We start from the raw sequence: 113589 nt of genomic DNA on the forward strand, positions 1-113589 counted from the left end.
TCCTGCGCAAACTCCGCTGCTGCCCACTTCTCGCAGGTCAGCTCGTCAAAGCGATCCTCGTCCTTCAGCTCCGTGAGGCTGGATGAAAAGCATTCACTAGAACGGTCCCGCGGGGCTCATCCAAGGTAGCTTGATATAAGCGCTACCTTGCGGATTGTCGTGTCTCGTCCATCCTCTGGCCCATTTACGAACCTGGTAGCCGATGTTGTGCCGGAAGCAGCTTTCGTCGTTCGCGCCATTCTCGTCGTAATAGACGATCACATCAGGAGGGCCCGCGCCCTCCGGGTCGACGACGATGGCCGGGCTGTAGGGGTCACCCCACAAATCGCAGATGATGAAGTGATTCTGGTTCGGCCCGTCGTTGCACCAGGTGGTCTTTCCGACCGTCCTGCCATCAGAATTCACCAGCGCCCACCAGCCCGTGCAGGTCTCGTTCGCCGAGACCTCGTCCTGCTGGGATTTATAGGAAAACTCCGGAGTATCGGCCGCGCTGTATGCGGCTGCGGGCGCGATTGTCATGCCCACCAGCACTACCAGTGGAAGTACGAGAGCACTGACGACGCGCCGCCAGGCCGTGAAACGTGATAAGCCGGTCACTTCTCCTCCTGTCTTTCGGGATGTACGCGATGAACATCGTCAGTATCTTCAGTGGAAGTGACCATTTCCAGGGCGAGATCCGGACAATTTTGAGGTGTTGCATAAGGACATGGCAAAGCCCGGCGCAACTTGACCGATAACCTCTTTTCGCGCGCCGAGCCGAGAGTGGGGGCCGGCCTTCCGGTTCGACACAACGCCCGAAAGCCACCTTGCTGGTCTCTGCCTGCGCGGTGCCATCGTGTGGATCCGGAGCCTGCGCCCCCACCTGAAGATCCGAACTTCGATGCAGGTCCTAGTACACCTCGATCCTGTCCATGCTGATCACAGTGTTGCTCGAGGCGGGATTCCTGTCGCCCGTGACGCGCACGCGCAGTGTGTGGGGCCCGGCGGGCAGGACCGGGCTCTTGTAGTTGAGGTGTTCGCCGACCCGGATGCCGCTGTAGTAGTCGACGCGTTGCTCGGGACCGCCGTCGATGGAGATCGCGGCGATGCCGTTGCCCACGTCGCGTACGCTCAGCAGCGCGATCTGGGTGCCGGTGAACTGGATGGTGGCGGTGGCGCCCGCCTGGCCGCTCCAGTGGTCATTGCCCCAGAAGCACTGGATGCCGCAGGCGGACCCGGACTTCCACGTGCCCGCGTACGTGACCTGCGGGTCGGTGTCGTTGATCACCGAGGTGGTGGCACCCGGGTCCCCCGAGGGCAGCGCCCGGGTGGCGCCGGCGCCGCGCGGGCGGCCGAAGTTCGGGGTGCCGTCGGCGTTCCAGGTGAACTCCTGCACGCGGGTGGTGCGGAAGGAGTACGTGTAGGTGCTGGTGTTCTTGGCGTGGTAGGCGATCCAGTCTTCGGTGCCGTCGGGCGAGCGGAAGAACGAGTGGTGTCCCGGCCCCCACACGCCGCCGGCGTCGTGGCGGGCGAACACCGGCCCGGCGTGCTGCCTCCAGTTGGCGGCCACCATCGGGTCGGCGCCGTTGGCGATGCTCTTCATCCAGAGCTGGTAGTCGGGCTTGCCGGTGTCGCAGGTGGAGTAGGTCAGGAACGTCCGGCCGTTGCGGTAGAGCGGGGTCGGGCCCTCGCGCACCTCGGTGCAGCCGCCGTTCGCCGGGATCGCGACCCGGCCGCCGGTGACCGTCCAGGGGTTGCTCATGCGGGCGATGTAGAGCTGCTGGGGGCCGGTCATGCCGCGTCCCGGCCCGCTCCAGACGAAGTACTGCTGCCCGTTGTGGGTGATCGGCTCGCCGTCGATCGCGTACTCGCCGAAGTCGGCGATCCTGGCCTTGAACGCGTACGGGCCCATCGGGTCGTCACCGGCCGACTCAAGGACGTACATGCGGTGGTTGGCGCCGACCCCGTCGGAGGCGGTGTAGTAGATGTACCAGCGCGAGCCCACGTGACGGAAGGCCGGCGCCCACATCTGCTTGTTGCGGCTCGGATCGCTGTCGCGCCAGACCACCTGCTCGGGGGCGGCCAGCAGGGTGGCCAGGCTGGGCGACTTCCAGATGCCGATCCGGTCGCCGCGGGTGGTGGCCACGTAGTAGTTGCCGTGGTGGTACATGAGGCTGGGGTCGGCGCTTGCGTTGACCGGGTTCCGGTACGTCAGCGTGAGCTGGGCGGCGGTTGCCGAGGCAGGTCCGACCAGCATGCTCAGGGCGATGGCCGCGAGAGCACACCACAGTGATAGGCGGGGCATCGGGGTCTTTGCTCCATTCTGCCGGGCGAGTTTTCTGGTGATCGGTGTGAGCGTCGTGCCGGGACACGCCATCGGCGCGGAGCCCGACGGGCTCCGCGCCGATGATCAGCCGTTGAGGCCGAATAGGTCCTTGATGAACTCGACGAAGATCGAGATCCGCCCCTCGTTCTGGCGCACGTCGTCGATGGCGTTCACGACGGTATAAGCCCGGTAACCCAGTCCCTCGGCCTCGTCCTTCCCCAGTTCCTTCGCGATGTGGAGGCTCGGATTCTTACCTTGTATGCCAGCCCATGAGGGAGTTCGCCGGCCTTCGGTGACGCGGCGGCCGTTGATGATGATGCTGAGTGGCTGACGCCCCGGCTGTGGCTGGGTCACGGGTTGGCGTTGGGCCTTTGGCGGTGACGGCCGATGTCTTGCGCGGTGGCTGGTCGGGCGTTTTGCTGGGGGTTCTCGACGGGCGCGGACCGGAGGTTTGCCGGCTCGCCTGCTGGGTGCCGGCCGGACCGCGGGTCGCCCCTTGGCGATTGCCCTGGGCTGGGCGGCCCGCCGCCTGGCCCGCGCAGCGGCCGCCTTGTACGCGTTCGCCACCGCCTTCTTGATGGCGTCCGCGATGGCGCGCCGCCGCGCCGCCGCGCGAGCCCTCTTGGCGGCCGCTTCCAACGCCCTTCTTCTGGCTTCAGCGGCCCTGCGGAGCCTCGCTCGCTCGGCGGCCGCCCGCCGCTGCGCCTCTTGGCGGGCCTTGGCCCGCCTGGCGGCGGCGTTGGCTATCCTCTTGGCGACCCAGCGGGCCCCGACCCTGACCACGGCGCCCACGATGAACCAGACGAGCTGGCCGTCGGGGTCGCTCGCGCTGACCGGGCTGTTGTTGGCGTAGGCGTAGGCGTTGAGCTGCTGCGGATCGCCCTCGTCGATGATCGGGTCGACCGAGATGAAGCGGCCGAGCTTGGGGTCGTACTCGCGGGCGCCGAGGTGGACGAGGCCGATCTCGGTGTCCTGGGTGCCGCCGACGAAGCCGCGCTGGCCGGGCCACCACGGCGGTGGGGCGCCGCGATCCTCGCCGAACGGTGTCTGTCTCCGTATCGCCACGTCACCCGTGCCGGCGTTCACCGCGGCCTGTGCGGTGCCCTGGTGGTCGTTGGCCAGGAAGTACACCTGGTTGTCCGGGGCGCGCACCGCGATGGGCTGGTTGTCGATGGTGTAGTAGCGGGTCTGCTCGACGACGTCCTTGGCGTAGTCGAAGCGCAACTCCATGTCGTCGATGTAGAGGGTGGCGTCGGTCGGCGTCCTGCGGAGCAGGCGGTCGCCGTCGGCGCTGTAGAGGAACGAGGTCGTCTTTCCGGCCTCGGTCACCGACTCCAGGTTGCCCTCGGCGTCCCACACCAGGCTCTGGTCGGACGTGCCGACCTTGCGCCTGGTCGTGTTGCCCGCCGCGTCGTAGGCGAACAGGTCCGCGCCGACGCTCTGCAGCGCGTGCGGCTGCTTGCCGCCCGCCGCCGGATAGGCGTAGTTCCGTACTTGTTCGCTTCCGCCGCCCCAGGCGTGCTTGGTCTCCTTGGTCCGGTTGCCGGTGACGTCGTAGGCGTAGCTGACCGCGTACGGGGCCACGCCGCCGATCTTGTCCGACTGCGGGGTGCCGCTGGCGCAGTCGTCGGTGGCCGTCCACGCCGAGGTCAGGCGGCGCAGGTGGTCGTGCTTGAAGCACTGCGTGTCCTGGCCGCTCGCCCTGTCGGCGATCTTGGTGATGTTGCCGACCTCGTCGTAGCTGTAACGGAGGTCCAGATCGCTGGCGGTGGCACCTGCCCGGTCCAGGCGCACACCGGTCAGGCGGCGGGTGCCCTCGTCGTGGGTGTAGGTGAGCCAGGTCTTCCTGTCGCCCTCGCCCAGCTCGTACTGGAGGGTCTCACCGAGCTTGGAGTAGCGGGCCGCGCTGACGTACGCCGACAGGCCGGCGACCTTGGTCGGCTGGCCGAGCGCGTCGTAGCTGTAGGCGACCTGCTCCTCGGCCAGCCCGCCCGCGGCCGGGAAGCTCACGGACTGCACCTGGTCATCGAGCGTGTAGCGGGTGTTGAGCAGGTAGGAGCCCGCCAGCTTGCCCTCCCGTGCCGGGATGGTCACCGTCTGGCGGAGTGCGCGGTAGTCGGCGTCGACGGCGTTGATCTCCGCCTTGTATGCCTGCCCGCCCGCGTACCGGATGCTGGCGTTCATGTGCCCCTTGGCCAGCGCGTCGTACTTCCACTCGGCCAGCAGCGTGCCGGTCTCCGCCCCGTCGCGTAGCTGCGTCTTGCGCCCGAGGGCGTCGTAGCCGTACCAGAGCGTCTTGCCCCGCGCGTCGGTGGTGGAGACGACCTCGTCGGCGTCGTTGTACGTGGTGGTCGTGACGCCCCTGTCCGGGTCCTCGGTCCTGATCTCCCGTCCGCGCAGGTCGTAGTGGTGGCGCCAGACGTTCCCGGCCGGGTCGGTCACCGTGGCCAGGCGGCCCGCGGGGTCATAGGTGTACTTGGTGGAGTCGTACTCGCCGGTCGGCGTCGCGCCCTTGTACTGGCGCAGTTCGATCAGCCGGTCCTGCGCGTCGCCGATGCGGGTGGTCGCCGTGCCGCCGGCGGGCGGGGTCACGTGGATCCGGTCGCCCTCCCGCTTGACCGAGACCTCGAGCTTCTTCACTCCCTTTGATGTGAGCGCCTGGGACGCCACCTCACCGGTGCCGTCGAAGAAGGACTCCACCTGGGTGGGAACGTCGGTGTCGGCCGGCTTCGGCAGCAGCTCGGTGGAGGGGGCTCCGGCGGCGAAGTAGCCGGTGTTCTGCTTGAACTGCTCGCCCTGGGAGTTGTAGAAGGTGTCGGTGATCGTACGGCCGTCGCGCAGGGCCGGGTCCTGGGTCTGCTCGTCCCTGGGCGCGGGCTCCTGAGTCTGGCGCTCGCGCATCAGGCCGTCGTACAGCTCGTGGCTGGTGATGTAGGTCGTGTCGGTGAGCAGCGTCTTGGTGGTGACCACGCTGGGTCCGTCGGACCGCACGGTGTAGGAGTACTCCGTGCTGGGCGACTGGCCGGCCGCCTTGCTGCGGTCCGGCTGCCAGACTTTGACCAGGCGGCCCAGGGCGTCGTGCTCCATGTCGACGCGGCGGTTGTTCGCGTCGATCTGGGCGATGGGCTCACCCCACGCCGGCTCCAGGATCGTGCGCAGGCGGTGGCCGAGGTGATTGGTCTCGGTGACCTCGGTCGCCAGGGCGCCCGTGGCCGGGCTGTAGGCGATCGTGGACGTGGTGCCGACCGCATCGGACTTGCTGGTCTCGCGGCCGTAGACGTCGTACGTGTGCGTGCTGTCGGTGATCGTCTGCCCGTCACCGGAGACGACCTGCTGCACGGCGGTCACGTCGCCCTTGCGGGGCGCCTCGCCGACCGGTTGACCGTCGTACTGCACCTTCTCGTCGGAGATGATCTCGCCGGCGGCCAGCGTGGAGACCGCGGTGCCGCAGTTCGCCGCGACCTTCTGGATACGGCTGGGGTAGTCGAGCATCCAGGCCGTGTCGTTGCGGGCGTAGAACATGTGGGTGCACTGGTCGTCATCGGTCGAGGCGAGGTCGCCCTTCTCCTCGACCCAGGTGAGCATGCCCGCGCTGTCGTACAGGCGGTTCTCGCCGGTGCGCCGCCACTTGCCGCCCGCCAGGGCGGTCCGGGTGACCATGGAGTCGGCCTCGACGATGTGTGCGGCCTTGGTCACGCCGCCCTGCGTGGACTCGGCCGTCTTGACCGACCACGGCTTCTCGGCGGTGGCGGTCACGATGGACCCGCCGTCGCCGTCGAAGAGGATCTCCTCCCGCTCGAAGCCGGAGTACTGGTCGAGGTCGTCCAGCTTGACGCCCTCGGAGTCCTCGACCTGCGCGCTGCGCTTGGAGCCGTCGGCCTTCCTGTCGCCGTGCATGCCGCGGAAGTAACGGAACTCGGTCAGCGTGCGCTTGGTGTCCTGGCCGTCGCCCTCGCGCACCCGGACCCGGCCGAAGCCGCGGAAGTCCGCCCACGTGCGGTGCTCCGGCTTGACCAGGATGTTGTCGGCGTAGTGCCAGGCCGCGCCCTCCAGGTACTCATAGTTGGTCTCCACGTTGGGCGAGCCGGCGACGAGGTCCACCTGCAGCGTCTGGGCCACCACGTACTTGTGGAACCAGTCGCTGACCTCTTCCTCGTCCGGCGGTGACCAGCGCTGCGGGAAGCACAGCTTGGCGTTGTCGTCGGCGACGGGCAGCGCATCGGGCTTGCACTCGGCGGTCTGGTACTTGACCCGCAACTCGCCGCCGGACCCTTCGCGGACGGATTGCACACGCCACTTGTACAGCGGGGCGCGGCCCTCTTTCGCGTCCACCCGGTTGGCCAACTGGACGCCGGCGAACGTGGTCTTGGGCAGTGCGATCGTGCCGCCCACGTGACCGGTCTGCTGGATGGACGCCAGCCACAGCGCCGGGCTGAGGCCGTCACCTGGGGCGGGGAACTGATGGGTCAGCTCCCAGGAGTCCACCGGGCCGTAACCGCCGGCCGTCTTGAGAATCTGACTGCTGACCTTGGTCAGCCGCTTGCGGCTGAAGAACGTCGGCGCCAGCCGGTCGGTGCACTTCACGCCCGAGTTGCAGATCTGGTCGAACGGAACGTCCGGCCAGTGGCTGGCGGTCTCCTTCTTCAACTGGTCGGGTGCGCAGGTCACGGTGCCGCTGGGCAGGCAGCGCTCGGCCACGTCGAAGACCACCTGCGCGGCGGGCGACTTGGTGAACAGCTCGCTGGACAGGTAGCCGTAGTCGATCCGGTTGAGGTACGCGGCCCGGTCGTACACGGTGCCCAGCTCGGGCTTCATGTTACGGCCGTAGTAGTTCTTCTCCTGCGTGTACCAGTACGTGGTGGCGTTGCCGTGCGTGTCCACCGCGTAGTCCAGGTTCCACCGATACGCCTGCTGGCACCACGCGTTGGCCGGAGTACTGGAGTAGCAGGGCTCCCCGCTGTTGTTGCCGAACACCGGCACGTTCTGCACCGACTTCGTTTCCGGCTTGCCGGTCGTCCAGCCGGGCAGCCGGTTCAGGCCGAAGGTGTACTGCGTGCCGTCCAGTGCGGTGACCCGCCAGTGCTCACCGTTGTTGTCGCCGTTGGCGGCGCCGGTGAGTGCCTCGATCCGGGTGCCGTCGTCGCGCTTGGGCCGCCACTGCTTGGTGGTGGCGTCCTTGACCAGCTCGACGGAGGAGTTGCCCAGCGACATCGTGGCGTTGTCCTGGTCCCAGCACAGGTCGCCGGTCTTCTTGCCGTCGATCATGCACGACTTGAAGCGGCGCTCGATGTAGCCGCTGGGGTTCAGCTCGAAGCCGTCACCGGCCCAGGACGCCTGGTTGTTGGTGGAGGCGGTACGGCCGTCCACGCTCTGCGAGGAGTAGGCGAGGGAGAGCTCCGGCTCCTCGCCGCCCAGCGCGGGCGGCGTACGCATGTCGTAGCTCCAAGAGAAGTCGCCGGTCTGCGTGCCGACGCTCCACGCCGACGACGGCGCGAGAGAGGTGGCCGAGTGGTCGCCGGACTGACCCGAGGGAGCCGCGGCCAACGCATAGACCGCACCCGTCTCGACCTCGGCGGTCAGCGTGCCCTTCCCGGCGTCGTTGCTGGACGAGACCGGCTCCGACTGCGGGCAGTTCGCGAGGGTGGCGTCCTTGAGCGCGCAGTCCCGCACCTTGACCAAGCGCAGGCGGGCGCCGTAGTCACCGCCATAGGCGTAACGGAAACCGGAGTAGTCGATCTCCAGCCGGGTCTTCCGCGTCTTCGTGGCTTCCTGCCCTGGTGAGACCCGCATCGCCAGGCCGAGACGGTCGGTCTCCAGTAGCTCGACGCCCACCGGCTCGGCCGCCGCCTTCGCGGCCCGCTCCGGGGCCAGCCGTACCGGGAAGCCCTCAGGCGGCGTGCTCGCCGTGCCCAGCTCCACCTTCTGCGGTTTGGGCCAGGCCACGCCGGGTGGCGCCTTCCACGCGTGCTTCTGCACCGGATTCGCCAGCGGCGGGCGCACCGGGACCTTCTTGCCCGTGACCGGTACTTCCTGCTGCGTGGCCGGGGCCTCGCGGGGTGCGGCGTACGCCGGCATGGCGTTCACCAGAGGCACGATCAGGACGATCGACAGGACGCCCGCCAGCCTGCGCGGCCAGGGAGACTCGGGCTTGACCTTCCAGGAGCGGTTCCAGGAGGGAGAGGGAATGTCGGGTTCGTCGGGGGCGTCGGATCGCTGGAAACCATTCCAGCGGGATTCGGGCAGCTCTAACTCATCCCATGATTCCATGAGCCTTCTTCTCTCGGAAATGCTGGTCGGGACTATTGGGCGGCGAGTTGGATGATCTGCTCGTCGGTCAGAACGCCGTCATAGGTGCGGACGTCGTCCACGGTCCCCGGCCAGTAGCCGGTGAACCCACCCGCCGCCTTGGTGCGTCCCAAGTGCAGCAGGCCAGTGGCGTTCCAGGCGCTCACGTGCTTGGTGACGGTGCCGGTGGACAGGCGCCCGTTGACATAGATGCGCAGCTCACCGGCCAGCGCGTCGTACACGCCGGTGATGTGGGTCCACTCCATCGAGTTGGGGACGGGGCCGGAACGGGCCCCGACGGGCACGGCGGTGTCGGTGTCGGTGGGGGCCATGGCGAAGGCCCACCGCGTATGCTCCTTGTCGAATCCGAGCTGGAACCCGGCGGCTCTGTCGCCCGGCTGCGACACGAACGCCTTGTCGCGGGAGGGCAGATAGTCGAGCTGGGTCCATGCGGCGACGGTGAAGCTGGTAGCGGTGTTGACCGCGGGCGCGGCGGCGTGGGCCTGGCCGCTGAAGCCATCGAACGCCAGGGCTCCGTCCAGCCAGCCGGGCGTCCAGGTGGAGATCCCGTCCAGGCCCAGCGCGGTGGCTCGTCCCGAGGAGTCGGCGGCCGACCTGCCGGACTCCTCGTCCAGCTTCCAGTGGCCCACCAGGGTGACGGCGCTGGTGACCAGTTCGGCGACTTCAGCGGCGAAGATGACACGGCCGTAGACCCGCACCTCGTCGAGGTCTCCGGACCAGTGGTCGGAAGGCACCCCGCCGTTCTTCCCGCGGCCGATCGTCAGCGGGCCCGTGGCGTTCCAGGAGGGCGGGACGTCGGCGGTGGACTGCAGCCGGCCGTTCACGTAGAGCGAGATCTGGCGGGCTGCTCCGTCGTAGACGCCGGCGAGGTGCGTCCACTCGTTCAGTCTGGGCGCGGCGGTGGACAGGGCACGGATCGGCGCCGCGTCGGTGTCGGAACCGGTCATGGCCAGCGCCCAGCGGTCCTCGGCCTTGGTGTACTGCAGGGCGAACGCGCCCGTCCTGCCGCCTTCCTGGGTGACGGCCGTGGCGGAGGCGGCGTTGCCGGTCAGGCGGGCCCAGGCGGTGACGGCGAAGTTGCGGCTGGTGTCGATGACGGGGCCGGAGGTCTGCGCGTAGGCGCCGGCCAGCTTGAGGCCCGTGCCGGTCTTACCGGGCGTCCAGGTGGCGCCGTGCAGCGTGGCCGGGTGGGCGCCGGTGGCGTCGGCGGTCACGGTGCCCTGGCCCTCGTCCATCCGCCAGTGGCCGCTCGCACGTTTGCCCGGGTTGACCATGAAGACGTAGGTACGGATGGGTCCGAGCTGGCCCGCGCGGTCCTTGCTGCGTACGGCCAGCACGTTCGGGCCTTCGTGGTGCGGCGTCAGCGTGACGGTGGCAGTGCCGTCCGGTCGGGGCGTGGCCACCGTCGTGGGCGTGGAGTCCAGGCCCCAGACGTAGGCGGACACGTCGGCCACGCCGTTCGGGCCGAACGCGAACGTGCCGGCCATGCCGACCCCATCGCTCCACGCGTTCTCCGCGAACTGGGGCGAGGACACCGTGGGCTCGCGGCCGGGGGCGGTGGCGTCCACGGTGGCCTCGCACCAGGGGCTCCACTCGCTGGTGGCGATGCCGTCCTCGGCCCGCACGCGCCAGCGGATCAGCTCGCCGTCGGCGTACCGGGCCCGCGGGATCGTGGCGGAGAAGGCCGTGCCGGAGGAGCCGAGCGGGGTGACGTACTCGCCGGCCTTCACCCCGGCGGCGTCGTACCACTCGAAACGGCCTTGGACCGAGCTGTCGTCGTCCTTCAGCTTCGCCCACAACTTGGGCGCGGGGGTGCTGATGATCGGGCGGTCGTCACCCGAGACGCACGGGCCGCCCGGATCCGACCACACGTCGGCGGCCACGGGGGCGGCGGGGTAGGAGTTGTAGTCGATGACGACGACCGGGTTGTTTCTGAACTTCTTCCAGTAATAGGGATCCACCTCGTTGGGAGACTTAAGGGCGACGGTGGGGTGCACCCATTTCAGACGGGCGGCGTCGGCGAACCACGAGGTGACGTCGAACTCCACTCCGCCCGGCGCGCACTCTCCCGTGCCGTAGCCCTTGGCCACGCTCACCGTGTCGAGTTTCCGGGTCCACGGCGGCTGGTTGAGCCATGTGGTGCTCGCATTGACATTGCCGGTTCCCCACGCCTCGACAGCCCTTTTCCCGCACGAGTACGACCACGTCTCGAACGCGCGCAGTGTCGCCTTGATGACGTGCTTGCCGTGGATGGTCGTGCCCGAGTTGATGTTGAAGAACGAGCGGTTCTTCTGTCCCTCGACATAGCCCACCCTCGCGATGTCGCTGGAATTCAGGTAATTGCTCTTCGGATGGTTGCTCCAGACCGCGGTCCAGGAGCCGCGGGCGGCGGTATAGGACGGGTCCAGGTAGACGGGGAACTCGGTCTGCGGATCCGTCATCATCTCGCGGTCCGGCTTGAGCCGCAGTCGCCCGCCGGCCAGCTCCACGCCCATGGTGGCCTCGCGCGCCTCGGGGGAGCGCCCTTCCTTGAGCGCCTGCGGGCTCGTCATCCCCTTGGAGTCCCACATCTTCGGGGTGGGCGCGATGAAGATCGTGCCCTTGCCCTCGTCGACGGCCTTCAGGTTGCCCGCCTTGTCCGACGTCAGCGTCAGGCCCTCGGCGGCGAGCGGGAATTCCAGCTCGGTCAGCTTCGCGGCGGCGGCTCTCGACTTGACCACCAGGAGGTGGGAGAAGCCGTCCACGTCGGCGGTGACCTGGAGGTCCACACCCGGCATGACCTCGGCGTAGGTGGCGGTGTCGCCCTGCAGCGTGGGCTTGGGCAGCCCGCCGCTCCAGCCCAGCTCCAACGACTTGGCGCCGCGGGACAGGTGGGCGAGGGGGGCCGACCCTCCGCCGGAGAACGTCAGGCCGACGGCGGCGGCCACGGGCTCGACCGCGCCGTCGGGACGCAGGCGCAACGTGGTGTCCACGGGGACCCAGCGGTCGTCCTTGCGCACGCGTACCGGGCGGACGTGCACCTCCATCGTGGAGGTGCCGTCGGGCTGGGCGAAGACCTGGCGGGTCTCGTTCGTCATCGACTTGACCTCGACCTGCCGGTTCTCGCGCCGCGCCTGGGCGGCCGCGGCCCGCTCAGGGGAGATCGTCTGGTCGTAGGAGATCGTCTGCGCGGACTTGGGTGCCGCCGGTGGCGTGACCGCCTGGACGACCGGATTCGGGGGGATGATCACGATGGAAAGCGCCATCGCCGCCGCACTTGAAAGACGTACAACCCGCACTTTGGCCTCGCCGGGATGGAGTGGGAGAGTGAGCGTGGTTTCATGCCGAACGGATCGGCCGGGCATTGACGATCTTCTGAATCGCCCAGCGAATTCTCACTCTCGCCCGAGTGTTCGGTCCAGAGTTTTGTTCCTTTTGCTCAAAAGTGCCCGATTAATGTCCTTTATATGCCCTCTTTCTGGCCTGGCAGCAGTGCCATTGATGGGGGACGATCGTTCATTGCCGTTCAATAGCCAAGGAGTCGCATATGACCGTGACGCCGCTCGCCGAATGCCGAAATCCGGCCGACATTGATTTCGACCCGGGGCCACCGGTTGCCGCGCCGCCGACGCGCACCAACGCCGAGCCGACGTTGGACGTTTTCGCCCGCGGCCCGGACAATCAGCTCTACCACCGCTGGTGGAAACCCGGCGTCTGGACCGGCTGGGAGAGCCTGCGCGGGGATCTCGCCGCGGGCGTCGGTGTGGGCACCCACAACTCCGGCATCCTGCACCTGGGAATACTCGGCCGCGACGGCAAGATCTACGACCGGTCGTTCACGAACGGCGGGCCTCCCATGCTGTTGAACGGGTGGAGCGGCTGGACCGAGCCCGGCACCGGATTGTTCAGCTCAGCGCCCTCGCCCACATCGTGGGGGACCGATCACTTCGCCATGTTCGCGCTGGACACCGAAGGCAAGGTCCGCCAGAACACCTATCGCTTCGGCGGTCCAGGCTGGACCGGCTGGAACGCGTTACCCGGCGACCGGACCTTCGGCTCCGCACCGGCGGCGGTCGCGTACGACGTCAACCGCCTGCACGTGTTCGTCAAGGGCACGCAGGATCGGATCTACGACATCCACCTGAAGCCGGAGGGCGGGTGGACCGAGTGGGCGCCGATCGGGACTCTCGCGGCGCTGGCGGGCCCGGCGACGGTGTCGTGGGGGCCGACGCATCTCGCGCTGTTCGTCGTGGGCCGCGACGACCGGAAGGTGTGGCACAACACCTACGACTTCGGGGTCGGGTGGGGCGGCTGGACCCAGTTCAGCGGCGGCGAGACCTTCACCGACGTGCCGGCCGCGGTCTCGCACGCGCCTGGCACGCTGAACGTGTTCGCGCTCGGCACGGACGGGCGCATCTGGGAGCGGCACCGGGTCCCGGCGAACGGCACCTGGACGTCATGGGTCTCCACCGGTGACCAGACGTTCACCTCAGGTCCGGCGAGTGCCTCCTGGAGCAACCGATGACCGAGCACCTGACCCGCCGCGACCTGCTCCGCCTGACCGCCGGTGTCGCCGGCGCCGCGGCGCTCCCGCCCGCGTTGTCAGCCGCACCCGCCTCGGCGGCTCAGGTCGGCGCGATCCTGCCTCAGGCGGCCGTCCCCGACCTGCTGGCCGATGACGTGTTCCCCATCGGCTTCTACTGGCCGCCGCCGCGGCGGCAGATCAACGACGAGCGCTATGACGAGATCGCCTCCGCCGGGTTCAACCTCGTTCTCGGCGGCAACGACGTCTACAACAAGAACGCCAACGTCAGGCTGCTGGAGGTCGCCGACCGGCATGGCCTTCGCGTGCTGGCCGTCGATCAGCGCATCAGCAGCGCGGTGCCCACGCCGGGCTATGCGGACCGGATCCGTGCGGTGCTGGAGGAGTATCAGCAGTACAACGCGTTCGCCGGCTTCCGGATCGTGGACGAGCCCAACCCCGTCACCTATCCGCGCTATCGCATGATCACCGATGTGCTGGCCGAGGCCGCTCCCAGCAAGCTGAGCCACCTCAACCTCGTGCCGGTGTACAACCCGGCCTGGGACCGGGCGTACGAGACGTATCTCGAGCGGTACGTCGAGCAGATCGCGCCGTCGTTCGTGTCGTTCGACCACTATCCGTTGCTGAAGGACGGCACCTTCAGGCAGACGTTCTTTCTCAACCACAAGCTGATCCGGGAGGCCGGAAACAGGGCCGGCCTGCCGACGTGGGTCTACGTCTGCTCGGTCGACCACGGCGTCATGAAGCGGCCCACCCCGGCCGAGCTGGCCTGGCAGATCAACATGGGGCTCGCGTACGGCTGCAAGGGGGTCAAGTACTTCACGTACTGGACACCGACCGCGAGACCTGACTTCGAGTTCGGAACGGCTCTGATCGACAAGGCGGGCTGCCAGACGCCGCTCTATGACGCGGCGAGCACGTTCAACCGGACGTTTCTGCAGCCGGTGGGGCGGCAGCTCAAGCACCTGCAGAGCAAGCAGGTCTTCCACACGGGGCCCTCCCAGCCGCTCGGTGCCGAGCCGTTCTCCGCCGCACGTTCCCGGGTGCTGAGTGCGGTGTCGTCGTCGCCGATGGTGCTGGGCGAGTACGAGCGGCCGACTGACGACGGGCAGAGCTGGATCTTCGCGGTGAACCGCTCGTACACCACGACCACCGACGTGTCGTTCACGCTCAAGCCGGAGGTGAGCTCCGCGGAGGTGTTCAGCCCTTCCTCCATTCCACACGTGAGGGAGTACGTTCCGGTGCCCCTCCGGGACGGGGGACGCACGTTCAGCGTGAGCCTCGCACCGGGCCAGGCGGAGCTCTACCGCTTCACCCGCCGCACGACCTGACAACCGGCGGGCCCAGGCCTCCGCGCCGGCCGGCCGGGCTTTCGAGGGGTACATCCGCAATGCCCGCCAAAAGCCCCGCCCTTGACCTGGTCACTCTGCCCTCCGATGGCAGAGACTCGTGCGACCTACGCGACTGGCGGGCCTGGCTTCCTGCCGCCGGAACGCATCACAATTCACATCGAGAGGCATACCTGCACATGACATCATCAACCGCGTGGTCGCGCCGTTCGGCGGTTCTCGGACTCGTGCTGGCCGTGAGCGCCACGCTGTCCGCCGGCACCGCCGTCCAGGCGTCGGCCTCCACGGCGGGGAGCGAGCCCACGTCGAGCACGGCGGCACCGCGTGTCAAGGTCTACGAGTTCGTCACCAAGACGGGCGGCTTCTTCTACACGGCCAACGAGCGGGAGAAGCGGACAGCCCTCCAGTACGGCTGGCGCCTCACGAAGACCCCGATGTACTACATCGCGAGCACGCCGTTCGCCGGCAGCAAGCCTCTCTACCGGCTGCGTTGGAAGAAGACGACCTCCTACATCGTCTCGACCACCGAGACGGAACGCGATCGGCTGGTCGCCACGGGCAACTACCACTACGACGGCACGCTCGGCTACGCACCCGCCAACCGGAAGGCCGGGGGCGAGGTGAAGGTCTGGCGCCTGTCGAGCAACAGTCGCTGGCGGTTGGCGATCGACGAGCACAAGGAGAGCATTCTGGCCAAGGAGCCCGGCTGGGAGCTCGACGGGTGGGTGTTCTACCAGTTCAGCAGCGCCGACTGAGGTAGCGGGCCACCTTCCCGCCGGGCCTCGGCGGACTCTCCGCCGGCTCTCCGAGGTGCGGATGAGCGAGGCCGGATAGGCGGCCGTCACCGGTGGGTCCCCTGAGCGCCGCTGGGGTGGGTGGGTGATCTGCTCCACCGCCCATCCCAGCGGCATTAAGACAGCCCACTCCCCGGCACATGCCGGTGGCCGAGCGGCGCGGTCGCGCGTCTGCGGCGGTGGTAGTGCAGGGTCGCGCCGCCCAGGGCGAGCCCCCAGGGGAGCCAGGCGAGTGTCGGACGCCAGACGGCCCAGTTTTCCAAGGCGGCGCTCGGCCCGGCGGGCGTGAGCCCGAGCGCCATCGACAGAAGGCCCCGATAGATCGACAGCCCCGCGGCGGACAGAATGATCGCTGCCAGTCCGCCGGGGATCGCCACCAGAAGCACGGGCACCGGCCGGCCGGGCAGGATCGGGCTCCAGCGTGGCACGCGGCTCCCCCACTTCTGGCGCAGGCCCAGGGTGAGCAGCGCGCCGGCGACGGTCATCGCGCCGAGAACGGCCTCCGTCAGACGGGCGCCTGGAGCGGTGTACGGCCGCACGAATTCCTCCGAGACTCCGACATGGATTCCGAGTGCCCAGGTCAACTGCCGGGCCGCGTACAACAGCGGAAGGACTACGGCGGCCAGCCACACCCGGCGTTCGTGACCGGACGGCCGCGTGCCGGCACCCGGCGGACGGTCCGCCTGTGCCGCCCGCCACCAGGCGAACGCGCCGGCAAGGACGAAGACCTGGTGCGGCACCATCGCAGGAAGGTCGCCGAGGCGCAGCATCAGCACATTGACCAGAGCGACGAGGAGACGGGCGTCGGGGACGGCCAGGAGCAGGAGGGCGGCGACCGCCCCTGCCGATCGCGCGGACCACATGGTCGTCTCGGACCGGCGCAACAGGCGGAGTGCGGCAAGGGCCAGAAGGGCGACGGCGATCATCGCGATCGTCACCCCTGTCGCGCCGGGCGGCAGTCCCACGAGAAGGGCGCCCGCGGAGCGCGCGGCGCCGGCCTCGGCGTAGGGGAATCCGGCTCCGCCCCTCGCCCAGTACAGACCGAGACCCCCGTATGCCGCGGTCCAGATCGCCGCGGCCGTCCACCACAGGACCCCCCGCTTGCCCACGGCGGTCACGTGCGCGGCCTGCGCCGGCGTGACCGCCAGGCGAAGACGGCGAAGGCGGGCCCGCCGACGAGGGACCATGGCCCTGGCCCTGCCGGTTGGATGAGCAGTCCAGGTGTCTGAAGCGCGATCATCAGCGTCTGGAAGGCCAGGAGCAGCGCGGCGGTCCAGCAGAGCGTGAGAAGCGTCCGGCGCCACCTCTGCGGACCGCTGGTGCGCGTCAGTTTGAGAGCCGCTCCCGCGAACACCAGCGCCATCGCCGCGATTGCGACGCCGCCGAGCAGGTAGGCGCTGATGGGCGTGTCCGGGGTGTTGAGGTATCCGATCGTGTAGATCGTCAGGTGTGCTGTCGCGAGAGCTGTGGCCATGCCGGCGGCCAGGTAGCCCATGGTCTTCGTGGTCGTGGATCGGGTTCTGAGAGTGGCGGCGTGGGTCATGTGAGTCTCCGCGTCGTTGGTGGTGGTCAGGAAGAGCCTGCCGGTGTGAGCGAGTCGCCGGCATCCATCTGGAGGCAGAGATGACGTGCGGTCGAGGGGCGAAATCTCTGACTGGCGGCGGAGGTGACGAATGTGGACGCGTCATAGACTTCGCCGCATGAACGGCAGCGGACACGCACAAGCCGGCGTGGTGACCGGAGCCGTGTGCGTGACGCTGGCCGTCACGCTCGCGGCGTTCGTCTGGACGGAACCGCTCAGCGCGCTTGGCGCCAGTGTGTGCGTCGGCGCGGCGGTGCTGGCCGCCGTTCTCTTCCACGCCCGTCGTTCGACGACGACGGTGGTGCTGACGTTCGCGGCGGCCTTGGTCTCGATCGGGCTGACCTCGCTCTACTCTCCGCCCGCGGGATCGGCGGAGGGCGTGGCCACCCTTGCGGAGGCCGCCGGCCTGATCGTCCTCATCCTCCTGTCCGCCCGGTTTGTCCCGGCAGGGGTTGCTGTCGTCTGCTGCCTGCTCGCCGGCCTGGCGACCTCCGTGCTCGTGCTACGGCTGACAGAGATCGCTTCCGTGCTGGAGGGTCTCGGCATGTCCCTGTTCGGCGGGGCGCTCGCCTGCGCCGCGGTGGCCGCCGGTGCCACCGGCCGCCGCCGGCATCACGTGCGTGAACGGCGGGCCATTCAGGTCCGGCGGTCACAGCGCGTCGAGCTGGCCAAGGACCTCCATGACTTCCTCGGCCACGATCTCAGCGGCATCCTGGTGCAGGCTCAGGCGGCGATCTCCGTCGCGGACGACGATCCGGCCCAGCAAGGGGTCGCGTTGCGCGGTATCGAAGCGGACGCGCTGCGCGCGCTTTCGACGCTTGACCGTACTGTGCGTACGTTGTGGGGCGAGGGCGAAGACGAATCGGCCCACGGATCCGCCGCGCAGAAGAATGGTGTGCGACCGGCCGCCGAGCTCCGGGACCTGCCAGAGCTGGTGCGCCGCTTCGACGACAGCGGCACCGCTCATACGGAGCTGAACCTGGAGCCGGGCGTCGAGGAGAACGTCACTCCGGAGGTCGGGGCCACGATCTTCCGCATCGTGGTGGAGGCATTGACGAACGTCCGCAAGCACGCGCCGGATGCCGCCACGGTCGAGGTGAGGGTCGCATCGGCGTGGAAAGGCGCCGTGTCGTACGTGACCGTCGAAGTGATCAGCGATCACACGTCGGAACCGGCGAATCCGCTGACCGCGGGTTCCGACGGATTCGGCCTGATCGCCTTGAGGGAGCGGGTTGAGGTGCTCGGGGGGACGTTCGCCGCGGGGTTCGCCGAACCTTCGCGATGGCACGTCAAGGCGTCGCTTCCCCGGAAGAAGGTGTCATGGGGACCAGAATCCTCATCGTAGATGATCACGAGCGGGTCCGGATCGGCTTCAGAATGATCTTGGATGCGCAACCCGACATGTGTGTCGTGGCGGAGGCCGGCGACGGTGAGGAGGCGCTGAGAGCGGTCCGGAAGCATCGTCCCGACGTCGTGCTCGCGGACATCAGGATGCCGGCACTCGATGGCCTTGAGCTGACTCGGCGCCTGACCGGGCCGGAGTTCAAGGGCGCCGTCAAGGTGATCGTCGTCACGACGTTCGAGATCGACGAATACGCCTACATCGCGCTGCGGGACGGCGCCAGCGGATTCTTGCTGAAACGCTCCGGCCCCGCTCTTCTCATCGAGGCGGTGCGCTCCGCGATGAACGGCGACACACTCATCAGCCCGCAGATCACCGTCCGGCTCCTGGAGCACTTCCGCCGTCAGCACGCGGGCACCGACGAGCCGCGGGAAACGCCTCTGACCGAGCGCGAACTGGAGATCGCCAGGCTGGTCGCGCGAGGGCTCAGTAACACCGACATCGCGACGGAGCTGTTCATCTCGATCGGCACGGTGAAGACCCATGTCGCGAGCGTTCAACGAAAGGTGGCCGCCACCAGCCGGGTCGGCATCGCCGCATGGGCATGGGAGAACGGGCACATCCGGAGAACGGGATGACGGCGGGCCGTACTTGTGTGGTGGCCCGCCGGCGGCCCTATCCCCGTGGAAACGCGTGGGTGGTCATCGGCGACTCACGTGAGCGCTTGATGCAGTTGCCGGATCGTCGATGCGACCCGGTCACGGTTTCCCACGACGAGGAAAGTCTCGTAGGTCAAGACGTCGCCTTTCGCGACGTCAACGGCAGGGGAGGTCACCTGCATGGTGTACTCGCCCGCCATGCCGTTGTACGGCGACGGGGGTCGGGTCATCGTGTAGTAGTAGGCGGATGTGCCCAGTACGGCCGGCCTGACATACATGCCGAGGCAGTACAGATGGTCGGCGGTGCAGCGTAATACGGGGTCTTTTGTGACGTATTCGGCGGCCGGGCCAGGGGTGAGGACATCGCCAGTCGGCTCGTACGAGTAGACGCGCACGAAATCCCGCTGAAGATAAGCTATCAGCACCCCGTCGAATTGTTCGTGCAAAGAGTCTTCGGAGGTCAAGTCAGCAGACAGCCGGACCACATTCTTCAGCGCCGCGACCTTGTTGTCGGGAGCGAGCTGGACCTGGGTGCGCAGCCAGTACGGCGACAACCCCAAGGTGAATGGACTGGTGTTGGGCTGGACATTGGCGGCCAGGCAGCCGTCATAGCCGGGCTGGCGATCGGCCCGGGTCAAGTACATCGCCGGTCGCGATTCAGTGCGAATCGATGAGCCGGCCTTGGCCATGACGTACAGGGCACTTGTGCTGGGTCCGTGATACGGTTCGCGCTGGCCCACGTCGTCGATGCGCGCCCCTGCCTGTGTGGGGTTGTAGCATTCGGTGGCCCTCCCGGTCTTCTGCCAGGCGTGGAAGGCGTATTGGAGCGCGGCCCCGTGCCCGCCGCTGGCGACGAATTCCTTTCCGCCCACCTTGACCGAGGCGATCGCCCCGGCCAGCGAGGTGGAACTCGTCACCGCGAGGTTGTTGCGGTCATCGACCAACGCCGACACCGAGACGTCGGGGAACGTACGGTTCCAGTTGCGCACGGAAGAACACTCGCTGCGGTATGTCTGAACGAACTGGTAATAGTCGGGACTGCTGGCCGGTGGTGGCATGCAGGCGCCGTCCATCGCATGGACAGAAGGCGCCGTCGCGGGCACGAGGGAGACGCATAAGGCCGGCACTACCAAGAGCGCGGAGGCTTGTCGAAATCTCATGAACGCAAATACACCACACCGGCACCCCCGGGCTCAGGCATAATCGTTGTCATCGAAGTCTGGAAATGCCGATGAAGTCAAAGTGAAGCCGTCATGCGAGATTGGGCGCCGGCCCATATGTGTTTTCAGCCGCCCGCGGCCAGTGCGGCATCGTCGGCTGCCGCCTCCTCCTCCGTCCATGGTGATGGGGAGGGGTGATCCAGGTGCCAGCGTACGGACTGGGAGACCCGCTCGGCGGGGTCACCGGCTGACCAGCCGAGCAGTGAGGCGGCTCGGTGGGAGGACACGAGGATGTGCTGGAGCGGTGCGCCGGCCAGCGCCAGCGGGGGCGGAAGAGCGGCGTCAGGGACGCGCACCAGCTCCGCGGACGAGCCGGCGGCATCCAGGATCTGCCGGAACCAGCCTCCCAGAGTCAGGGTGCGTGACTCGCCGATCGTGAGGGCCTGTCCGTCGGCGGCCCGGGTGTCCAGCGCGGCGAGGACGGCCGAGGCCAGGTCGTCGACGTGCAACCGGGTCCAGAGCAGGTTGGCCGCGCCGACGGGGATGCGCTGACGGCCGGCGCGGACCCTGCGGAGAATGGGGTCCTCGCGGCGTTGCCAGTCGTGCGCGCCATAGATCATCGGCAACCGCAGCACCACGGCGCCACGGGGCAGCCACCGCTCCTCGACGTCGAGTTTCTCGTAGTCATCCGGCACACCCGGCAGGCCGGCGCCACGGTAGGGGTAACGGTCACGGCGCAGCTCGGACTCTTCGTCGAGGGGCATGGCGGCGAGCTCGCGGCCGGTGTTCAGTCCTGTGAACGCCTGATAGACATCGACGCTGGACAGCACCACCGCGGGGACGTCCGGCAGGACCGGCAGAACCGCGTCCACATCAGCGCCCGTCAACGCGAAGGCGTCGACCACTGCCTCAGGGGCGAACCGGCGGACGCGGGCGGCGTGACCGGCCAGCGCCTGACGGTCGGTGAGCAGGTGAGACACCCCCGGCAGGTCCTCTGCCATGGTCGTTCCTCGATGAACGACCAGGACCTCGTCGCCGCGCTCGGCCAGCCGCCGGGTGATCCGTCTGCCGGTGAATCCGGTACCGCCGAAGATGAGGACTCTCATGCGACCGACTCCGGCATCATCTGAGGACCTCCGGCGAGGGCTCTGCCAACGCCTGTCCGCGAACCGACGCCCAGCAGCGCGCGGAACCGCGCGGAATCAGAATGTGTCATTGAGCGTCCTCGCGGATCGTCTGGAGCTCGCGCCAGACCTCATCGGCCTTGGCATCTCGAATTTTGGAGAAAATGGCCAGCGACTCCTGCCAGGCGGCCTCGGCCTCCGCCAGGCTCCCCTGAGAACGGTAGGCATGACCCAGGTTGAACATGGCCATGGCCTGTCCTCGCGGGCTCTCGATCGCCCGGCATACGGAGATCGCTTCCAGATGGTGTTTGATCGCGTATTCGTGGTCCCCTAGGGCAGAGTAGGCACGCCCCAGGTTGGAGATGTTCGTCGCTTGAACGAAGAGGGCACCGCTTCGACGATTGATGACGAGCGCTTGATGCCAGCACTCGATGGCCGAGGCGATGTCACCAAGGCCCAAATGCGCCTCGCCGAGCGTGTCCAGAGTGTGGGCGTGGCCCCGCTCGTATCCTGAGTCGACGGCCACGGCTATCGCCTGCTCACATCGCTTTCGCGCCGTCTCATAGTCCTGGACGTCGATGGCGTTCATGGCGATGTTCCCGAGAACCTTGGCCTCGCCGCGGCGGTCTTCGCATTCTCGGACCGCCGCCAGCGCCTGGTAGAAGTATCGGGCCGCCTCGTCGAGGCGAAGGAGCTCAGAGCACGTGTTACCCATCGCGCTGAGCAGATGCCCCTCCAGCCGGAGGTCGCCGATCTTCTGTGCCGCTTTTACCGCTATCTTGTGGCCGCTGAGCAGTTCGTGATAGTAGCTGTAATGAAAAAGGTATACCTCTTGCAGGTAGGCGATCTGACAGGCGGCAAGAGACTCGCCATTGTCATACGCCCAGGCGGGCAACGCTATCAGCGTCTGGTGTTCCAGTTCGTACCAGTGCCGGGCCGCAGACTCATCGGAAAAGGCGAAGGGCGCCATTGTTTCGCTCAGCTCACTCAGCTCGCCCAGAGGCTCCCGCATGCGGCCGGGCGTGAAAATGACGTCGGCGGCGTACATGCCGTGGATGAACCACGTCAGAAGCCGTGAGACGGCGTCGGTGCGGACCGAGGTGGCGTCCTGCCGGCGGCTCTCCTCGGCTGCGTACGCGCGCACCAGATCATGCAGGTTGTAGCGGTCATGGCTCTGCTGCTGCACAAGGTGCGTGGAGACCAACCGGTCCAGATGCCTGCGCGCCTGCCCGGGGGAAAACCCGGAAAGAGCGCCGGCCGCCGCCAGGCTGAAGTCACTCCCGGGGTAAAGCGCGCCCAGCGCGCGCAACATCCACGCGGCGTCCCTGTCGAGGTGCTGATAGGACCATGAAAGAACCGTACGCATGTCCGACGGGGCGTCGTCGCCGCTGTAGAAGACTTCGAGCCGCTCATGGGTGATTTCGTCGACGACGTCGGACAGGCGGATATCGGGCCGCCGTGCGAGGCGTTCACCGATGATCCGCAGCGCGAGAGGTGAGTTGTCACACAGATCCGTGAGCTCGCGAACGGTCGGGTCGTCGAACGGGACCGTGGACCGGCCCGAGACCCGGCTCAGCAGTTCGACAGAGTCCCGCAGTTCGAGCGGGGGAACGCTGATACGGGCGGTGGCGTCGCGTGCCGCCAGACTGCGTAGCTGGTCGCGACTGGTGACGACGACAGTACAGCCAGGGGCGGGCAGCAGCGGGCGGACGTGCTCACTGTCCAGCGCGTTGTCCAGCAGGAGCAGCAGGCGTTTGTTCGCGGTACGGGTCCGGAACAACGCGGACGCGTCGACCGGGTCGTCAGGGATTTCGTCAGGGGCTACACCCATGCTGCGGAGTAGCATGGCCAAGGCGCTCACCGGCTCGATGGGAGCGAGCGTTCCAAAGCCTCTGAGGTTGACGTACAGTTGCCCGTCCGGAAATTCGTCCGCGACCGACGAGCACCACTGAAGCGCCAGCGTCGTCTTGCCGATTCCAGCGCCACCGACGATCACCAGAACCCGGAGATTCGGCTCCACGGCCGATTCTGGTTCCTTGAAGAGGCCGTCCAAGACGGCGAGCTCCATACGCCGCCCGACGAAGTGTGCGGCGTTGGGTGGCAGTTGCTGCGGCGTGGTCATCAGACGCGGTCGCAAGTCGTCATCGGCGGTCACCCCGCGGCCGCCGGCCGCGGAATTTCCCAGCCTGGGGAGGTTCAGCACTCGAACCGAAGCGGTGCGGGCCGCGGCGATCAGCTCTTCCTTTTCGGCGTCCTTCAGTCCCAGCGACCTGGCCAGCGCGTACAGTGACGCGGTGCGCGGGCGATGAACCTCGTCGAGTTCCAGCCGGCGGACAGTACGCGTGTTGAGCCCGGTGCGGCGAGCCAGTTGCTCCTGAGTCAGCAGTGCCCGTTCCCGCCACGTTCGCAGCAGGCCCCCCAGGGTCTGTTCTTTGTCAACCGGACCGGTATCGGCTGTGTCTCGTTCTCTTGCGAACATCAAACATCTCCAATGAGCACATCCACCCACATGCGTATGAGTAAGTCATCGGGTGATTCCGGTCTGCGTCATGCGCTGCAATCCACCTGTCCGAACCGGACCGCGGTCAACCCATCGTCCGTCGAATTGCTCCCGAAATCCGAATGGCTGCTGATGAGGAAGAATGTCGGTCGACCCGGTCGGGCCGATGGTCGGTGGCCGCAAATCCGGGCCGGCCCCGTCTTGTCTCAGCCGGCTTTCGGAGGGGCGGGAGACCGCGATCCTCTAACGGCCGCGGGAAGTCGCCGACTGACCGCCGCCATCCGCGATGTGCGAAACTCCGTTGCCGAGGTCGTCTGCGGAACGCCTGCCCCTCGCACCGCGATACGCGATCACGGTGGCCGCCACACCGGCGGTGATGGCCAGCACGACGCCGAGGGTTCTGATCCAGGTGCCGAGGAAGATCCCCAGTGCGGACGGGTCGGCCAGGGTGTCCAGTTGACCGATGCCGATGGCCGCGGCCTCGGCGAGCCCTACCAGTGCGCCGAGCGCCGGCGTCCAGCGCCACCTGGTGAAGGCGATCAGCAGGGCTGCTCCGACCAGGAGAACCAGACCCGGCGGGACGATCGGCATCGGGACCCCCGAAACCCCCTGGATGACCATTCCGGCCGCGCCGGTGATCAACCCGCCTACGGTGGCCAGCCGGACTCCCGAAAGCCTGACGTTCATGGCCTCGTCCTTTCGTGAGAGCTTTCGTGAGAGCTGAAGAGTTCACTATGGGCCGGAAGCCTCGGCCAGGGCATCCCCGTGGCTGCGGCTTTCGCGTATACGCAAGGTTGCGTACGGCGTGCGGCGTTCAGGCGGCGTTATGGTCGGTAACGTGAGGGATGTCTGGAAACGGGCGCAGGGCTGGTCGGTCGAAGCGTGGCCGTGCCTGCCGTTTCTGGCGGTCGGCCTGATAGGCACGGGGCCGGCGGCCACGTTTCAGCCGGAGGCGGCCCGTCCGCTGGACCCGCTCGCCTACGCCTTGGTGGTGACGGCGGCACTCGCGCTGGCCCTACGGCGCCGGCCGGGTGTGGCACTGGCGGTCAACGGTGCCGCGGTGGCGGCGTATCTGGCGGCGGGATACCCGTTCGGCCCGATCCTGCTGACGCTCCCCGTCGCGGTCTTCAGCGTGGCAGTCGCCTGGCCGATCGGCCAGGCGACCTCTGCCGTGTCGGCGGACCTCGGCGTGCAGGTGGTGGCGCTGTTCGCCAAGGCCGCTCCCATGGCCGGCGAGTCGTCGACTTTGGCCACTGACGTGTTCATCTGGGCCGCGGTCGCCCTGGTCACGCTGGCGGCCGGGATCAGCGTACGAGTGCGGCGGGAGGCCGCGGACGGGCTGCGTAACGAGCACGCGCGGCGGGTGGCCTCCGAGGAACGGTTGCGGATGGCGCAGGATCTCCATGACACCATCGGTCACGGACTGGCGGCCATCGCGATGCAGGCCGGGGTGGCGTTGCACGTGTTCGATCGCGATCCGGCCGAGGCACGCCACGCCATGCGGGCCGTACGCGCCACGAGTCGTGAGGCTCTGGACAACCTGCGGGTGGAGCTGGAACGGCTACGCGGCGACGGGTTCGCGCCGCACGCGCCGGCACCTGGTCTGGACGACCTGGCCGCGTTGGCAGACCGGGTGCGGGCGGCCGGGATCGAGGTGACCGTGGAAGTCCAGCCGAACCTCGGCCTGGCCGGGCCGGTGGACGCGGCGGCGTTCCGGATCGTGCGGGAGGCGCTGACGAATGTGCTGCGCCACGCCGGTGCGGCGAACACCCGTGTCCTGGTGTGCCGCGACGGGTCCCAACTCCTGGTCGAGGTCACCGACACAGGTGCCGGCACGCTGTCGGCGCCGGACGAAGGTCTTGGCATTCGGGGCATGCGGGCGCAGGCCGAGACGCTCGGCGGAAAACTCGAAGTAGGTCCTCGTCCCGGCGGGGGATTCGCCGTCCGGGCCCAGATGCCGGTGGAGGCGACATGATCCGCGTCGTGGTCGTGGACGATCAAGCTCTGATCCGCGTCGGGGTGCGGACGCTGTTGCGCTCCGAGCCCGACACGGAATTGGTCGGCGAGGCCGCCGACGGTCGTGCCGGGCTGGCCGTGGTCCGCGACACGGCGCCGGACGTGGTCCTGATGGACATCAGGATGCCGGAGATGGACGGCCTCGCGACGCTGCGGGAGATCACCGACGATCAGGCGCTGGCGTCGGTCCGAGTGGTCATGCTGACCACGTTTGGGCTGGATGAGTATGTTTTCGCGGCTCTGCGGGATGGTGCCAGCGGATTCATCCTCAAAGATGCCGACCCTGAGGAGTTACTACGCGCGGTACGTGTGGTGGCACGGGGGGAGTCGCTGCTGTCGCCAGGGGTCACCCGCAGCGTGATCTCCCAGTTCACCCGCCGTGCCCCCGTCATGATCGCGCACCCGGACGTCAAGGATCTCACGGCGCGCGAACGCGAGGTGGTGGCCTGGGTGGCCGCCGGCCTGTCGAACGACGAGATCGCGAGCGAGCTGGTGCTCAGCACCGAAACCGTCCGAACCCACGTCAGCCGGGCGATGCTCAAGCTGAAGGCCCGCGACCGGGCGCAACTCGTGGTGTTCGCCATACAGTCCGACCTGGGCCCGCCGATGTAGGTACACCGGCGGGCCCAGGCGAGGGATCGGAGCGGATCGCCGCGGGTCAGGAGCCGCCGGGGAGCCGCTTCCAGAAGTCGCAGTGATGCGCCGCGGACACGTCGACCGGCTTGACGCCCTGGGCGTCGATGGACAGTACCGTCGCAGGCTTGTACACAGGCCAGTCAGATCCCGGCGTGCCGGACTTGGCGAAGCTCGTCCAGTAGTCGACCATCCTGTCGCGCAGGGGCGACGGCGGCGCGGACGGGCGGTCCGGATCGAGGCTGTCGAGCAGATAGGGGACGTCCGCGTTGTGCGATACGCCGATGGGCATGCCGTTGATGACCGCCCCCTTCACCGGCTCGGCGAACTCGTAACCGAAGACCTGGGCCTTTCGGGCCGCCGCGTCGTTGGCGGGCAACTGGGAGCAGGCGCCGATCTTGCCCCCGTGGTCGCCGAGCAGGGTCGCCAGCGCCCACGCCGGGCTGGCATACCGATCCGCCGGATACTGCCGCAGCACTCGCTGGCCTTGCCGGGCTCCGAACAGCTCCTTCACCGTTCGCCGATACTCCGCTACGGTGATCTTGGCGTGGCGGCGGGCCACCACGACGGTCATCTCGTCGCGAGTTCCGCCGTGGATCATGGGGATCGATGAAGCCCGCAGCGCCTTCACCGGCTGGACCGGGATGGCCGGAGTGTCCGCCACCGGCCCCCACGGCATCGCAGTGCGCCGGGGTTCGATCGAAGCGACCTGGTCCTCGTACAGGCCGACCAGATCGTCCAGCGGCTTGGCGCGCAGACAGGCGGCGGCGGTACGCGGATCCGCGCAGCCCAGCCGGCGCGCCGTGTCCAGGCCCCGGCGCTCGGCCACCTTCCTGGCGAGCAGTGCGTTCCCGCACGGGCCACTCTGAACGATCGCCTTGTGGAAGAGGCCCTTCGCGCCGGTAGCGGCCAACTGGGCGCAGGCGCTGACGGCACCTGCCGACTGACCCCACAGGGTCACGTTCCGCGGATCGCCGCCGAACCGGTCGATGTTGGCGCGCACCCAGCGGAGCGCCGCCTGCTGGTCGGCGATGCCGAAGTTGCCGCCGTACGGCTCGCGCAGCCCCGGATGGGCGAGGAAGCCCAGCGCGCCGAGCCGATAGTCCAGGGTCACGACGATGACCTGACCGCGCTCGACCATGCGCCTCGCGTCGTACGTTCCGCCGCTGCCGCTGGTGAAACCGCCGCCATGGACGAACACCATCACCGGCAGGCGCCGGGACGACGCCGCGGCCGGCGTCGCCACATTGAGATACAGGCAGTCCTCACTGCCCTGCGGTGGTTCGTCGGGTGACTCTCGCCAAGGGCACGCCGAGCCCGGTTTGGTGGCCTCTCGAACCGCGGTCCACGGGGTCACCGCGGCGGGGGCACGCCAGCGCAACGCACCCACCGGTGGTGCGGCGTAGGGGATCCCCTGGAACAGGCGGGAGCCGTCGGTGACCTTCCCGCGCACCGGGCCGTCGGTGGTCCGCACCACCGCGGCATCGGCATGGGCTGGTGCGGTCAGGCCGGCCATCAGGATTGACGCGATCGTCGCCGTCTTGAGGAAAAGGGTTCTCAACATGCCCCTCACCCTCATCGTGACACGCCGCCCGTGTCTTCCCTCCACAGCCGTATCCGGCGGCTACGCGTCGCCGCGTAGTAGGGCGCTGCTCCATTACCGGCCTCACGCGGCGACAGCGGATCGTGATCGGCTTCGTACGGGTGCTGACGGCCGGCTCTTCGCGGGAGCCGTCATGGGACAAAGCGCGCGCGTTGACATTCACCCCGCTCGCGCTGCCACTGCGGGAATGCCCAGAATATGTCCCGCCGCTGTCCTTGCCGGAGCTCTGTGGCTCACGAAAGATTTGTGGTGACAAGCGAAACCCATTGCCTCAATGAGCCTGGGCGGGCCGGCGGGCGACCGCTTGCCCGCGCCCGAAGCGGTGGTGGCGGGCCGAGCGGCCGGGGGACTGGTGGCCGGCTTGCTCGCGGTCCGGTTCGACGACCTGATCCATGTGTCCGGTCAATGTCCAGCCAGCGCCCTGGCCCTGGTCATCGCTGATCGTGCACGGTTGGAACACGGCAATATTCGGATTGTATGTGGAAGGAAGCATCATGATGCGGAAAATCGCTTACCGGACCGCGACCGTGATTGGGCTGAGCAAGGGGAAGATGGGCGGCCGCTACTGGTGGTTCCACTAAACCCTCGTCCGGGTGGGCGGCTGCTCTCTCAGCCGCCCACCCTCACGGAGAAACCGGAAAGCCGCACCGAATGACCGCAACCGTTTCTGGCCAGATACCGGGCCCTTCTGGGCGTCAACTGCTGGATGCCACCTATGAGTACGAGCGTGACCGCCTCGGCTTCATCACCCGTTGCCGGCGTGAGTTCGGTGACGTGTTCCGGTTCAGCCGGGCGACCGTGGTGGTCTCGGATCCGGAGGTCATCCACGACCTCTTCACCCGTACCAATACCGACTTCCGCACCGAGGGCTCCTTGTTCTCCGGTGACCGGGATCCATGGGAGGCGCAGGCTGGGTCCAACATGCTCGCCCGCAGGAAGGGGTGGCGGGGCGCCAACAAATCGGCCGCCGCGGCCCACGGCGCGCGTTTCCTCGAACAGCTCGACAGGCTGGTCCGTCGCTCCAGCGATCAGGCTGTCGAAATCTTTCCGCTGATGCGGGAGTTCTCCGGTCTCGCCGTCGCCGACTACTGTCTGGGCGGCCACGGCGACGACGTCACGGAGATCGCCGACGCCGTCGCCGCCGGCGCGACCATGGCCGTACGGCTCATGGACAGCTCGCTGAGCCTGCCGCGCTGGCTGCCGCTGCCCAGCGTCCTGCGGATCAAGAGAACCAGCCGGCGCGCGATGGCACTCCTCGAACGGCACGTGGCCGACCGGCCGGCGGTACCCGCCGGAGTGGAGGCGAGGGATCTCCTCGACGTGCTGCTGACCGGCGGGGAGGCAGACCTCGACAGGACCTCCGTCGTACGGCTGATCGACGTCGTCCTGCGTGCCTCGCACGGCGTGCCCGGTGCCACGCTCGCCTGGGCGATCCGGCAGTTCGCGCTGCAGCCCGCGCACCTGGACAGGATTCGCGCCGAGGGCCCGATGGTCCGGGCGGCCAGGCACGGCGAGCCCGTCGCGGTCACGGATCTTCCCTACACGGCGGCGTTCCTCAGCGAGTTGCTCCGCGTGTTCCCGCCGACCTGGCTGATGGGGCGCTGGGTGCAACGGGACACCGAGCTGGCCGGTTTCCGGCTCCGGCGCGGTGAGCAGGTGATGTTCAGCGCCTTCCACGTGCACCGCGATCCGCGCTGGTGGGACGAGCCGCACGAGTTCCGGCCGGAACGCTGGCTCGACCGGGATCGCCCCTACGCCGGGCGGGCGTACTTCCCGTTCGGCGCCGGTCCGCGCATCTGCTTCGGTAACCAGCTCGGCCTGGTGCAGTTGACCCTCGCGATCGCCTGGCTGGCCGACACGTACGACATCGAGGCGGTGAACGTCACCGAGAAGTTGCCGAATCCGAAGGCACTCCTGGTGCCCGACGGGTTGAGGGCGCGTTTCACGCCGAGAGGCTGAGGCCGGACCGCATATGAAGCGATCCGCGCCCTCAGCTCCCGCTGACCACGAGGCGAACCTGCGGCTTCCCGTAGGAAGGTGGGATTCGAACCGCGTCGGCCTCAAGCGATCAGGTGATGGACGGCGAATCGACCGCGGCCGTGTCGGGCATGGGCTGGGCGTCTCCGATGAAGCGGCTCAACTCCTCCCCGCTCAGCAGCCGCACCGGAGAGGGTGTACGCGTCGTACGCGTGGCCGGGGGCCGCGTCGGCAGGCGGTCGTTCGTACCCACGAGTATGAGGTTGCCGATCTGGTCGCCGCGCAGCACTTCCGGTTCGCAGAACAGGCCCACGTCGCCGAAGACCGCACAGAACGTCGCAGCCACGCCTCGGGTGAAGGCGAAAGGTGCAGAATCCATGACGTTCAACGCGTACTGTCCGCTCCGGTCCAGTACCCGTGCGGCTTCGGTGGCGAACTCGACACTCGCCAGCCGTGCGGGCACCCCGGTCCGGTTCACCACGTCCGTGACGACAAGGTCGTGAGATCGCGCGGGTAGCGTCCGTATCGCGTCGCGGGCGTCCGCGATGTGGACGTGCAGCCCGCCCGCGGCCGGCAGCGGCAACACCCGCTGGACCAGCGCCATCAGCGCCGCGTCCCGGTCGACGACCAGTTGGGCCGAGCCCGGCCGGGTGGCGGCGACGTACCTGGGGAGGGTGAGAGCACCGCCGCCCAGGTGCAGTGCCCTGATCGGAGCGCCGGGTTCCGCGACGATGTCGGCGATCGACGCGAGCCACCGCACATACCTGAATTTCAGGTGGCGGGGGTCGGCGAGATCCACAAAAGACTGCGGAAAATGGTCCAGCAGCAACATCCAGGCTCCGGGGCGGCCCTGGTCCGGAACGAGATCGACCATGCCGAAATCGGTCTGCGCCGCTACCGCGCCACCGTGAAGGGACATTTCACACCGCCAGTGTTCTGAGGGCGACTCCGAGGATGCGGTCGGCGGGGTAGAGGCCGACCTGGCGGGAGTCGCGGCCCTCGTCGTTGTCGCCGAGGACGATCAGCGAACCTGCCGGGACGATCCGGGCGGCTCCCGTCGCGGCCTGAGCCTGCGCGGGGATCGGGTCGCCGGGGAGGGCCGCGACCCGTTTGACGTTCCATCGCGGTTGCGGTCGCATGGGGACGAGCTGTGTGACCTCGTCGGGGATGTACGGCTGGGGCGGCTCCAGGACCACGATGTCCCCGATCTTCAGCCCGGCGATGCCGCACCGGCGCACCAGGAGCCGGTTTCCCGGCTGGATCGTCGGTGTCATGCTGATCCCGGTCACCGTGACGACCACGATGCGCCGTCGTAGCAGGGTGGCCACGGTCACGCCCGTGGTGAGCAGGACGATCGCCCAGACCATCATGAGAGCGGCCGCGCGTCCGGCTCGGTGCTGTATCCCGAGGCCTGCATCCGGAAGAGCCTGGCATAGGTGCCGTCCCGGGCCATCAACCGGTCGTGGGTGCCCTGCTCGGTCACCTGGCCGCCGTCGAGTACGGCGATATGGTCGGCCATGCGCACGCCGTTCAGCCGGTGGGAGATGATCACGCTGGTCCTTCCGCGGCGATGCTCGACCAGCCGCTGATGGATCGTGTGCTCGGCTTCGGCGTCCAGGCCCGAGCTGGGCTCGTCGAGGATGAGCAGGTCTCTGCGGCCCCGCATCAGGCCACGGGCCAGGGCGATCCGCTGCCACTGGCCGCCGGACAACGTCAGGCCGGTGCTGTCGTCGTCGGGTTCGGCGCTCATGAAGAACATCCGGCTCAACAGCGTGTCGTATCCACGCGTCAGGCCGGCGATCGTGTCATGAACCTCGGCGGAGACAGCGGCGGCGCGAATCCGGTCGCGGTCGTCGCGCGCCGGGAGGTCGCCGATGCCGATGTTGTCCGCGGCGGTGAAGTCGTAGTTCATGTGGTCCTGGAACACGGTGCCGATGCGCTCTCGCAGGCTGGCGACGGAGAAGAGCCGGATGTCGATGCCGTCCCACAGGATCTGACCGCGCGTGGGATCGTACAGGCGGCACAGGAGCTTGACCAGCGTGCTCTTGCCGGCGCCGTTCGTTCCGACCAAGGCGAGCAGCGCGCCGGCGGGGACCCGCAGGTCGAGCCCGCGTAACACCCACGGTTTGTCCTCGTCGTAACGGAACCAGACGTCCTTCAGCTCGATCGCGTTCCGCAACGGTGGCGCCGGCACCGGGCCGGCCGGCGTCATCAGGTCAGGCTCGGTGCTCAGGATGTCGAGGTAGTGGCCGAACTGGAGCAGCGCCTGATGTCCTCTCGCCACCTGGGCGATCAGCCCGGACAACCCTGCCTGCACCCCGGCGACCGCGGCGGTGAAGATGACGACGTCACCGGGGGTGAGCCGGCCCGCGCGCGCCAGCAGAACGCCCCAGACCAGGCCGCCGCCCGCGACCGTGGCGGTGAGCGCGGCCAGCCAGAACTGGGTGTGGAACGTACGCCGGTCGAGTGCCCGCTCGGCGTCGTTGACCTGACGCAGCTCCTTCAGCATGCGCGACCGGACGAAGCCGCCCAGGCCGAACAGGCGGATCTCCTTGGCGGCGGTACGGTCGATCATGAGCTGGGCGTAGAACACCTGCCTGCGCACGTTCGGGCTGGTGGTCCACAACAGCTCGCTCCGCCTCCTGCTCAGGCTCAGCTCGGCGACCACGACCGGGATGGCCGACAGCAGGACCACCCCCGCCATGACAGGGCTCACCGCCAGCAGCGAGACGACGAAGCCCGTCATGGTGACGAGGCTGCGCACTCCTGCCAGCAACGCGTCGAGGACGAGCTGCGGCGCCTGATCCCCGGACTGCTGGGCCAGCCGGATACGGTCGTAGAAGGCCGGATCGTCGAACCTGGCCAGCCCGGAGAAACGCGACAAAGCTCCGTACAGCCGGTCCTGGTTGTGGAGGCGGACGGCCCGCCCCATCTCGGCCTGCGTGTACGCGAACAAGTGCGGCAGCGCCGCGGCGAGCAGTCCCAGGCCGGCCAGCAGCGAGCCCTGCCCCACCAGCCAGCCGATGGAGCGCTGCCGCAGCAGCAGCTCGTCCAGCACCTGCTTGGTCACCCACGCGACACCCACCGGCGCGGCGCCCATGACGAACACCATGACCATCTGGGCCACCAGCAACGCCGCCCTGACACGCCACGCCACGGCCAGGGCGGCGAGGCATCTCTCCGGCCAGCGGGTGTCGCCGCCGGCCGCGTAGTCACCTCTTCCCATCAGCGCATGACGGCCTGGGCAGGCATCAGCCTGTCGACGCCGGAGACGCTCTCCGAGACCGTGCCGTCCGGGGCGAGCACCACGAAGCTGGGCCAGACCCGTACACCGAAGGCGCTCTCCACCGGACCGCGCAGCGGCTCGACCACCACCCGGGACACCTCGCGTACGGCGTCGATGATGTCCGCGCCTTCTTCGGCCGACCCGGCGAGCACCACCAGGCTGCGTTCGCGTCCGCCGGGCAGGGCGCCAGCGAATCTGACGAAGGCGGGAAGCTCGTCCCGGCAGGACGGGCATCCCGAGGAGAAGAACCCGGTCAGCAGCGGGCCGTCCAGGCCGTGCGTTGAGACCTCGTCCCCGTCGATCGTCGTCGCGGTGAAATCGGTCACGCGGGTTCCTGTTTCGGGCACCAATCCGCGCTCCGCGAGAGGGTCATGGCTCCTCTGCTGGTCATCGCGCAGGCGGCGGAGCACGGCGAGCATCAGTAACAGGTTGAGCCCGCACAGCGCACCGACGATGGCGACCGCGGCGGTCAGTACGGCATTCATCAACACACTCCTGATCGGTCAGGTTTTCGAGGGTCGGCGGGCAGGGCGTCAACGAGCGAGCACCAAGGACACGAGGTCGTCGTAGGCGATGAGCATCGCCGCCAGAAAGAGGGCCACGGATCCGGAGAGCAGCAGGGCAACCGCGTCCCATCCCGCGGCCCCCGGATTCGTGGCCAGCACGGTTCCCGCCGTTCCGCAGGCCGCGATCGACAGGAGGATGGCGTTGCGTACGAGGTGCCGTAGGCCCAGTGGCCGCGCCGAACCGCCGAAGCAGCGGCAATCGGCCGGCGTGCCGCGCCGCAGGGCCACGGCGATCGCCGACGTGAAGGCGATCAGCAGCGCCGCGCCGATGGCCAGACCCGCCAGAGCGGTGACCTCGACCGGCAGCAGGGCCGCCGCGGCGAGTTCGCCCCCGGCCACTCCCGCCGTGACCGCCGGCCTCCAGCGCGGCCGCACGCCGAAGGCCGCCAGCGACGACCGGAATTCAGTAAGATTTCGCCGCCGAAACAGCTTGCCCGCCACCGCGACAAGGAACACCACCGCCAGCAGCAGCCGACAGCCGAAACCAATATAGGCGATCAATCCGTTGACGTTGATTCACTCCCTCCGGCTGTTTCTTCGGTTGAATTCCGCACGGCCCCGAGACGCGGCGCATTCATGCCCGGCTCGGCGGCGGGCCGCGGGACCGAACGGAATGGTCAGGGTCGGGTGCCTGCGATCAGCAGCAGGCTCCCCTCTCGGTGTGGCAGTTGGTGTAGACCGTCAATATCTGTGTGTGGATCGGACCACAGCCGGAGGCGGACACGCACCCTCTCCAGTATTCGCATCCTCCTGCGCCGGCGGTTTCCTTGGGGGCGAGATGCGCGAGCAGCCGATCGCCTACTCGGTTCAGAACTGATGTCATGACTTGCGTCCTCTCTTCCGGATTCGTTTCCTGATGCTCCAGTGAGTGGGCATCGGGCAACAGCTCAGCTTGCGCCGTTATTTGGTAATTATCGAGGTGATGGTCGAAAAAACCAGGCCATCAGACGGTCGTTTAGCGGTCGTTCAGCGGTCATTGTGCTGTCCGCCGGCAGGGGAGCCTTCAGTTCCGAGATGGGGGTAACTCTTCCTCAGAGCGTGTTTGAGAGGGGTGTAGCAACGCCGTGATCATCGCTGGTCAGACTGAGGAGGTGTGGAAGCGCGGGATAGGCGGTGGGCAGAGTTGTCCCCGCGGGTTCGTGATCGAATCGACGAACACCTTCGTCATGGACGGCTGATCGCAGCCATCATGCTGTTACGGTCCAAAGGCGGCGTTGATCCTGTGCCTGGCCTATACGAGGCGCCGATATACCTCGTCCATACCGCAGCATGCGATGCTCGCGAACAACTTTACGAGACCAAGAAAGGACGTTTTGTGAAGCGAGTTCTGACGGCTGCGGTGCTGGCAGCAGCGAGTTGCTTGACACTGCTGGTCGGCGCATCCCCGGCCAGCGCAAATGTCACGATCGGCACCTACTCCACTCGTGCGGCATGCGACTTGGCCGACAAGATGCACTCGATGCTCAGCTCGAGTGCGTACTACTGCTGGCGCAATGGGAATCGCTACCACCTGATCAAAGTAACCTAAACAAGGTATAGTAATACCGTTCGGCGTGGCGCCCACGGCGCGTGGGCGCCACGCGCGTTCGGACCGGGGAGAAGCCCAGCACCCGGGCCACCGCGGGCTTGAGGTTGTCGTAACGCACCTTGCCCGTGGGCAGCCCGCCCAGTACGGACATCGCGTGCACGTGTCCCTCGAAGAAGGCCTCTTGCGAGCACGTGAGGGGTCTGGCCCACTTACGGATGACACTGTCCCGACCGTACTCATCGCTGGTTGGCGCGGGGCGGCGCAGCGGAGTCACCGGTTCGGCTGGGAGAGGTGTGCTGCGATCGGGCCTGGGAGCGCGGCCGGCCGAGGACCCGGTCGCATTCGCCCAGTGCCAGTCCGGCGATGATGAGGGCCGCGGCGGGTAGGCCGAGCCGGTCGAGGCCGACCCCGGCGTGCAGGAGCACGCCGCCCAAGAGCGGGGCGATGGAGACGCCGAGGTAGTTGGCGGAGGAGGTCAGCGAGATCGACATCTGGGCGGAGCGGGCATTCACCTCCACCAGCCGGTGCTGGATCGGGACAAGCAGCGCCCACCCGCAGGCTCCCCAGAGCGCGATCGCGACGAGCGCCGGGCCGAGGTGTTCACGCGTCCACGGGGTGGTCATGAAGACGGCCGTGGCGATCAGCCCGGCGGTGTTGATGACCACGCGGTTGCCGAACCGGTCGGTCAGCCGGCCGGAGATCAGGTTCCCGGCGGTGGCCGCGACGCCCCAGACGAACAGCAGCCAGGCCAGCACGGTGCTGTTGCCGCCGGTGGCAGGGGCGAATACCTCGCTGACGTACGTGTAGAGGATAAACAATCCGGTGTAGGCCAGCAGGACCAGGGCGAGCACGCATCCCACACGAGGGTTCGACAGTGGCGCCAGCCGCTGCCGGAGGCCGGTCGCCGCGGGGGTCGGTATCGCGGTCGGTAGCGTCAGGACGGCCAGTATGGCCAGGATGCCCACTACGGCGATGAAGGTCATCGTGCCACGCCAGCCGGTGACCCCGCCGAGCGCGGTTCCGATCGGCGCTCCCAGCGCGGTGGCGGCGCTCAGCCCGCCGAACAAGATTGACAGGGCGGTGGCGCGCCTGTTCTCCGGGGCCAGGCCCACCACTGTGGCGGCGGCCGTGGGCGTGTACATGGCTCCGCCGAGGCCGGCGAGCACGCGGAACACCAGCGCGACCTCATAGGTGGGGGCCATCGCCGTGCCGACGTTACCGAGGACGAACACCGCCAGTCCGGCCAGCAACAGCCGCTTGCGCGGCACGCGTGCGGTGATGACGGCCATCACCGGCGACAGCACCGCGTAGGCAAGGGCGTACGCGGTGATGAGCCCGGCCGCCGTGGACAGGTCGACGCGTAAGTCCTGGGCGATCTTGGGCAGGATCCCGGCCGCCACGAAACTGTCGGTGCCGATGGCGAACGTGCCTACGGCCAGGACCGCGCTCCGCGGGCCAATCTTGTTGTCACCGTGTGTCATCGTTTCCTCGCGCCATCCTGAGTAGCTAATGGAGAAAAGAATGTTTCTCCGTTATTTCGACAGATGGGGACTGTAGCAGCACTAATGGGCACTGGCAACCTTTACCATTAGTGGCATGGACAGCGCCGCCCAGCCCGTTCCTGGCTCCCCGGTTCCCGGCGAGGACGACTTCGTCTCGCTCGCCTTCGTCAACACCCGCTTCGACCGCCCCGCTGGCCCCCATGAAGCCCTCTCCACCGCGCCGGCAGCCCGTGCCTGGCTGCATGATCGAGGGCTCCTGCCGGCCGATGCCCCCCTGGGCGAACGGCGACTGCACCTGCTACGAAGCATGCGCGACTGCCTGCGCGCCCTCTTCGAGGCGCACATCAGCGGCACCCCTCCCGCAGCCGAGACCCTGGACCGGTTCAATGCAGCCCTGGCAGCCTCGCCCGCCACCCTCGGGCTGCAGTGGCCCGCGACCGGCCCGAAGCAGACGACCGGCTCCCGTCCCGGTGACGCGCTCACGCAGGCCCTCGCGAGGCTCGCCGAAGACGTCATGACGCTGCTCACCGGCCCCGAGGCCGCCAAGCTCGCCTCATGTGCGGCCCCAGGGTGCACCCGCGTTTTCCTGCGCTCTCACGCGGCGCGACGCTGGTGCTCCGACCGGTGCGGCAACCGCGTCAGAGTGGCCCGTCACGCCGGACGCACACGCACGTAACTGAGCCGTTGCGTACAACGGCGGCAGACCTTCCGGTTGGGACGGCGCTTGGATAACCGCCGTCCTACCGAAAGCCCTCGATCAGGTTGACACGGCACCTGATGGGCGTGCGAGTCCGAGGGGGACACACTCGATACGTACATGCCCTTCGCCGCATCCACCTCCCTTATTCTTCCTGGTCGGGAGGGGTGAGGTGGTACGGAACCGAACACTCGGGCGGTGCGCCGGATTCAGCGAACGACCATCGCGGCGTCGGCCTGCTGGCGGGGATCGCCGCTGTCGTCTCCTTCCAACACATGCACGAACTCTGCCTGTACCACGGGAAGACCATCTCGCAGCAGTTCTCAAGTGCGCACCCGACCCGGCCCATCGACTGCACCACCTCGTGCTTGCGGCATTCGGCCTGGTAGCGGGCAGCTGCGTACTCCTCCGAGCCGCGATCCGAATGGAAGATCACCCCCGCCACGTCACCACCGCGCGTGACCACGGCCATCTGCAGCGAGGCGACCGTCAGCGCCGCGTCATGATGCTCCGACATGGCGTAGCCGAGCAGCCGGCGAGAGAACAAGTTGAACTGCGCCGGGTTTCGTGGGGACTCTAACTTTTCCTGGGCGACACTGGCCTGGGTGAGGAGCCTAGGAGGTCAACCTCAAGACCAAGACCGCGACGCTCGGCTTGCTGGTAGGCGAGCCAGGCCAGGGCGAGGTCCTGCCACGGCAGCCCCACGGGGGCGTAGATGGTGCGCTGGCCGGGATCGGTGCGGCCGGGATACTCGCCGCGCAAGATCTCGCCGAGAGTGGCGTGAGCAGCCTCCTCCGGAAGCCCGGCTGCGGCGAGCACACCCATGGCTGCAGTGAGCGACCGGTCGTCGACGGCGAGCAGGGCGGCCTCCAGCACGTCGCGGGCGAGTTCCTGCTTGCCCGGTTCATCGGCGCCCAGGCTGGTGATGTGCTGCCCTGGCCGAGTGTCGGCGAGGTGAAGCAGCGGGGTGCGCGACCACGTAGCGAGCAAGACGATGTCGGCGCGGGCGGCGACCTCGGAAGCCGAGCCGACGCAATGGCCACCGTGGCGGGCGGCGAAGGAAGCCGCGTGGGCCGGGTCGATATCGTGCACAACCAGTCCGCTCACACGACGAAGCCGCCGCAGGCCAAGGACCATCAGCTCGGCTTGCGCGCCCGCGCCAACGACACCGAGGACAGCACCTTCCTCGGTATCGGCGGCCAGGACGTGGGTGCCGAGCGCCGCGGCCAGGCCGGTGCGCCAAGCGGTGATGGTCGCCGAATCGAGCAGCGCGAGCAGTTCGCCGTCTCGGCCACTGTGCAGGCAGATCACCCCGCGCAGAGCGGGTCGAGCTCCGGGAAATTTGGCGTTGACCTTCACCGTGTAGGCGTCGATCCCGAGCAGCAGCCCCGGGATCAGCGCGGTGGCGGTGCCGGGGAACGGCAGGTCGGTACGGATGCGCTGCCCCGCGACAGTCACGGCATTACTCCGGGTGAAGCCATCGCGCAAAGCCTCGATGCACGCGTTCGGGTCGAGGAGGGCGATCAAGTCTTGGTGGGCGAGGATCCGAGTCATGCGGATGATGCTTTCAGATCGATGCGGATCAGCCCGATCTGAGTCTTGTCGTTGAAATCCACATACAGTGCGGTGAGAGGGGTCTTGAGGTCGTCCGTCACACATTGATCGTCAACACCCTTCGTCGTTCCCTCACCCCAACGACTTAGGACTTACTCGTCTAGGGTCGGCAGGATGGTGAAGGACTCCCGCAGTTCCCTGCTCACGTCCTCCAATAGGTACTCAAGCTGAAGTTCGCCGGAGTCGTGCCGAGGGAAGAAGTAAAACTCGCCTGGTCCCCCATTTTGAAGAAGGGCCGACGGTGACGCACATCTTCATGCTCCGTGCCGTCCACCGGCTCGGCTACGACGCCATCGCCGACAAGCTGAACATCGAGCCGGAGAAGTATCCGCCGCCCACGCCGGTGGATCCACGCCGTGCGCTGGGCAGGTGGAGCGGGTCGGCGGTGCGGGAAATTCTGGCCAACCCGAAGTACACCGGTTACATGGTGTGGAACCGCCGCGCGACGAAGAAGGGTGGCAAGAACAACCCGCCCAGCGAGTGGATCTGGTCTCCTCGCCCCACGCACGAACCGCTGGTGACCAAGGAACTGTTCCAGGCGGTCTCTTCGGTGGGGAAGATCAGGGAACGTTCGCGGGCTGGCTCGGGACGCAACTCGCACCCTCAGACCAGCCGGACGTACTCGCTGCGTTCGTACGTCTTCTGCGAGATCTGCGACCACCGGATGCATGGCAAAAGCCGCAACGACGTGTCGTACTACGCGTGCGAGCCGGATCCGCGGCACCACAAGGATCGCCGCGACTGGTACGCCGCCCATCCCCAAGAGCCTGTGGATCCGGGAGGACGACCTGCTGGATCTCGTGCACGAGTTCTTCGCCGATCGCGTCTTCAACCCGCATCGCCTGGCCCAGCTCGGCGCAGACCTGGCTCAGAGTGCCCCGCAGGATGACACCGTGATCAAGCAGCTGCGAAAGGAGATCCTCGACCTGGAGAAACGGCAGAACAACGTGCTCGCTCAGAGAGAAGATCACGTCCCGACGGGCGACGACGACATCGACAGTGATTTCCGTGAACGGCTCCAGCGTCGCCACGCCAACCTGGCCCGGGCCGGAAAGGCGAAGATCACAGAGGTGAAGGCGCTGGCCGAGCAGGAACCGCAGGCCGGCAAGGAGGACCTCGGCATCCTGGGTGAGCTCCCGGCGTTGGCCAGGGGTCTCCGAGGCGTCCCGGAGGAGCTTCAGCGCAAGCTCTTCGAAGCCTTCAACCTGGAGTTGCGCTACCGCGTCGACACCCATGAGGTGCTGATCAGGGTCACAGTGAAGGAGGACAGCATGCCCGCGATCGCGGCCATGACAAACGAATTCGCCGACCCTCCGTCAGGAGAGTCGGCGACCCATCGTTCTTACCTTCTGTCTGGTGCCCCCTGCAGGATTCGAACCTGCGCACCCGGCTCCGGAGGCCGGTGCTCTATCCCCTGAGCTAAGGGGGCTGACGAGTGACAAGGCTATCAGCATCCCGACACCACTCGGCACCGGATAACGCTCCTTGAACACATCCCGTGAAAACCCGGCGTGACTACCTCACTACAGGTTAACTTGGCGCCCGTGGGCGAGGTTCTTGGGAAAGTACTGGTCGTGGACGATGACGAGGTCATCCGCCAGCTCATCGCGGTCAACCTGAACCTGGAGGGGTTCGAGGTGACGACCGCCACCGATGGGCAGGACTGCCTTGATCGCGTGCTCGAGGTCATGCCGGACGTCATCACGCTCGACGTGATGATGCCCTGCCTGGACGGATGGACGACGGCGGAGAAGCTGCGCACCGACGAGGCCACCAGTCACATCAAGGTGGTGCTGATCACGGCGCGGGCGCAGGACGATGACCGGGCGCGTGGCCTCGGCATCGGCGTGGACGCCTACCTGACGAAGCCGTTCGATCCGGCGGAGTTGATCCAGGTCGTCAGGGATCTGGCGGAGGGCGTTCAGCGGGGTTGATGGAGCAGGGGCACAGCAGGTGAGCGGGCCGGCCTGGGATGCGGGTCGTGATCGGTCGAGCGGTTCGCGATGTGTGTGCGGGTCGGGTCCCGTTTTCCGTACGCTGGCGGCACGACTTCTCGAAAGGTAGAAAACGTGCGTAGCTCCATCTTCGGAAACCTCGACGGCCAGCCGCTGCCCCCTGGCTTCGCCCTCCAGAACGGCAAGATGCTCCGGGTGCAGTTGCCCGAAGTGCTGGCCAAGCAGGGCTCGATGGTCGCCTTCCAGGGGCGGATGGATTTCGACTACGAAGGTTCGGGCGGCCTCGGCAAGCTGTTCAAGAAGGCCATGACGGGCGAGGGCGCGTCGCTGATGCGGGTGCGTGGCGAAGGGCTGCTCTACCTCGCCGACAACGCCGACGACGTTCACCTGTTCTACCTGGAGAACGAGGGGCTCACGGTCAACGGGCGCAACCTGCTCGCCTTCCAGCCGCAGTTGTCGTGGGACATCCAGCGGGTTCAGGGCGCGGGGGTCGCGGCGGGCGGGCTGTTCAACACGACGATCACCGGCACCGGGTGGGTGGCGGTGACGACGCACGGGACGCCGGTGCTGCTCGACGCCGCGCAGATGCCGACGTACGCCGACGGCCAGTCCGCGGTGTGCTGGAGCACCAGCCTCCAGGTGGGGGTGAACCGGACGGTGAAGGCGGGCGCGCTGATCGGGCGGGGGAGCGGCGAGGCCATGCAGCTGGCCTTCAACGGGCAGGGTTTCGTGCTGGTGCAGGCCAGCGAAGGCGCTCCCGTGGTGCAGGCTTCCTGACCGCTTCGGTTCCGGTGCAGGTCGGTGAGGGTGTTCGCCTCGGCCTACTTCCTCCGTAGTAGGGAAGAGACGCTCCTCCCGTCGGATGCTTCGTATACCCCTCCCCGGCATTGTGGAGGGAGAAGTCCGTTCCGAAGGGTTGGGTGAGCGCGATGCTGCTGATCGATGTGTACGTTCCCAGAGGCGCTCTCAGCGAGGACGAACGCCAGACGCTGGGGCGCCGGCTCATCGACACGCTGATGGTCGAGGACGACAGCCACGCCCTCGAGATCATCGATGCGCAACGGCTGATCACGCAGGTGCTCGTGCACGAGCCGGCCACCTGGGTTCTCGGTCAGCGGCCGGCGACGGATCCCGCGGCTCCGCCGCGCTATCTCGTACGCGTCACCGTCCCGGCGTCGTGGCGGAAGGACGTGTGCGAGCACATGGTGGAAACCATCACCGCCATCCTGGCCGAGATCGAGCGGGAGGCCGGCCGCGATCCCGAACGCGTGCGACGCGAGCCCCACGCGATGATCCTCGTCGAGGGCATCACCGAGGGCGGCATCGGGATCCAAGGGAGGGTCATGGACAGCATGGATCTCACCGAGTTCGTCTCGCGCCCGTACCGCGACGGCGCGCCCGAGCGTGAGGCGCCGCCCCAGGTGGATGACAAGCTGATCGACCCGATCTGCGGCATGAGCGTGGATCTCGACACGCCTCTCACCCTCGTTCACCAGGGCACCTTGTACGGCTTCTGCCACGGCCTGTGCCGGCGAGCCTTCGCTGACGAGCACGGGCTGTCGCTCAGCAGGCAGCACTTGTCCACCGACACCTGAAAGCGCCGGGTGCGGACGTGCCAGGGCGCCCGGCTCGCACTGTCCCGCAACGGTGCGCGGTCCCGCGCCCGGGACGCCCTCGGGGTTGATGGCCGCGAGGTCGGTGTGATCGTCGGCGTCGAGGTCGCCGGGAGCCTTCAGCCGCGCCGGGTGTGGACATATCCGATGGCGGCGCCGAGCAGGCACACCCCCCACGCCAGAAAGACCGGGTACGTCCCGGCGAACGCCCAGCTGCCGTCGAGAACCTCAGCGCCACCCTCGGGTGCGCACGTGCGGGTGATGCCGAAGGCCAGGCAGCTCGTCATCATCGCCCCGTACTGGCCGACGAGCAGCCCGACTGCCAGGGCCGGGACGGCGGCGAGGCCGGTCGGCACCCGCCGGCCGCCGAGCCACGGCACCCATGGGGGCACGATCTGCCCCCATCGGCTGATCAGCCCGAGGGTGAGCAGGCCGCCGGCCACCGGCCCCGCGACGAGCAGCCCCCAGTACACCGGCGAGCCGCGAAGCGCCGCGAGCCCCGCCGCGGAGGGTCCCGCCACGCCGAACGGCACGCCGAGCCCCCACAGCAGGTGCGGTACGGAGAACCCCAGCACCGGCACGCCGGCCGCCGCCCAGGTCGCCGCCCTGGCCCAGCGCGCCGGCCGTACCGTCCCGTCGGGTTCGCGGGAGAGAGGGCGGCTGCCGTGGCGCACGGTGGCCAGGGCGAGCAGCACGCCCAGGGCGGTGAGCAGGAGCTGCCGGCCGAGTGCCGGATCGTCGAGCTTGCCGAAGGCCAGTCGCATGACGAGGTTTCCCGGCGCCACCAGCGCCAGCGCGGCGGCTCCTGCGAAACCCGCGGTCAGCAGGGCCGGCCTGGCATGTGGTCTCATGGCCGACAAGCTATGGCCGGCGCGCGTGCGGGGCCTCCCCCTGGGGAGGGAGACGGCACCGGCGGCCGACGACCGCGTACGCCTCACGCCGGCCGCGATCAGCGCGGGCCAGGACTAGGAGCAGGTGGGTACGGGCGCGGTGTTGGCGCCGTTCCACGAGGCCAGGAAGCCGAACGTGGCCGAGGCGCCGGGCGCGAGCGTGCCGTTCCAGCCGACGTCGCGCACGATCACCGAGGAGCCGCTGGCGCTCAGCGTGCCGTTCCAGATCTGGTCGATCCGCTGCCCGTCGGCGAACGCCCATCGCACCTCCCACCCGTTCATGGGCGCCGTGCCGGTGTTCGTGACGGTGACCTCGCCCTGGAAGCCGCCCTGCCACTGGCCGGCGTTCCTGTACGCGGCCGCGCAGCCGCCCGGAGGCGGGTCGGTGGGGTCGGGATCGGGGTCGGGGTCGGCGCCGGCCAGGGCGTCCACCAGCGCCGGATACCAGGTGTCGGCCATCTTCTGGTCGCCTGCGGCGTTGGGGTGCACCCCGTCGTAGGTGTCCGTGGCCGTGCTGAACCCCGTCCACTGGTCGACGACCGTGATCGGCGACCGCTCGGTGGTGGTGGCGGCGGCCCAGGCGGGGACGGCGTTGTTGAAGGCCACGGCCCGCTGGGCGCAGTCCGCGCAGCTGGACGGGTTCATCGGGATGATCTTGGCGACGAGGATCTTCATGGCGGGGTTGCTCGCCCGCATCTGGTTCACCAGCGTGGTGAACGCGCCCAGGATCGTCGCAGGAGCGATGTTGCTCCACACGTCGTTCGTGCCGAAGTGCATGAGCACGACGTCGGGCCGGGTCGCGGAGAGCCAGCCGGGCAGCTGGTTCTGGGCGGCGACGTTGGTGGCCAGGAAGCCGCCGTGGCCCTCGTTGTCGCCGTCGTGGGCGACGCCGCAACCCTGGGGCGGGAGGGTGCCGACGAAGTCGATGTCCGTGTGGCCGGCGTTCTGGAGCCTGTTCCAGAGCAGCGCCCGCCAGCAGCCGGGGGAGCCGGTGATCGAGTCGCCCAGGGGCATGATCCTGGTCGCGGCGGCGCCGGCCGGCGCGGTCGTCGCGAATAACACCGCGGCGGCCGCGGCCAGCATCGCCGCCAGCACGGCGCTGATCCTTCGCATCGTCCGCTCTCCCGTCGTCGCCTGCGCAGATGGTAGGAAGCGCCGGTCCGCGGCGGGAAGCACGTGCCCGTGCCCGCCCGGGTGACCTGCGAAGACGGATGTAACTTTCAGGCCCGCGCCACGCCGAAGGTCGCACCACGGAGGGGGTCAGGCCCGCACCACGGCGAGCGGGCAGGGGGTGTGGTGCAGCAGGGCCTGGCTGATCGAGCCGAGCAGCATGCCGGCGAGCTGCCCGTGCCCGCGCGAGCCGACCACGAGCAGGTCGGCGCCCTCGGCCGCCTCCTTCAGCACCTCGACGGGGTGGCCGTGCACGACCTCGGGCAGCACGTCCACGTCCGGGTGCCGCTCCTGGCGCTCGGCCAGCAGGTCCTGCAGCTGGTGCAGGGTGTGCTGCTCGTTCTCGGGGTCGGCGGGCAAGAAGCCGCCGGGCCGCGGCCACGCCCACGCCTGTACGACCCGCAGCCGCGCCTCGCGCAGCTCGGCCTCGGCGAAGGCGAAGTCGAGTGCCCGCAGGCCGGGAGGCGAGCCGTCGGTGCCGGCCACGATCTCGCCGCGGGGCGTCGCGGGCCGCTCTCCGACCACGACAACGTTCGTACGGGCGTGGGCGGCGACCCCGTGGGCGACGGATCCGACCAGCAGCCCGCGTACGCCGCCGATGCCGTGGCCGCCGACGACCAGCAGGTCGGCCTGTTCCGCGACCTTGATCAGCGCCGTGCGGGGGTCGCCGGGGAGCAGGGTGGTCTCGACGATGATCGCGGGGCGTTCGCGCAGCGCCCGGTCGCGTGCGGCGGCGAGCACCGAGTTCGCCTCGTCGCGCATCCACCGGGCGACCTCGGCGTAGCGGGCGGACAGCTCCTCGCACACCCACCGCGGCACCGCGTGGGCCACGGTCAGCCGGGTACGGCGCAGCGCCGCCTCGGTGGCCGCCCAGCCGGAGGCCTCCAGCCCGGCGCGCGAGCCGTCCACCCCAACAATGATCATGGCGTCTGCCCCCTCAGGAGAAGGCGTAGCACTCCACTTCGGCGCGGCGGAACGAGATGCCGTGCTCCTCGGAGTCGCGGATGCAGGCGCGCTCGGCCTCGCTGAGCTGGAGCGTGCCGCACACGGTCACGCCGGCGTACGTACGGCAGTCGAGATCGGCGTCCCTTGCGCCGATACGGAAGATCTCCTTGACCGTCGAGCGGCAACGAGCCTTGCCCGTGTCGGCGAAGCGGCACTGGGCGAGCAGCGTCCGGTACTGTTCCTTGCTCACCTCGTGCTGGTCCGTCCCGTCGCCGTGGGCGGCGGGGGCGCCGAACGTGGCCAGCAGCACGAGTCCTGCGACAGCGGCGATCTTTTTCATAGTCCCCCTGATGGGGTTGGTACCGCTGGAGAGGGCCGTCAAACCTCGCGCTTGATCGCCAGGACGCTCAGCCACGTGCGCCCGGCGGTGTTCAGGCCGTGCTCGACGGTGTCGAATCCGGCCGCGTGGAGAAGGCGCAGGAGCGCGCCGGGGTCGCGGTGGACGAACCAGCGGTGCCGGCCGGCCTCGCTCGGAACCTCCTCCCACCCTTCCGAGTCGCCCGCCGAGGTGCTCAGGCCCAGCACGCCGCCCGTACGCAGGGTCAGCGACCAGGCGCGGAGCGTGGCCTCGGTCTCGGCGGCGGGCACGTGCAGGAGGGCCGCGACCGACCACAGGCCGGCGAGCGAGCCGGGGGCCACGGGCGGCCGGCGCAGGTCGCCCAGCACGGCGGGCACGGCGTCGGCGAAGCGCTGCCTGAAGGCCTGGAGGCCGGCGTCGGGGCGCTCGGTGTTCGCGGCGAAGGCGGGGGCGATGTGGTCGTAGGTGGCTGCGGTCGTTGACGTGGGATCTTCCATTTTGCGGATGATGTCATGTTTCGTTCTGGCGGGGGCGTGGGTAGGATCAACGCCGTCCAACGCGGGAGCCCGGTGCGGACCGGGCTGAGAGGACGGCTGCGAGCCGCCGACCGCCAGAACCTGCTCCGGGTAATGCCGGCGAAGGGAGTTTGCGCGATGACCGACGCGCGTGTCCCCACCTTTACCAAGATCTACGAAGGCGACCTCCGCGTGCCCAAGCGCCAGGTCAACCTCTCCGACGGCTCGTCGGTGACGCTCTACGACACCTCGGGCCCGTACACCGACCCGTACGTCGAGACCGACGTGCGGCGCGGGCTGGCGGGCCTGCGCGAGCCGTGGGTCGCCGCCCGCCGCGCGGCGGGCGAGCCGGTGACCCAGGTGGCCTGCGCCAAGCGGGGGATCGTCACCAAGGAGATGGAGTTCGTGGCCGTGCGGGAGGGCGTCACCCCCGAGTTCGTACGCCAGGAGGTCGCCGCCGGCCGGGCCATCATCCCCGCCAACGTCAACCACCCCGAGACCGAGCCGATGATCATCGGCCGCAACTTCCTCGTCAAGATCAACGCCAACATCGGCAACTCCGCCGTGACCTCCTCCATCGAGGAGGAGGTCGAGAAGATGACCTGGGCCACCCGGTGGGGCGCCGACACGATCATGGACCTGTCCACCGGGCCCGACATCCACGAGACCCGCGAGTGGATCATCCGCAACTCGCCGGTGCCGGTCGGGACCGTCCCCATCTACCAGGCGCTGGAGAAGGTCAAGGGCCGCCCGGAGGAGCTGTCGTGGGAGGTCTACCGCGACACCCTGATCGAGCAGTGCGAGCAGGGCGTCGACTACGTGACCGTGCACGCGGGGGTGCGGCTGGCGTACGTGCCGCTCACCGCCCGCCGCAAGACCGGGATCGTCTCGCGCGGGGGCTCGATCATGGCCGCCTGGTGCCTGGCGCACCACCGCGAGAGCTTCCTGTACGAGCACTTCGACGAGATGTGCGAGCTCCTGGCCCGCTACGACGTGTCGTTCTCCCTCGGTGACGGGCTGCGCCCCGGCTCGATCGCGGACGCCAACGACGAGGCCCAGTTCGCCGAGTTGCGCACGCTCGGCGAGCTGACCACGATCGCGCGGGCGCACGACGTCCAGGTGATGATCGAGGGCCCGGGGCACGTGCCCATGCACAAGATCAAGGAGAACGTCGACCTGCAGCGCGAGCTCTGCGACGACGCGCCGTTCTACACCCTCGGCCCGCTCGTCACGGACGTCGCCCCCGGATACGACCACATCACCTCGGGCATCGGCGCCGCCATGATCGGCTGGTACGGCACCGCCATGCTCTGCTACGTCACCCCCAAGGAGCACCTCGGCCTGCCGAACAGGGACGACGTCAAGACCGGCGTGATCACGTACAAGATCGCCGCCCACGCCGCGGACCTCGCCAAGGGCCACCCGGGGGCGCAGGCGTGGGACGACGCGCTCTCGGACGCGCGGTTCGAGTTCCGCTGGGAGGACCAGTTCGACCTGTCGCTCGACCCCGACACGGCACGCTCGTTCCACGACGAGACCCTGCCCGCCGCGCCGGCCAAGACCGCCCACTTCTGCTCCATGTGCGGCCCCAAGTTCTGCTCCATGCGCATCAGCCACGACGTCCGGCGCTACGCCGACGAGCACGGGCTGGACACGCAGGAGGCGATCGAGGCCGGCATGGCGGAGAAGGCGGCCGAGTTCGCCGAGCGCGGCGGCCGGGTCTACCTGCCGATCGCGGACTAACCGGGCAGCGTCTCGCCGCCGATCGGGGCCAGCACCTCGCCCGTGTAGTACGACGACATCCGGCCGGAGGCGAAGAACACGTACGAGGGGGCGATCTCGTCCGGGTCGGCGGGCCGGCCCATCGGGACGTGCCCGCCGAACGAGCCGACCTTGTCCTCCGGCAGGGTCGCCGGGATCAGCGGCGTCCAGACCGGGCCCGGCGCCACTGCGTTGATCCGGATGCCGCGATCGACCAGGTTCTGGGCCATGGAGTAGGTGAAGGCATTGATGGCGCCCTTGGTGGCGGAATAGTCGATGAGCGTCTTGTTGCCGCGCAGGCCGTTGATCGAGGAGGTGTTGATGATCGCGCTCCCCTCGCGCAGGTGGGGGAGCGCGGCCTTCATGACGCGGAAGTAGCTGTGGATGTTGACCGCGAACGTGTGCTCCCACTGCTCGTCGGTCAGCTCCTCCAGGCCGTCGACGGGCGCCTGGTAGGCCACGTTGTTCACCAGCACGTCCAGGCCGCCCAGCTCGGCCACGGTCTGCTCGACGACGGACGCGCAGTGGTCGCGGTCGCCCAGGTCGCCGGGCAGGAGCACGCAGCGCCGTCCGGTCGCCTCCACCAGCTTGCGGGTGTGCGCGGCGTCCTCGTGCTCGCTGAGGTACGCGATCGCGACATCGGCGCCCTCCTTGGCGAAGGCCACGGCGACCGCCCGGCCGATGCCGGAGTCGCCGCCGGTGATCAGCGCCTTCTTGCCGTCCAGCAGGTCGCGGCCCACGTAGTCGCGCATCTCGTCGCGCGGCTCAGGGGCCATCTCGTCCGTACGGCCCGGGTACGGCTGGTTCTGGGCGGGTGGTGTTTGCGACATGCCCAGCGGCTGCCCGCGCACGGGCCGGGCTAACGCCCTTACCGGACGAAACCCTCGTCCCGCAGCCACTCGCGCGCCACCAGGGCGGGCACGTCGCCGTCCACGTCCACCTGGGCGTTGAGGCCGCGCATCACGTCGTCGGTCAGCTTGGCGCTGATCGGCGCGAAGATCTTCGCGATCTCGGGGTGCGCGTCGGCCAGCTCGCGCCGCATGGTCACCGCGGCGTTGTAGCTGGGGAAGAACTTCTTGTCGTCCTCGAGCAGCACCAGGTCGAGCGCCTGGACGCGGCCGTCGGTCGTGGTGACCATGCCGACGGCGCACTGGCCGCTGGCGACGGAGTTGTAGAGCACGCCCACGGACACCAGGCGCACGTTCGCTCTCGGGACCTCCTTGCCGTAGGTCATGCCGTACGCCTTGAGCATGCCGAGGAAGCCGTCGTCGCGGCCGAAGGTCTCGTGGTCGACGCAGAACGTGCGCTCGTTCACCGGGATCTTCATGATGTCCGAGATCGTCTTCACGCCCCACTTCTGCGACGTGGCCCGGGTGACGCCCATGGCGTAGCTGTTGTTCAGCGGTGCGGGCGGCAGCCAGACGATGCCGTTCTTCCGCAGGTCGAGGTCGCGGACCGCGACGTACTGCGCCTGCGGGTCGGGCAGCGCCTCGGTCTGGCCGAGATAGGTGATCCAGCCGGTGCCGGTGTACTCCCACATCAGGTCGGCGTCGCCGCGGGTCAGGGAGGCGCGTGCGTTGACGCTGCCCTGCACGTTCGTCTGGTCGCGCACGTCGGCGCCGGCGGCGGTGAGGGCGAGCACCGCGATCTTGCCGAGCACGAGCTGCTCGGTGAACTCCTTGGACGTCACCCGTATCGGCGTGCCCTCCAGCGACGGGATGGGCTGGATGCCGGCCGGCTCGACCGGCGGCACGAACGACGACGCCGGCTGCAGCCCGCACCCGGCGGTCACCATAACGGGCACCAGGACGAGCAGCAGGGCCAGGAACGCTCTCACGACAGCCCCTTCGGGGCGAGGACCCGCTGCGCGAGCCCGCCCACCCAGTCGATGATCAGCGCGAGCACCGCGATCAGCACGCACCCGGTGACCAGTACCAGGTTGCGCTGCGTGCTCACACCGGTGGTGATCAGGTCGCCGAGCCCGCCCGCGCCGATGAAGGCGGCGATGCTGGCCGTGCCGACGTTCAGCACCAGCGTGGTCCTGACACCCGACAGGATGACCGGCGCGGCCATCGGCAGCTCCACCTTGAACAGCACTCTGGTCGCCGACATGCCGATGCCCCGGCCGGCGTCGATCAGCCGCCAGTCCACCTGCTGCAGCCCGACCATGGTGTTGCGCAGCGTGGGCAGCAGGCTGTAGGCGAACAGGGCCGCGACCGCCGTCCAGAAGCCGATCTGGAAGACCACCGCCAGCAGCACGACCAGCCCCACCGCCGGAGTGGCCTGGCCCAGGTTGACCACGGCCAGCACGAACGGTGTCGCCCGGCGCATCGCGCCCCTGGTGAGCATGACGCCCAGCGGCAGCGCCACCAGCAGCACCAGCAGGGTCGAGTAGAACACCAGCTGGATGTGCTCCCACGTGCGGCCGAAGATGTAGGGCAGGTTGAGCGAGCCGCGCTCGATGCCGTCGAGCGGCACCGACTGCGTATAGATGATCATGGCCGCGCCCACGGCCAGGTAGCAGAGGAGCGGCAGCACGATGTGCCAGGAGCGGCCGAGCCGCGGCTCCGGGCTGACGGCTTCGTCGGCGGCGGCCGTGGGAGCGGTCATCCGCTCTCCCCGGGGTGGTTGCGGTGCAGGCGGCGCTCGCGTTCCCTGGTCTTGATCGTCTGGATCGCGTTCTGCACGGTGCTCAGCGACAGCGCCCCCGCGTACGCCCGGCGCCTGCCCACCACGGGCACCACGTCGTTGTCGGCGTTGAGCAGGGACTCCAGGGCGTCCTGCAACGTCATCCGGTGGCCGAGGGTGCCGGTGATCGGGTCGCCGGCCGAGCCGACGGGCCCCTCGACGCCCTGGAGGTGCTCGGCGCCGACCCAGCGCAGCGGCCGCCGCATCCCGTCCGTGATCAGCGCGTAGCCCCGGCCGTCGCGCTCGATCTCGGCGAGCACCCCGGCCGCGTCGGCGTCCTCCGACGCGTACGGCACCTGGTCCACCTCGATGTCGCCCACCTTGGTCAGGCGCAGCAGCCGCATCGAGGAGCCGGCGCCGAGGAACTGCTCGACGTAGTCGTCGGCCGGGTTCGTGAGGATCTCGGCGGGGCTGGCGTACTGGACGATGTGGCCGGGCGCCTTCATGATCGCGATATGGTCGCCGATCTTCAGCGCCTCGTCGATGTCGTGCGTGACGAAGACGATCGTCTTGGCCAGGTCGTCCTGGAGGCCGAGCAGCTCGTCCTGCAGGCGTTCGCGGCTGATGGGGTCGAGCGCGCCGAACGGCTCGTCCATGAGCAGCACGGGCGGGTCGGCGGCCAGCGCCCTGGCGACGCCGACGCGCTGCTGCTGGCCGCCGGACAGGCGCCGCGGGAAGGTGCCGCGGTAGACCTGCGGGTCCAGGCCCACCAGCGTGAGCAGCTCGTCGACCCGCTCGGCGATGCGGGCGCGGTCCCAGCCGAGCATTTTCGGCACCTGGGCGATGTTCGCCGCCACCGTCATGTGGGGGAACAGGCCGGCCTGCTGGATGACGTACCCGATGTTGCGCCTGAGCCGGTCGGGGTCGATGTCGTGGGAGCTGCGGCCGTCGATGACGATGTCGCCGGAGGTCGGCTCGATCAGACGGTTGATCATGCGCATGGTGGTGGTCTTGCCGCACCCGGACGGCCCGACCAGCACCACGATCTCGCCCGCGGGGATGTTCAGGTCGAGCTCGCGTACGGCGGGGTCGCCGCCGCCGGGGAAGGCCTTGGTCACCTTGCGCAACTCGATCGGCACCCCGGCGGTGCTCTGGTCAGCCACGGACGCCTCCTGTGGTCAGGCGCCGGCTCAGCGGGCCCTCCGGCCTGGTCAGCTTCCCGATCAGCACGAAGCAGCCGTCGAAGAGCAGCGCGAGGATGGCCACCCCGATCGTGCCGGTCAGCGTGGAGTTGACCGCGTTGGCGCCGCCCAGCCTGGCCAGCCCGGAGAAGATCTGCTCGCCCAGCCCGGGCCCTGAGACGTACGCGGCCACCGCGCCGATGCCCATGGCCAGCTGCGTGGACACCCGGATGCCCGTGAGGATCACCGGCCAGGCCAGCGGCAGCTCGATCCTGGCCAGCGACCGGCCCCGGCCCATCCCGATGCCGCGCGCCGCGTCGACGACGAGCTGGTCGACGCCCTGCAGGCCGACGACGGTGTTGCGGATGATGGGAAGCAGCGCGTACAGGGTGATCGCGGTCACGCTGGGCGCCACCCCGAGCCCGAGCGCCGGGATCAGCAGGCCCAGCATGGCCAGCGACGGCACGGTGAACAACACCCCGGAGGAGGCGGTGGCCAGCGAGGCCAGCCGCGGGCGGCGGTAGGTGGCCACGCCGATGAGCACGCCGAGGACGGCCGCCACCAGGACACATTGGGCGACCATGCTCGCGTGTTGCGCCGTCTCGAAGAGGATGAGGTCCCACCGGTCCTCGACGTACTCCCACAGGGTCATCGACTACGTACTAACCGGGATTCGACGTACCAAACATCGCAACTGACACTTTTGTCCCTTTAGTCACACCTGTCTCAGACGAGCCACAACACCAGCGCGAGGGCCATGAGCACGTAGCCGGCGACCGCCCCGAACACCTGTTTCCGCTCCGCCCGGAGCTCCAGCAGGCCGGCCCCCGCCTGCACCGCGAACGTGAGCAGGACCAGCAGCGGGTTCCACACGACCAGCAGCCACGCCGCCATCTCCTTGGCGATCATCCCGCCGCTGATCAGCGCGTTCACCGGTCCCAGCGCGGGCTCGGGCCTCTCCTGCGGCCCGCGCTCGGCCGCGGGCAGGCGCCTCAGCCCGACCAGCCCGAGCGGCAGCACGAGGCTCCACGTCAGCAGCCCGATCCACGCTGCCTCGACCGCGCTCATGCCCGACCAGAGCACCAGCCCCAGGCGGATCAGCTCCTGCAGCGCGAGATGGACCACCATGACCACCGTGATGTGCCGAGCCGGGTCCGCGGACCGCGCGAGCAACTGCCCGGTGGGCAGGGAGGTAAGGAACGAGCCGGCCATGAAGGCGATCGACAGCCCCACCACGACCCACGTGGGGCCGCCCGCGAAGAGCGCCAGCCCGGCCGCGACGAGCACGCAGATCACGGCCCGTACGAGCAGCTTCCCCCGCGGACCCGCCGTCATCGAAGCCTCTGTCAAGTGCCGTCCTTTCCGCAGAGCGGGCGGTCGTCCTGCACCCGGCCGTTCAGCGCCCCTTCCAGCGCGTCCACGGACGCGAAGAACGTCTCCCGCGAGACCTTGTCCTCCCAGACGCCCCGGGCACACCGGCGGAACAGCTCGCTGAACTGGGCATAGTAGGGCGACTTCGGCCGCGGCCTGGCCCGGTCGATCGACCTTTTCGTCTCCGCCGCCAGCCTCGCCAGCTCGTCCAGGCTCGGGTTGGTGATGTCGGAGCCGTCCTGGCGCTGGCACGACGGGCCGCCGCCGCCCGCGTAGCGCTCGTACACCTCGGTGAGCACCGGAGAGTAACCGCCGCAGGCGAACAACGTGGCCTGCACCTCCGGGCTGGTGAGCCGGTCGATCAGGCGCCTGGCGGGAGCCAGCTTGGCCGGCTTGATGTGCTGGGAGACGGCCAGCACCGACCCGCCGAGCACGCCGCCGCGCGCGGCGGGCGCGTACACGTCGAAGCGCAGGTCCTCGCCGGAGTCGCGCATGCGCGGATCGGCCGCCAGCTGGTGGAACGCGATCGGCCAGTTGCGCATCCAGGACACCGGCTGCCCGCCGACATGGCCCTCCTTGAAGGCCACGACGCTCGCGTCCTCGTCCATCTGGAGCGACTCGCGCAGCACCGCGACGTTCTCCCCCGTGGTGGACAGCGTGCGCCTGAACGACCTCAGCGCCTCCCACGTGGCGTCGCGCTGCTGGTCCAGCACGATGGAGGTCCTGTCGTCGCCGCCGAGCACCTTCCCGCCGGCCAGCTCGATCGTCTCCAGGAAATTGATGGTGCCCATCTCGTTGTCGTCGAGCTGCAGCAGGTAGCCGCCGGACCGCCGGTCCAGCCGCCGGAACTCCAGCGGCGCGTCGGCGGCGAACGGCACGCCGTACTGCTCGCCGTCGATCCGCCCGGCCCCCAGCGGGCCGGACAGGAATTCGTCGTCGCGATCCGCCAGATCGATCGGCTGGATGTAGCCGTGCCTGGCGAACTCGGTCACCCACGCCACGTCGAGCACGAGGATGTCGTACGCGCAGCTGCCCGCCTGCGCCAGCGCCGCCATCTGGGCGCGCCGCACGTCGGTGCTGGCGGACAGCTCCAGCAGCTTGGCCCGCGGGTCCCCGGGCGGCTTCAGCAGGCCGTTCCACTCCTCGATCACCTCCCGCCGCACGCTGCCCGTGCTGACGTCGTCGCCGGTGGCCACGACGAGCTCGGCGTCGTTGCCGCCGCAGCTCTCCTGAGGCGTGACGGGCACCGAGGGCGGGGAGATCGTCGACCGGGGACGGTCCGGCTGGGACGGTCCTGCGGACAGGCCGGACTGCCAGGTCAGGAGCAGCACCATCAGCAGGGCGCCGCAGCCGAACGCCACCACGTTCCCGCGCCGGACACGTTCGCGCCGGCCTGCCTGGAGCCACGTCCTCATCGCCACCCCCGCACCGTGATGATGGCCCGGGTGAGCGCCTTGTCCGCGCCCTCGCTCGCCGTCACGCAGCGGTACGGCTTGCCCGAGCCGGGCAGCGCGGTCACGGCGCACGCGTCCTGTCCGAAGACGACCACGTACAGACCCGAGACCGTCGGTGCGCGCTCCAGAGCTCGGGCGATCACCTTCGCGGCCTCGCCCCTGCCCTCGTTGTCGAACAACCTGCCGTCGGTCAGCAGCACCACGGGAGCGGCCACCGCCTCGTCGCCCGTGCCCAGCCGGGTCAGCCCCGCGGAGGCGGGGGCGTCCCAGTGGTCGAACGCGGTGCTCTCGATGCTCGCGGCCACGGCGCCGAGCTGCTCCCTGGTGCTGTCGGCGGCGATGCTCGTGACCTCGGCGGGCCCGTTCCTCGTACGCGCGTGCAGGCCGAACACCCGGACCCCGTCGCGCGGCCCGAGCAGCCGGCTGTTGGCCCGAACCGCCTCTGCGGCCCGGACCCGCACCGGGCGGTCCGCCGATCCCGAGGTGTCGACGAGCAGCCGCAGGTCGAGCTTCGGGCGCAGCTCGTCCAGCACCAGCTTCTTGAGCCGCCCGAGGTCATGGCGGTCGAGCTCGCCGTCGGCCGGCCCCGGCGCGTTGGGGAAGAGCGGGTGGGCCCGCAGCCACGCGCCGAAGTGGTCGACCAGCTTCTCCCGCTCGGCCGTACGCTGGTCCGGCCAGGACACCTTGACGAACTGGTAGTCGAGCGTGCTCAGGTCGTGGTGCCGCACCGCGACGAGGCGCGCGCTGTCACCCGTCCCCTCGCAGCCTTTCACCCGGCCCGCGTTGAAGTCGTCCACGCTGTGCCCTGGAACCAGCATCGCGATCTTCGGATCGCCGGCGCCCGACCTGTCGGCCAGCCGGTCGAACTCGCACAACAACGAGGTGACGGTGTCCGCGCCGAGCCCGTTCTCCACCAGCTCCTGCTCGGCCTCCAGATAGCGCGACTCGGGCAGCCCGCGGTCGTGGAACACGTCGTGGGTGCCGATCAGCGCGGCCACGGACGTCTCGGGGAACGGCCGCGCGATGGTCATGCCCATCTTCTTCGTCAGCGTGTCCCACACCTCGCCGAACGCATAGCCGTCCGGATTGTCCATGTACGTGCCCAGCTCCTCGTGCCGCTGCCCGGTCATGGCCAGGACCAGCTGGTCACGCCCCACCGCGTCCTCCGGCTTCGGAGCGCCGAGCGAGCGGAGCTCGCCCGCCCTGAGCTCGTCCGGCTCGGCAGCGGAAGAGGCGACCCAGGCGTCGGGCTGCAGGTCATAGAGGCGGGCGTACGGCTGGTCGCGACGGTCCTCCCGCCACTCCCACCGGTTGTCGAAGGCGTCATGGAGATGGATGGGCGGCGGCGCCACCGCCACGGTCATCCTGACCACGGGGCAGCCGTCCTCCGTCTGGTGCTCGCGCACGTAGCTCCGGGCGCGCGCGGTCAGCTCGGTCACGTTCTCGGGCGCGGTGACCAGCCGCAGCTCGGCAGGCGCCGGGCACTGGTCGTCCGCGGCGACCGCCCGCACCCCGGTCCACACCCCGGTGGCCAGCGCCCCGCCGGCCAGCACGCACAGCGCCGTCCTGACCTCCTTCGGGTGCTTCTGGATGAGATCGCGCAACACCGGGATGAGCGCCACGGCCCCGACCAGGACGCCCGTCCCCAGCGACCCCCACAGCTGGATGTGCAAGGGCTGGCTCGTGAACAGGTCGAGCCACGGCGCGGAGATCCACGTCACGAACGCGCCGGCCAGGGCACCGATCACCGCAGTCTGCACCGCTGCGGCGAACCGCGACCTACCCGGCTCCGGCGCAGGGGGATTCTCCGGCTGGACATCGCTCATGTGAAAGGGCGCCCTCCTGCGACGGGATCACCTGAAGACTAATCCGCCTATCCGACGCATGTGTGGCTGTTATGCAGTCGTTCGATATCGGCCCAGGGCGAATTACAGCCGAAATTCGAGTTTGCCCGGTCCGTATTTCCCGCCGCCCTTCTGCCCGCCCGGGGCTCTACCGTGGAGGAATGCTGACCATCGGCGTCGATCTCGCAGCGGAGGCGGCACGGACCGCGGTGGCCTGGCTCGACTGGCACGACGGCCGCGCACGGCTCGTCGACGTACGGACCGGCGCCGACGACGAGGTGATCGTCGAGGCGGCGATGGAGGCGGGCAAGGCGGGGGTCGACTGCCCGCTCGGGTGGCCGGACAGGTTCGTCGACTTCGTCACCGCCCACCGCGCCGGGCACGTCCGGGTGCCGGACGGGCTCGCCGGCCGGGCCTGGCGGCGAGACCTGGCCTGGCGGGTCACCGACCAGGTGGTGCACGCGCGGACCGGGCTGACGCCGCTCAGCGTCTCCGCCGACCGCATCGCGCACGCCACCATGCGCTGCGCCGCGCTGCTGGCCGAGCTGGCCCGCCGCGGCCGGCCCGTCGACCGGCGGGGCGGCGGCGCGGTCGTCGAGGTCTACCCGGCCGCCAGCCTCAAACAGTGGGGGCTGCCCCACCGCGGTTACAAGCGCACCGCCAACCTCGCCGGGCTGGGAGAGCTCGTCGACCGGCTGCGGGAGGCGGCGCCGTGGCTCGACCTGGGCGAGTACGAGCCGCTCTGCCGGGCCTCCGACGACGTCACCGACGCCGTCATCTCCGGCCTCGCGGCCCGCGCGTCGGCGCTCGGCCTCGCGACCATGCCCGACGGGGACCAGGCACAGGCCGCGGCCACGGAAGGCTGGATCGCCCTGCCGACCACGTCCCTGGACCGCCTCGTCACCTGAGCCCGTCAGCCGAGAGCTTCACCTTCCGGCGCGCTTCCACGCATCGACGAACTCCCGGTAGAGGAACCGTTGGTACGGCTGTGCTCCGGAGAAGGCGAACTGCTTGCGCTCCAGGAGCTGCCTCTTGACGTCTTCGATGTCCCTGGCCAATCGAATGCTGTCTTCATCGGTCACGCACTGCTCCACCGCCTGCCGTAAGGTCGTGGCGCGTTCGCGATATTCCTGGACTCGGGCCGACACGAATCTGATCCACGAATGGTCGTCGCGTCGGCCGGCGTCGGTGCGTCGCTCTCGTGGAAAAGGCTCCAATCGCGCAGCCGCGTGGACAGGGCGGTCTGCTGGCCCTCGCTCGCCTGATCGCAATTGAAAGTCTGCTCCACGAAGCGAGCTGGTTCGAGCATGACATTCCGTCTCTTCCCACGGGTCGAAGGAGCGCACAAGGCGGGAGGAGGGCGGGCCGGGTGCCCGCCCTCCTCCCGGTTCGTTCTGCATGAACAGGTCGGTCAGCCTTGGCGGATCCAAAAGGACTCGATGCGGTCGTTCATGTACGAGCCCACCCATCCCTGCAGGAGGCACCGGCAGGGTTTGTTCATCGACCACGTCTGGCGGTCGCCCTCCCACAGGGTGAAGTTGTATCCGGTGACGACGTTGCACCGGCTGTAGGAGTTGAAGCCGGAGATGTTGTTAGCCCAATGGTCGAGGATGTTGATGTGATAGCCATCGGCGTCGCAGTTGCCGTAGTCGCCGTGGATGCGGGTCAGGTTGGAGGGTGAGTTGTTGGCGTTCCAGAACCACTCCATGAGGAGCACCGTGTCGCTCGCGCTGGCCTTGCGGGAGGCGGTGGCATAGTCGTCGGCGCATTCGTGTGACCGGACGGGGGACGCCTTTCCTCCAATGCCGTTTAGATAGCGATCTTGCTGGTAGCGTCGTTTGGTGATCTTGTCGGATGACACAGGCAGTTCGGGGCGGTTGACGGATCTGATCGCCGTCGGAGCGCTGACATCGCTGATCCCTCGCCAGGCCCTGGACGCGGCCATCGCCACGCACGGATGCCGGGAGCGTCGCGTTCGCAAACTCCCCGCGCATGTGGTCATCTACCTGCTGATCGCGTTGTGCCTCTACCCGGACGACGACTACGAGGAGGTCGCCGAGAAGCTGACGGGCATGCTGGCCCTGGTGCCGGGGGCGCGCTGGCAGGCGCCGACCCGTGGGGCGATCACCCAAGCCCGCCAGCGCCTGGGAACCGAGCCGGTCAAGGACGTGTTCCAGCAGATCGCCCGGCCTGCGGCAACCGAGTCGACGCCGGGCGCGTGGCTGCACGGCCTGCGGGTGATGGCGATCGACGGGTTCGTTCTGGATCTGCCCGACACCGAGGCCAACGTCGCCGAGTTCGGCCGCGACAGCGCAGGCGGTTATGAGACCGCGTTCCCGCAGGCCCGGGTGGTCGCCATCAGCGAGTGCGCCAGCCACGCCATCGTGGCCGCCGATGTGGCGGGCTGCTGGGCCGGCGAGCAGACTCTCGCCTTCTCCCTGTATCGGCGCTTGACCGCGGAGATGCTGCTCACCGCCGACCGCGGCTTCTACAGCTTCCCCGCCTGGAACGAGGCCCGCCGTGGTGGCGCGCATCTGCTGTGGCGGGTCCAGGCCGGGCTGCGCCCGTACTGGCTGCGTGACCTGGCCGACGGGTCCTGGCTCGCCGTCATCACCAAACCGGCCGGCCTGCGCCAGTCACAAAAGGACCGGCTGCGCGAGGCCGCCCGCCAGGGACGAGACCTCAACCCCGAGCACGCGGTGATCGTCCGGGTGGTCGACTACACCGTGCCCGACCGCAAGGGCGAGCACATCCGGCTGATCACCAGCATTCTCGACCCGGCCGAGGCCACGGCCGAAGAGTTGGCCCGTTGCTACCACGATCGCTGGGAGGCCGAAACCGGCATCGATCAGCTCAAGACGCACCTGCGAGGGCCGGGCCGGATCCTCCGCTCCCGCACCCCAGAGCTGGCCTACCAGGAAATCTGGGCCTACCTCTTGACCCACTGGGCGTTATGCACCCTGATCTGCACCGCCGCAACCACCGCCGGGATCGACCCCGACCGGATCAAGTTCCTGGGCACCGTCCGCATCGTGCGCCGCTCGGTCACCGACCGCGCGGCCTTTTCCCCCTGAGCCACCCGACGCCACCTGGAACCGGGCCCTCCATCACGTCGCGCACCGACGGAACACGAACCCACGCCGCCGCCACCGCTCCTACCCACGAGCCGTCAAACGCTCCCGAAAGAGCAGCTACCGCGAGCGACGCCCCTCCGACAAGGGCATCCGGTACGCAGGACCACCGACCGTCACGCTCTTGCCCGCACCATCGGCCACCCAGCGAAAACCATGATCAACTGCTATCTAAACGGCATTGGCGCCTTTCCTGGCGGCGCCTTGCCGATGACCATCACGCAGTACTGGCCGGATGGGGCCGGTGTTTCGGCGGTTGCTGCCGCGGGCGCGGCGGATGCGGCCAGGAGGAGGGCGGCGGCGGCGAGCGCCGACAGGAGCAGGTGGATTCTCTTCATGGTGGTTTCCGTTCCGAGGGCTGCGGAGCCACGACGTGCCGCAGCGGATCCGTTCCCTCATCAGGTGGTCGAACAGCCTCCTGGCTGTTCGGCTTGTCCCTGTCACGCTCTCCTGGTGACGACGGCCCGGCCAGGACGATGACCGGGCATTCTCCGGACATCCCGTACATCTCCATGCCGCGTGCTTCGGCGGCGGCCCGGGGTTTCGCTAGGGCCGGCCCTACCTGGGAACGCCCGCCACCAGGATCGATGCGGCTTCAGCGGGATCACTGGCGTGGTCGCGTGATCACGTCACGTTCTCGCCGGTGGCCGGCCTGAGCCTGGCTGCGAGCCGTATGTCTGGCGCGCCTGCGGGGCTGCCGGCCATCTTGGTCGGTCGCCGACGTCAGGCCGGTCGCAAGGGGGCGAGGCAAAATTAAGGACGAAATGAGGATTATGTCCTGTTATATTCGATGGTCAGAAGACTGAAAATGGCAGGCACCAATGATGCTGTAGCGGTATAAGGCCAGCTCAATAGCCTGCGGCTGAATGTCGGCGAGCCTCTGTTTCCGCTCTGTGCGGCTGGCGGATGCGCCAGGTTGAGGTCGGTCGTGTTCCGTGTGCGCGACCAGGTCCGCCGATCGACGATTGGAGCAAAGTGCGGAGAGGACTGTCCACGCTGGCCGCCTTCGTGGTGACGGCGGCTGCTGTCACCGTCACGATAAGCGCGGCGGGCAACGAGGCGGCCCCGGGAGGGAAAGCCGCGGGAAGTGTCGGACAACGTGGCATCGCCTGGGCGCCGTGCAAGGAAGCCCCCACCGTCGAGTGCGGCACGCTGACCGTACCGATCGACTGGTCCAAGCCGAAAGGACCCACCGTCGACCTGACCCTGGCCCGGCGCAAGGCCACCGACCCCTCCGCGCGGATCGGAAGCCTGCTGACCAACCCGGGCGGACCGGGCAACTCCGGCGTTAACGACATCCTTCGCCCTTCCGGGTTCAGCGAGGATGTGCAGCGGCGGTTCGACATCGTCAGCTACGACCCCCGGGGCGTCGCCCGCAGCGGTTCGGTGACCTGCTCGGCTTCGCTGTACAACAAGATCCCGTACGAGGTCATGACCAGCCAGGCCGACTACGACAGGTGGATCGCCTTCAACAAGAAGCTGCGCGCGGACTGCCGCAAGCTCACCGGCCCGCTGTACGACCACATCGACTCGGTCAACGTGGCCCGTGACATGGACGCCATTCGCGCCGCGCTCGGCGACGACAAGCTGACCTCGTACGGCGTCTCCTACGGCACGCTGGCCCAGCAGATGTACGCCGAGCTGTTCCCGAACCGGGTCCGGGCCATGGTGCTGGACAGCAACATGGACCACAGCGTGAACGCCAAGGCGTTCCAGGTGAGCGAGGCGGCCGCCATCCAGGACGGCTTCGACGAGTTCGTCGCCTGGTGCGAGCGGGACACCGACTGCGTCCTGCACGGGCGCGACGTCCGGGCGCTGTGGAAGGGACTGCTCAAGAAGGCTGATCGCGGCAAGCTGTACTGGCCGGGGGTCTCCGACCGTCCGGTGAGCGCCCACAACCTGCTCTGGCTGGGCGTGGTGATGAACGAGGGACCGGACTGGCCGCTGGAGGCCAAGGTGCTGCGCGCCCTCGAGGGCGGGCCGGTGCCGGATGACATGCCGGACCCTCCCGGCAACGGGCCCGTGAGCGGTGAGCACGCCGAATTCCCCACCGCGATCCTCTGCGAGGACTTCAACCTCAAGCTCCGCGACTACGCCGAGTACGCCGATGTGATGCGCGGCGCCAACGCGGCGGCCCCGGACATGCGGTACAACCCGATGCCGATGGGCGACATGCCGAGGTGCCAGGGCCACCCGGTCAACAACCCGCAGCACCGGCTTCGGTACACCGGGAGCGCTCCGCTGCTGGTGGGCGCCTCCAGGCATGACCCCTCCACGCCGTACAAGTGGTCGGCCAACGTGGCCCGCCAACTCGGCTCCAAGGCCGCGCTGCTCAGCTACGAGGGCTGGGGCCACGGCATCTACGGCATGACCGAGTGCACCACGGCGGCGATGGACAAGTACCTGATCTCGCTGAAGGTGCCCGCGAAGGGCACACGCTGCCCGGCGGACCCGGACCCCGCAGCCAAGGCCGAGCAGCAGTAGACCGGCGGGCGGCCGTCGGCGGGCTGCCGTCGGCCGCCATGCGACCATTGCCCGGCCGGCTCGTTGTCGTCTCCCGCATGACCTTCCCGCGGGCTGAAGGGCCGGTCTGCCGGAGGCGCTTCCGCCGAAGGCGCGGGGCATGTTTCGAAGTTTTTTCATGCATTCTGCCCTGCGGCGCAGCGACAGTACGATGGCCTGATGCCGCAATCCGAAACTGCGTTCACATTACTTCGCCGATAGTTGACCTGATATTCAGCCATCGGCGCCGTAACCCACGCAAGGAAGGGCGGAATGTGAACGTCGGGCGCATGGAAGTGCAGCCTGAAGGGCTGTCCGGCGACGCCGCGCGGCTGCGCGCCCTGGCCGGGGAGCTCGACGAGATCAGGTCGATGCTGGAGGGGGAGATCGCCGCCAACGAGGGCTGGGAGCGGAACGACGAGGCCGGCCGGCAGCTCGCCGAATCGCTCGAGCCCAACAGCGACGTCGCGATGCACCTTTTCGGCCAGGTGGTCACGCAGCTGTCGGGCACCGCGGACGAGGTCGAGGCCACGGGTCGCCTCGCGGCGGATACCGACGGCGCATGAAGGCCTGATCCATGGAGTTCCCCGCCTGGGCCGAATGGGCGGCCGGATGGCTCGGCGGCTGCAAGTGGCCGGATGTCGACCTCGAGGGCATGCGCCGCCTCGGCGACGCGTGGCTGCGCGCCGCGGACGGCATAGAAGCGCTCCTTCCCGCCCTGGACGAGGCCCTCGGCCAGGTGATGTCGCACAACAAGGGCGACTCGTCCGCTGCGTTCTCGGGCCGCGCGTCCGAGCTGCGCGAGTCGGCCGCCCGGCTCGAACAGCTCTGCCGGGCGATGGGCACGCAGTTCAAGGACGCCGCCACCGAGATCGAGTACGCCCAGATGATGATCCTCGCCACCCTGGCCGTGGTGGTCGTGTCGATCGTGCGGCTCGTGACCGCGCTCTGGGCAGGCGGGATCACCGCGGCTGCGGTCGCGGCCCGGCTGACCCAGCAGCGCATGCGGATCACGCTCATCTACCGGCAACTGCTGCAGGCCTTGGTGCGGTACGCCGCCGTCGACTTCGCGACGGGGGCCGGTCTGTCCATGGCGGTCCAGGGCATACAGGCGTTCCAGGGCAACCGCGGCCGGATCGATCTCGGCAAGGCCGCCATGGAGGGTTTCCAGGAGGCCATGGAGTCGGTGGTGCAGAGCCTCACCCAGGGCGCCCTGAACCGCAGGGGCACGCCGGGTGCGACCGGCATCGCCGACGCCGGCCGGATGTTGCTGCTGCGATCCGCCGGCCACAGCGCGTTCAGCGGCGCCACCGGTGGCGCCGCGGCGGCCGCTGTCATGGGCTTCATCACGGGGCAGCCCGTCTCGCTCGAGGACATGGCTCGTGCGGGCGTCTCCCAATCCGTCATCGGCACGGCCACGGACATCCGCGAGCTGATCACCCCGTTCGACGCCGGCCCGGCGCCCGCCGCGCCGTCGACCGGCTCTTCGGGGCCCGCCGGCTCCGCTTCCGGGTCCCTTCCCGGCCCGGCAGGGACCGCCGCCGAACCCCCTTCCGGCCCTCCCAGGGGCACGGGCCTGTCCGCCGCGCCGGTTTCCGGGGGCGCCGGCCCCGCGCCCGCGGCGGACCCGTCTCCCCCACCCGCAGGACCTCCGGTCGCCGACACCGACCCAGCACCGGCTCCGCCGGCCGGGTCCGCACCGCGTCCGTCCCATCACCCGGCCGCCGCGGCGCCCTCCGCGCCAGGTACGACCGGTCCTCCCACGGCCGCGCCCTCCCCGACCTCGGCCTCCCGGGTGTCCGGTCACGCAGGGCACGAAGGCGGCGGGCCGATGCACGCCGCGCCGCCGGATGCCGGAGCGCCGAGCACGCCTGCGGCCCCGCTCCCTTCCTCCGGTGACGACGCCGGACTCGCGCGTGAGGACGTCGTCCCGTCCGCCGCCGATCTGACGAGCGCGCTCGGCGGGACGGACGTCCCGGTCACCAGCCGTGCCGCTCCCTCTGCGGATCCGTCGTCGGGCGCGCCGGCGCGGACGGCCGAACCAGCTCCCGCGGGTTCCCCGCCCGCGGCTCAGCAGGGCCCGGCCCACGGGAGCCCGACGGCCTCCGCAACCGCGTCCTCCGCCCCCGCGGCTTCGCCCTCTGCGCCGGCCCAGCCGGTGACAGCGGCCCACGACGTTCCTGGTGCAGGAGCCGCACCCGGCGCGGTGGCGAGGGAAGCGGGGCAGCAGACGTACGAGGGCGAGGTGCGGCGGGAGGCGGAACGGCCGGCCGAGCGCCTGCCTGGCACCGGCCTCCGCGTCGATCTCGACGGCATGCACCCGGAGGCGGCGCGTGCGAGTGCGGCGGCCGTGCGAAGGCTGGCCGAGCGCTATCCGGTCGAAGGGCTCCGCCATTTCCGGGCCGTGAACTTCGATGAGGATTTCGCCCACATCCCTGGCGCGGACGCGCAGCCGGCCGTGGCCGTCACCAGCGGGGAACGCCGGGGTGTCTATCTCAACCGGCGGCAGTTCGCCGACCCCGCCGGCGTGGTGGCGCGTGCGGCGCGGGACGAGGAAACCGGCCGTACGGTGCCCGGCGGGGGCACGGTCGAAGGCATCGTCCACCACGAGTACGGTCACCAGCTCGCCGAGGGCCTGCTGGGCGACCCCGCCCTCCGCGCGGAACTCGACCGGGCCGTGTCGCGGGTGCTGCGCATGCGGTACGACGCGGGGGACTTCCACGACGACCCGGCGATCAGGACCGAGGTCGAGTGGCACCTGTCGACCATCGGGGCGGCCGACCCGCACGAGATGATCGCGGAGGCGTTCACCGAGTTCCACAACGCCGAACGGCCGCGCCCGCTGGCCACGGCGATCGGACGGCTGATCGACCGGCACCTGTCCCGTGACGCGGCGAGCCGGCCAGGCGGTCCCGCGGAGTCCGGTACGCGGGAGCTGGAGGAGGTGCATGCCCGGGACGCCTTCTCCCCGCGGCCGAACGACGCCGACGGCTTCTGGGTGGACGTGGCGCTGGAGGCTTTCCACATCGGGGAGGACCGTGCCGCCGCGGCGCGGAACCACCAGTGGGTTCGCTGGGAGGAGGGCAAGGCTTCGGAGCGGGAGCTGGTCATCGCCGCCGGGCTCGACGACCTGGCCGCCTGGCGGGAGTTCCAGGAGAACGGGCGAGCGGTACCGCCGGATCATCCGCGATGGCGCGACATCAGGAAGGGCCACGACTACGTCTACGGGACGCTGAGGAACCATTTCGGCAGGACGCACGAGGAGCTCTACCCGGAGGGTGAGGGCGGCCGGACGGCGGGGGAGGGCGATCGCGCGGGTTCCGGCGCGCGCCCGTCGGTGGCGGAGCCGTCCTCGGCCGGCGCCGGCGTGGTCTCGCTGTCCACCGACGCCGCCGGCCATGTGAGGAGGGCGGAGGAGAAGGCCGAGGCGGCGGCGCGCCGCGGCGAGTTCGTATCGCCGCTGAACGATCCGGCGCTGCCCAACGACCACCGGCTCGTGCAGCGGCAGATCCAGCGGACGCTCCGCCACCTGAGGGACACCTTGACGGACGCCGTCGACGCCGCCTGGGCAGCGGGGATGGAGCACGTCAAGAAGGCCCGGCCCGATCTGCACAGGAGCGACGTGCACTTCGCGGGACCCGCCAAGGACGCTGCCATGACGTACGCCCGCGAGGAGCTCGCCGAGTGGTTCGCCGGCCACGGGCCGGGCCTGCTCGATGGCGTGTGGGGCTATCGCGTCCGGGGCGGGGTCCATTACGACCGGCGCGGCCGCGAGGTGGAGGTGGCGGCTGACGGGCGGCTGCCGCTGCACAAGAGAATCGGAGCCGTCCGCGCCGACGTCGTCATCGAGCGCACGGTGTGGGACACGCGCCTCGGCGAGCGCTGGATACCGGCCCACATCATGGACATGGCGGTGCGGACGGAGGATGACATCAAGCAGCGCGGGCGGGTGAAGGACCGGCTCGGCCTCAGCCTTTTCCCCAAGGGCATCTCGCCGACCGGTTACGCCCCGCCGAACGAGTACGCGGCCGGGCGGGTCGCCCCTCCGAGGACCGACGACCAGTGGAAGGCCCTGTCGGAATACGTCATCACCAATCTGGGACACCATGTCGACAACGTGGTGATACGGGAGACGCGGGAGCCGCTCTACCGGGTGGACAACCGCGGCCCGGACCAGTTGAAGGAGGCCGGTTTCCTGGCGAAGGACATCCACGACGCCGACCTCGACCAGCACCTCGGCGCGGGCAACAGGGCCTTCGTGTCGACCAGCCGCAATCCCGTGATGCCCTGGCGCGGGAAATACCAGTACGAGCTCGACCTGGAGGGAGGCGTCGACGCGGACAGGACCGTCGGCAGCGAGCTGTACGGCGGGCACCAGCAGGAGGTCGCCATCCCCGGAGGTTTCCCCTTCAAGCACGTGCGGAGATTCCGGGTGATGCTGAACGAGGAAGCGGTCGGCAACCATCTGGCCGAGCCGGAATATGGTCCGTGGCACGACAACCCCGACTACGAACCGCCATAGAGAAGACAGGAGGGGGAGGACATGCGGCTACGGCCGGCCATCTGCGACGCGTGTTCCCGGATCAGGAAGCGGGCCAACCCGGCGGGGACGACGTCGGCCGACCGGGTCCTGCCGTTCTGCGAGGCGTTTCCCGGCGGCGTGCCGGACCAGATCTATTTCGGCGGTTTCGACCACCGGCAGGGCTATCCGGGGGACCGCGGCGTGCTCTTCGAGCTGCGCGAAGGCGGCGAGCCGGCGTTGGCCGCCTACGAGCAGGACGCCGGCGGGTAGGCCCGTTCCTCGCCTCGCGCGCCGCGCTATCGCCGCGCTAACCGGCGGCGAGTGCCCCTCCCGATAATCGCCACAACCGTCAGCAGGCAGGCGATACGAGGAGGCAGGACGTGAGAGTGATCATCGACAGGGCTCTGGAGCTGGTACTTCCGGAGGAGAAGGCGGCGGCCGTGTGCGCGTACCAGTACAAGTGCTTCACGAACGGCTGGCACAGGAGGTTGTGCTGCTCGTCCTCCGCCGACAACTGCTCGCCCTGGCAGCGGCTCGGCCCCAGCTGCCCGGTCTAGCGAGCCGGTCTAGCGAGCCGGTCTAGCGAGGGGGCCTAGCGAGGGGCCTGCCGCGGGCCGTGCCACGGAGGCCGTCGCCGCGCCGCCGATCCGGGGGCCGGCGAGCGCGGTGCGGTCCGAGGGCGGGCGGTCGCTTCAGGTCGTGAGTGAGTCGACGAAGCGGGACATCCCGGTGAGCCACCGATCGGGGTCGTCGGCCTTGCGGCGGACGTACTCGGCCACTTCCGGATGAGGAAATATGTGGAACCGTTCCGCCGCCAGGCCCTCGATCACCGCTCCTGCCACGTCCTCCGCGTCAAGAACGGGCGCGGAGGCGCTGACGGCCCGGGCGGTCAGGTGGTCGTCCGCCAGGCCCTGCTCCAGCATCGCCGTACGCACTCCTTGCGGGCACAACACGCTGACCCCGATGCCCTGGGTGGCGTAGTGGATGGCCAGCCATTCGGCGAACGCGATCGCCGCCGCCTTCGTCACCGCATATGGTGCGTCGCCGGGGCAGCTGATCAGCCCGGCCGCCGAGCAGGTGTTGAGCAGGTAGCCCCCGCCGCGGGCGATCATGGAGGGCACGGCGGCGCGGGCGGCGTAGACGTGGGCCAGCACGTTGACCGCGTAGAGGCGGTTCCAGTCCTGGTCGGAGGCGTCCAGGCCGTGGCCGTCGATGACGCCGGCGTTGGAGCAGAACAGGTCGACGGGGCCGAACGGGGTGTCGACGAGCGCGGCGACCTCCTGCTCGGACGACACGTCCACGCGTACGGCGGCGGCCCGGTCGCCGATCTCCTTGGCCACCGCGCTCGCTCCGGCGGCGTCGAGGTCGGCGACCACCACGCCCGCCGCCCCCTCAGCGGCGAACCTGCGGGCCATCGCCCTGCCGATCCCGCCGGCCGCGCCCGTGACGACGACGACCTTGCCCTCTGCGCGCATCCGTGCTCCTCCTGAAAGCCTGAGACGATCGACCGGTAACAGAACAACATTCTACTGCGTCGGCGCTGCCCCCAGATGAGAGTTCTCTCATCTGCACCTCAGCGTGGTCTCCTCGAAGGGCGTCAGGCTCGACCCCATGAAGCAGCGGGGAACCGTGATCCTCCTCGTCCTGGCGGCGGCCGTGGCGGGATTCATGTCGGTGGGGCTGGTGCAGGCGGCCGAGGAGCCCGATCTGGGCGGGCCCGTCGTGGTGACGCCCTCACCGGACGGGCACAGCACGTACGATCCCCGGACGTCAGATCCCAGCCCGAGCGGCCAGCAGACCTCCGAGCCCGCCGTCTCCGGCTCGCCGTCCACGAGCCCCGGTCCCCGCCACAGCGTCGGCCCCACACCGCGCAGGACGAAGGCGGAGCCGGTCAGGCCACCCTCGCCGAGACCGGGCGGTGGCGACGACGACGATGATGGTGACGACGACGATGACGACGACGACTGACGGGGAGGTCGCATGCGGGTGAGCGCCCGTGCCCGGATCGTGGGCTGGATGCTCGCCGTCGTCGGTCTCGCCCTGTCAGTGTCGATCTTCGCGACCTGGTCCGTCCTGCTCGCCCGGCTCGACAGCCGGATCAACCTCGAGATCAGCAACGAGGTGGACAAGCTGCGCGCCTACGTCCACCCGAAGACCGGCCACTCGTTCACCGCGCTCGAAGACCTGCTCGACGGATACCTGTCGGTCAACACCCCCGACCGGTGGGAGACCTTCTTCAGCATCGTCGACGGCGAGGCGCACAAGGTCACCGCCATCCCGCCGCCCGTACGCATCGACACCGACGCCGAACTGGTCGCCGACATGGCCGAGGCCACCGAGGCCGAGCGCGGCACGGTCGAGAGCGAGCAGGGCCCGGTCAAGTACGCCGTGATCCCGGTGCGGGTGCAGGGCGACCCCCGCCGGGGCCACTTCGTCGTGGCGATCTTCTACGAGCGGCACCGCGACGAGATCGTCGAGGCGGTGAGCACGCTCGGGCTGTCCGCGCTGGCCGCGATGGCGCTGTCGGGCGGCGCCGGCTGGCTCGTGGCCGGGCGCGTGCTCGCCCCGGTCCGGCTGGTCAGGCAGACCGCGGAGCAGATCAGCGACTCCACCGACCTCACGCGCCGGCTCGACGTGCCCGGAAACGACGACGTGGCCGCGCTGGCCGCGACGTTCAACCACATGCTCGACCGGCTGGAGCGCGCGTTCGTCGGGCAGCGGCGCTTCCTGGACGACGCCGGCCACGAGCTGCGCACCCCGATCACCGTCATCCGCGGCCACCTGGAGCTCATGGGCGACGACCCCGCCGACCGCGCCGAGACCATCGCCCTGGTCACCGACGAGCTCGACCGCATGCACCGCATCGTCGACGACCTGCTCACCCTCGCCAAGGCCGAGCAGCCGGGATTCCTCACGGTCGACGACGTCGAGCTGGCCGACCTGACGGTCAGTGTGGTCGCCAAGGCCCGCGCGCTCGGCGAACGCCGGTGGCGGGTCGACGAGGTGGCCGAGGCGCGGCTCCCGGCCGACCGGCAGCGGCTCACGCAGGCGCTCATGCAGCTGGCGGCCAACGCCGTGCGCCACACCACCGACGGCGACCTGATCGCCGTCGGCTCCGCCGTCCGCGACCGGCAGGTGGAGCTGTGGGTACGCGACAGCGGCCCCGGCGTGCCGCCCGCCGAGCGCGAACGCATCTTCGGGCGGTTCGTGCGCGGCACGGGCCGCACCGGCGCCCACGACGGGGCCGGCCTGGGGCTGGCCATCGTGCAATCCATCGCCGAGGCCCATGGGGGCGACGTGAAAGTGACCGAGGCTCCGGGCGGAGGAGCCCGTTTTGTCATGACCCTGCCGCTGCGGCAGGTGTGGAGGCAGTGGTGAACCGCATTCTGATCGCCGAGGACGAGTCCAGGATCGCCTCCTTCGTGGAGAAGGGGCTGCGGGCCAACGGCTTCGTGACCGCCGTGGTCGGCGACGGGGTCGCCGCGTACGACCTGGCCTGCGCGGGCGGGTTCGACCTGCTCATCCTCGACATCGGGCTGCCGCTGAGCGACGGGTTCACGGTGTTGCGGCGGCTGCGCGAGTCGCGGGTCACCATGCCCGTGATCATCCTGACCGCTCGGGACAGCGTGAGCGACACCGTGGCGGGACTGGAGGGCGGCGCCGACGACTACATCGCCAAACCCTTCGCCTTCGAGGAGCTCCTGGCCAGGGTGCGGCTGCGGCTGCGCGCGGAGCGCACGCCCGAGGTGACCGTGTTGCGGGTCTCGGACCTGTCGCTCGACCTGCGCACGCGGCGGGCGTACGTGGGGGAGCGCGCGGTCGACCTGTCGGCCAGGGAGTTCGCGCTGGCGGAGATCTTCTGTCGCCATCCCGACCAGGTGCTGACCCGCGAGCAGCTGCTCAGCCACGTGTGGGGCTTCGACTTCGACCCGGGCTCCAACGTCGTGGACGTGTACGTACGCTATCTGCGACGCAAGATCGGCGCCGAGCGCATCGAGACCGTCCGCGGCACCGGCTACCGGATGAGAGTGGCCTAATCATCACCTCACGGTTGCTTCACCCCGTACGTAGAGGCTGTTCATCAACGGCACTACAGAGGGAGAAAACGTGGCAACCGGGCTGGTGATGGACCTCGCGGCGATCGTCGCGCTGGCGTACGGGCTCTACTATCGGCGGCACCACCGGCGCGACCTCCTGTTCGCCTACGTCGCGCTCAATGTGGGCATTTTCGCCGTGGTGTCGCTGCTGCTCGTCCAGCGGGTCGACATCGCGGTCGGGTTCGGGCTGTTCGGGGTGTTGTCGATCATCCGGCTGCGGTCCAGCGAGATCACCCAGCAGGAGATCGCCTACTACTTCATCGCGATCGTGCTGGGGCTGGTCAACGGCCTGGCCGGGGCGTGGCCGCTGACCGCGCTGCTGCTCAACGGCGTGCTGCTGGCGATCATGTACGTCGCCGACCATCCGCGGCTGCTCGGCCGCACCCGGCAGCAGGTCGTGACGCTGGACGTCGTCCACGCCGACCCCGACCTGCTCCGCGCCGACCTGGAGAGCCGGCTGCGCGCGCGGGTGCTGCACCACGTGGTCACCCAGGTCGACTACGTGCGTGACGTGACCGTGGTCGACGTGCGGTACGCGGTCACGGCGCCCAAGGCGACGGGGGTGCCGCGATGACGGACGCGGACGTGCTGCTCGCCGGGGTGGCCGCGGCCGCCAGGCCGGTCGGGCTGGCCGACGTGCCCGAGCTGATGAGCCGGGTCGACAACAAGTATCTCGTGACGGGCGCGACCATGGCCCGGCTGGCGGGGGAGCTGGGGGACCGGTTCTCCGTGCTGCGGATCGGCGGGCGACGGCAGTTCCGCTACACCTCCACCTACTTCGACACCCCCGACCTGCTCACCTTCCGCCAGCACCGCCAGGGGAGGCGGCGCAGGTTCAAGCTCCGTACCCGTACCTACCTGGACGGCGGCGGGCGGTGGCTGGAGCTCAAGCTCAGCGGAGCGCGCGGCAGCACCGACAAGCACCGCATCCCGTACGACGGCGTGCCCGCGCACGTCCTCACCCAGGATGCGCGCGACTTCGTGCACAACACGCTGGTCGGGGAGCTGCGCCTCGCCCCGCCCGCCGGGCTCGCACCGGTGTTGTCCACCGACTACCGGCGGGTGACGCTCATCGACCGGGCGGGCGCGGCCCGGCTCACCTGCGACACGGGCCTGCTCTGCCACGACGGGCGCCGGCACGTGCCCGCCCGGCGCGACCTGGTGCTGCTGGAGTCGAAGTCGGCTGACGGCAGGGCGCTGGTCGACAGGGTGTTACGCGGGATGGGGGTGCGGCCGGTGAGCGTGAGCAAATACTGCATCGGGATGGCGGCTCTGCGGGACCTGCCGGGCGGCAACCGCTGGCGTCCGGTGGTGCGGCGCTATCTCGCGCCCCAGGAGGATCTTTCCTGTCTCCGCCAGGTGGCATAGTGATCGCCATGGACGACGAGTTGATGCGAAAGGTGCTCACCGCCCATATCCGCACAGAGGTGGCAATCGGGCGCAGCACGTTCGAGCAGGTGATCCGTGGCGCCCTGGACGTGTGGGAGCAGGAAACGGACGACCACGACCTCTTCGTGCGCGCGGCCGAGGAGATCGCAGGGCGCGAGTTCGCCGGGCACCTCGCGGCGCAGGACACCTGGCCGGAGGTCACCGCGTGCGACCGGCTCAGCATGGCCATGATCGACCTCGCGCTGGCCGGCATCCTGCCGCGCGAGAGCTACACCGACTGCCTCAACTGCGGGCGCACGGAGCTCGGCGGCGAGCTCGCCGAGCTCCCCGGCATGCGCGGCTACACCTTCTACCACCGCCAGGACGCCCAGGCGGCGGCCGGGGGCGGCGGCGTCATGCTCGCCTACGGGGCCACCGGCGACGGTGACGCCGCCGAGATCGGCGCGGAGATCGTGGCCGCCTGCCGGCGCCGCGGGCTGGAGCCCGAATGGGACGGCGACGTCCGGCAGCGCGTCCACGTGCCGCTCGACTGGCAGCGGCGGCGCTTCGGGCCACTGGCCGGCCACCCGGGGGCGGAGCGGGCACCCGCCCAGCCCACCGTGCCGGTCACCTTCTGCGACTACACCTCGATCTGGCGCGACGAGCCCCTGACCATGTCGGCGCAGGAATGCCGCGACCTGCTGCTCTGGCTGACCCCGCACGACGGCAACTTCGTCTGCTACCGCGGGCGGTCGGGGCCCACCCTGCAGCTCGCGTGGGAGCCGGGGATGCGGCTGTGGGCCGAGTCGCCCGATCCCCAGGCGCGGTGCTCCCACGGGCGGCACGTGACCGTTGACGAGGCGCTGGAGCTGATCACGGTCCACGTCAGGAACGGGCGGACCACCCTGGCGGATCTGCGGGAGGCGAAGACGGTGCCGTGGTGAACGTCCGCGACACGATGCGCCTGACCGTTTCCTCCAGCGAGCTGGCCTGGTCGATGACGATCTCGCCGGCGCCGGGGAGCAGGTCGCGTTCGACGTACCAGCCGCGCATCATGTCGGCCCCGAACTCCCTGCTCTGGGGGCGGGTGGCGTGGCGGCGCAGGGTCTCCTCGAAGGAGACGTCGAGATAGAAGAAGTGGCTGCGGCCCGGATGGTCGCGGCGCAGCGCGGTCAGCATGTCGCCATAGCGGGCTGCGGTGAGGATGCCCTCCAGGACGACGTGGTGGCCGTGGCCGAGGGCGTCGCGGACGGCCCGCGCGACCGTCGTCTTGCCCGAGCCGGAGTTGCCGCGCAGCACGATCAGCCGCGTCTCGTCCGAGCACGTACGCACCGCACCAGGCTAGCCGCATCCGTTTATCCGGGGCCTGGCCGGTGATAGGCACCGTAACGACCTGCAGCGACGGCCGGCCACGAGGGACAGTCTTCATGCTTGAGCGCATCCACGAGATACCGGCCGTCCTGTTGAGCGCCGATGACTACCTCGACGACTTCTGGCCGAGTTACCGTCGGACCGACGACGTGTTGTGGAAGCTCGAGCGCGCCCAGAGTTTTCGCGCGGCCGAGGAGCCGGGCTGGGCCGCGCTGATGGCGGACGACTGGGACCGGTCGCTCAAGCTGATCGACGACGGGCAGGCCGGGGCCGGGGGGTTCGCGCGCAGGCGGCTGCGGGTCGTCGAGCCGCCCATCACGCCCTACCTGCGGTGGGAGATGCACGTCCTGGCACTGCGGGGCAGGGCGGGTGAGCAGGTGCGGGTGCTCGATGCTCAGCAGGTGGCCGATCTCGAGGTCGGCCGGCGGCTGCCCGAACTGGTGGTGCTGGGGACCTCGGTGATGTACGAGGTGACGTACGACGCCCTGGGCACCCACAGCGGCGCCCGGCGGATCGACGACCCGGAGGTGATCGCGGCCTGCAGGGGCGAGCTGGACAAGCTGTTCGCCGCGGGGGAGGACTTCAGGGCCTTCTACGAGCGCGAGATCGTCCCACTGCCCGCTCCCCAGGTGGCCATCTGAAGCAGCGAGGCTGCCCGACTCATATCCCGACGAGTCGTACCCGATTTCCGCAGAGCTTCTTCATGTCGTCCACATCTGAGGTCAGCATGACGACAGGCCGTTGTTGTCGTATGGCCATCTCGGCGACCGCAGCGTCGATCGCGTATTTGTGCCCGTGCAGCCCTGCGCCGAGCAGGAGAGCGGACGCCGCTCTGGCCTCCTTGTCGCTGACCGGTGAGATGCGCAGACCGGACAGGAGCCAGGCCAGCCGGGTCTGGTCGGTGTGGCGATGTGTGGCTTCCACGATGGTCAGGGCATTGATCAGGACCTCCATGCCCCGGCGACGAGCCTCGGCCACCCGCGCGGCCGTGGGCTCGTGGTCGTCGAACAGTCTGGAGAGACCTTCGCAATCCAGGACGAGGGTCCCCTCATGGCTCAGCTTGCGGCGGGCCACTGGGCCTCGTCGGCGAACACTTCGTCGAAGATCTGGCGCGCTTTGTCCTGCTCCTGCGCTGATATCGCGCCCTTGCGCCGCTCGTAGTCGGCGAGGTATTCGTCCAGGATCTGGCCTCGCAGCTCGCGCTCGACCGCGGCCGCGACGTAGGCCGAGAACTCGCGCTTGCCGACCCTCTCGCTTATGGCCGCCGCCGTGCCTTCCGGCAGGGAAAGGCTGACCCTGGTCGCAGGGCCTTCGCCGATGGCGTACGAGTCTTCCTTCATGGAACCAGATTATCAAATGAGTAGGAAGACTGTCGGCGTCAGAGGGGCAGGTCGCCGGTGGCGGAGGCGGTGGAGCCGGTGGCCTGGTAGGCGGCGATGGTGCGTTCGGCGATGCGCATCTGGTGGATCTCGTCGGCGCCGTCGGCGAAGCGGGCCCAGCGGGCGTGCTGGAACATGTGCGCCAGCGGCGTGTCCGTCGAGTAGCCGAGGGCCCCGTGCACCTGGATGGCCCGGTCGATGATGCGGTTGAGGCTGTTCGCGACGAAGTGCTTGGCCATCGAGACCTCCGTGCGGAAGTCCTCGCCCTTGTCGATCTTCGAGGCGGCGTGCAGCACCATGAGCTTGCACTGGTAGAGCTCCATGGCCGAGTCGGCGATGAGCCACTGGACGCCCTGCTTCTCGGCCAGCAGGGAGCCGTGGCTGTAGCGGGTGAGCGCGCGGCCGACCATCATGTCGAGGGCCGTCTCCGCCTGCGAGATCCAGCGCATGCAGTGGGCGAGCCTGGCCGGGCCCAGGCGGTACTGGCCGAGGCGGTGGCCGTTGCCCCGGCCGCCGAGGATCTGGCTGCCGGGCAGCCGCAGGTCCTCGATGACGATCTCGCTGTGGCCGGTCGAGCCGTGCATCGTCTCGACCTCGCGCACGTCGTTCCAGCCGGGATCGGGCAGGTCGACGAGGAAGGCGGTGTTGGCGCCCCGCGAGCCCTCGGGCACGTCCTGCTCGGTCCTCGCGATGAGGATGGCGAAGTTGGCCCGGCGGGCGTTGGAGATGAACCATTTGTGGCCGTTGATCACCCACTCGTCGCCGTCGCGTACGGCGGTCGTCCGGATCAGGGTGGGGTCGGAGCCCGCGGCCTCCGGCTCCGTCATGGCGAAGCACGACATCTTGGTGCCCTCCAGGAGGGGCCGGAGGTACTTCTCCTTCTGCTCGTCGCTCGCCCAGTGCAGCAGCGTGTGCATGTTGCCCTCGTCGGGGGCCTGGCAGTTGAGCACCCACGGGCCGATGCGGGTCTTGGCCGCCTCCGACTGCACCATGGCCAGCTCGACGTGGCCGAGGCCCATGCCGCCCCACTCCTTCGGCATGTGCGGCAGCCACAGCCCCTCGGCCTTGGCCAGGGAGCGCAGGTGGAAGATCGTGCGGAGGTAGGCGTCGCGGTCGCCCTCCTCCAGCTCCTCCATGGCGGGCGCGACGGTGCCCTGGATGAAGGCGCGGACCCGCTTGCGGATCTCCTCGTGCTCGGGGGCGAGGGTGAAGTCGATGGCCATGCTGCTCCTCGTGGTCAGTCAGGTGAGCCGGTCGGGTGGTGGCAGGCGAGCCAGTGATCGGCACCGACCCGCCGGATCCGGGGCTCCTCCTCGGCGCACCTGGCGGACGCGCGCGGGCATCGCGTACGGAACCGGCACCCGCTCGGCGGGTCGACGGGCGACGGCGGTTCGCCGCTGATCAGGGTGTCGGCCGGCGGGAGGTCCAGGCCGCCGCCCGGGATGGAGGCGATGAGGGCTCTCGTGTACGGATGGGCGGGCCGGGAGATCAGCTCGGCGCTCGGCGCGAGCTCGCACACCTTGCCCAGGTACATCACCATGATGCGGTCGCTGACGTTCTTCACCACGGCCAGGTCGTGGGCGATGAACACGAGCGTGAGCCGGTAGCGGTCCTTGAGGTCCTCCAGCAGGCCGAGGATCTGCGCCTGCACCGAGACGTCCAGCGCCGACACGGGCTCGTCGCAGATCACCACCTCGGGATCGAGGATGAGCGCCCTGGCGATGGAGATGCGCTGGCACTGGCCGCCGGAGAACTCGTGCGGCCTGCGTACCGCCGCCGCCCGCGGATCGAGGCCGACCGCCTCCAGGACCTCGTCCACCCGGTCGCCGGGCAGGCCCCACACGCGGGGTCCCTCCCCGACGATCTCGCGGACGCGGCGGCGCGGGTTCAGGGACGAGATGGGGTCCTGGAAGATCATCTGGAGGCGGCGGCGGGTCCTGCGCAGCGCCTCGCCGCGCAGCGCGGTCAGCTCCTGCCCGTCGAGCCGGACGGACCCGGACCGCGGCGGCGGGAGCTGGACCAGCGCCCTGGCGGCGCTCGACTTGCCGCAGCCGGACTCGCCGACGATCCCGAGCGTCTCGCCCCGCGCCAGGTCGAAGCTCACGCCGGAGACCGCCCGCACCGTACGGCCGCGCCCGGCGGGGAACTCCACGACCAGATCCTCCACCCGCAGCAGCACCTCGTCACGGGGACGCAGGTGCGCGTTTCCGCTACCGGCCACCGCTGTCCGCCCCTTCCTTCAGAGCCTGCGCGTGCTCGCGCGGGTACCAGCAGGCGTAGGAGCCGGTCAGCGGCGGCGCCTCCTTCGCGCAGCGGTCCCGCGCGTACGGGCAGCGCGGCTGGAAGGCGCACCCGCGCGGCAGGTCCACCAGGTCGGGCGGCCGGCCGGGGATGACGCGCAGCCGGTGGTGCACCGGGTCCGTCAGCTTGGGCGCGGCCTGCAGCAGCGCCTCCGTGTACGGCATCCGGGGCCGGGCGAACACCTCCGCCGCCGGGCCCCGCTCCACGACCTTGCCCGCGTACATCACGATCACTTCGTCCGCCCACCGGGCCACCACCGACAGGTCGTGGCTGACCAGCACCACCGCCATGTCCCGCTCCTCGCGCAGCCGGTGCAGCAGCCGCAGCACCTGGTCCTGGATGGTGACGTCGAGCGCGGTCGTCGGCTCGTCGGCGAACAGCACGTCCGGCCCGCACGACAGCGCCATCGCGATCGTCACCCGCTGCCGCATGCCGCCGGACAGCTGGTGCGGATAGCGGCGCAGGGTGCGTCCGGGGTCGGGGATGCCGACGGAGGCCAGCAGCCGCGCGGCCTCGGCGCGGGCCTGCCGGCGGTTCATGCCGAGGTGCACCCGCAGCGGCTCGGTCACCTGGGTGCCGATCGTGCGTACGGGGTTCAGCGCCGTCATCGGGTCCTGGAACACGGTCCCGAGCCGCCGCCCCAGCACCGAGCGCATCCGGGCGGGACTGTGGCCGGTCAGGTCGTCGCCCGACAGGTAGACGTGGCCGCTCCTGACGGACGAGCCGGGCAGCAGGCCCAGGATCGAGCGGATCAACATCGACTTGCCGGAGCCCGACTCGCCGACGATGGCCAGCGTCCGGCCGCGGCGCAGGGTGAAGGAGACGCCGTCCACGGCCTTGACGACGCCGCGCGGGGTGACGAAGTGCGTACGCAGGTCCTCGGCCTGCAGCAGGCAGTCGGCTCGGACCTCGTGCTCCCCGGCAGGGGCGGGGGCGGCCTGGCGGACCGGCTCCAGGCCGCTCTCCCGCACGTCCGTCAGCGACCTGAGCCGGTCGCCCACCAGGTTGAACGAGAGCACGGTCAGGAACATCACCAGCGAGGGCGCCAGCACCACGTGCGGCGCGCTGTCCAGCAGCGTGCGGCCCTCGTTGATCAGCCCGCCCCAGGTGGGGGTGGGCGCCTGGACGGACAGGCCGAGGAAGGCGAGGCTGCCCTCGGCGACGACGACCACGGCCATCCCGATGAACGCGTACGACGCCGCGGGCACGGCCACGTTCGGCACGATCTCCCGCCACAGGATGCGCCGGTCGCGGGTGCCGAGCACGCGGGCGGCCAGCACGAACTCGCGCTCGGCGTAGCTCAGCGTGGCGCCCCTGATGAGCCTGACCCAGGACGGCACGCCGAGCACGCCGAGCACGATGAGCACGTTGCGCAGGTTCGCCCCGGCGAAGGCCACCACGGCCAGCGCGAACACCAGCGCGGGGAAGGCCTGCGCCACGTCGTTGACCGCCATGATGACCGCGTCGGTGGCGCGGCGGCGGTAGCCGGCCAGGATGCCGAGCGGCGCGCCGATGCCGAGGCCCAGCAGCACCGCCCCGACGCCCACGCCGAGCGAGACGCGGGCGCCGTGCACGACCCTGCTGAGCACGTCACGGCCGAGGCCGTCGGTGCCGAACGGGTGCGCGGCGCCGGGACCCGAGCGCGGCGGCCCGGCCAGCGTCTCGTCGTAGCGGGCCAGCGGCAGCACGTCGGCCAGGACGGCGGCCAGCAGCACCAGCCCGATCCAGCCGGCGGCGGCCCAGAACCCCCACCCCAACCGGCGCCCCAACCCGCGCCCCAACCGGCCCTTCAATGGGCTACGCACGCCGGATCCTGGGATCGACGGCGGCGTACACCAGGTCCACCGCGAAGTTGACCGCCACGTAGCCGACCGAGATCAGCACGACGCCTCCCTGAACCGTCAGGTAGTCGCGGGAAAAGATGGAGTCGACGATCAGCCGCCCGACGCCGGGCAGGCCGAAGAGGGTCTCGATGATCACCGTGCCGCCGATGAGCGCGCCCAGGTTGAGCCCGACCGCGGTGATCAGGGAGATGGCCGACGGGCGCAGCGCGTGCCGCCACAGGATGCGGCGCGGCGACAGGCCGCGGGCGCGGGCCAGCGTGATGTAGTCCTCCTGGAGGGTGGCGATCAGGTCCGTGCGCAGCAGCCGCGCGTAGACGGCGAGCTGCCCGCACCCGAGCGTGATCGCCGGCAGGATCACCGACGTCAGGTTCCAGCCCAGGTCGAGCGAGATCGGGGTCCAGCCGGTCGCCGGCACGACCTGCCAGGTGACGGCGAAGACCAGGATGAGCAGCACGCCCAGCACGAAGACCGGGGTCGACAGCAGCGCGAAGCTGAGCGCGGTGAGCACCTGGTCGAGAGCCCGGCCGGCGCGGCGGGCGGCGGCCACGCCCACGGGGATCGCCAGGCCCAGCGCGATGACCTGCGCCGCGACCAGCAGCTCCAGGGTGACGGGCAGCCGCTCGGCCAGCTCGCTCGCGACGGGCATCCGGGTGATGTACGACTCGCCGAAGTCGCCGGTGACGAGCCCGCCGAGCCAGCCGAGATAGCGCACCAGCAGCGGCTGGTCCAGCCCGAGGTCCTGGCGGACCTGCGCGCGGGCCTCCTCGGTCGCCGACAGGCCGAGGATCTGCGTGACCGGGTCGCCGGGCAGCAGGTCGAGCAGCGCGTACGACAGGAAGGTCACGACGAGCAGGACGACGGCGAGCCGGACCAGCCGGTGGACGACGATCACTGCGCGTCGACCCAGAGCTGCGCGAACGGGTGGTAGGGGATGGGCGACCCGGTCAGCGGCAGGCCCGGCTCGCCGTCGGGCAGCCGGTGCTCGCCGATGCCGTGCACCTTCGTGCGCGCCACGACGGCCCCGGTGTTCAGGTGGTCGATGAACACGTACGGCACCAGCTCGCGCAGCCGCCGCTGCACGGTCGCGTACGCCTTCTTGCGCGCGGCCTCGTCCGGGTCGGTGCGTCCGACGTCGAAGGCGTCGCTGAGCTGCTTGTCCTTGAAGCGGGAGAAATTGAGCGACACCTTGCCGACGGGCTGGGAGTAGGCCTGGTGCATCCAGATGTACTCCCCGTCGGGGTCGGGGGAGGAGAACTGGGTCCACACGGTGGCCGCGAAGTTGCCGGTGACGGCGCGGTTGATCAGGTCGGCCTGGTCCGCCTGCTTGATGGTGACGTCGATGCCGGCCTTGCGCCACATGTCCTGGGCCAGCTCGATGCCCTGCATGGTGTTCGGGTCGGGTGTGGAGATCATCTCGAAGCGGATGGGGCCCTTCTCGGCCTCCACCTCCTTGACCAGCGCCGCCGCCTTGGCCGGGTCGTACGCGGGGTAGCCGCCGCCCTCGGCGTACCACTTGGAGTCCTTCGTCCACGGGCCGTCGGCCGGCTCGGTCATTCCGCCGCGCAGGGTCGAGATGACGGTCTCGCGGTCGGTGGCGTGGGCGAGCGCCTTGCGGACGCGCAGGTCGTCCAGCGGGGGCACGGTGGTGTTGAGCATGAACATGTACTCGGCCACGGCCATGCCCTCCGACCGCTGGACGGTGTAGGCGTCCTTCTGGGCGGCGTACTTGGTGAGGTCCTCGTCGCGTGAGGTGCCCATGGCGTCGATGCCGCCGGCGTCGAGCGTCTGGGCGCGGGTCTGGCTGTCGGGCAGGATGCGGAACTCGATCTCGTCGAGGTAGGGCAGGCCCTGCCGCCAGTAGCGCGGGTTGCGCGTGACGACCATGCGGTTGTCCGGCACGTACTCCTTGAACAGGAACGGGCCCGTGCCCACCGGTTTCAGGCTGGCCGCCTTGGGGTTCTCGAGCGAGGCGGGCGGCACGATCATGCCGACCTGGGCGTCCAGGTAGTAGGGGAAGGCCACCCATGGCTGCTTGAGGACGACCTTGACCGTCATCGGGCCGGCCGGCTCGATCGCCTTGACCGGCGCCAGCACGGCGGCGTTGAGGGGGGATGCCTTCTGCGCCTCCAGGTTGGCCCTGACGACGTCACCGGTCAGAGGGAGGCCGTCGGAGAACGAGATCCCCTCCCTGATCTTGATCGTCCACTCGTCGTGTGCCTCGTTGGGGGTGAGCGATTCGGCCAGGTTCGGTTTCCAGTCGCCGTTGGCGTCCACGGCCGTCAGGGTCTCGATGATCGTGCCCGCCATGCTGTAGCTCTGCCCCGCGAACTGGTCGGTGACGGGGTTGAACCCGTTGGCGTCCGCGCTCAGCCCGTACACCAGGCGCCCGCCCTGGGCGGGGCCGGACGCGCCCGCCTGCGGGGTGGCGACGGGGCGTTGCCCGCTGCACGCCAGCATCACCGCCGCTGCCAGCATCAACGTGGCCGGCGTCCTCCAGCGTTTCATCCGCGCCTCCTCCCGGTAGGCCCCCGAGAGCAATTTCACCGATAGTACTATCGGTGAAAATCCGTACAAGAGCCACGGGAGAATCGTTACGGGAGGGGAGGGAGCACCGATGACGAGCACACCGCTCAGCAGGAGCGAGGCGAAAGACCTGACCCGGCGCAAGCTGGTCAGGGCCGCGCTGGCGATCCTCGACGAGGAGGGCGAGGCCGGGCTGACCACCGTCAAGGTCGCCAGGGCCGCCGGCATCGCGCAGTCGAGCTTCTACGTGCACTTCAAGGACATGCAGGACCTGCTGCTGGTGCTCGCCGAGGAGGGCGGCCGGCGGCTGCGGAACTCCATGCGCGAGGCCCGGCGCGCCGCCCGCGAAGCCCCCGGCGACCTCGAAGCCCACCGCGACACCTTCCGCATCCCCCTGGAGGCTATCTGCCGCCACCCCGAGCTGCTCCGCATCCAGCTGCGGGCCCGGCACGACCCGTCGTCCTCGCTGCGCGACTTCGCCACGGAGACCGCCGCCGCCTACCGCGAGCACCACGCCGCCGACCTGGCCGCCCTCGGCTACACCGCCGACGACGAGCACGACAGGCGGCGGCTGGAGATGATCGCCGACGGCATCAACGCGGCCACCAACGCCCTGGCCATCGGCCACCTGGAGGGCCGCTACCCCGACCTCGACGAGGCGGCCGACATCCTGGTGGCCCTGTCGCGGGGCGCGCTGCGCCTGCTCAGGTCCGGCGCGGGCCGCGACGAAGGCCCGCGCCCTCCGGAGCCCTGTTAGGGCTCAGAGCCCGGCGGGCGGTCATCGGTAGGCGAGTGCCTGGGTGAGATAGAGGTCGGCGTAGTCGCCACCCGCCGTGAGCAACTCGGCGTGGCTGCCCTGCTCCACCACCTGCCCATGGGACAACACCGCGATGTGGTCGGTCATGTGCACGGTCGAGAACCGGTGCGAGACCAGAACGGTCACCGCGCCCCGCTCGGTGAAGTCGCGGGTCTGCTCGGCGTACAGCTCGAAGAGGTCGTGCTCCGCCTGCGGGTCGAGCGCCGCCGTGGGTTCGTCGAGGACGCGCAGCAGCGGAGTCTCACGCATGAGGCCACGGGCGAGTGCGACGCGCTGCCACTGGCCGTGGGAGAGTTCGGCGCCGCCGAAGGTCCGTCCGAGCTGCGTCCGCAGGCCGTCGGGAAGGCTCTCCACGATCCCGCCGGCGCCCGCTCGCCGCAGCGCCAGCCCGATCCGGGCGGTGTCGTCGATCCTGGACAGGTCGCCGGCGCCGACCGATTCGGCCACCGGGGTCTGCAGCTTGAGGAAGTCCTGCAGCGTGCCGGTGCACCCGGCCGCCCATCCGGACGGATCGAAATCGCGCAGGTCGACGCCGTCCACCAGGATCGTGCCCGAGGTGGGCCGGTACACCCCGATGAGCAGCTTGATCAAGGTGGACTTGCCCGCGCCGTTGATGCCCACCAGGCCCAGCGTGCAGCCGGCGGGGATGGTGAGGTTCACGTGGTCGAGCACCATCGTGTCCGTTCCCGGATAGGTGAAGCAGACGTCGCGCAACTCGATGTCGGCGGTCAGCCGGGCCGGCACGGCCGTCCCCGCAGGGTGTACGCCGTGTTCGGCGGCGTAGGTGAGGAGCCAGTGATGGTGCTCGGCCACCCGGCCGCCGTCGGCGACCAGGGCGATGGACTCGACCGCGCTCTGCTGCTGCTGCCGTAGCTGACCGGCCAGCGAGATGATCAGCACCGCGTCGCCGGGAGTGGCCTGGCCGCGGGCCAGGAGCAGCCCCACGACCAGCAGCGCGCCGGCCAGCATGGAGAAGTAGAGCGCCCAGGCGCCGATCTCGCCACCGAGCCCGCGCAGCCGGGCCCTGGCCTCCAGGTCGGCCGCCTCCTCCCACAACGCGCGCGCGTGCCGGTCCAGCTCCGCGCCGTTGCCGGAGATCCAGACCTCCTTGGCGGGGTCGGGGTTCAGGCAGAGGTCGTGCAGCCTGCTCTCGCGGCGCAGCGACTCGGCCGTGGCGTCGAGCGCCTGCCGCTGCATCCGCATGGCCCGGTTGGCCAGAGGCAGGATCGGCACGGCCGCCACCGCCAGGAGCGCGAGCGCGGGATGCACCTGGATGAGCAACCACAGGCTCAGCCCGATCCCGGCGAGGGTGGAGGCCGTGTGCGCCGCCGCCCACCCGGTCTTCGACAGCGCCAGCGTGCCGCGGCGCAACATGGCGATCCGGTTGAGGAAGTCCGCCCGCTCCAGGTGGGTGATGGTCGGGATCTTCGCCGCTGCCTCGGTGATCTCCTGCTCCAGCGCCAGCTGGATCCGGTCGCGCAGATCATTGCGCAGGTTGTGGGTGAAGCGCCAGCCGATGAGCTGCAGCGCGTGGGCGGTCATCCCCAGCGCGACCGCGGCCAGCAGCCCGCCGAGCAGGTGGGCGCCGGCCGCGTCGACCAGATGCCGCTGGGCGTAGGCGATGCCGGCGGCCATCCCGGCCTGCAGCAGCACGAGCACGCCCACCGTGATGCTCACGCGGCGGTCCGCGCGCAGGCCCAGCGCCAGGGTGTGCCGCGCCATCCGGGCGCTGTCCCGCAGTGTCATCGCGCCTCCTCGCCGCCCCCGCGAGCGACGGCTCCCTGCTCGGAATCGACGGCCCCGGCACCGTCGGCCCGGCTGCCGGCGGCTCCGTTGCCGGTGGCCCTGTCGTCGCCGGCCGTGGGCCTGTGGAATCTTGACGCCTGGAGCAGGAAGAGCCGGGTGTACTCGCCGCCTAGCCGCATCAGGTCGTCGTGGGAGCCCTCCTCGGTGATCCGGCCGTCCCGCAGCAGGACAATGCGGTCGGCGGGACGCACGGTGGAGAGCCGGTGCGAGATCAGCACGACCGAGGCGTCCCCGACCGAGCCGATCACCTGCTCGTGGAAGCGGGCCTCGGCCTTGACGTCCAGGTGTGCGGTGGGCTCGTCCAGGACCACCAGGCGCCGCCCGTGCTCCACCGCGTAGAGTGCCCGGATCGCGGCGAGCTTCTGCCACTGCCCGCCCGACAGGTCACGGCCGTCGGCGCCGGTCCGCCACAGTTCGGTGTCGAGCCCCGATTCCAGCCGGTCCAGCACCGGCTGCGCGCCGCCCTCCCGTAATAGCTCCAGGAGTCTTTCGTCGTCGGCCGGCGCGGCTTCAGGAGCGGCCAGCGTGATGTTGTCGCGCGCGGTGAGCGGGTAGTGGACGAAGTCCTGGAACAGCGCCGTCATCCCGCGCCGCCACGCCGTGGCGTCCAGCGAGCGAAGGTCTGTGCCGTCGGCGGTGATGCGGCCCTCGGTGGGCTCGTACAGGCCGGCCAGGAGCTTCACCAGCGTGGTCTTGCCCTCCCCGCTGGCTCCGACGATCGCCAGCCGCTCGCCGGGGCGGATGGTCAGGCTCAGCCCTCGCAGCACGGGCACGGAGGCGCCCGGGTACCGGAAGGACACGTCCTCGAACCGCACCAGGGGCGCGGGGCCACCAGGAGGAGCGCTTTCCCGAGGGGCGTGCCGATCCGGGCCGGTCAGGTCCTCCAGCTTCCGCAGCGCCGTCACCGCGGTCCTGCCGTAGTCGATGTCGTACGACTCCCCGCCCATCGCCGAGATCGCGAGGATCCCCCAGACCGCCACCAGGCACTGCGACAGCTCGGCGATGCTCAGCGCCCCGGCCCACGCGGCGAGCCCGGGGACCAGCAGGCCCAGTCCAGCGCACAGCGCCGCGAGCAGGAACGTGGCCTTCTGGCTGCGCAGCACGCGCCGGCGGGTTCGCCAGTGGCCGGCCTCCCACGCGTGGTGCGCCGCCAGACGCCGCTCGCTCACCCACCCCGCCAGACCGAACAGCCGGACCTCCTTGGCCGCGTCGGACCCTGCCGCCAGGTCCGCCCAGAAGTCGACCTTGCGCCGCTCGGGGGTCGCCGCGTCCTTGACCGCCTCCAGATGCATCCACTGCCGCCGGGTGATCGACCGGATCAGCACAGACAGCGCCAGCAGCACCACCGCCAGCACGGGGAAGTACGCGGCCAGCACCGCCGCCATCGCCACCGCCGACATCGTTCGCGCGGTGATCTCCAGTTGGCCCACGGCAGCGGCTCCGGGAGAGCGTATCCGCCAGGTGAAGCCCTGGTCGCCGGCGCGCACGGCCACGTCGTGGAACTCCGGATCCTCCAGGTGGGCGATGCGATCCGGGCGCAGGGCGATTCGCCGTACCCGGGAGCGCACCACACCGTCGATGCGCCTGCTCGCCGACGCCTTCAGCGCCCACGCGAGGACCTCGGCGGCCTGCCTGGCCAGCATCGCGGCCGCGAACCCCGCCACCGGCCACACCAGCGGTAGCAGGCCGGCCTCGGGAGACGCCGCCGTCATCGCATGCACCGCGTGGCTGGCGAAGATGGCGGTCAAGGGGGCCGCGGCGACCGAGGTGGCCACCGTCGCGCACAGGGCGGCCAGCGTACGCGGGCGGCTGAAACGTAACAGCGCCAGCAGGCGTCTTCGTTCGTCGAAGGTGTCCTGGATCCGGGCCAGGCTCAGATCGCGCCAGGAGAATCTTGGATAGGCCGGCTGCGTGTCGGTCACCGTGTCTCGCCGTCCCCCAGGTCGACAGTCGGGGTGATCTTCACATGGGCCGCTCCATAGGTCAAGAAATATTCATACGGTGTTAGATATGCAGCGTGGAGAGGCGGGGTCGCCGGACGACACTCCAGCGGCCCCCGCGCTATCGCAGCAGTTCGCCCGCGACGGACCCGGCGGCGGTGGCGTCCAGCCGGCCGTCGATCACCGCCGTGACCACCCGCCTGGTCAGCGTGTCCTCGACGATCAGCGGCCGGTCCCAGGCCAGGGCCTGGCCCACCCCCGGATACTCCTCGACGCGCACGAACCAGGGGTCGTCGCCGTCCTGCGCGAACACCAGCGTCCAGTCCCGCCCGTCCGGGTCGGTGCCGGACATGGCGACCCAGCGGTCCCGGCTGCCGTGCACCGCCCGCTCGTCCCCCGGCACCGTGGTCCTGGCAGTGGAGGCGCCGGGCGCGCGCCAGAAGAAGCCGCCGTATCCCGCGCCCGCGCGGCCCTTGGTGGCCGAGCTGTTGATCTCCAGCGGGGCTCCGGTGAGGTTGGTGAGCGTGAACGCGAAGTCCAGGGCCCAGGCGTCCTGGAGCGGCCGTACGGTGACCGCGCGCTCCTCGCGGGCCATCAGCCTGCCGCCGGGCCCGATCCACTCCAGTTGCTCGACGAAACCGCCGTCGTCGAGCCGCGAGAACGCCACGTGCCGCTGGACGCCGTGGTCGTCGAGCCAGGTGGGCCCCTTGTCCCTGACGTAGGTGCGGCCGCCCCAGAAGTTCGCCCCGCCCAGGTCGGCGATGGCCACACCGGCGCCGAGGTGGTGGACGTGGTCCTCGGGCCTGACCTCGGTGACCTCGACGCCGCCCAGCGTACGCACCCGGTGCAGGTAGGGGCGGGGGGAGTCGGTCACCGGCAGGTCGGGCCGCGTCTCGTAGCGGGCCACCGGACGGTCGCCGGCCAGCAGCTCCACCCGGGTCCACGGCACGTCCAGCTCGGAGTAGAGCGCCAGCCGCTCGGCGCTGCGGGCGGTGAGGCCGGCGACGCCCGGCAGGACCCGGCGCACGACCGCGCCCTCGCCGTCCCGCTCGACCTCCTGGTGCCGCTCGGCGATCGGCTGCGGCTCGGGCGCCAGCCGCACCGCGTCCAGCACCTGGGTGAACCTCTCCGTACGGGCCAGCGGGACCAGCAGCGGGGTCCCCGTGCGCACGTGGTCGAGCAGGTTGTCCAGCAGGTCGGTACGGTCGTGCACGGTGGTCGTGACCGACCCGTCCGGCAGCTCGACCCTGACGCTGTCCTGCGTGTAGACGAGCGTGGCCCGGCCCGCGTCGCCGTGCACCACCAGATACGGCTCGTGCCGCTCCGGCGCGCACAACGACACCGCGACGGTGAGCACGAGGCCGTCGTCGAGGCGGATCCGCACGCAGGACGTGTCGTCCGACTCGATCGTGTTGGCGCGGTAGAGCTCGGTCTCGATGTCCGCGATCGGGCCGTCCACCAGGGCCAGGGCGGTGGCCACGGCGTGCGCGAACGGGTTGGTGAGCGCGCCGTCCACCACGTCGGCGCCGTCCAGCCGGCGCCTGCCCGACCATGCCGAGCGGGTGAAGTAGGAGGCGGGACGCTCCCAGGCGCCCGCGCCGCCGATGCCGCGCACCCGCCCGATGCCGCCGCTCGCGATCAGCTCGCGCAGCGCCGGGATCGCCGCGGAGCCGAGTGACTGGAAGCCGACCTGGCAGGCCAGCCCCGTCTCCGCGACCGCGGCGGCGATCTTCCTGTGCGCCTCGGGTGTCGCCGCGGGCGGCTTCTCCAGCAGCACGTGCGAGCCCGCGTGCAGCGCGGCCACCGCGAGGTCGGCGTGGGTGTGGATCGGCGTGCAGATGATCGTGATCTCCGCGCCGGTCTTCGCGATCAGCTCGCGCAGGTCGGACGACTGCAGGGGCGAGCCGAAGCCGACCTCGACCGGGCGCACGTCGCAGATCCCGGCCAGCTCGGCCACGCCGGAGTCGGACAGCAGGTGCAGCTGACGCAGGTGGTGCCGGCCGTGCCCGTGTGCTCCGGCCAGCACGATTCTCGCCGGCGCCATCACGACCACCTCAGCCCCAGCCCGGCGTGCGCGCCCGCGCGGAGGGCGCCGCCGGAGATCTCCACCGGGTACGGCTCCGCCAGCAGCCCGAGGGCGGCGAACGAGGCGTCCTCCACGTCCTCCACCATGGCGGGCAGCGGCAGGGCCAGCGCGAGCTGCCCCGACATCTCGCTCAGCAGGTGCGGGTAGACCGGCACGTCGTACGTCCTGGCCAGCTCCACGACGCGCAGGAACGGCGTGATGCCGCCGACCCGCGCCACGTTCGGCTGGACCACGTCGCACGCGCCGGCCGCCAGCAGGTCGCGGAAGCCGTACGCGGTGTAGACGTTCTCGCCGACGGCGACCGGCACGTCGGTGGAGCGGCGCAGCTCCACGTGCGCGGCCACGTCGTCGGCGGGCAGCGGCTCCTCGATCCAGTGCAGGTCGAACGGGCGCAGCGCGGCGAGGGCCCGCCGCGCCCGATGCAGGTCCCACCGCTGGTTGGCGTCGATCATCAGCAGCCGGTCGGGGCCGATCACCTCGCGGACGGCGGCCACCCGCGCCACGTCCTCGGCCAGGTCGGGGCGGCCCACCTTGATCTTGACGCCCCGGTAGCCGGCCGCCACCCAGCGGCGGGCCTGCGCGACCAGCTCCTCCAGGGGGTAGTGCAGGTTGACGCCGCTGCCGTAGACCGGGACCTCGTCGCGCCGCCGTCCGAGCACGCCGGCCAGGTCGCGCTCGCCGCAGCGCAGGTCCCACAGCGCCAGGTCGACGCCGGCCAGCGCGACCGTGGTGATCCCGCCGGGGCCGGCCTCCCGCAGGTGCCGCCAGAGCCGGTCCCACACCACCTCGGGGTGCGGGTCGAGGCCGATCAGCGCCTCCCGGAGGTCGTGGTCGAGCAGCGCCTTGACGGCGTGCGCGCCGATCTGCGGCGTCCACGAGAAGCCGCTGCCGGTGCGCCCGTCCGCCAGCGTGACGTGGGTGACGATCACGTGGTTGGCCGGCACGTCCGCGCCCCAGGGACGGGGCAGCGGGACGCTGCGCAGCTCGGTACGCAGCTCGGTGACGGTCATGACGCCACCAGGTCGAGACCGGTCTTGATCAGCGCCTCCAGCTCCTCGAGATGCTCTGCGGTGACGTCCACCAGCGGCGGTCGGACGCCGCCCACGTCCAGGCCGCGCAGCCGGACTCCGGCCTTGACCAGCGAGACCGGGTAGCCGGGGACCTTGCCGCGCAGCCGTACGAGGGGGGCGTAGAACTCCGTCAGCAGCCGCTCGTCGCCGTTCAGGTAGGCCGTGGCGATCTCCGGCGCGAACGCGAACACCGCGCTGGAGTAGAGCTCGACGCCGATGCCCCGGTAGGCGGGCATGGTCAGCTCGGCCGTCGGCAGCCCGTTGAAGAACAGGAACCCGGGGAACCTCTCGCGCACGGCCAGCACGGTGCGCTGCATCCTGTCGATGTCGCCCAGGCCGTCCTTGAGCCCGATCACCCCGGGGATCCCGGCCAGCTCGACCACGGTGTCGGGCTCCAGCACGACCGTGCCGCGCTGGTAGATGATCACCGGCAGCTCGGCGGCGATCGCCGACACGTACGCGGTGTAGCCGTGCCCCGGCCCCTGCGCCAGGTACGGCGGCATGAGCAGCAGCCCGTCCGCGCCCGCCTCCCTGGCGGCCCGCGCCTGGCTCAGCGCCGCGCCGAGCGGGCCGCCCGCGCCCGCGAACACCGGCACCCGGCCGCCCACGGCCTCGGCCGCCACCCGCACCGCGCGGGCGTGCTCGGACTCCGACAGGGCGGAGAACTCGCCGGTGCCGCAGGCGGCGAAGACGGCGCCCGGGCCGTGCTCCATGCGCTGGGAGACGTGCTCGGCCAGCACCTCCTCGGCGAGCCCGCCGCCGGCGTCGAACGGGGTCACGGGGAAGAACAGCACACCGCTGAGATTCATCAGATGTCCTTGAGTTCGGTGCGCCAACTCCGCTTCGGCTGCCAGCCGAGCAGGCGCTCTGCCTTGGTGGTCGAGAAGGCGGGGGAGGCGCCGGTGAGCCCGGCCGCGAGCTGCTCGGTGCCGGGCACGACCTGGGGGAGCAGCTCGGCCAGCGGCTTCCTGGCCAGCGCGTCGGCGGCGCCGGCGAAGAAGACCTCGCCGTTCGGCAGCTCCGGCAGGGCCTGGGCGAGCACGGCGATCATGTCGGCGGCGTCGCGGGAGTCGATGTAGTTGAACAGCGAGACGCCGGCGAGCTCCGGCCGGTCCAGCCGCTCCTTGACGGTGTGCCCCGACTGGGTCGGCGCGCCCGCCCACTCCTCGGGCGGGATGACGAAGCACGGCCGGACCGCGGCCATCCTGGTCGTCCCGGCCACGGCGAAGGCCCTCATCGTCTGCTCGGCCGCCACCTTGGACAGGTTGTAGGCGTTCCACGGCCGCACGGGGTGTTCCTCGTCGATCGGCAGGTACGCCGGCGCCCAGCCGCCGGGGGCGCCGTACCCGAGCACGGTGGGGCTGCTGGCCACGACCACGCCGGCCACGCCGAGCGCCACGGACGCCTCGCAGACGTTGAACGCCAGCTGGGTGTTGATCTTGTAGATCACCGACTCCGGGCGGCTGAAGGGGGTGGCGATCGCGGCCAGATGGATCACCGTCTCCGGCCGGAATCGGGCGATCGTCTCGAACGCCTCTCCCGTGTCGGTGAGGTCGGCGGGTAAGGTGGCGGCGGCCTCACCTGGGGTTCCTGGGGCGCGGTCCACGCCGACGACCTCGTGCCCGGCCTTCGCGAGCGTTGTGACCACGCTGCGGCCGAGGCGTCCTGCGCTTCCGGTGACGAGGACTCTGCTCACCGTGAGGGGCTCCTTCAAGACTGCAAACAGTTGCACTAAACCTTTGTGTCAGGAAGGCCAGGGCGTCAAGAGGTGATTTCATGGCCAGCTGTCTAGCTGGGGTTTTCTGGTTGCTCAGGGTGCGGGATAGTACAGCAAGCGCTTTCATCTGCCCCATGGCCTCTGCAAGCGGTTGCGTTAGGGTGTGCGATTGTGACTGTGACGATTCGTGATGTGGCCCGGGCCTCCGGCGTGCATGTATCGACCGTGTCGCGGACGTTCTCCGCGCCGCACATGGTGAACGCCGCCACCCGCACGAGGGTGCTGACGGTGGCCGAGGAGCTCGGATACCGGCCCAACCGGGCGGCCAGGGCGCTCACGACCGGGCGCACCCACAATCTCGGCCTGATCGTGGCCGACATCGCCAACCCGTTCTTCCCGCCGCTGATCAAGGCCGCCCACGCGGCTGCCAGGCAGCGCGACTACCACCTGTTCGTGGCCGACACCGACGAGGAGCCGGCCGCCGAGGAGGAGCTGGTGCAGGCCTTCTCCAAGCAGGTGGACGGCGTGGTGTTGTGCAGTCCGCGCTCGTCCAACAAGGCGCTGGAACGGCTGGCCGAGCGGGTGCCGTTCGTGGTGATCAACCGGCGGCTGCGGGGGGCCGCCACCGTGCTGATGGACGTCGGCCACGGCGCCAGGCTGGCCGTCGAGCATCTGTCCGGGCTCGGGCACCGCCGGGTGGCGCTGGTGTCCGGTCCCGCCGGCTCGTGGACGAGCGCGGAGATCCGCGCCGCCGCCGAGCAGGTGCCGGGCGTGGAGCTCGCCGTCATCGGCCCCAACGCGCCCACCGAGCGGGGCGGCTTCGCCGCCGCGGGCCGGGTGCGCGACGCCGGGGTGACGGGCGTGCTGGCCTACAACGACCTGGTCGCGATCGGGCTCATCGAGGGCCTCGCCGATCTGGGGCTGAGCGTGCCCGCGGACGTGAGCGTCGTGGGGATCGACGATATCGTGCCCGGACGGCTCAACCGTCCCAAACTCACCACGGTCGCCATGCCCACCGCCGCGGCGGGGCGGCTCGCGGTCGATCTGCTCATCCAGGAGGTGAGCGCCACCACCTCGTTGGAGACCCGGCTGGTCGTGAGGGACTCCACGGCTGCTCCGCGTTAGCGGAGGGCTGCAAACGGTTGTACTAAACGAGGGCCAAATTCATCTGACTTCTGTTGAGGCCAACTCGCTGAGCAGGGCAAACACGTCAACGATATATCGGTAACGGCTAGGTAACGGCTGCAAAGGGTTGACGCTCCTTTCCCGCCAGCTATAGGAAAGCGCTATCCAGTACCAATCTCGCCGGAGGGTTCTTGATGAGGAGTGAGTTCCGTCATGGCTGACTCGGTGGCGGTGAGGCCCCGGGAGGCGGTGACCGGACCCGCGCGTGGTGGCGGACACCGCTCCACGAAACGCTCCCGTCGCGAGGCGCGGGCCGCCTATCTCTTCCTGGCCCCCTGGTTCGCCGGCCTGCTCGTCATCACGATCGGCCCGATCCTCGCCTCGCTCTACCTGTCGTTCACCGACTACAGCCTCCTGGAGGAGGCCAAGTGGATCGGCTTCGACAACTACGTCAAGATGTTCACCGAGGACCCGAGGTACATCTCCTCGCTGAAGGTCACCACGATCTACGTGGTCGTCTCGGTGCCGCTGCAACTCGCCTTCGCACTCGCGCTGGCCCTGGTGCTCGACCGAGGGCTGCGCGGCCTGGCGATCTACCGCTCGATCTTCTACCTGCCCTCGCTGCTCGGCGGCAGCGTCGCGATCGCGATCCTCTGGCGCAAGGTCTTCGGCGCCGACGGCCTGGTCAACGCGCTGCTCGGGGCATTCGGCATCCAGGGCCCCGGCTGGGTCGGCCACCCCGACTACGCTCTCGGCACGCTGATCATCCTGCACGTGTGGACGTTCGGCGCTCCAATGATCATCTTCCTGGCCGGGCTGCGCCAGATCCCCAGCAGCTATTACGAGGCCGCCGCCGTCGACGGCGCCGGCCCGCTGCGGCAGTTCAGGGCGATCACGCTGCCGCTGCTGACGCCGATCATCTTCTTCAACCTGGTGCTCGAGATCATCAAGTCGTTCCAGTCGTTCACGCAGTCGTTCATCGTGAGCAACGGCACCGGCGGCCCCGCCGACTCGACGCTGTTCTACACGCTCTACCTCTACCTGAACGGATTCAGGGACTACGACATGGGCTACGCGGCCGCGATGGCGTGGGTCCTGCTGCTCATCATCGCCGGGCTGACCGGGGTGAACTTCCTCGCTTCCAAGTATTGGGTCTTCTATGGCGACACCAAGTAGGCCGCTTCCGGTTCTGTTCCGCCCGCTCAAGGGCGGACGGGTGGTCAAGCACCTCCTGCTGATCGGCTTCGGCGTGATCATGCTCTATCCGCTGCTCTGGATGGTCTCCAGCTCGCTCAAGCCGGAGGAGCTCATCTTCCGGCAGCCCGGCCTGCTGCCGAACGAGGTCACGCTGGAGAACTACACCGAGGGCTGGACCGCGCTGAAGCACCCCTTCGGCTACTACCTGTGGAACTCCGCGGTCATCACCGCGCTGTCGGTGGTGGCGAACCTGGTGGCCTGCTCGCTGGCCGCCTACGCCTTCGCGCGGCTGAACTTCCCGCTGAAGAAACTCTGGTTCACGATCATGCTGGGCACGATCATGTTGCCGCACCACGTGGTGATCGTGCCGCAGTACATCATGTTCTCCGAGCTGGACCTGATCAACACGATCTGGCCGCTGGTCATGCCGAAGGTGCTGGCCACCGACGCGTTCTTCATCTTCCTCATGGTGCAGTTCATCCGCACCCTGCCGAGGGAGCTGGACGAGGCGGCCGAGATCGACGGCGCGGGCTACTGGCGCATCTTCATCAGGGTCGTCATGCCGCTCTCGCTGCCCGCCCTGGCCACCACCGCGATCTTCACGTTCATCTGGACGTGGAACGACTTCCTCAGCCAGCTGCTCTATCTCAACAACCCGGACAACTTCACCGTCCCGGTCGCGTTGCGGACGTTCCTGGACTCTAGTGGAGAGTCGTCGTGGGGCCCTATGTTCGCCATGTCGATCATCGCGCTCGGCCCGATCTTCGGTTTCTTCCTGGCCGGGCAGAAGTACCTGATCCGTGGTGTCGCCACCACGGGACTGAAGTAGCTCCTCCACCCCCCAACACAGAAGACCCCCTAGGAGGTAGAGCCGTGAGCTCTGGCAAGAAGATGTGGTCTGCGGCCCTGCTCGCCACCGCCGTGCTGGCGGTCACCGCGGCCTGCGGCAGTGACAGCGGCGGCGAGAGCGCCGACGGCAAGGTCAAGGTGCGCTTCTCCTACTGGGGCAGCGACGCGCGGCAGAAGATGACCGAAGAGGCGATCAAGAAGTTCGAGGCGAAGAACCCGAACATCGACATCGAGGGCGAGTTCTCCGACTTCGGCAGCTACTACGAGACGCTGGCCACCAAGGTCGCGGGCAACGACGCGCCGGACGTCATCACCATCGAGATCCGCGGCCTGCGCGAATATGCCGAGCGCGGCGCGCTGGCCGACCTCGCCGGCAAGGTCAACACCGCCGACATCGACGCCAAGGTGCTGGCCACCGGCAGCCTCGACGGCAAGCAGTACGCCATCCCCACCGGCGTCAACGCCTTCAGCCTGGTCGTCAACCCGGACCTGGTCGAGAAGAACGGGCAGAAGCTGCCCGACGACACCACGTGGACCTGGAAGGACTACGTCGACCTGGCGACGAAGATCACCGCCGAGAGCGGCGGCAAGGTCTTCGGCACGCAGCAGAGCTTCAACCCCGGCTACCTGCAGATCTTCGCCGCCCAGCGCGGCGAGGAGTTCTACCAGGGCAACAAGCTCGGCATCTCGCCCGACACGCTCAAGGCGTGGTGGGCCAACATGCAGAGCCTGATCAAGTCCAAGGGCACCCCCGACGCCGCCAAGAGCGTCGAGATCGGCGCCCAGAGCGTGGACCAGTCGCTGCTCGGCACCAACACCGGCGCGATGGGCATGTGGTGGAGCAACCAGCTCGGCGCCATCAACAAGGCCTCGGGCCAGGACGTCAGCCTGCTGCGGATGCCGAAGGCAGAGGGCGCCACCACCGGTGGCATGTTCCTGCAGCCGGCGATGCTCTACACCGCCTCGTCGAAGACCGAGCACCCGGCCGAGGCCGCCAAGTTCATCGACTTCATGATCAACGACCCCGAGGCGGGCGAGATCATCCTGAGCGACCGCGGCCTGCCGGCCAGCTCCAAGGTCCTGGCGGCGGTCAAGGACAAGCTGCCGGACACCGACATCAAGACGCTGGACTTCATCGACGAGGTCAGGAGCGAGCTGTCGGACCCGCCGGCCGCGCCGCCCAAGGGCGCCAGCGCCATGGAAGACATCCTGACGCGGTATTCGGAGGAGGTCCTCTTCGGCAGGATGACCCCCGACGACGCCGCACAGAAGTTCCTGACCGAGGCCAACGCCTCGATCGCGGGCTGATCCTTCGCACCAGAGGAGAGACATGAAGTACGCGTTCGTCGGGCTCGGGCACCGCGCGCAGATGTACGTCGACGCGCTGCTCGGGGAGTGGCGCGACGCCGGCACCATCGTCGCCCTGTGCGACACCAACCGCACGCGCATGGACTACTACGCCGAGCGGATCGGTGCCCAGGTGCCGCGTTTCACGCCCGCCGAGTTCGACAAGGTGCTCGAGCTCGCCGACGCGGTCATCGTCACCACGGTCGACGCCGCGCACGCCCGCTACGTGTGCGCGGCGCTCGACGCCGGCAAGGACGTCGTGGTCGAGAAGCCGCTCACCGTCGACGCCGAGGGTTGCGCGGCCATCGCGGCGTCGGCCGAGCGCAGCAGCGGCAAGCTGATCGTCACCTTCAACTACCGCTACTCGCCGCGCAACTCCGCCGTGCGCCGCATCCTCATGGACGGCGCGATCGGCGAGGTGACCTCGGTGCACTTCGAGTGGACGCTCGACACCATCCACGGTGCCGACTACTTCCGCCGCTGGCACCGCGACAGGGACAGCTCGGGCGGCCTGCTCGTGCACAAGTCCACCCACCACTTCGACCTGGTCAACTGGTGGCTGGGGGCGGCCCCGGCGCTCGTCTTCGCGCAGACCGACCTGCGCTTCTACGGCGCCGAGAACGCCAGGAAGCGCGGGCTCGACCCGCGTCCCGAACGCGGGCAGGGCGCGCCCGGCCTCGGCAGCGACCCGTTCATCCTGGACATCTCCGCCGACCCGCGCCTCAAGCGCCTCTACCTCGAGGCCGAGCACGAGGACGGCTACGTCCGCGACCAGGACGTCTTCGGCGAGGGCGTCACCATCGACGACAACATGTCCGTGCTGGTGCGCTACACCAACCGCGCGATCATGACGTACTCGCTGCACGCCCACGCACCCTGGGAGGGCTACCGCGTGGCCTTCAACGGCACGGAGGGGCGGCTGGAGCTGGACGTCGTCGAGCGGGAGTGGACGCCGCCGCACGCCGCCATCGACCCGAGCGCCGCCTCCAAGGAGCACGCGTCGGGGGCGTGGGAGCGGCTCACGCTGCGCCGCCACTGGAGCCGGCCTGAGGAGGTGCCGATCGAGACCGGGGCCGGCGGGCACGGCGGTGGTGACCGTCTCCTGCTCGACGACGTCTTCCGTGGCCCCGGCGACGACCCGCTGGCCAGGCAGGCCGGCTACCGCGACGGCATCCGCAGCGTGCTGACGGGCGTCGCGGCCACCATGTCCGCCCGCACCGGGGCCCCCGTGGTCCTGGAGGACGACGGCACGCGTGTTCGCTGAGCTGGCGGAGATCGCCGCGGCGCAGCGCGGGCTCTACCCCGTGCTCGGGGGGCCCGAGCTGCGCGCGGCGGCCCGTGCGGCGATGGGGGTGCTCGACCTGGCCGCCCGCGACGTGCGGGTCGAGCGCACGTGGACCGACGGCGACCTGGCGGGCGAGGAACTGTCCTGGTCGGTGGGGTTCGGGCCGCGCACCCGCGCGTTCCTGCTGCGCCCGCGCGACGCGGACGGGCCGCTGCCCGGGGTGGTGGCGCTGCACTGCCACGCCGGGATGAAATGGGCCGGCAAGGAGAAGATCGCCGACGGTCCCGAAGGGCCGTCGCCCGAGGTGAGCAGGGTGCGGCAGGACCTGTACGGCGGGCGCGCGTTCGCCAACGAGCTGGCCCGCCGGGGCTTCGCGGTGCTCGCGCACGACGTGTTCGTCTGGGGCAGCCGCCGCTTCCCGCTGGAGACCGGGGACGGCCCGGAGAGCGAGGCCGACCGCTACGACCGGGCCGCCGTCGCGCACGAGCACGTCGTGGCCAAACACTGCGCGATGCTCGGCACGTCGTTCGCGGGCGTGGTCGCGGGCGAGGACCTGGCCGCGGCGGCGTACCTGCGTTCCCGGCCGGACGTAGGGCCGGTCGGGTGCGCGGGACTGTCGGGCGGCGGGCTGCGCGCCGGGCTGCTCGGCGCCTTCGACCCGCAGGTGCGGGCGGTCGTCGTCGCCGCGATGATGTCCTCCTACCGCGACATGCTCGGCGGGCACGTCGCCAGGCACACCTGGATGTTCTACCCGCCGGGCCTGCCCCGCCTGGGCGACTGGCCCGACCTGGTGGCCGCCCGCGCACCCGGACCCCTCATGGTCCAGTACGCCCTGCGCGACGACCTGTTCCCCGAGCCGGGGATGCGGCGCGCCCACGCCACGATCGGCGAACGTTACCGCGACGCCCAGGAAGCGTACGAGGCGGTGTTCGCCGACGTGCCGCACAGCTTCGACGTGCCCATGCAGGAGCGGGCCTTCGACTGGCTGGCCCGCCGGTTGGCGGGCTGACGGACGGCCGCCGCCCGGCCTGCCACGGGCGGCGGCGCTCCTGCCACGTGCGGTGCTAGTCGGACTTCTTCCAGGTGGCGATGAGCTTGTCGTAGTCGAGCGTCTCGGGCTTGCCGCGCTCGTCGGTCAGCTTCGGCGCGGGGGCGCCGGGCTGGTCGTACCAGTACTGGGCGTCACGCTCGGGGTTGAGCTTCGGCGCGCACTGGCCGCCGTAGCCCTCCCGCTCGCGCGAGAGCCGCTCCAGCCGGGACAGGATGTCGTCCTGCTGCTTGGCCAGGTTGTCCATCGACTGCTGCGGTGTGGTCTCGCCGGTCACGGCCGTGGCCACGTTCTGCCACCACAGCTGGGCCAGTTTGGGGTAGTCGGGCACGTTGGTGCCGGTCGGGGTCCACTGCTTGCGGGCCGGCGAGCCGTAGAACTCGATGAGCCCGCCGTACTTCTTGGAGTTCTCGGCGAAGTAGTCGCTCCTGATGTCGGAGTCGCGGATGAACGTCAGCCCGACGATCGACTTCTTCAGCGACACGGTCTTCGACGTGACGAACTGCGCGTACAGCCAGGCGGCGGCCCTGCGCTCCTCCGGCGTGCTCTTCAGCAGCGTCCACGAGCCCGCGTCCTGGTAGCCGAGCTTGTTGCCCTCCTTCCAGTACGCCCCGTGCGGGCTCGGCGCGATGCGCCACCTGGGCGTGCCGTCCTCGTTGACCACGGACAGCCCGGGCTTGGTCATGTCGGCGGTGAACGAGGTGTACCAGAAGATCTGCTGGGCGATGTGGCCCTGGGCGGGGACCGGGCCCGCCTCGCTGAAGTTCATGCCCGCCGCTTCCTTGGGGGCGTACTTCTTGAGCCAGTCGACGTACTTGGTGAGCGAGTAGACCGCCGCGGGCCCGTTGGTGTCGCCGCCGCGCGTGACGGACGAGCCGACCGGGCGGCAGTTCTCGACCCTGATGCCCCAGTCGTCCACCGGCAGGCCGTTGGGGATGCCGGGGTCGCCGTTGCCCGCCATCGACAACCACGAGTCGGTGAAGCGCCAGCCCAGCGACGGGTCCTTGCGGCCGTAGTCCATGTGGCCGTAGACCTTCTTGCCGTCGATGGTGCCGTCGCCGTTGACCTTGTTGGTGAAGAAGTCGGCGATGTCCTCGTAGGCCGCCCAGTTGACCGGAACGCCGAGGTCGTAGCCGTAGGCGTCCTTGAACTGCTTCTTGATGTCGGGGTCGGTGAACCAGTCGTAGCGGAACCAGTAGAGGTTGGCGAACTGCTGGTCGGGCAGCTGGTAGATCTTCTTGTCCGGGCCGGTCGTGAAGCTGATGCCGATGAAGTCGTCGAGGTCGAGCGTGGGCGAGGTGACGTTCTTGCCCTCGCCGGCCATGTAGTCCGACAGCGGGAGCACGTAGTCGCCGCGCGAGTGGGTGCCGATGAGGTCGGAGTCGTTGACGTAGGCGTCGTAGATGTTCTGGTCGCCCTGGATCTGGGTCTGCAGCTTCTCGATGACGTCACCCTCCTGGATCAGATCGTGCTTGATCTTGATCCCGGTGATCTCGGTGAACGCCTTGGCGAGCTGGCGCGACTCGTACTCGTGCGTGGTGATCGTCTCGGAGACCACGTTGATCTGCATGCCCCGGTACGGGGCCGCGGCCTTCATGAACCACTCCATCTCGGCGAGCTGCTCGTCCTTGCTCAGCGTGCTCGGAGTGAACTCGTCCGACACCCACCGCTGGGCGGCGGCCCGGCCGTCGGCCTCCTTGAAGTCGCTCGTGGGCTTGTCCGCGCCCTGCGTGCAGCCGGCCACCACCAGGATGAGCGCCGCCGCTCCCATGGTCGCGGACCTCGTCGTCCGTCGCCTCATCGTCTGACTCCCTTTCCGTTAGCCCCATATGCCGATCGCGACCGCCACGAGCAGCGCGCAGCCGAGCGCGAGCCACATGGACAGGTCGGTGATTGCGATCCAGCCCGCCAGCACGACGGCGGCGCTGATCAGGCCGATGTAGAGCCGGTCGCCGCGATCGGTCTCGATGCGCAGGAAGCCCCGCCTGGCCACGGGAGGCGAGATGCGGCCCCAGACCGTCATGGCGATCAGCAGCACGGCGAGGCCGGCGAAGACCAGGGCCGTGGGGACGGTCCAGACCATCCAGTCGAGCACGGCTACACCCTCCCCATGGCGAAGCCCTTGGCGATGTAGTTGCGGACGAACCAGATGACGATCGCGCCCGGCACGATCGTCAGCACTCCAGCGGTCGCCAGCAGGCCCCAGTCGACGCCCGCCGCGCTCACCGTCCGCGTCATCGTCGCGGCGATGGGCTTGGCGTTCACCGAGGTGATGGTCCTGGCGATCAGGAGTTCGACCCAGCTGAACATGAAGCAGAAGAACGCGGTGACGCCGATGGCCGAGCGGATCATCGGCAGGAATATCCGGACGAAGAAGCGCGGCAGCGAATAGCCGTCGATCGCGGCGGTCTCGTCGATCTCCCGGGGAATTCCCGACATGAAACCCTCGAGAATCCAGACGGCGAGCGGCACGTTGAAGAGCATGTGAGCGATGGCCACGCCGAGGTGCGTGTCGAAGAGGCCGACGCTCTGGTAGATCTGGAAGAACGGGAGCAGGAACACCGCCGGCGGCGCCATCCGGTTCGTGAGCAGCCAGAAGAACAGATGTTTGTCACCGGCGAACCGGAAACGCGAGAAGGCATAGGCCGCGGGCAACGCCACGATGAGCGACATCACGGCGTTGAGCGAGGTGTAGATGATGGAGTTGAGGTAGCTCGAATACCACGACGTCTCCCCGAAGAACGTGGCGTAGTTGTCGAACGTCACCCGTTCGGGGATGAGCGAGAAACTGCCGAGGATGTCCTCGTTCGGCCGGATCGACATGCCGAACATCCACAGGATCGGCAACATGAGCGTGGCCACGTAGAGCCAGAAGACCGTGCGCGCCCACGGGAGCCGTCTCATCGGTTCACCTTCCCGACCTGGTCAGCACGGTGAAGAAGACGTAACAGAGGATCTGCACGAACAGGAAGTAGAGCAGCGAGAACGCGCCCGCCGGGCCCAGATCGAACTGGCCGACCGCGATCTTCGACAGCAGGATGCTCAGGAACGACGTCGCGTTTCCCGGGCCGCCGCCCGTCACCACGAACGGCTCGGTGTAGATCATGAAGCTGTCCATGAACCTGAGCAGGATCGCGATCGTCAGCACCCCGCGCAGCCTGGGCAGCTGGATGTGCCGGAAGGTCGCCCACGCCGAGGCCCCGTCGATCTGCGCGGCCTGGAAATACGGCTGGGGGATCGAGCGCAGCCCCGCGTACGCCAGCAGCGCCACCAGCGGCGTCCAGTGCCACACGTCCATGACCAGCACGGTGAGCCAGGCGTCGGTGGAGTCGAGCGTGTAGTTGAAGTTGACGCCGAGCACGTTGTTGATCGCCCAGCCGCCCAGCCCGATGTCGCCGCGGGCGAAGATCTGCCAGATCGTGCCCACCACGTTCCACGGGATGAGCAGGGGCAGCGCGACCAGCACGAGCGCCACCGACACCGACACGCCGCGGCGCGGCATCGCCACGGCGATGGCCACCCCGAGCGGGATCTCGATGAGCAGCACCTGCGCCGAGAACAGCAGCGTGCGCACGAACGCGCCGCGCACCTCCGGGTCGCGGGCGATCTCGCGGAACCACTCCAGGCCGACGAAGATGCGCTCGCTCGGGCTGAAGACGTCCTGGACGGAATAGTTGACCACGGTCATCAGCGGGATCACCGCCGTGAACGCCACGGACACGACCACCGGCAGGACCAGCCACCACGCGCGGTTGTTCTTGGGCCTCGGGTCCACCCGGGCGTCCCTCGCCTCCTCGGCCGGAGGGGGCGCGGGTTCGGCGGGGCCGGCCGGGTTCGGCGCGACGGTGGTCTGGTCGGTCATGCCGGCCCCCTTCCGTTCAGCGGCGCGAGGGAGCCGCACCTGACCTCGTCGCGGAACAGGAACGTCCGCTCCGCGGGGAAGTGGAGGAACACGGCCGCGCCCGGCTCGCAGGCGGAGCCCGCCTGGGTCTTGGCGATCACCGGGTGCTCGCCGACCCGGGTGTGCACGAGGTCGTACGCGCCCATGCGGTCGGTCCCGGTGACCGTGGCGGACGCGCCGGGTGCGGCGTCAGGCCCGGCGATCCTGACGAACTCGGGCCGCACCCCGATCCTGACCGGTCCCGGCGGCAGCCCGTCGGGCGCGGCGCCCACGTCGGTGGCGCCGACGCGTACGACGCCGCCGTCGATCTCGGCGGGCACCATGTTCATGCCGGGCGAGCCGATGAAGTGCCCCACGAACTCGTGCGCCGGCGACAGGAACAGCTCGGCCGGCGGGCCGGCCTGGACGATCGCCCCGTCGTTGAGCACCACGACCTCGTCAGCGAAGGTCAGCGCCTCCGTCTGGTCGTGCGTGACGTAGATCAGCGTGTGGCCGGTGTCGCGGTGGATCTCCTTGAGCTTGCTGCGCAACGTCCACTTGAGCGCCGGGTCGACCACGGTCAGCGGCTCGTCCAGCAGGACCGCCGCCACCTGTGGGCGCACCAGGCCGCGGCCCAGGCTGACGATCTGCTGGCGGCCCGGGTCGAGCCGGCGCGACCTGCGGCGCAGGACCTGGTCGAGGCCGAGGAGCTGGGAGACCTGGCGGACGCGCTGGTCCACCTCTTTCTTGGGAAATTTCCGGTTGCGGAGGGGGAAGGCGAGGTTGTCGTAGACCGACATCTCCTCGTACAGGACCGGGAACTGGAAGACCTGCGCGATGTTGCGGCCCGCCGTCGGCACGCCGGTGACCTCGCGGTCGCCGAACCAGATCCGCCCCGCCGTGGGCGTGATCAGGCCGGAGATGATGTTCAGCAGCGTGGTCTTGCCGCAGCCGCTCGGCCCCAGCAGCGCGTACGCCCGGGAGCTCTGCCACGTCCAGGTCATCGGCTTGAGCGCCCACGTGCGGCCGCCGTCGTAGCTGTGTCCCACGCCTTCGAGGCGGATGTCAGCCATGCAGGTCGACCTCCGCGGCGCTGGTGGCGAGCAGGCGCCCCCCGGACTCGTCGAAGACGAAGACGTGCGCCGGGTCCACGTAGGCGACCGTGGACTCGCCCGGCGTGAAGAGCTGGGTGCCCTCCAGGTGGGCGACCAGGTGGAGGCCGCCTCGGAGCAGCAGGTGCAGGAACGTCGCGCTGCCGGTGACCTCGGCGAGCCGGATCTCGGCCGGCAGTTCGAGCGCGGCTTCGCCGTTGGAGGTGAGGCTGACCTGGTGGGGGCGCACGCCGAGCATGACCCGGTGGCCGTCGGCGTGGGCGCGGGGCGCGGGGAACGACGTGCCGAGGCATTCGATGCGGCCGTCGCGTACGACGCCGGGCAGCAGGTTGAGCGGCGGGTCGCTGAGCGTGGCCGCCACGTCTAGCGTGGGCGGGTGGGCGTACATCTCGGCCACCTCGCCGGTGTGCCGGACTTTGCCCTCGCCCAGGACCACGGTCGGCGCGGCGAACGTGAGCGCCTCGTTCGGGTCGGCGGTGGCGTAGAGGACGACGCCGGGGGAGTCCGCGAACATGGTCTTCAGGTCTGCGCGGAGTTGTTCGCGCAGCTTGAAGTCCAGGTTGGCCAGGGGCTCGTCGAGCAGCAGCACGTCGACGGGGCGGGCCAGGGCGCGGGCGATGGCGGTGCGCTGCTGCTGGCCGCCCGACAGTTCGGAGGGCCGGCGGTCGAGCAGCCCCGCGATGCCCATGAGCTCGGCCACCTCGCGGACCCGCCGGTCGATCCCGTCGCGGCGGAACTTCGGGTCGAGGCGGAGCGGCGAGGCGATGTTCTCGTAGACGGTCAGGGACGGGTAGTTGATGAATTGCTGATAGACGAAGGCGACCGAGCGTTTGCGCACGGAAATGCCGGTCGCGTCCTTTCCGCCGACCACCACCCGGCCGGAGTCGGGCGGCAGCAAACCGGCTGCGACGCGCATTAGTGTCGTCTTTCCCGCAGTCATGGGGCCGACGAGGGTGGTCATTCCATTCGGTAATTCCAGGTGAATGTCGTCGAGCCAGGTCTCCCCGCGCCGCCGCACGAAGACGCCATCGAGTATCAGCGTCACGGTGCCCGGTCCTCTCTGCCGGCGCATGATCAGTTCCTTTGCTCTCCATCTAACATGATCCGGTTGTGTGTGCAAAGAGGGCAGTTGCTAACACAGTTAATGGTGGGGCTGTTGTGCGTCACGATTCGAGTCCGAGATAGCGGTGAACGGCCGGGCCTATCGCCTCGACGACTTCTTCCCTGGTCAGCGCGACCATGGGAGGGATGGCCAGAACATAACGACATAGGGCCATTCCAAGTATCTGCGCGGAGACGAGTCCTGCCCGGACCGGAGCGCCCCCCGGGTCGCCGGTCAGAGCGGCCGCGACGGGAACGAGTTGTGCGACGAAGACGGTGCGCATGCGCTCGGCGGCCGCCGCGTTCGTGACGCCCGTGCGCAGCAGGATCTGCAGGGTCTCGTCGGACTCCCAGAGCTCCAGGAAGTGGCGTACGAGCGCGGTGGCGACCTCGCCGGACGGCGTGCCGAGCAGGTCGGGCAGGTTCAGGTGGACGGCGCACGCCGCCGCGAACAACCGGTCCTTGCTGCCGAAGCAGCGCATGACCTGGCCCGGGTCGACGCCCGCGTCGGCGGCGATGGCCCTGATCGTGGCCCGCTCGTAGCCGTCGGCGGCGAACCGCTCGCGGGCCGCGGCCAGGATGATCGCCTTCGTCTCGCTGGATGATCTCCTCATGCCAACAACTGTAGGCCAACAACTGTTGACAAGCGCGGCGGTCCTCCTTAATGTCAACATGTGTTGGCCTACGAACGTTGGCTCTCCTGAGGAGGAGAAATGATCGACACAGAGGTGCTCGTCGTCGGCGCCGGCCCGGTGGGGCTGGCCACCGCCGTCGTCCTGACCCGGCTCGGCCACGACGTGGTGGTCGTCGACGGGCAGGCCGAAGGCGCCAACACCTCCAGGGCCGCCGTCGTGCACTCCCGCACGCTGGAGCTGCTGGAGCCGTACGGTGTCACGCCGGCGCTCGTCGAGCGCGGGGTGCGCACGCCCCGCTTCACCATCCGCGACCGCGACCGGCTGCTGGTGCCGGTGCCCTTCGACGGGCTGCCCACGCCTTACCCGTACACGCTGATGATCTCCCAGGCGGACACGGAGGCGTACCTGCTGGCCCGGCTGAAGGAGCTGGGCGGCGAGGTGCTGCGGCCCGTGCGGGTGACCTCGTTCGCGCAGGACGCCGGCGGTGTCACCGCCGCGCTCGACGACGGGCGCTCGGTGCGGGCCGCCTACCTGGTGGGCGCCGACGGCATGAACAGCCTCGTACGCGAGCAGTCGGGCATCGCCTTCGGCGGCGGCACCTACGCCGAGTCATTCACCCTCGCCGACGTGCGGCTGAGCGGCGGCGTGCCGCCCGACGACGTCATCCTGTACTTCTCGCCCGAAGGCCTCGTGGTGGTCGCGCCGCTGCCCGACGGGCTGCACCGGATCGTGGCCACCGTGGACGAGGCGCCGCACGAGCCCGGCGTGGAGTTCGTGCAGCGGCTGCTCGCCACGCGCGGGCCCGAGGCCGTGCCCGCCGTGGTGGAGGAGGTGGTGTGGGGATCGCGCTTCCGCGTCCACCACCGCATCGCGCAGACGTACAGGAAGGGGCGGGTGCTGCTGGCCGGCGACGCCGCGCACGTGCACTCGCCCGCAGGCGGGCAGGGCATGAACCTCGGCATCGAGGACGCCGTCATGCTGGGCGAGACGCTGTCGGAAGTGCTCGGAGGCGGCTCGCCCGACCTGCTCGACGGCTACGCCGCGGCCCGCCGCCCCGTCGCCGAGAAGGTGGTGGGGCTGGCGAGCCGCCTGACGAGGCTGGCCACCATGAGCGCGGCCAGGCGGCCGCTGCGCAACCTCGTGCTGCGGCTGGCGGGCCGGCTGCCCGCCGTGCGGCGCCGGCTGGCCTGGCAGCTGTCCGGCCTGGACCGGCGCTGACCGCCGGCCTCCGCCGCACGGCGAGGACGTGGCCTTTCACGGCATCAGGCGGACTCAAGGACGAAGAACAGGAAACACACGAAGGAGTCCGAGGGCTTGTCCGCGAAGACGTCGGGGAAGAGCTCGCGGGCGCCCGGCGCGGGGGGTGGCTCGCTCATGACCGCGATCCGGAAGCCCGCCGCGGTGAAGGCGTCGGTCATCGCGTGCAGCGGCCGGCCATAGAAGCGCATCAACGCGGTGTGCCCGCCGAGGGTCCATTCCTCACGAGCCTCGCGGATCCCGAAATAGCCGCCGCCGGAACGGGCCGCCTCCAGGAAGTCGACGAACGGGTGATTGACGGACACGATCAGCCGGCCGCCGGGCGCCAGCACCCGCCGCAACTCGGCCAGCGGCGCCGTCCAGTCCTCCAGGTAGTGCAGGACGAGGGACGCGACCACATCGTCGAACGCGGCGTCGGGGAACGGCAGCGGCTCGCCCAGGTCGGCCAGGTGCAGGTCCGCATCGTCGCCGAGCCGCCGGCGGGCCAGCTCCAGCATCTTGGCGCTGGAGTCGAAGCCCGTCACGACGGCGCCCCGGTCGCGCAGCGCCGCGGACAGCGGGCCGGAGCCGCAACCGGCGTCGAGGATCCGCCGGCCGGCGACGTCACCGGCGAGGTCGAGCATCGCGGGCCGCTCGTAGTAGGCGTTGAGCAGGCTGGTCTCGTTCTCGGCCGAGTACGCCTCGGCGAAGCTGTCGTAGTCGTTGGGCGCCGCCCGCTCCGCGCCCTCGGAGACAGGACGGATCCACGACGGCTGCGTGGGAGCCGGGATGTCCGACGGCCCGGCGGAACTTCTGGAAGCGAAAGCCATACGGGCGATCCTGGCACGCCCGGCCCGTCCACCGCCTAAGGGAGGATGGAGTCCACGTAGCCGCCGTCCACCCGCACCGCCGCGCCCGTCGTGGCCGAGGCGAGCGGCGAGCTGAGATAGGCCACCATGTTGGCGATCTCCTCGGGCTCGATCAGGCGCTGCAGCAGCGACTGCGGCCGGTGCCGCAGCATGAACACCCGTTGCGCCTCGTCCCACGGCAGCTCCCTGCTCACCAGCTGGTAGACGAAGTCCTCCACGCCCTCGGTGTGCGTCGGCCCCGCGATCACGGAGTTGACGGTGACCCCGCTGCCCGCCGCCTCCTTGGCGAACCCCCTGGACACGGCCAGCAGCGCCGTCTTGCTCATGCCGTAGTGGATCATCTCGGCGGGGATCGCGACGGCGGAGTCGCTGGCGATGTACTGGACCCGGCCCCAGCCCCGCTCCATCATGCCCGGCAGGTAGGCGCGGGTGAGCCGGACCGCGGCCAGCACGTTGACCTCGAAATAGCGCCGCCACTCGTCGTCGCTGATCTCCAGCGCCGGCTGCGCGCCGAAGATGCCCAGGTTGTTGACCAGGATGTCGACCTGCGGCAGCACGCTCAGCACCCGCTCGCACCCGTCGTCCTTGGACACGTCGCCCGGCGCCGCGACCAGGTCGCCCTCCATCCGCTTGACGACCTTGGCGACCGAGCCCTCGCCCCGGCCGTTGATCCCGACCCGGGCGCCCGCCCGCGCCAGCACGGCGGCGATGGCCGCCCCGATTCCCTGCGTCGACCCGGTGACCAGCGCGGTCTTCCCGGTGAGATCGATGTGCACGACTCCGCACCCCCCCTTGCTGCCATTCTCGGCGATCGGTCTTCCGCGGGCACGCACCGGCTCCGGCGCCGGTGCGTAGGCTGTGGGGGCAGGCGTGGAAGGGGCGTGGGTGCACCGGATCCTCTGGTCGATCGTCGCGGTGGCTCTCGTCGTGGGCGCGTTCGTGCCCGGAGCCTCCGAGCCCGAAGGGTGCCCGCCGCGCGACACCCGGGTCACCGCCCCCTACGCGATCACCGGCTACTGGGTCATGCCGCGGGCCGACCGCTGCGTCACCCAGCGCATGGTGGAGGCGATCCACACCATCGGCGGCGACACTCTCATCACGTTCGGCCCGCGCTTCAACGCCCGCGAGGACCCCGGGTTCGCCGCCTGCCGCGTCGACGGCCGCCCGTGCGCGCAGGTGCCGGGCAAGCGGATCCGGCAGGTCTACACGTACACGACCAGCGAGGAGTTCGGGAAGGGCATGCTGCGCTGCCCCGGGCTCGAACGGCGGATCGAGAGCGAGGGCCGTGTCTTCTACCGGCTGTCGCTGGCCGATGACTGCCGCGAACCCGTGCACGACCTCGTGCTCGTCGCCACGGACGGCGACGGGCTGGGCAACCTGATGGCCGAGGCGGCGGCGTACGGCATGAAGGTCTTCCCCGGGCTGCCGGCGGCCGCGCAGCGGGAGGACAAGCCGTGGGAGCCCGACCACGACCACACCGGCGCGCTGAACGCCTTCACCGCTCGGGTGCTCGCCGACTACCGGGCGCGCTTCGGGGCGTCCGGCGCCTTCGGCGGGGTCTACCAGTCGTTCGAGCTGGCCATGCGGGACCGCGCGCCGAAGGACCCGATCATCGAGCTCTACACGGCCCAGCACGCCGTCGTCGCCGGCGCCCTGCCGGGCAAGCCGATCCTGGTCAGCCCGTACATCGACGCCCGCCGCGGGCGCGGGTTCCCGCCCGAGCAGGCGGGCGACGGCGTGGAGGACATCGCGGCGACGCGGGCCGGCGCGCCCATGGCCATCGCCGTCCAGGACGGGCGCGGCACGGGCAAGGTGCCGGTCCACGGCCCGCACGAGGCGGGCGCCACGGTCGTGCCGCGGCTGGTGCCCGTGGTGGGCGAGGTCAGCAACGCCCAGGCCTACCACGGCGCCACGCGCGACTACGTCGAGGCGGCCGCCGGCGAGGTGCCCGACGGGGTGGAGCTGTGGGTGAACGTCGAAGGCTTCGAGCCCACCCCGGCCGCCGGCGAGTGCGGGCGGGTCGATCCGCTGCCGCTGCGCGGGCGGACCACGAAGAGCCGGCTCGACCAGCAGATCATGGCCTCGGGCCCGCACGCCACGAAGATCATCTCGTACGGGTGGGATCCGTTCTTCACCTGCCAGGCCCGCTACGACACGCCCTCGCTGGCCGACGACATCGCGAAGGGCTGGCGGCAGCCCGTCATCGTCCACGCCGTGCGGCAGGACAGGAACGGGCGGGCAGGCATCCTGGTCCAGGGCCACAACCTGCGGGGCGGCTCCCTGCGCTTCGGCCCGGAGGGCACGGTGGTCCGGCAGGAGTGGCACTCCGGCGGCCGGCTGGAGTCGGCGTGGGCCCCGTACGTTCCCCAGGGTTCGTGGACCTCCGTCACGGCCACGAACGGCGCCGGCCACACCAGCACGAGCCCATACGTGATCGGCTAGGCCAGCGCCGCGACGAGGATGTCGGCGAGCAGCGCCGCCTGGCCGCCGTCCTCGTCCAGGTCGGGGTCGAGGATCGTGACCTCCAGACCGGCCGCGCCCGGCAGCGCGAGCAGGCCGCGCAGCAGTTCGGTGAGCCGGCCGGCGTCGAGCCCTCCGGGGGTGGGCGAGTCGACGGCGGGCAGGATCGACGGGTCGAGCACGTCCACGTCGAGGTGGATCCAGAAACCGTCGAGCTCGTCGCGGACGAGGACCTTCCCGGCGGCGTCCAGGGAGATGTCGGCGCCGGGGACGTATGCGATGCCGCTGCCTTCGATGTCCCGCAGATCCTCCTCGTCGCGGACGCCGAGCACGATCACGTCCTCGTCCCTGACGTAGGGGCTCAGCCCGTCGATGTCCGTCAGGTAGCCGTCGCCGCGGCCGGTCGCCAGGGCCAGGTCCTCCCCGGCCGCCGAGCCGACGTGCGGGGAGTTGCCGAGGTGCCGGAAGTCGGCGTGCGCGTCGAGGTACGCCAGCCCGTACCGGCCGCTCCTGCGCAGGGCCAGGGCAGGGCCGAGCAGGATCGAGCAGTCACCGCCGAGCAGGATGGGGAACCCGCCCGACGCCCTGATCGCGCTCACGCGGCCGGCGAGCCCGAGGGTGTAGGCGGCGATGGCGGGGCCGTTGCGCACGCCGTCGCCCGGCCGCCACGTGGCGACGTAGCGGGGCGGGACGAGGGCGCCCGCGTCGATGGCGCCGATCCGTTCGACCAGCCCGGCGTCACGCAGGGCCCAAGGGGCCTTGTAACAGCCGGGGACGGCGCCGGCCGCGGGTGGGCGCAGGCCGAGGTTGGAGGGGGCGTCGAGGATTGTCGATCTTCTGTCAGGAGCTACTATGGTCATAGTCGTGACGGTAGCAAGGGGGACGCGGATGCGCCAGTTCGCCGAGACGGGTGTGGTGGCGATCGACCTGGCCAACACCTGGGACACCTATCTGGACGATCCCGAGCGGCTGCCGGACGTGGCGGCGCTGCGTCGCTTCTGCGCTGAGCTGGGCGAGCATGACGAGGCCGGGGCAGACCTCGACGCGGTGAGATCGGTGCGCGCCCGCCTGCGCGCCGTGCTGGCATGCGACCCGCCCGAGCGCACGCCCGCCCTGGCACGGTGGGCGGGTGAGCTGCCGGTCCGGGTGACGGTCGCCGACTCCGGCGGCACACCGCGCGCCCGGCTCACCGCGCCCGGCGGCGCTTCCATGGCGGAGCGGCTGGCCGTCCGCGCGGTGGCGGAGCTGCTCGACCTCGCCGCCTCGGGCGGCTGGGAGCGCCTGCGACTGTGCGCCGCCCAGCCCTGCCAGGACGCCTTCGTCGACCGCAGCCGCCCGGGCCGCCGGCAGTTCTGCTCGACCCGGTGCGCCAACCGCGCCCACGCCACCGCCTCGCGAGCCCGCCGCCGCTGAGCCGGGCGCCCCGGCAGGTGCGCTTTTGTCGAGGAATCTCCCTGGATTGGCGGTCAAGGTCAGGCCTGTGATGTTCTGATGGCCGGGGGAAGGCGCGTGAGGGCATGGCTGGGCCGGTCGTTGCGGGTGCGGCTGGCGATGTTCGCCGGCAGCGCGATGCTGCTGCTGATCATCGTCGTCAGCGCGTTCGTGCTGCACGGCATCCGCGACGAGCTCGCCGACATCCAGGCGCAGGAGATGTCGGGCAGGGCCGTGTCCGTGCTGCTCAAAATCAAGGAGGACCGCCTGCCCCAGGTTCTGGAGAACGCCGGGCTCGACGGCGTCCAGGTCATCGACCCGTCGGGGCGCCCGGTCACCTCGACGCTCAACCTGGTCGGGCTGCCCAGGCAGACGACGGCGATCCCCCGTGACGGCCAGGCCAACGCCGTCGCCGAGCTCTGCGGGCTGAGCGGATTCCCCGGCGAGTGCAAACTCGTGGTCGCCGTGACCGCGTACCAGCCGGACGGTGAGTGGATCATCTACGCCTTCGAGCCGGCGATGCCCTGGTACGTCGGACCCCAGGTGATCCTCTCGCAGGTCGCTCTCGCGGCGGCGCTGGTCGCGCTGACCTGGTTCGTGGTGTGGCGCGCGACGACCAGGACGCTCGCCCCCGTCAGCGCCATCACGAAGCGGCTGGCCGAGCTCACCGCGTTCGGCGGCGGGATGCGCGTGCCCGTGCCGCGGAGCGACGACGAGATCGCGGCCCTGGCCGAGACCGCCAACCGGACCCTGGAGCGGCTGGAGACGGCGATGCGGGAGAAGGAGCTCGCGATGGAACGGCAGCGCAGGTTCGCCGCCGACGCCTCGCACGACCTGCGCAGCCCGATCACCGCCATGCGCGCCCAGATTGAGGAGGCCCGGCTCTACCCCGAGGAGACCGACTGGATGGAGACGAGCGACGAGGTGCTCGCCAGCCTGGACCGGTTGCAGGGGATCGTCTCCGACCTGCTCGTGCTGACCAGGCTGGACGCGGGCGCCCCGAGCCGCCGTGAGCCCGTGGACCTGGCCGAGTCGGTCGCCGCCGAGGCCGCGCGGCGGCGTTCGAAGCGGGTCGTCACCGACGTGCGGGGGGACGTGGTCGTCACGGGTGACCGGCTGCAGCTGGCCCGCCTGCTGACGAACCTCATCGACAACGCCGACCGGCACGCCGAGAGCCAGATCACCGTGACGGTGCGGGAGGAGGACGGGCAGGCCGTGCTGGAGGTCCTCGACGACGGCGAGGGCATCGCGCCCGAGCAGCGCGAGGTCATCTTCGAACGGTTCGCCCGGCTGGACGCCGCGCGCAACCGCGACGCCGGGGGCAGCGGGCTCGGCCTGCCCATCGCCCGCGAGATCGCCACGGCCCACGGCGGCACGCTGACCGTCGAGGACTCCGAACGCGGCGCCCGGTTCGTCTTCAGGATGCCGCTCAGGGACGGGTGACCCCCGGGGTTCACCCGTACGCGGCCGTGCTCTCCCGGACGATCAGCTCCGTGGCCAGCTCCACCCGTTTCGTCTCCGGCACGTCACCGTGGCCCATGGCCAGCACCGTACGGGTGGCCAGGGCCGCCATCTCCTGCAGCGGTTGGCGTACCGTCGTCAGCGGCGGCCAGGCCGACTTGGCCAGTGGCAGGTCGTCGAAGCCCACCACGCTCAGGTCCTCGGGGACGCGCAGCCCGCGCTGCCTGGCCGCCTCGAAGACGCCGAACGCCATCAGGTCGCTGTGCGCGAAGATGGCCGTGGGCGGGTCGTCGAGGTCGAGCAGGGCGTGGGCCTGGTCGAAGCCGGAGTCGACCAGGAACGTGCCGCGCCTGATCAGCTCGGGCGCCACGGGCAGCCCGGCCGTCTCCAGCGCGGCGCGATAGCCGTCGATCCTGGCCTGGCTGCAGAGCATGTCGGACAGGCCGCTGATCATGCCGATCCTGCGGTGGCCCAGCTCCAGCAGGTGGCGGGTCGCGGACAGGCCGCCGTTCCAGTTGGTGGCGCCCACCGAGACCACGCCGGGGGCGGGCTCGCCCTCGGGGTCGACCACCGCGAACGGCAGCGAACGGGCGCTGAGCTGGGCCTGGATGCCGGTCGACAGCTGCGAGGCGACGATCACCACGCCGTCGGTCCTGCGCGCGGCCAGGCGTTCGAGCCAGTCGCGTCCCGGGCCGGCGTGCGTGTGCAGGACGGAGATGACCACGCTGGCCCCCGCCTCGTGGGCAGCGCCTTCCGCGCCCCGCACGATCTCCATGGCCCACGGCGACTCGATCTCGGCGAACACCAGGTCGACCAGGCCGGCCGGGGTGTCGTCCTGGCTGATGCGCCGTTGGTAGCCGTGTTCCTGCAACAGCCGCTCGACCCGGTGGCGGGTCGCGGGAGCGACTTCTGGACGTCCGTTGATGACCTTCGAGACCGTCGGGATGGAGACTCCGGCCTCCTCCGCGATCAGTGCGATCGTCACCCGCCTCTTCGCTGACACGTTCGGGAGTGTATCCGAAAGTTTCGGTTTGCCATCGCCCGGCCCCCAGGTGTTGACGCTTTACCCGGTGTTTACTTACGCTCCGAGCGTAGAAAGTATCGGGGGTTTGGCGAAATTTTCGATTCCTGAGGAAGGGACCCCTATGCGACGCAGTGTGGTGCTGATCGCGGCCCCCGTGCTGATCGCCGGGCTCGTGACCGGCTGCGGCGGCGGAGAGTCCGCGTCACCCCAGGGCGAGGGCGGCTCGCCCGGCAAGGTCACGATCGAGTGGTGGCACCTGTCGACCGCCGACCCGCTCAAGACGCTCTGGGCGCAGCGCGCCAAGG

At 69.8% G+C, this 113589-nt stretch carries 101 protein-coding genes, 1 tRNA gene, 1 pseudogene and 1 riboswitch (1 of these 104 only partly in view); of the genes and pseudogenes, 40 read left to right on the top strand and 63 right to left on the bottom strand.

The genetic code is table 11. From position 1 onward, the window contains the following. Window positions 1–96 precede the first annotated feature (96 nt). The 4 genes from ACZ6SA_RS31565 to ACZ6SA_RS31580 all read right to left on the bottom strand — a co-directional run bounded on the left by ACZ6SA_RS31565 (window position 97) and on the right by ACZ6SA_RS31580 (window position 11856). On the bottom strand, window positions 97–597 hold the full coding sequence (locus ACZ6SA_RS31565; protein WP_347643596.1) for a hypothetical protein: 501 nt from the start codon (window positions 595–597) through the stop codon (window positions 97–99). Between the two features lie 292 nt (window positions 598–889). Next, window positions 890–2284, bottom strand: a complete 1395-nt coding sequence (locus ACZ6SA_RS31570) for a glycoside hydrolase family 43 protein (protein WP_465832266.1) — start codon at window positions 2282–2284, stop codon at window positions 890–892. 105 nt (window positions 2285–2389) lie between these two features. Beyond that, a complete protein-coding gene (locus ACZ6SA_RS31575) occupies window positions 2390–8572 on the bottom strand; it encodes an RHS repeat domain-containing protein (protein ID WP_465832268.1) in 6183 nt (2060 codons plus the stop codon). A 32-nt stretch (window positions 8573–8604) separates the two neighbouring features. Beyond that, entirely contained in the window at window positions 8605–11856 is a 3252-nt protein-coding gene (locus ACZ6SA_RS31580; RefSeq protein ID WP_465832270.1) for a LamG-like jellyroll fold domain-containing protein, read from the bottom strand. Between the two features lie 281 nt (window positions 11857–12137). Between ACZ6SA_RS31580 and ACZ6SA_RS31585 the strand changes: the two genes are divergently transcribed. The 3 genes from ACZ6SA_RS31585 to ACZ6SA_RS31595 all read left to right on the top strand — a co-directional run bounded on the left by ACZ6SA_RS31585 (window position 12138) and on the right by ACZ6SA_RS31595 (window position 15237). Next, window positions 12138–13115: a DUF8189 domain-containing protein gene (locus ACZ6SA_RS31585; RefSeq protein ID WP_465832272.1), complete on the top strand. Its 978-nt coding sequence runs from the start codon at window positions 12138–12140 to the stop codon at window positions 13113–13115. Beyond that, complete coding sequence (locus ACZ6SA_RS31590; protein WP_465832274.1) at window positions 13112–14464, top strand: hypothetical protein; 1353 nt, start codon at window positions 13112–13114, stop codon at window positions 14462–14464. Before ACZ6SA_RS31585 ends, ACZ6SA_RS31590 begins: the two co-directional genes overlap by 4 nt. A gap of 197 nt (window positions 14465–14661) precedes the next feature. After that, entirely contained in the window at window positions 14662–15237 is a 576-nt protein-coding gene (locus ACZ6SA_RS31595) for a hypothetical protein (RefSeq protein WP_465832276.1), read from the top strand. A gap of 155 nt (window positions 15238–15392) precedes the next feature. Here the strand turns inward: ACZ6SA_RS31595 and ACZ6SA_RS31600 are convergent, their stop codons facing one another. Together ACZ6SA_RS31600 and ACZ6SA_RS31605 are read right to left on the bottom strand one after the other, a co-directional pair. After that, window positions 15393–16385, bottom strand: coding sequence for a hypothetical protein (locus tag ACZ6SA_RS31600; RefSeq protein WP_465832278.1), 993 nt, complete (start codon window positions 16383–16385; stop codon window positions 15393–15395). A 5-nt stretch (window positions 16386–16390) separates the two neighbouring features. Next, entirely contained in the window at window positions 16391–16819 is a 429-nt protein-coding gene (locus ACZ6SA_RS31605; RefSeq protein WP_465832280.1) for a hypothetical protein, read from the bottom strand. 157 nt (window positions 16820–16976) lie between these two features. Between ACZ6SA_RS31605 and ACZ6SA_RS31610 the strand changes: the two genes are divergently transcribed. Together ACZ6SA_RS31610 and ACZ6SA_RS31615 are read left to right on the top strand one after the other, a co-directional pair. Further along, entirely contained in the window at window positions 16977–18203 is a 1227-nt protein-coding gene (locus ACZ6SA_RS31610; RefSeq protein ID WP_465832282.1) for a sensor histidine kinase, read from the top strand. After that, window positions 18140–18838 (top strand): response regulator, encoded by a 699-nt coding sequence (locus ACZ6SA_RS31615; RefSeq protein WP_465832284.1) that lies wholly within the window; start codon window positions 18140–18142, stop codon window positions 18836–18838. The genes ACZ6SA_RS31610 and ACZ6SA_RS31615 overlap by 64 nt, the downstream gene beginning before the upstream one ends. A 74-nt stretch (window positions 18839–18912) precedes the next feature. Here ACZ6SA_RS31615 and ACZ6SA_RS31620 read toward each other — a convergent pair whose 3' ends face one another. From ACZ6SA_RS31620 to ACZ6SA_RS31635, 4 genes are all read right to left on the bottom strand, one after another. Then, the gene (locus ACZ6SA_RS31620; protein WP_465832286.1) at window positions 18913–19848 is read right to left on the bottom strand and encodes a hypothetical protein; all 936 of its coding nucleotides are present in this window, start codon (window positions 19846–19848) and stop codon (window positions 18913–18915) included. 296 nt (window positions 19849–20144) lie between these two features. Further along, window positions 20145–21125: an NAD-dependent epimerase/dehydratase family protein gene (locus ACZ6SA_RS31625; protein ID WP_465832288.1), complete on the bottom strand. Its 981-nt coding sequence runs from the start codon at window positions 21123–21125 to the stop codon at window positions 20145–20147. A gap of 106 nt (window positions 21126–21231) precedes the next feature. Then, complete coding sequence (locus tag ACZ6SA_RS31630; RefSeq protein WP_465832290.1) at window positions 21232–23622, bottom strand: ATP-binding protein; 2391 nt, start codon at window positions 23620–23622, stop codon at window positions 21232–21234. Between the two features lie 264 nt (window positions 23623–23886). After that, entirely contained in the window at window positions 23887–24330 is a 444-nt protein-coding gene (locus ACZ6SA_RS31635; RefSeq protein WP_347643610.1) for a hypothetical protein, read from the bottom strand. Between the two features lie 151 nt (window positions 24331–24481). Between ACZ6SA_RS31635 and ACZ6SA_RS31640 the strand changes: the two genes are divergently transcribed. Continuing rightward, on the top strand, window positions 24482–25618 hold the full coding sequence (locus ACZ6SA_RS31640; protein WP_465832293.1) for a sensor histidine kinase: 1137 nt from the start codon (window positions 24482–24484) through the stop codon (window positions 25616–25618). Continuing rightward, on the top strand, window positions 25615–26271 hold the full coding sequence (locus tag ACZ6SA_RS31645) for a response regulator (RefSeq protein ID WP_465832295.1): 657 nt from the start codon (window positions 25615–25617) through the stop codon (window positions 26269–26271). The genes ACZ6SA_RS31640 and ACZ6SA_RS31645 overlap by 4 nt, the downstream gene beginning before the upstream one ends. Before the next feature lie 46 nt (window positions 26272–26317). Here the strand turns inward: ACZ6SA_RS31645 and ACZ6SA_RS31650 are convergent, their stop codons facing one another. Then, a complete protein-coding gene (locus ACZ6SA_RS31650; RefSeq protein ID WP_465832556.1) occupies window positions 26318–27856 on the bottom strand; it encodes a carboxylesterase/lipase family protein in 1539 nt (512 codons plus the stop codon). Window positions 27857–28546: 690 nt separating this feature from the next. On the opposite strand from ACZ6SA_RS31650, the gene ACZ6SA_RS31655 reads away from it, so the two are divergent. Continuing rightward, entirely contained in the window at window positions 28547–29854 is a 1308-nt protein-coding gene (locus ACZ6SA_RS31655; RefSeq protein ID WP_347643614.1) for a cytochrome P450, read from the top strand. 109 nt (window positions 29855–29963) lie between these two features. Here ACZ6SA_RS31655 and ACZ6SA_RS31660 read toward each other — a convergent pair whose 3' ends face one another. The 6 genes from ACZ6SA_RS31660 to ACZ6SA_RS31685 all read right to left on the bottom strand — a co-directional run bounded on the left by ACZ6SA_RS31660 (window position 29964) and on the right by ACZ6SA_RS31685 (window position 36733). Beyond that, complete coding sequence (locus ACZ6SA_RS31660) at window positions 29964–30746, bottom strand: spermidine synthase (RefSeq protein WP_465832298.1); 783 nt, start codon at window positions 30744–30746, stop codon at window positions 29964–29966. Between the two features lie 46 nt (window positions 30747–30792). Next, window positions 30793–31242, bottom strand: coding sequence for a S26 family signal peptidase (locus ACZ6SA_RS31665; RefSeq protein WP_465832300.1), 450 nt, complete (start codon window positions 31240–31242; stop codon window positions 30793–30795). Then, window positions 31239–33098, bottom strand: coding sequence for an ABC transporter ATP-binding protein (locus ACZ6SA_RS31670; protein ID WP_347643617.1), 1860 nt, complete (start codon window positions 33096–33098; stop codon window positions 31239–31241). The genes ACZ6SA_RS31665 and ACZ6SA_RS31670 overlap by 4 nt, the downstream gene beginning before the upstream one ends. Next, window positions 33098–33643 carry a TlpA family protein disulfide reductase gene (locus ACZ6SA_RS31675; RefSeq protein WP_347643618.1) on the bottom strand — a complete coding sequence of 182 codons (546 nt, stop codon included), beginning with the start codon at window positions 33641–33643 and terminating at the stop codon, window positions 33098–33100. The genes ACZ6SA_RS31670 and ACZ6SA_RS31675 overlap by 1 nt, the downstream gene beginning before the upstream one ends. 48 nt (window positions 33644–33691) lie before the next feature. Continuing rightward, window positions 33692–34225 (bottom strand): MauE/DoxX family redox-associated membrane protein, encoded by a 534-nt coding sequence (locus ACZ6SA_RS31680; protein ID WP_347643619.1) that lies wholly within the window; start codon window positions 34223–34225, stop codon window positions 33692–33694. A 1263-nt stretch (window positions 34226–35488) separates the two neighbouring features. Beyond that, window positions 35489–36733 carry an MFS transporter gene (locus ACZ6SA_RS31685; protein WP_465832303.1) on the bottom strand — a complete coding sequence of 415 codons (1245 nt, stop codon included), beginning with the start codon at window positions 36731–36733 and terminating at the stop codon, window positions 35489–35491. A gap of 115 nt (window positions 36734–36848) precedes the next feature. On the opposite strand from ACZ6SA_RS31685, the gene ACZ6SA_RS31690 reads away from it, so the two are divergent. After that, entirely contained in the window at window positions 36849–37430 is a 582-nt protein-coding gene (locus ACZ6SA_RS31690; protein WP_465832305.1) for a CGNR zinc finger domain-containing protein, read from the top strand. 166 nt (window positions 37431–37596) lie between these two features. On the opposite strand, the gene ACZ6SA_RS31695 is transcribed toward ACZ6SA_RS31690, so the two are convergent. Both ACZ6SA_RS31695 and ACZ6SA_RS31700 read right to left on the bottom strand, forming a co-directional pair. After that, a complete protein-coding gene (locus ACZ6SA_RS31695) occupies window positions 37597–37998 on the bottom strand; it encodes a DDE-type integrase/transposase/recombinase (protein ID WP_465832307.1) in 402 nt (133 codons plus the stop codon). A 29-nt stretch (window positions 37999–38027) separates the two neighbouring features. After that, complete coding sequence (locus ACZ6SA_RS31700) at window positions 38028–39005, bottom strand: ornithine cyclodeaminase family protein (RefSeq protein ID WP_465832309.1); 978 nt, start codon at window positions 39003–39005, stop codon at window positions 38028–38030. A gap of 316 nt (window positions 39006–39321) precedes the next feature. Between ACZ6SA_RS31700 and ACZ6SA_RS31705 the strand changes: the two are divergent. Next, a pseudogene (locus ACZ6SA_RS31705) lies at window positions 39322–39552 on the top strand (recombinase family protein); the annotation flags it as partial. Between the two features lie 73 nt (window positions 39553–39625). On the opposite strand, the gene ACZ6SA_RS31710 reads toward ACZ6SA_RS31705, so the two are convergent. Beyond that, complete coding sequence (locus ACZ6SA_RS31710) at window positions 39626–40300, bottom strand: hypothetical protein (RefSeq protein ID WP_465832560.1); 675 nt, start codon at window positions 40298–40300, stop codon at window positions 39626–39628. A 119-nt stretch (window positions 40301–40419) separates the two neighbouring features. Then, window positions 40420–40494, bottom strand: a tRNA-Arg gene (locus ACZ6SA_RS31715). Between the two features lie 115 nt (window positions 40495–40609). On the opposite strand from ACZ6SA_RS31715, the gene ACZ6SA_RS31720 reads away from it, so the two are divergent. From ACZ6SA_RS31720 to ACZ6SA_RS31730, 3 genes are all read left to right on the top strand, one after another. Next, complete coding sequence (locus ACZ6SA_RS31720; protein ID WP_347643622.1) at window positions 40610–40999, top strand: response regulator transcription factor; 390 nt, start codon at window positions 40610–40612, stop codon at window positions 40997–40999. 135 nt (window positions 41000–41134) lie between these two features. Continuing rightward, a complete protein-coding gene (locus ACZ6SA_RS31725; protein ID WP_465832312.1) occupies window positions 41135–41797 on the top strand; it encodes an AIM24 family protein in 663 nt (220 codons plus the stop codon). A 152-nt stretch (window positions 41798–41949) separates the two neighbouring features. After that, window positions 41950–42615 carry a hypothetical protein gene (locus ACZ6SA_RS31730; protein WP_465832314.1) on the top strand — a complete coding sequence of 222 codons (666 nt, stop codon included), beginning with the start codon at window positions 41950–41952 and terminating at the stop codon, window positions 42613–42615. Window positions 42616–42752: 137 nt separating this feature from the next. On the opposite strand, the gene ACZ6SA_RS31735 is transcribed toward ACZ6SA_RS31730, so the two are convergent. From ACZ6SA_RS31735 to ACZ6SA_RS31755, 5 genes are all read right to left on the bottom strand, one after another. Continuing rightward, window positions 42753–43484, bottom strand: coding sequence for a hypothetical protein (locus tag ACZ6SA_RS31735; RefSeq protein WP_465832316.1), 732 nt, complete (start codon window positions 43482–43484; stop codon window positions 42753–42755). Window positions 43485–43598: 114 nt separating this feature from the next. Continuing rightward, entirely contained in the window at window positions 43599–44636 is a 1038-nt protein-coding gene (locus tag ACZ6SA_RS31740) for a cellulose binding domain-containing protein (RefSeq protein ID WP_465832318.1), read from the bottom strand. Window positions 44637–44783: 147 nt separating this feature from the next. Further along, window positions 44784–45617 carry a universal stress protein gene (locus tag ACZ6SA_RS31745; protein WP_347643627.1) on the bottom strand — a complete coding sequence of 278 codons (834 nt, stop codon included), beginning with the start codon at window positions 45615–45617 and terminating at the stop codon, window positions 44784–44786. A 13-nt stretch (window positions 45618–45630) separates the two neighbouring features. Further along, on the bottom strand, window positions 45631–45978 hold the full coding sequence (locus ACZ6SA_RS31750; protein WP_347643628.1) for a hypothetical protein: 348 nt from the start codon (window positions 45976–45978) through the stop codon (window positions 45631–45633). A 38-nt stretch (window positions 45979–46016) separates the two neighbouring features. Then, a complete protein-coding gene (locus ACZ6SA_RS31755) occupies window positions 46017–46493 on the bottom strand; it encodes a hypothetical protein (protein WP_465832321.1) in 477 nt (158 codons plus the stop codon). Between the two features lie 51 nt (window positions 46494–46544). Next, a riboswitch (TPP riboswitch) is annotated at window positions 46545–46657 on the top strand. On the opposite strand from ACZ6SA_RS31755, the gene thiC reads away from it, so the two are divergent. After that, window positions 46650–48254 (top strand): phosphomethylpyrimidine synthase ThiC, encoded by a 1605-nt coding sequence (gene thiC, locus ACZ6SA_RS31760; protein WP_347643630.1) that lies wholly within the window; start codon window positions 46650–46652, stop codon window positions 48252–48254. (Overlaps the previous riboswitch by 8 nt.) Here thiC and ACZ6SA_RS31765 read toward each other — a convergent pair. The 8 genes from ACZ6SA_RS31765 to ACZ6SA_RS31800 form a co-directional block, all read right to left on the bottom strand. Next, window positions 48251–49102, bottom strand: coding sequence for an SDR family oxidoreductase (locus tag ACZ6SA_RS31765; RefSeq protein ID WP_347643631.1), 852 nt, complete (start codon window positions 49100–49102; stop codon window positions 48251–48253). The two genes, thiC and ACZ6SA_RS31765, sit on opposite strands and share 4 nt — an antisense overlap. 38 nt (window positions 49103–49140) lie before the next feature. Beyond that, window positions 49141–50109 (bottom strand): glycine betaine ABC transporter substrate-binding protein, encoded by a 969-nt coding sequence (locus ACZ6SA_RS31770; RefSeq protein WP_465832323.1) that lies wholly within the window; start codon window positions 50107–50109, stop codon window positions 49141–49143. Then, window positions 50106–50882, bottom strand: a complete 777-nt coding sequence (locus ACZ6SA_RS31775) for an ABC transporter permease (RefSeq protein ID WP_347643633.1) — start codon at window positions 50880–50882, stop codon at window positions 50106–50108. Before ACZ6SA_RS31775 ends, ACZ6SA_RS31770 begins: the two co-directional genes overlap by 4 nt. Further along, complete coding sequence (locus ACZ6SA_RS31780) at window positions 50879–52063, bottom strand: ABC transporter ATP-binding protein (protein WP_465832326.1); 1185 nt, start codon at window positions 52061–52063, stop codon at window positions 50879–50881. The genes ACZ6SA_RS31775 and ACZ6SA_RS31780 overlap by 4 nt, the downstream gene beginning before the upstream one ends. Continuing rightward, entirely contained in the window at window positions 52056–52733 is a 678-nt protein-coding gene (locus ACZ6SA_RS31785) for an ABC transporter permease (protein ID WP_347643635.1), read from the bottom strand. The genes ACZ6SA_RS31780 and ACZ6SA_RS31785 overlap by 8 nt, the downstream gene beginning before the upstream one ends. A 74-nt stretch (window positions 52734–52807) precedes the next feature. Continuing rightward, on the bottom strand, window positions 52808–53431 hold the full coding sequence (locus ACZ6SA_RS31790) for a hypothetical protein (protein WP_465832328.1): 624 nt from the start codon (window positions 53429–53431) through the stop codon (window positions 52808–52810). After that, window positions 53428–54867, bottom strand: a complete 1440-nt coding sequence (locus tag ACZ6SA_RS31795; protein WP_465832330.1) for an extracellular solute-binding protein — start codon at window positions 54865–54867, stop codon at window positions 53428–53430. The genes ACZ6SA_RS31790 and ACZ6SA_RS31795 overlap by 4 nt, the downstream gene beginning before the upstream one ends. Next, on the bottom strand, window positions 54864–56732 hold the full coding sequence (locus tag ACZ6SA_RS31800) for a vWA domain-containing protein (RefSeq protein WP_465832332.1): 1869 nt from the start codon (window positions 56730–56732) through the stop codon (window positions 54864–54866). The genes ACZ6SA_RS31795 and ACZ6SA_RS31800 overlap by 4 nt, the downstream gene beginning before the upstream one ends. Window positions 56733–56911: 179 nt before the next feature. Between ACZ6SA_RS31800 and ACZ6SA_RS31805 the strand changes: the two genes are divergently transcribed. Then, window positions 56912–57658, top strand: coding sequence for a DUF429 domain-containing protein (locus ACZ6SA_RS31805; protein WP_347643639.1), 747 nt, complete (start codon window positions 56912–56914; stop codon window positions 57656–57658). Window positions 57659–57676: 18 nt separating this feature from the next. Here the strand turns inward: ACZ6SA_RS31805 and ACZ6SA_RS31810 are convergent, their stop codons facing one another. Then, a complete protein-coding gene (locus tag ACZ6SA_RS31810; RefSeq protein ID WP_465832335.1) occupies window positions 57677–57832 on the bottom strand; it encodes a hypothetical protein in 156 nt (51 codons plus the stop codon). A gap of 329 nt (window positions 57833–58161) precedes the next feature. Next, window positions 58162–58701, bottom strand: a complete 540-nt coding sequence (locus tag ACZ6SA_RS31815; protein ID WP_465832562.1) for a hypothetical protein — start codon at window positions 58699–58701, stop codon at window positions 58162–58164. On the opposite strand from ACZ6SA_RS31815, the gene ACZ6SA_RS31820 reads away from it, so the two are divergent. After that, the gene (locus tag ACZ6SA_RS31820; protein WP_465832337.1) at window positions 58592–59824 is read left to right on the top strand and encodes an IS4 family transposase; all 1233 of its coding nucleotides are present in this window, start codon (window positions 58592–58594) and stop codon (window positions 59822–59824) included. The genes ACZ6SA_RS31815 and ACZ6SA_RS31820 overlap by 110 nt on opposite strands. A 224-nt stretch (window positions 59825–60048) precedes the next feature. On the opposite strand, the gene ACZ6SA_RS31825 is transcribed toward ACZ6SA_RS31820, so the two are convergent. After that, window positions 60049–60219, bottom strand: a complete 171-nt coding sequence (locus ACZ6SA_RS31825; protein ID WP_465832339.1) for a hypothetical protein — start codon at window positions 60217–60219, stop codon at window positions 60049–60051. 637 nt (window positions 60220–60856) lie between these two features. Between ACZ6SA_RS31825 and ACZ6SA_RS31830 the strand changes: the two genes are divergently transcribed. From ACZ6SA_RS31830 to ACZ6SA_RS31850, 5 genes are all read left to right on the top strand, one after another. Further along, window positions 60857–62365 (top strand): alpha/beta fold hydrolase, encoded by a 1509-nt coding sequence (locus ACZ6SA_RS31830; protein WP_465832341.1) that lies wholly within the window; start codon window positions 60857–60859, stop codon window positions 62363–62365. 308 nt (window positions 62366–62673) lie between these two features. Further along, window positions 62674–62949 carry a hypothetical protein gene (locus tag ACZ6SA_RS31835; RefSeq protein ID WP_465832343.1) on the top strand — a complete coding sequence of 92 codons (276 nt, stop codon included), beginning with the start codon at window positions 62674–62676 and terminating at the stop codon, window positions 62947–62949. 11 nt (window positions 62950–62960) lie between these two features. Beyond that, complete coding sequence (locus ACZ6SA_RS31840; RefSeq protein WP_465832345.1) at window positions 62961–66905, top strand: WXG100 family type VII secretion target; 3945 nt, start codon at window positions 62961–62963, stop codon at window positions 66903–66905. A gap of 21 nt (window positions 66906–66926) precedes the next feature. Continuing rightward, on the top strand, window positions 66927–67175 hold the full coding sequence (locus ACZ6SA_RS31845; RefSeq protein WP_443153847.1) for a hypothetical protein: 249 nt from the start codon (window positions 66927–66929) through the stop codon (window positions 67173–67175). 110 nt (window positions 67176–67285) lie between these two features. Next, a complete protein-coding gene (locus ACZ6SA_RS31850) occupies window positions 67286–67462 on the top strand; it encodes a hypothetical protein (protein WP_347643653.1) in 177 nt (58 codons plus the stop codon). A 135-nt stretch (window positions 67463–67597) separates the two neighbouring features. Here ACZ6SA_RS31850 and ACZ6SA_RS31855 read toward each other — a convergent pair whose 3' ends face one another. Next, window positions 67598–68380 (bottom strand): SDR family oxidoreductase, encoded by a 783-nt coding sequence (locus ACZ6SA_RS31855; RefSeq protein WP_347643654.1) that lies wholly within the window; start codon window positions 68378–68380, stop codon window positions 67598–67600. 136 nt (window positions 68381–68516) lie between these two features. Here ACZ6SA_RS31855 and ACZ6SA_RS31860 point away from each other — a divergent pair, with 136 nt between their 5' ends. From ACZ6SA_RS31860 to ACZ6SA_RS31885, 6 genes are all read left to right on the top strand, one after another. Then, entirely contained in the window at window positions 68517–68873 is a 357-nt protein-coding gene (locus tag ACZ6SA_RS31860) for a hypothetical protein (protein ID WP_347643655.1), read from the top strand. Between the two features lie 12 nt (window positions 68874–68885). Continuing rightward, window positions 68886–70283, top strand: a complete 1398-nt coding sequence (locus tag ACZ6SA_RS31865; RefSeq protein WP_347643656.1) for a sensor histidine kinase — start codon at window positions 68886–68888, stop codon at window positions 70281–70283. Further along, complete coding sequence (locus ACZ6SA_RS31870) at window positions 70280–70942, top strand: response regulator transcription factor (protein WP_443153844.1); 663 nt, start codon at window positions 70280–70282, stop codon at window positions 70940–70942. The genes ACZ6SA_RS31865 and ACZ6SA_RS31870 overlap by 4 nt, the downstream gene beginning before the upstream one ends. An 88-nt stretch (window positions 70943–71030) precedes the next feature. Beyond that, window positions 71031–71576, top strand: a complete 546-nt coding sequence (locus ACZ6SA_RS31875) for a DUF4956 domain-containing protein (protein WP_347643834.1) — start codon at window positions 71031–71033, stop codon at window positions 71574–71576. Beyond that, a complete protein-coding gene (locus ACZ6SA_RS31880) occupies window positions 71573–72370 on the top strand; it encodes a polyphosphate polymerase domain-containing protein (RefSeq protein ID WP_465832349.1) in 798 nt (265 codons plus the stop codon). The genes ACZ6SA_RS31875 and ACZ6SA_RS31880 overlap by 4 nt, the downstream gene beginning before the upstream one ends. An 8-nt stretch (window positions 72371–72378) precedes the next feature. After that, entirely contained in the window at window positions 72379–73314 is a 936-nt protein-coding gene (locus ACZ6SA_RS31885; protein WP_347643659.1) for a DUF6891 domain-containing protein, read from the top strand. Here the strand turns inward: ACZ6SA_RS31885 and ACZ6SA_RS31890 are convergent. Beyond that, a complete protein-coding gene (locus ACZ6SA_RS31890) occupies window positions 73256–73702 on the bottom strand; it encodes a P-loop NTPase family protein (RefSeq protein WP_347643660.1) in 447 nt (148 codons plus the stop codon). The two genes, ACZ6SA_RS31885 and ACZ6SA_RS31890, sit on opposite strands and share 59 nt — an antisense overlap. Window positions 73703–73797: 95 nt before the next feature. On the opposite strand from ACZ6SA_RS31890, the gene ACZ6SA_RS31895 reads away from it, so the two are divergent. Next, the gene (locus ACZ6SA_RS31895) at window positions 73798–74382 is read left to right on the top strand and encodes a DUF6879 family protein (RefSeq protein WP_347643661.1); all 585 of its coding nucleotides are present in this window, start codon (window positions 73798–73800) and stop codon (window positions 74380–74382) included. Window positions 74383–74401: 19 nt separating this feature from the next. On the opposite strand, the gene ACZ6SA_RS31900 is transcribed toward ACZ6SA_RS31895, so the two are convergent. Genes ACZ6SA_RS31900 through ACZ6SA_RS31930 form a run of 7 tightly spaced genes read right to left on the bottom strand, consistent with a single transcriptional unit; the run spans window position 74402 to window position 81770 of the window. Then, the gene (locus ACZ6SA_RS31900) at window positions 74402–74815 is read right to left on the bottom strand and encodes a DNA-binding protein (RefSeq protein ID WP_347643662.1); all 414 of its coding nucleotides are present in this window, start codon (window positions 74813–74815) and stop codon (window positions 74402–74404) included. Then, window positions 74797–75081, bottom strand: a complete 285-nt coding sequence (locus ACZ6SA_RS31905) for a hypothetical protein (RefSeq protein WP_347643663.1) — start codon at window positions 75079–75081, stop codon at window positions 74797–74799. The genes ACZ6SA_RS31900 and ACZ6SA_RS31905 overlap by 19 nt, the downstream gene beginning before the upstream one ends. Window positions 75082–75119: 38 nt before the next feature. Then, the gene (locus tag ACZ6SA_RS31910; protein ID WP_465832353.1) at window positions 75120–76343 is read right to left on the bottom strand and encodes an acyl-CoA dehydrogenase family protein; all 1224 of its coding nucleotides are present in this window, start codon (window positions 76341–76343) and stop codon (window positions 75120–75122) included. A gap of 14 nt (window positions 76344–76357) precedes the next feature. Further along, window positions 76358–77341 (bottom strand): ABC transporter ATP-binding protein, encoded by a 984-nt coding sequence (locus tag ACZ6SA_RS31915; RefSeq protein WP_465832355.1) that lies wholly within the window; start codon window positions 77339–77341, stop codon window positions 76358–76360. Further along, window positions 77331–79226 carry a dipeptide/oligopeptide/nickel ABC transporter permease/ATP-binding protein gene (locus ACZ6SA_RS31920; RefSeq protein ID WP_465832357.1) on the bottom strand — a complete coding sequence of 632 codons (1896 nt, stop codon included), beginning with the start codon at window positions 79224–79226 and terminating at the stop codon, window positions 77331–77333. The genes ACZ6SA_RS31915 and ACZ6SA_RS31920 overlap by 11 nt, the downstream gene beginning before the upstream one ends. Further along, on the bottom strand, window positions 79219–80157 hold the full coding sequence (locus ACZ6SA_RS31925) for an ABC transporter permease (protein ID WP_443153834.1): 939 nt from the start codon (window positions 80155–80157) through the stop codon (window positions 79219–79221). Before ACZ6SA_RS31925 ends, ACZ6SA_RS31920 begins: the two co-directional genes overlap by 8 nt. Next, entirely contained in the window at window positions 80154–81770 is a 1617-nt protein-coding gene (locus ACZ6SA_RS31930; protein ID WP_465832360.1) for an ABC transporter substrate-binding protein, read from the bottom strand. Before ACZ6SA_RS31930 ends, ACZ6SA_RS31925 begins: the two co-directional genes overlap by 4 nt. Before the next feature lie 109 nt (window positions 81771–81879). On the opposite strand from ACZ6SA_RS31930, the gene ACZ6SA_RS31935 reads away from it, so the two are divergent. Then, window positions 81880–82545: a TetR family transcriptional regulator gene (locus ACZ6SA_RS31935; RefSeq protein ID WP_465832362.1), complete on the top strand. Its 666-nt coding sequence runs from the start codon at window positions 81880–81882 to the stop codon at window positions 82543–82545. 21 nt (window positions 82546–82566) lie between these two features. Here ACZ6SA_RS31935 and ACZ6SA_RS31940 read toward each other — a convergent pair whose 3' ends face one another. From ACZ6SA_RS31940 to ACZ6SA_RS31965, 6 genes are all read right to left on the bottom strand, one after another. Next, entirely contained in the window at window positions 82567–84351 is a 1785-nt protein-coding gene (locus tag ACZ6SA_RS31940) for an ATP-binding cassette domain-containing protein (protein ID WP_465832364.1), read from the bottom strand. Continuing rightward, on the bottom strand, window positions 84348–86333 hold the full coding sequence (locus ACZ6SA_RS31945; protein ID WP_465832366.1) for an ABC transporter ATP-binding protein: 1986 nt from the start codon (window positions 86331–86333) through the stop codon (window positions 84348–84350). Before ACZ6SA_RS31945 ends, ACZ6SA_RS31940 begins: the two co-directional genes overlap by 4 nt. Before the next feature lie 139 nt (window positions 86334–86472). After that, on the bottom strand, window positions 86473–88395 hold the full coding sequence (locus tag ACZ6SA_RS31950; protein ID WP_465832368.1) for a DUF6807 family protein: 1923 nt from the start codon (window positions 88393–88395) through the stop codon (window positions 86473–86475). Next, window positions 88395–89447, bottom strand: coding sequence for a mandelate racemase/muconate lactonizing enzyme family protein (locus ACZ6SA_RS31955; protein ID WP_347643673.1), 1053 nt, complete (start codon window positions 89445–89447; stop codon window positions 88395–88397). Before ACZ6SA_RS31955 ends, ACZ6SA_RS31950 begins: the two co-directional genes overlap by 1 nt. Beyond that, a complete protein-coding gene (locus ACZ6SA_RS31960; RefSeq protein ID WP_465832370.1) occupies window positions 89444–90316 on the bottom strand; it encodes a 5-dehydro-4-deoxyglucarate dehydratase in 873 nt (290 codons plus the stop codon). The genes ACZ6SA_RS31955 and ACZ6SA_RS31960 overlap by 4 nt, the downstream gene beginning before the upstream one ends. Further along, a complete protein-coding gene (locus ACZ6SA_RS31965; protein WP_465832372.1) occupies window positions 90316–91203 on the bottom strand; it encodes an NAD-dependent epimerase/dehydratase family protein in 888 nt (295 codons plus the stop codon). The genes ACZ6SA_RS31960 and ACZ6SA_RS31965 overlap by 1 nt, the downstream gene beginning before the upstream one ends. Window positions 91204–91395: 192 nt before the next feature. Between ACZ6SA_RS31965 and ACZ6SA_RS31970 the strand changes: the two genes are divergently transcribed. The 6 genes from ACZ6SA_RS31970 (at window position 91396) to ACZ6SA_RS31995 (ending at window position 98036) form a co-directional block, all read left to right on the top strand. After that, entirely contained in the window at window positions 91396–92349 is a 954-nt protein-coding gene (locus ACZ6SA_RS31970) for a LacI family DNA-binding transcriptional regulator (protein ID WP_347643676.1), read from the top strand. Between the two features lie 213 nt (window positions 92350–92562). Further along, complete coding sequence (locus ACZ6SA_RS31975) at window positions 92563–93525, top strand: carbohydrate ABC transporter permease (protein WP_347643677.1); 963 nt, start codon at window positions 92563–92565, stop codon at window positions 93523–93525. Further along, window positions 93509–94375, top strand: a complete 867-nt coding sequence (locus ACZ6SA_RS31980) for a carbohydrate ABC transporter permease (RefSeq protein ID WP_347643678.1) — start codon at window positions 93509–93511, stop codon at window positions 94373–94375. The genes ACZ6SA_RS31975 and ACZ6SA_RS31980 overlap by 17 nt, the downstream gene beginning before the upstream one ends. 44 nt (window positions 94376–94419) lie before the next feature. After that, window positions 94420–95703 carry an ABC transporter substrate-binding protein gene (locus tag ACZ6SA_RS31985; protein WP_347643679.1) on the top strand — a complete coding sequence of 428 codons (1284 nt, stop codon included), beginning with the start codon at window positions 94420–94422 and terminating at the stop codon, window positions 95701–95703. Between the two features lie 22 nt (window positions 95704–95725). After that, window positions 95726–97006 carry a Gfo/Idh/MocA family protein gene (locus tag ACZ6SA_RS31990; protein WP_347643680.1) on the top strand — a complete coding sequence of 427 codons (1281 nt, stop codon included), beginning with the start codon at window positions 95726–95728 and terminating at the stop codon, window positions 97004–97006. Then, complete coding sequence (locus ACZ6SA_RS31995) at window positions 96996–98036, top strand: alpha/beta hydrolase family protein (RefSeq protein ID WP_465832376.1); 1041 nt, start codon at window positions 96996–96998, stop codon at window positions 98034–98036. Before ACZ6SA_RS31990 ends, ACZ6SA_RS31995 begins: the two co-directional genes overlap by 11 nt. A gap of 55 nt (window positions 98037–98091) precedes the next feature. Here the strand turns inward: ACZ6SA_RS31995 and ACZ6SA_RS32000 are convergent, their stop codons facing one another. From ACZ6SA_RS32000 to ACZ6SA_RS32030, 7 genes are all read right to left on the bottom strand, one after another. Continuing rightward, the gene (locus ACZ6SA_RS32000) at window positions 98092–99876 is read right to left on the bottom strand and encodes an ABC transporter substrate-binding protein (protein ID WP_465832378.1); all 1785 of its coding nucleotides are present in this window, start codon (window positions 99874–99876) and stop codon (window positions 98092–98094) included. 18 nt (window positions 99877–99894) lie between these two features. Beyond that, window positions 99895–100170, bottom strand: coding sequence for a DUF2160 domain-containing protein (locus ACZ6SA_RS32005; RefSeq protein WP_220446759.1), 276 nt, complete (start codon window positions 100168–100170; stop codon window positions 99895–99897). A 2-nt stretch (window positions 100171–100172) separates the two neighbouring features. Then, window positions 100173–100979: a carbohydrate ABC transporter permease gene (locus ACZ6SA_RS32010; RefSeq protein WP_443153826.1), complete on the bottom strand. Its 807-nt coding sequence runs from the start codon at window positions 100977–100979 to the stop codon at window positions 100173–100175. A gap of 4 nt (window positions 100980–100983) precedes the next feature. Beyond that, window positions 100984–101937, bottom strand: coding sequence for a carbohydrate ABC transporter permease (locus ACZ6SA_RS32015; protein ID WP_347643684.1), 954 nt, complete (start codon window positions 101935–101937; stop codon window positions 100984–100986). After that, window positions 101934–103028, bottom strand: a complete 1095-nt coding sequence (locus ACZ6SA_RS32020; protein WP_465832381.1) for an ABC transporter ATP-binding protein — start codon at window positions 103026–103028, stop codon at window positions 101934–101936. The genes ACZ6SA_RS32015 and ACZ6SA_RS32020 overlap by 4 nt, the downstream gene beginning before the upstream one ends. Then, entirely contained in the window at window positions 103021–104139 is a 1119-nt protein-coding gene (locus tag ACZ6SA_RS32025; protein WP_465832383.1) for an ABC transporter ATP-binding protein, read from the bottom strand. The genes ACZ6SA_RS32020 and ACZ6SA_RS32025 overlap by 8 nt, the downstream gene beginning before the upstream one ends. Window positions 104140–104230: 91 nt before the next feature. Continuing rightward, window positions 104231–104782, bottom strand: a complete 552-nt coding sequence (locus ACZ6SA_RS32030) for a TetR/AcrR family transcriptional regulator (protein WP_465832385.1) — start codon at window positions 104780–104782, stop codon at window positions 104231–104233. Between the two features lie 99 nt (window positions 104783–104881). Here ACZ6SA_RS32030 and ACZ6SA_RS32035 point away from each other — a divergent pair, with 99 nt between their 5' ends. Next, window positions 104882–106021 carry an FAD-dependent oxidoreductase gene (locus ACZ6SA_RS32035; RefSeq protein ID WP_347643688.1) on the top strand — a complete coding sequence of 380 codons (1140 nt, stop codon included), beginning with the start codon at window positions 104882–104884 and terminating at the stop codon, window positions 106019–106021. A gap of 44 nt (window positions 106022–106065) precedes the next feature. Here ACZ6SA_RS32035 and ACZ6SA_RS32040 read toward each other — a convergent pair whose 3' ends face one another. Beyond that, window positions 106066–106869 (bottom strand): class I SAM-dependent methyltransferase, encoded by an 804-nt coding sequence (locus tag ACZ6SA_RS32040; protein ID WP_465832387.1) that lies wholly within the window; start codon window positions 106867–106869, stop codon window positions 106066–106068. Between the two features lie 35 nt (window positions 106870–106904). After that, the gene (locus tag ACZ6SA_RS32045) at window positions 106905–107684 is read right to left on the bottom strand and encodes an SDR family NAD(P)-dependent oxidoreductase (RefSeq protein WP_465832389.1); all 780 of its coding nucleotides are present in this window, start codon (window positions 107682–107684) and stop codon (window positions 106905–106907) included. Window positions 107685–107793: 109 nt separating this feature from the next. Between ACZ6SA_RS32045 and ACZ6SA_RS32050 the strand changes: the two genes are divergently transcribed. Continuing rightward, the gene (locus tag ACZ6SA_RS32050) at window positions 107794–109350 is read left to right on the top strand and encodes a DUF4434 domain-containing protein (protein WP_347643691.1); all 1557 of its coding nucleotides are present in this window, start codon (window positions 107794–107796) and stop codon (window positions 109348–109350) included. Here the strand turns inward: ACZ6SA_RS32050 and ACZ6SA_RS32055 are convergent. Continuing rightward, window positions 109347–110228: an arginase family protein gene (locus tag ACZ6SA_RS32055; protein ID WP_465832391.1), complete on the bottom strand. Its 882-nt coding sequence runs from the start codon at window positions 110226–110228 to the stop codon at window positions 109347–109349. The two genes, ACZ6SA_RS32050 and ACZ6SA_RS32055, sit on opposite strands and share 4 nt — an antisense overlap. 4 nt (window positions 110229–110232) lie before the next feature. On the opposite strand from ACZ6SA_RS32055, the gene ACZ6SA_RS32060 reads away from it, so the two are divergent. After that, on the top strand, window positions 110233–110781 hold the full coding sequence (locus ACZ6SA_RS32060; RefSeq protein WP_443153817.1) for a CGNR zinc finger domain-containing protein: 549 nt from the start codon (window positions 110233–110235) through the stop codon (window positions 110779–110781). Between the two features lie 96 nt (window positions 110782–110877). Continuing rightward, window positions 110878–112242, top strand: a complete 1365-nt coding sequence (locus ACZ6SA_RS32065) for a sensor histidine kinase (protein WP_465832394.1) — start codon at window positions 110878–110880, stop codon at window positions 112240–112242. 10 nt (window positions 112243–112252) lie between these two features. Here the strand turns inward: ACZ6SA_RS32065 and ACZ6SA_RS32070 are convergent, their stop codons facing one another. Continuing rightward, window positions 112253–113263 (bottom strand): LacI family DNA-binding transcriptional regulator, encoded by a 1011-nt coding sequence (locus tag ACZ6SA_RS32070; protein WP_347643695.1) that lies wholly within the window; start codon window positions 113261–113263, stop codon window positions 112253–112255. A 142-nt stretch (window positions 113264–113405) separates the two neighbouring features. Between ACZ6SA_RS32070 and ACZ6SA_RS32075 the strand changes: the two genes are divergently transcribed. Further along, window positions 113406–113589, top strand: the 5' portion of a protein-coding gene (locus ACZ6SA_RS32075; protein WP_465832396.1) for an extracellular solute-binding protein. 1106 nt of this gene lie beyond the right edge of the window; 184 of the gene's 1290 nt are visible here — the first part of the coding sequence; it begins with the start codon at window positions 113406–113408; its stop codon lies off the right edge, out of view.

The organism is Nonomuraea sp. NPDC049378 (genome assembly GCF_055586745.1).

What these genes read in the sequence shown, in the direction of transcription:
- ACZ6SA_RS31570 (WP_465832266.1), bottom strand. Translation starts at nt 2,284, where the DNA reads ATGCCCCGCCTATCACTGTGGTGTGCTCTCGCGGCCATCGCCCTGAGC.
- ACZ6SA_RS31575 (WP_465832268.1), bottom strand. Translation starts at nt 8,572, where the DNA reads ATGGAATCATGGGATGAGTTAGAGCTGCCCGAATCCCGCTGGAATGGT.
- ACZ6SA_RS31580 (WP_465832270.1), bottom strand. Translation starts at nt 11,856, where the DNA reads ATGGCGCTTTCCATCGTGATCATCCCCCCGAATCCGGTCGTCCAGGCG.
- ACZ6SA_RS31585 (WP_465832272.1), top strand. Translation starts at nt 12,138, where the DNA reads ATGACCGTGACGCCGCTCGCCGAATGCCGAAATCCGGCCGACATTGAT.
- ACZ6SA_RS31590 (WP_465832274.1), top strand. Translation starts at nt 13,112, where the DNA reads ATGACCGAGCACCTGACCCGCCGCGACCTGCTCCGCCTGACCGCCGGT.
- ACZ6SA_RS31595 (WP_465832276.1), top strand. Translation starts at nt 14,662, where the DNA reads ATGACATCATCAACCGCGTGGTCGCGCCGTTCGGCGGTTCTCGGACTC.
- ACZ6SA_RS31605 (WP_465832280.1), bottom strand. Translation starts at nt 16,819, where the DNA reads ATGACCCACGCCGCCACTCTCAGAACCCGATCCACGACCACGAAGACC.
- ACZ6SA_RS31610 (WP_465832282.1), top strand. Translation starts at nt 16,977, where the DNA reads ATGAACGGCAGCGGACACGCACAAGCCGGCGTGGTGACCGGAGCCGTG.
- ACZ6SA_RS31615 (WP_465832284.1), top strand. Translation starts at nt 18,140, where the DNA reads ATGGCACGTCAAGGCGTCGCTTCCCCGGAAGAAGGTGTCATGGGGACC.
- ACZ6SA_RS31625 (WP_465832288.1), bottom strand. Translation starts at nt 21,125, where the DNA reads ATGAGAGTCCTCATCTTCGGCGGTACCGGATTCACCGGCAGACGGATC.
- ACZ6SA_RS31630 (WP_465832290.1), bottom strand. Translation starts at nt 23,622, where the DNA reads ATGTTCGCAAGAGAACGAGACACAGCCGATACCGGTCCGGTTGACAAA.
- ACZ6SA_RS31635 (WP_347643610.1), bottom strand. Translation starts at nt 24,330, where the DNA reads ATGAACGTCAGGCTTTCGGGAGTCCGGCTGGCCACCGTAGGCGGGTTG.
- ACZ6SA_RS31645 (WP_465832295.1), top strand. Translation starts at nt 25,615, where the DNA reads ATGATCCGCGTCGTGGTCGTGGACGATCAAGCTCTGATCCGCGTCGGG.
- ACZ6SA_RS31650 (WP_465832556.1), bottom strand. Translation starts at nt 27,856, where the DNA reads ATGTTGAGAACCCTTTTCCTCAAGACGGCGACGATCGCGTCAATCCTG.
- ACZ6SA_RS31655 (WP_347643614.1), top strand. Translation starts at nt 28,547, where the DNA reads ATGACCGCAACCGTTTCTGGCCAGATACCGGGCCCTTCTGGGCGTCAA.
- ACZ6SA_RS31660 (WP_465832298.1), bottom strand. Translation starts at nt 30,746, where the DNA reads ATGGTCGATCTCGTTCCGGACCAGGGCCGCCCCGGAGCCTGGATGTTG.
- ACZ6SA_RS31665 (WP_465832300.1), bottom strand. Translation starts at nt 31,242, where the DNA reads ATGATGGTCTGGGCGATCGTCCTGCTCACCACGGGCGTGACCGTGGCC.
- ACZ6SA_RS31670 (WP_347643617.1), bottom strand. Translation starts at nt 33,098, where the DNA reads ATGGGAAGAGGTGACTACGCGGCCGGCGGCGACACCCGCTGGCCGGAG.
- ACZ6SA_RS31675 (WP_347643618.1), bottom strand. Translation starts at nt 33,643, where the DNA reads ATGAATGCCGTACTGACCGCCGCGGTCGCCATCGTCGGTGCGCTGTGC.
- ACZ6SA_RS31685 (WP_465832303.1), bottom strand. Translation starts at nt 36,733, where the DNA reads ATGACACACGGTGACAACAAGATTGGCCCGCGGAGCGCGGTCCTGGCC.
- ACZ6SA_RS31690 (WP_465832305.1), top strand. Translation starts at nt 36,849, where the DNA reads ATGGACAGCGCCGCCCAGCCCGTTCCTGGCTCCCCGGTTCCCGGCGAG.
- ACZ6SA_RS31700 (WP_465832309.1), bottom strand. Translation starts at nt 39,005, where the DNA reads ATGACTCGGATCCTCGCCCACCAAGACTTGATCGCCCTCCTCGACCCG.
- ACZ6SA_RS31710 (WP_465832560.1), bottom strand. Translation starts at nt 40,300, where the DNA reads ATGGGTGTCGACGCGGTAGCGCAACTCCAGGTTGAAGGCTTCGAAGAG.
- ACZ6SA_RS31730 (WP_465832314.1), top strand. Translation starts at nt 41,950, where the DNA reads ATGCTGCTGATCGATGTGTACGTTCCCAGAGGCGCTCTCAGCGAGGAC.
- ACZ6SA_RS31735 (WP_465832316.1), bottom strand. Translation starts at nt 43,484, where the DNA reads ATGAGACCACATGCCAGGCCGGCCCTGCTGACCGCGGGTTTCGCAGGA.
- ACZ6SA_RS31740 (WP_465832318.1), bottom strand. Translation starts at nt 44,636, where the DNA reads ATGCGAAGGATCAGCGCCGTGCTGGCGGCGATGCTGGCCGCGGCCGCC.
- ACZ6SA_RS31745 (WP_347643627.1), bottom strand. Translation starts at nt 45,617, where the DNA reads ATGATCATTGTTGGGGTGGACGGCTCGCGCGCCGGGCTGGAGGCCTCC.
- ACZ6SA_RS31750 (WP_347643628.1), bottom strand. Translation starts at nt 45,978, where the DNA reads ATGAAAAAGATCGCCGCTGTCGCAGGACTCGTGCTGCTGGCCACGTTC.
- ACZ6SA_RS31755 (WP_465832321.1), bottom strand. Translation starts at nt 46,493, where the DNA reads ATGGAAGATCCCACGTCAACGACCGCAGCCACCTACGACCACATCGCC.
- thiC (WP_347643630.1), top strand. Translation starts at nt 46,650, where the DNA reads ATGACCGACGCGCGTGTCCCCACCTTTACCAAGATCTACGAAGGCGAC.
- ACZ6SA_RS31765 (WP_347643631.1), bottom strand. Translation starts at nt 49,102, where the DNA reads ATGTCGCAAACACCACCCGCCCAGAACCAGCCGTACCCGGGCCGTACG.
- ACZ6SA_RS31775 (WP_347643633.1), bottom strand. Translation starts at nt 50,882, where the DNA reads ATGACCGCTCCCACGGCCGCCGCCGACGAAGCCGTCAGCCCGGAGCCG.
- ACZ6SA_RS31785 (WP_347643635.1), bottom strand. Translation starts at nt 52,733, where the DNA reads ATGACCCTGTGGGAGTACGTCGAGGACCGGTGGGACCTCATCCTCTTC.
- ACZ6SA_RS31795 (WP_465832330.1), bottom strand. Translation starts at nt 54,867, where the DNA reads ATGAGGACGTGGCTCCAGGCAGGCCGGCGCGAACGTGTCCGGCGCGGG.
- ACZ6SA_RS31800 (WP_465832332.1), bottom strand. Translation starts at nt 56,732, where the DNA reads ATGAGCGATGTCCAGCCGGAGAATCCCCCTGCGCCGGAGCCGGGTAGG.
- ACZ6SA_RS31805 (WP_347643639.1), top strand. Translation starts at nt 56,912, where the DNA reads ATGCTGACCATCGGCGTCGATCTCGCAGCGGAGGCGGCACGGACCGCG.
- ACZ6SA_RS31825 (WP_465832339.1), bottom strand. Translation starts at nt 60,219, where the DNA reads ATGAAGAGAATCCACCTGCTCCTGTCGGCGCTCGCCGCCGCCGCCCTC.
- ACZ6SA_RS31835 (WP_465832343.1), top strand. Translation starts at nt 62,674, where the DNA reads ATGGAAGTGCAGCCTGAAGGGCTGTCCGGCGACGCCGCGCGGCTGCGC.
- ACZ6SA_RS31840 (WP_465832345.1), top strand. Translation starts at nt 62,961, where the DNA reads ATGGAGTTCCCCGCCTGGGCCGAATGGGCGGCCGGATGGCTCGGCGGC.
- ACZ6SA_RS31845 (WP_443153847.1), top strand. Translation starts at nt 66,927, where the DNA reads ATGCGGCTACGGCCGGCCATCTGCGACGCGTGTTCCCGGATCAGGAAG.
- ACZ6SA_RS31855 (WP_347643654.1), bottom strand. Translation starts at nt 68,380, where the DNA reads ATGCGCGCAGAGGGCAAGGTCGTCGTCGTCACGGGCGCGGCCGGCGGG.
- ACZ6SA_RS31860 (WP_347643655.1), top strand. Translation starts at nt 68,517, where the DNA reads ATGAAGCAGCGGGGAACCGTGATCCTCCTCGTCCTGGCGGCGGCCGTG.
- ACZ6SA_RS31865 (WP_347643656.1), top strand. Translation starts at nt 68,886, where the DNA reads ATGCGGGTGAGCGCCCGTGCCCGGATCGTGGGCTGGATGCTCGCCGTC.
- ACZ6SA_RS31875 (WP_347643834.1), top strand. Translation starts at nt 71,031, where the DNA reads ATGGACCTCGCGGCGATCGTCGCGCTGGCGTACGGGCTCTACTATCGG.
- ACZ6SA_RS31880 (WP_465832349.1), top strand. Translation starts at nt 71,573, where the DNA reads ATGACGGACGCGGACGTGCTGCTCGCCGGGGTGGCCGCGGCCGCCAGG.
- ACZ6SA_RS31885 (WP_347643659.1), top strand. Translation starts at nt 72,379, where the DNA reads ATGGACGACGAGTTGATGCGAAAGGTGCTCACCGCCCATATCCGCACA.
- ACZ6SA_RS31895 (WP_347643661.1), top strand. Translation starts at nt 73,798, where the DNA reads ATGCTTGAGCGCATCCACGAGATACCGGCCGTCCTGTTGAGCGCCGAT.
- ACZ6SA_RS31905 (WP_347643663.1), bottom strand. Translation starts at nt 75,081, where the DNA reads ATGAAGGAAGACTCGTACGCCATCGGCGAAGGCCCTGCGACCAGGGTC.
- ACZ6SA_RS31910 (WP_465832353.1), bottom strand. Translation starts at nt 76,343, where the DNA reads ATGGCCATCGACTTCACCCTCGCCCCCGAGCACGAGGAGATCCGCAAG.
- ACZ6SA_RS31930 (WP_465832360.1), bottom strand. Translation starts at nt 81,770, where the DNA reads ATGAAACGCTGGAGGACGCCGGCCACGTTGATGCTGGCAGCGGCGGTG.
- ACZ6SA_RS31935 (WP_465832362.1), top strand. Translation starts at nt 81,880, where the DNA reads ATGACGAGCACACCGCTCAGCAGGAGCGAGGCGAAAGACCTGACCCGG.
- ACZ6SA_RS31940 (WP_465832364.1), bottom strand. Translation starts at nt 84,351, where the DNA reads ATGACACTGCGGGACAGCGCCCGGATGGCGCGGCACACCCTGGCGCTG.
- ACZ6SA_RS31950 (WP_465832368.1), bottom strand. Translation starts at nt 88,395, where the DNA reads ATGGCGCCGGCGAGAATCGTGCTGGCCGGAGCACACGGGCACGGCCGG.
- ACZ6SA_RS31955 (WP_347643673.1), bottom strand. Translation starts at nt 89,447, where the DNA reads ATGACCGTCACCGAGCTGCGTACCGAGCTGCGCAGCGTCCCGCTGCCC.
- ACZ6SA_RS31960 (WP_465832370.1), bottom strand. Translation starts at nt 90,316, where the DNA reads ATGAATCTCAGCGGTGTGCTGTTCTTCCCCGTGACCCCGTTCGACGCC.
- ACZ6SA_RS31975 (WP_347643677.1), top strand. Translation starts at nt 92,563, where the DNA reads ATGGCTGACTCGGTGGCGGTGAGGCCCCGGGAGGCGGTGACCGGACCC.
- ACZ6SA_RS31980 (WP_347643678.1), top strand. Translation starts at nt 93,509, where the DNA reads ATGGCGACACCAAGTAGGCCGCTTCCGGTTCTGTTCCGCCCGCTCAAG.
- ACZ6SA_RS31990 (WP_347643680.1), top strand. Translation starts at nt 95,726, where the DNA reads ATGAAGTACGCGTTCGTCGGGCTCGGGCACCGCGCGCAGATGTACGTC.
- ACZ6SA_RS32000 (WP_465832378.1), bottom strand. Translation starts at nt 99,876, where the DNA reads ATGAGGCGACGGACGACGAGGTCCGCGACCATGGGAGCGGCGGCGCTC.
- ACZ6SA_RS32010 (WP_443153826.1), bottom strand. Translation starts at nt 100,979, where the DNA reads ATGAGACGGCTCCCGTGGGCGCGCACGGTCTTCTGGCTCTACGTGGCC.
- ACZ6SA_RS32015 (WP_347643684.1), bottom strand. Translation starts at nt 101,937, where the DNA reads ATGACCGACCAGACCACCGTCGCGCCGAACCCGGCCGGCCCCGCCGAA.
- ACZ6SA_RS32020 (WP_465832381.1), bottom strand. Translation starts at nt 103,028, where the DNA reads ATGGCTGACATCCGCCTCGAAGGCGTGGGACACAGCTACGACGGCGGC.
- ACZ6SA_RS32025 (WP_465832383.1), bottom strand. Translation starts at nt 104,139, where the DNA reads ATGCGCCGGCAGAGAGGACCGGGCACCGTGACGCTGATACTCGATGGC.
- ACZ6SA_RS32030 (WP_465832385.1), bottom strand. Translation starts at nt 104,782, where the DNA reads ATGAGGAGATCATCCAGCGAGACGAAGGCGATCATCCTGGCCGCGGCC.
- ACZ6SA_RS32035 (WP_347643688.1), top strand. Translation starts at nt 104,882, where the DNA reads ATGATCGACACAGAGGTGCTCGTCGTCGGCGCCGGCCCGGTGGGGCTG.
- ACZ6SA_RS32040 (WP_465832387.1), bottom strand. Translation starts at nt 106,869, where the DNA reads ATGGCTTTCGCTTCCAGAAGTTCCGCCGGGCCGTCGGACATCCCGGCT.
- ACZ6SA_RS32055 (WP_465832391.1), bottom strand. Translation starts at nt 110,228, where the DNA reads ATGACCATAGTAGCTCCTGACAGAAGATCGACAATCCTCGACGCCCCC.